A 115,343-nucleotide genomic window follows, 5' to 3' on the forward strand; every position below is an offset into this window, starting at 1 on the left:
CGGAGCCGGTTGCTGACCATCACTTTCTTAGAGGCGGGGATGCGGATCCCCGCGACCTTGTAGATCAAGGCGAGGAACCGCTCGAACTCAGGCCCGGTCAGCTCGCCGTTGATCACGCATCCCCCTCCGTCCGCAGCCTTTCCAGAATCTCCATCAGACCTTGAACTTCGAGGTCAGCTCTTTCAAGGTCGAGGCCTGGGCCCCCAGCTCCTCGGCGCTGGCGGAGAGTTGCTCGGAACTGGCCGCGTTGGTCTCGGTGATGGTGGAGACGTCCTGGATCGCCTTGCTGACCTCGCTCGCCGACTCGGACTGTTCCTGCGTGGCTTTGGCAATCTTGGCGATGCTCGCCGCGGTCTCCTCGACTCCGTGGACGATCGTCGCCAGCGACTGCCCGGCTTTTTCCGAGAGCTGGGCCCCATCGGCCACCCGCCGGGTGGACTCTTTGATCAGGGAGGTGATCTCCTTAGCGGCGGCCCTTGACCGCTCGGCCAACTTGCGGACCTCATCGGCCACGACGGCGAAGCCGAGCCCGTGCTCGCCGGCCCTTGCCGCCTCGATGGCGGCGTTGAGGGCCAGCAGGTTGGTCTGGCTGGCGATCTCGCCGATGACCTGGATGATGTCGCTGACCTGCTCGCTCGACTTGCGGATGAGGACCATCGCTTCGATCGCCTGGTCGACCGACTCGCCGCCCTGTTTGGCCAGGTGCGAAGTGCGCTCGGCCAGTTCACGGGCGGAATTGGCGTTCTGGTTGATCTCGACGATCGCCTTGCTGAGATGTTCGACCGAGGCCGACATCTCCTCGACGGTGGCCGCCTGGTTCTGAGACGAGTCGCTCAGGTAGCTGGCACTCTCGGCGACGACCCTGGCCCCCTCGGAGAACTGATTGGCCGATTCGATTACCTGGCCGATGACCTGCTTCAGATCGTCGGTCATCTCGGCGATGGCGCTGCCGAGCCGGCCCATGTCGCCGTCACCCTTGACCTCGACCTCGACGGTCAGGTCTCCCTTGGCGGCGGCCTGGGCTACCTTCATCAGCTGGTTGACGTTACGTTCCATGTCGTGCTTGGCCCGCTCGACTTCGGCCTGGCGGCGGACCCGCTCCAGTCGCGTCGAGATCATCCGTCCAATGCTCTTGAGGGTGTCAAGGCGATGCTCGGAGAGCTGGAGCTTCTTCTCACTGGTGAAGTCGAGCGCCCCCGTGACGACGCCGTCGACCAAAATCGGCAGGCCGACCGCCGAGTTCAGGCCCGCCGCGTTGGCCGCCGCGGCCCTGGGGTCAGCCGACCTGTTGGGCATCTCCGTCAGGACGACCATCTCGCGGGTCTGCCAGACGAGCCCTAGCGCGCCCTCCCCCTCGCGATAGCGTGCCTCCCGCGTCGCCCGGCGGAACTCCTCGGCCACATATCCGGAATCGGCCGTGAATTTCAGGACCCGCTCGGCCGGGTCCAACACCCAGGTCGCCCCGTAGGTCCACCCGAACGTCTCGCGTATCGTTTCCAGCGCGGTCATGGCCACCTCATGTTCGGTGGTGGCCCGGCCCATCGCCTGGAGGAGTTGGTTGATCGCGGACGTGTCCGAGGCCATCTCGACCTCGCGAGCCTCGGCCTGGATCTTCTCGGTCACGATGTCCCAGGTCAGCATCGGCCCGAGATATTTGCCCGACTTATCGAGGATCGCGCTGACGAGCAGATCGGCCTGCTCGGGGCCGATCTGGATCAGGGCGCGGTGAGGGAGATTCTTGGGATCGGCCAGCAGGCGCCTCTGATGTGAGGGGTCGCGGTGGAACATGTCGATCGACCGGCCCATCATCTCCTCGGGCTTGCAGGGCAGGTAGGCCTCGATCCGCTTCATGAGCTTGAGCGTTGCCGGGTTCATGTAGCGGATCTTCAGGTCGCGATCGGCGAACATCATGCTCGTCGGGGCATTCTCGAGCATCTGCGCCTGGCGGACCATCTCCTGCTGCTCGCCCAGGACGGTGATCTTGTCGGAGGCGAGCCGGGCGATCGCCCGCAGGGCGTCGAGCCGCTCGCGGGTGATATCCAGGGACTCCGAGGCGAAGAAGTCCATCGTGCCGATGACCTCGCCTCCCCTGAGGATGGGCAGGCAGACGGCCGCGCGCACCCCGGATCGTCGCGCAATCGGAGCCCGGCAGCAATCGGCGAGCTCGCCGATATCCTCGACGTGGACCAGCTCGCGACGGTGCCAGGCCCGGCCGTTGAGGCCCTCGCCGTCGGCGAACTTGGCCGCGCGGCTCACGCGGGCGAACTCGGCGTCGACCTCGCCCGAATCCATGGCGAAGACGAGGGCTTTCTGCTCCAGGTCGAGCGACCAGTACGACCCATACGCCCAACCGAATTCTCGGCGGATCGTGTCGAGGGTCGTCTTCACGATCTCGTCAATCGTCTCGGCGCGAACGATCGCCTCGACCGAGTCGATCACCGCCCGAGCGGTGCCCGAGGATGCGTCGTCCGCCTTCGGCCCGACGCCGTTGCCCTTGCCAATCTCATCAGCCAACGACTCAACGACGGGTGGCCCGTCCGTCCAGTTTGGCAACCTTCTCGGCCCGAGCCCGAAGCGGGACCGCTTGATCCGGCTGGGGCGTTCAGGCCCCTTGGGGCGATCGCTCGGCATGGTCGGTTCCACGGCTCACGCACCTTTTTCTGTGGACATCACGGGCAGAGCAGCGGCAACGGAGAGGCCCGAGGAGGGGTCGAGCTCGATCTCGCCGCGTGCGAAGAGCTTGTCGATATCGAGGATGATGATCAGGCGATCTTCGAGCCGAGCGAGACCGGCGATGTACTGCGTCGCGATGGCGGTCATCGCAATCGGTAATGGCTGAACCTGGTCGGCGGCGATCCGGACCACCTGCGTGACCTCGTCGACGATGAAGCCGATCGTCTTGTCATGGACGGAGACGACAATCGTCCGGGTTTCATCGTCGAACGGCAGGCCGTCCAGGCCGAATCTCTTGCGGAGATTCACGAGCGGGATGACCGTGCCTCGAAGGTTAATCAAGCCCTCGATCCACGCTGGGACCTGGGGAAGCCTGGTGATCGGCTTCATCAGGATAATCTCGCGTATCGTGGTGATCGCGAGGGCATAGTCGGCGCCGTCAAGCCGGAACCCGACGAGCTGACGGATTGACTGGTCCGCGCGACGAGGGTTGCGATCAGGCGAGGTCGAACTCGCGGCCGTTGTGGCGGACATAGAGCCCTCTCGCCCGGAGACACGACGGAGATGCGCAAGGATGAATCGGCGGCATCGCCGGTGGGAAGATCGGAGCGAGGCCGTTCGATTACGCGTCAATACCATATCATCCAAATGAGGACGAGGAGCGGGCCCACCGGAAAAATCCGAAAAGCCGACGCAGACTTCCGACCTTATGGGGCGTGTGTTCAGCTATTGGTAATCAGGACGCCAGGTTCTTGCCATGGAAGGGGAGTTCGATCCCCTCCACAGCGACCGGATCATCGCCGGCTGGCCACCTAGTCGCTCCAGATGGCCATTGACGACCCGATCCAGGTCGTGCACGTCGCGGGGCACGAAGTTGGCCTTCAGGCCGTGCTTCAGGTGCCCCCAGATGAACTCCACCGGGTTGAGGTCCGGGGCGTAGGCCGGCAGCCGCTCCAGATGCAGGCGAGGATAGCGTGACAGGGGCGTCCGAATCAGCGGCCCCTTGTGGTTGCTGCCGCCGCCCCAGATCACCACGACCGCGCCGCGCAGGTGCCGCAGCAGATCGCGCAGGAATGCCACGACCGCCGCCCCGTCGATGTAATGCGCCGGGTCGGTCCGCCAGTAGAGGCCGACACGGCGTCGCCGCGGGGCGACGGAGATCGCCGCAATCGTCGAGACCTTGTCGCGGTGCCGGCCGAACCCCGTCAGCACCGGTGTCCGGCCCCTCGGCGCCCAGGTCCGACGTAGCGTCGGGTTGAGGAAGAACCCGCTCTCGTCGATCAGGACGACGTGGGCCCGCTCGTCCCGGGCTTTTTTTTGATCCGCGGCCAGTCCTCGGCGGCCCAGCGGGCGATGGCCGGGTTGTCGCGTTCCACCGCCGTGGTCACGGGCTTCTGCGGCGAGTGGCCGCGGCGGCTGAGCCACTCGGCCAGGCAGTTGGAGTTGAAGCGGACGCCGTACCGCTGGGCGATCACCTCGGCCAGCCTGCGGGTGGTCCAGAGCTGGGTCTTGTCGCCGAAGGCCTCGGGGCTGACGGCCAGCCAGGACAAGACCGACCGCTCCTGCCTGCGCGACAGCTTCGGAGCGGGCCCCGGGTGCGGCTTGCCCTTGAGACCGTCCTCGCCGGCGGCGCGATAGGCGGCCATCCACTTGCCGACGGCCTTGAGCGAGACGCCCAGGAACGCGGCGACATCCTTCTGCTTCCAGCCCTCATTGACCCGCGTCACCGCCAGGCGGCGACGGGCTTCCAGTTCGGCGGCAGATCCCCGAGGTATCATCCCTGGATGCTACAGTCGATCCGACCGGGGTGACAAGGATCGGGCTATTTGAATGCCAATAGGTCTACCGCTTCACGAGCCAGTCAGAGGTGCGGATGTATGTGCCCGAAGGTAAGCTGATGCCCTAACAGTGAAATTTTCGGGAAACTACTGACTAAAGCTGGCCATGGTTTACTCTCGACCGAATTGTGGAGCCTTGTCAGGGCACAATCCATCAGGCCAGGAGCCCCTCGATGACCGTGCCTTCGACGTCGGTCAACCGGAAATTCCGCCCTTGGGAACGGTAAGTGAGCCTGGTGTGATCGAGCCCCAGCAGGTTGAGAATCGTCGCCTGGAGGTCGTGCACGTGCACACGCCCCTCGACAGGGCGGAAGCCGAACTCATCAGTCTCGCCATAGACGACACCTGCCTTCGTGCCACCTCCGGCCATCCACATTGTGAAGGCGTCGACGTGGTGGTTACGTCCGACTTGCTCGCGCACCTCACCCATCGGGGTCCGGCCGAACTCACCTCCCCAGATCACGAGTGTTTCGTCCAGCAGGCCTCGCGCCTTCAGGTCCTGGACCAAGGCCGCGCACGGGTTGTCGATCTCGCGGCAGACGAGGTCCAGGTCGCCGGCCAGGTCCTGGCCGGGTGTCCCGTGATGGTCCCAGTTACTGTGGTAAAGCTGGACGAACCGCACCCCACGCTCGACCAGTCGCCTCGCCAGCAGGCAGTTCGCTGCGAATGATGGCTGGCCAGGCTCAGCGCCATAAAGATCCAGCGTCGCCTTCGATTCGCCCCGCAAGTCAATCAATTCGGGGGCGCTCGCCTGCATCCGGAAGGCCATCTCGTAGGAGGAGATCCGGGTGGCAATTTCCGGGTCGCCGGTCGCGTCCAGCCGCTCGCGGTTCAGGTCGCCGATCGCGTCGATCACCGCTCTCTGACGCGCAGGGTTCGTGCCCTTGGGGTTCGCCAGGTTCAAGATCGGCTCGGCACCGTTGCGGAAGGGAACCCCCTGGTGGACCGACGGCAGGAACCCGGTCCCCCAGTTCACCGCGCCGCCGCGAGGCCCACGCGGTCCCGATTGGAGGACCACGAAGCCTGGAAGTTCGTTCGACTCGCTTCCGATCCCGTAGGTCAGCCACGCACCCAGGCTAGGCCGGCCGAACTGGGTACTCCCCGTGTTCATGAACAGCTTCGCCGGGGCGTGGTTAATTGGCTCGGTAACCACCGATTTGATCACCGTCAGGTCGTCCACGATGGTGGCGATCCGCGGAAGGCACTCCGAGACCCATGCCCCGCTTGCGCCATGTTGAGCGAAGGCGCGGCCCGTCGCCAGGAGCTTGGGCGGCTCCTTGGAGAACGTGTCCATGAAGGCGAACCGCTTGCCCCGAATGAAGGAATCGGGGATCGGCTTGCCGTGCCACTTGCCTAGCTCGGGCTTGTGTTCGAACAACTCAAACTGGCTGGGTCCGCCGGCCATGAAAAGGAAGATGACGCTCTTCGCCTTCGCCGGTCCATGCCCCGGCCTGGGAGCGAGCGGGTCGGCGTGACTGGCGGCGATATCTCCGCCGCGGCTCTCATTCAGGAGCGAGCCGAGAGCGATGGACCCAAGTCCGACGCCGCAATCGGCGAAGAATTGGCGGCGTGTCTGCTCGAGAAGTCTATGGTCGGGAGAATTCATATCATTCCCGCGTGATGAACTCGTCGAGGTTCAGGACCACTCGGGCTACGGTCGTCCAAGCGGACGTGTCATTCTGCTCATCGGCACGTTGACATTCCAATAATGCGTGCAGTCGCTCGCGCTCACGGCGGTTCGGCGTCCTTGCCAGGCATCGTCGGAATGCTTCGTCGATTCGCTCGTCGTCGGTCCGATTCCCTTCCGTCAGCCTCGCCGCCAGTGCGGCAGCGCACTCCACGAAAGCTTCGTCGTTCAGCAAGGTAAGGGCCTGTAAGGGCGTGTTTGACCGCAGTCTTCGCGTGCAGGACCGCGCACCATCAGGGGCATCGAACAATGTGAAGAGCGGATGCGGGGTCGCCCGCCAGAGGAACGTATACATCCCGCGTCGATATCGATCGGGACCGGAGCTGGTCGCCCATTCCCGCCGCATCTGCCCAAAATTCATCACGCCATCCGGCTGCGGCGGGAAGACGCTCGGACCGCCGACCTGCGGCGTGAGCAGCCCGCATGCCGACAGTGCCGCGTCTCGGATTAGCTCGGCGTCGAGTCGGAGTCGCGCCTGTCGCGAGAGCCGTCTGTTCTCGGGGTCAGTCGCCGTCACGTCGGCCCGGTATCGCGACGATTGCCGATACGTTGCCGACGTGACGATCAGGCGATGCATTGCCTTGAGGCTCCACCCGCTGCGTATGAACTCCGTGGCGAGCCAGTCGAGCAGCTCGGGATGAGACGGCTTCGCCCCCTGGGTCCCGAAGTCGTCATCCGTCTCGACGAGACCACGGCCGAAATAGACCTGCCAGAGCCGATTGACCGCAACCCGAGCCACGAGCGGGTTCTCGGGGGCGACGAGCCATCGGGCGAGATCCATGCGATCGGGGACCTCGTGGGACGTAGCCAGCCCGGGCAGGACTGTCGGCACGCCCGGCTCGACCTTCGCGGCAGGGCGAGTGAAGTCGCCTTGCGTAAGGAGGTGCGTCTCGCGAGGCTTCTCCCGATCTCGCACGACCATCGACGTCGAGAACTTCGGGGCGCTGCCCCGCAATGCCGCGATCGCCTCGCGGTGATGTTTCGAATCCGCAGCCTGGTCGATGAACGCGGCGAAGACGATCCGCTTCTGGAGGGCGTTGCGATTTTCGGAGACGATGTCAAACACGGCCCGCACCGCTTGCGACTGCTTCTGTCGGCCCGCCAAGTCGAGCGAGGCTTCCCACGCCGCCTGCTTGTCCTTCAGCGCCGGTTCATCGGCCTCGACCTTGGCGAGATAGGCGTGTGCTGCCATCTCAGCCGCCTCGGCCCGGGCGACGGCTTCGGGCGAGGCGAGGGGCATCTCGACCTCGTCAACATTGTTGAAGAACGCGAAGAATCGATAGTATTCTGATTGGGACAACGGGTCGTACTTGTGGTCGTGGCATTGACAGCAACCCATCGTCAGCCCGAGCCAGACCGAGGCGGTCGTGTTGGCGCGATCGATGATCGAATCGATCCGGAATTGCTCGATGTCAATTCCACCTTCCTGATTGATCGGCGTGTTACGGTGAAACCCCGTGGCAACCTTCTGGGCCAGAGTCGCCCCCGGCCGAAGGTCCCCGGCGATCTGGTCGATCGTGAACTCGTCGAAGGGCATGTCGCGGTTCAACGCGTCGATCACCCAGTCTCGGTACGGCCAGATCGTCCTGGGGGCATCGATGCTATAACCGTTCGAATCGGCGTATCGGGCCCCATCCAGCCAGAGCCGCCCCCACCGCTCCCCGTAGTGCGGCGACGCCAGGAGCCGATCGACCATGCGTTCGTGCGCGTCTGGCCGGTCATCGCGGAGGAACGCCTCGACGTCGGACGGGTCGGGGGGAAGACCCAGCAGGTCGAGGCTGATTCTGCGGATGCGGGTCGCCCGGTCGGCTTCCGGCGATGGGACAATCCCCTCGGCTTCCAATCCCTCAAGGATGAAGCGGTCGATCGGGTTGTGTGCCAACGCCCGATCCCGGATTGGGGGCGGCACGTGATGGACCGGCGGGACGAAAGCCCAGTGGGCCGGAGCCACCGAAGGGACCTCCTCGGCCGGGGCCTTGGCACCCTCGTCAATCCAACGTCGGATCGCTTCGATCTCGGCCTCGGAGAGGGGTGGACGATCCAGCGGCATCTGCTCGCCATCCCCATCACCTCGGAGTGCCAGCACCACCGGACTCTCGCCGCCACGCCCCGGCAAGATGACCGGCCCGTTCTCTCCTCCCTCAGCCAGTTCCCTGGCGGTGTCCAACCTCAGGCCGGCACGCGGCTTGGTCGCCCCGTGACAGCGGACGCAATGGGCTGCAAGGATGGGCTTCACACGACGAGCATAATCAACCTGAGTCTCGCCTCCCCTCGTAGGCGAGACGAGGCTGAGTAGGATCCCCAGAGTGACGGCGATGCGTCTCATCGTCAGCCTCATGGGTGAGCGGCTTGAGTGGATTCCGAAGATTCAACATCACCAGACTACAGGATTGTCCGGGTAATTCCAGAGTTCTCGGCCACGGTACATTCCGGCAATCAGTCAAGCGCAACAACCTTCACCCGGATGATGTGCTCACCTTCCGTCAGCGTCGCTAGTTCACGGGATGACGGCGGGCCGTCAGTGGCGATGGGGCGACGTCGGGTTTACACGCGGGATCGGGCCCTGAAGAATGTGGATCGCCAATGGAACGGCCTCGACACCGTGTCGGCCTTTTCATTTCGCGAGTCGTTCGGCAGAAGGCGAATCGATGTACGCTCGAATTGGCGGGATTCTCGGAGTGATGGCAATGATAGGGGCGGGTGCCGCGGAGGACACGCCCTACGTTGCCCGCCCATTGACCCGTACGGGCGAGTTCACCAAGGGGATCGAGGGGCCGAGTTGCGACCGCGAGGGGAACATTTACGTCGTCAACTTTGGCGTGGAACAGACCATTGCCAAGGTCAGGCCCGACGGACGAGGCGAGGTTTTCGTCTCCCTCCCCGGCAAGAGCGTCGGCAATGGGATCGTCTTCGACTCGCGCGAGCGGATGTTCGTAGCCGATTACGTGGGGCACAATGTCCTGCGGATCGACCCGAAGACTAGGTCCATTGAGGTCTTCGCGCATGCGGAGATGCACCAGCCCAACGACCTGGCCATCGCGCCCGACGACACGTTGTATGCCAGCGACCCAGACTGGCCCGGTGGCGGAGGGCAGGTATGGAAGATCTCGACGTCGGGAAAGGTCGAGCGGGTTGCAGCCGACATGGGCACGACCAATGGCATCGAGATCAGCCCCGATGGCAAGTGGCTTTACGTCAACGAGTCAGTCCAGCGGAATATCTGGAAGTTCCCCATAAGGGTCGACGGGACGCTGGGTCAGAAGCAACTCATCAAGCAATTCCCCGATTACGGCTTCGACGGGATGCGCTGCGACGAGGACGGCAACCTCTACATCACCCGCCATGGCAAGGGGACCGTCGTCATCATGACACCCGGTGGTCAGGTCTTACACGAGGTCGATGTCTTGGGCAAGAGCCCCACCAACCTCTGCTTCGGCGGTCCCGATGGCAAGACGATCTACGTCACCGAGGTCGAGCACACCCGACTCGTCACATTCCGCGTCGAGACGCCCGGGCTGGCCTGGCGACGGCGCCAGGCGAAGTGAATCGAAGCGACCCCACACACTCACGCGACAGCCGATGCTATCGCGACACCATCCGATCGGGAATATGAACATGACGCCGCAGACAAAGGCCAAATCATTGGGGATCACCTTCGCAAAGCAAGAGCCGGGCTATCTGGCTCTTGTCGTTCGCACGGGCGATCTGCTCATCACCTCAGGGCACGTCAGCGACATCAAGGGGAAACTCGGCGCGGGGCTGACGGTCGAGGAGGGGAAAGTGGCAGCCCGCGATTGTGCCGTCAAGATCCTCAATTCAGTCTGGAATGCCCACGGTACGATCGACGGTCTAAAGTTGTTGAAACTCTTGGGCTGCGTGAATTCGACTCAGGAATTCGTCGAGCAGCACTTGGTGATCAACGGGTGCAGCGACCTAATGCACGAAATCTTCGGAAAGGACGGCGACGGGTACCACGCCCGAAGCGCACTCGGCTTTGCGCAGCTCCCGACCGGCGCGGCAGTCGAGGTCGAGGCGATCTTCGAGATCAAGTCTTGAACCGGTCTGTGCGATAGGCGGCCCCCGACGGGACGCCCCGTCGGGTCATGGGGCTGTCGCCCGAGCGTCAGCCCCATGACCCGAGTCTCACCGAGAATCGTGACCAGGGTGTCCATCGAGCAGGGTCGGGTGTCCACAAGCCGTAGACAATTTGCCAGATATGATGCGGATCGAGAGTTTCTTTGCCTCTTCGAAATCGGAGGTGACGGACAACGAGACCTTCGCCAGTAGAGGGTGATATGAGCTGAAGTCGAATCCTGAACGTAGTTTAGGCTATGATCACGCACCTATCTCACCCCAGCGAAGTCTCCGACCACTTAGTGGTTCATCCGGCAAGTGTCCCGACACCCGGCACGGCCGCGATCCCCGGATTTCGGCGCGGTTGATGGCGACGACGATGGCCCCAGCCGAATGGGTGCCGGTGCGCGTTCCAGTACAGCGTCGCTCGATCGACTGGCAGATCTCCTCCCAGGTCTCGAACCGGCATCCTTTCAACGCCAGGCTTCGCAGCGCCTTCCAACATGGCTCGATCAGGTTCAGGTCCGCTGCGTACACGGGCTGGAAGACGAACTCCCAGCGGGGATGGGCCAGGTTGAACAGCAGCACGTTGGTGGCGCGGTGAGCACTCAGGTTGTCGAGGATGGCGTAGACCCGTTCGACGTCCGGTGGGACCCACGCCTCGACCTGGCCGAGAAACTCGACTAGCCCGGTTTTCCTTTGAGCGTGTCGGTTGACGCCTCTACCCCGCTCCGGTATCCGCAGTGGCCGAACCAGCCGCGGAGGTCGCCCGGCTCGACGGCCCTCAGGCCGTCGCCCATCGCACCGATCCGCGCCTCGACCGTCCGCGCCTTGGCCGACCTCAGGTGCGGCTTCAGCTTGGAGAACATCGACTCGATCGGGTTGAGGTCCGGACTGTACGGCGGCAGGTACCGCACCTCGGCCCCGGCCGCCGCGATCAACCGGCCGACCTCGGCCGTCTTGTGGCACGGCAAGTTGTCGATGATCACGACGTCGCCCGGACGGAGCGTCGGGGCCAGGCACCGGCCGATGTCGGCCTCGAAGCAGGCGGCGTTGGTCGCCCCGTCGAAGGCCAGGCAGGCCGCCGCCGGCACGCCGTCGAGGCGAACCGCGGCGGTCAGCGTCGTGACCTTCCAGTGGCCGTGCGGCACCGGGCCGTCGACGCGGACCCCGCTGGGGGCCCGGCCGTGGGTACGGTCCATCGCCGTGCTGGCGCCGCTCTCGTCGAGGAAGACCAGCCGCCCCGGGTCGACCGCGGCGAACTCCTCGCGCCAGGCCTGCCGGTGCGCCTTCAACTCGGGGCGATCCCGCTCGGCCGCCCGCCGCGACTTTTTTGGCGCGTGATGCCCAGTCGCCTCGGCGCCCGGTGCACGGCCGACGGGCAGCAGCCCACGCCGGCGGCCTCGGCCAACGGCGCGAGCGTGGCGTCGTCGTCGGCCCGGACCGCCTCGCGGAGTCGCCCCGCGGCCTCGCCGTCGAAGGCCGGGGCCCGCCCGCCGCCGTGCGGCCGGGGGGCGATCGAGCCGGTGTCGCGCCGCTGCCGCACCAGCTTGCCGATCCAGGTGACGCTGACGGAGAACCGCGCGGCGACCTGCTCGCGGGTGCCGTCGCGCCCATCGCAGGCGGCGAGGACCCGCGCGCGCAGGTCGGTCGAATACGCCTTCATCCCCGTGCCCTCCATCCAGGAAGGGATAGCAAGGGACAACCGGCTCAGTCAAAGAGAAACCGCTCTAGTTGCGGGTCGAGCGGCTGTCGTAGGGGCGGGTGAAGGCTTCGCCGGTGGCGGGGCGGAAAGCGCCGAAGATGTAACCCTTGCCGCGGCGGCCGTAGTCGGCCTCCTGCCGGGCGCGTCCGGCGGGCTGGCGGCTGCCCTCGGGTGTCGTCGCGGGCTTGGTTCGCAGGAGGTTCCGACCCGGGAAGCTTTTGGCGCTCTCGGGCCCATCTCGTCGAGGCTGGCGACCGCCGAATCCGCCGGAGGCTCGCTGTAGAGTCGGTCGATGGCCCCCTTGTATGTTTCCCCTGCCGCTTCCCGAGCGGCCATAGCATGGAGATGGGGGTGGTAGGCCGTCGCCCCTTTGGCCCGCCCGGTGAGGCCGTAAAAAAGCGCGGGGCGCCGGCCCCATCGCCTCCCCGACCTCATCCCGAACAGTCGCCTGGCCCGCGAGGCCGCATCGGCAAGGACGGGACACGCCGGGACAACCCCATCGAGTCGCATCCCATGGATACCAACGCCCCGGTCTACGCCCTACGCCGGCATCGACGTCTCCAAGTCCTATCTCGACACCGCCACCCGGCCCGGATCGAAGCCCGACCGCGACCCCAACGACCCGGCCGGCATCGCCGCGGTGGTCGCCCGCCTCTTGCCCCCGGCCCCGGCCCTGGTCGTCGTCGAGGCCACCGGCGGCCTGGAGCTGCCTCTGGTCGCCGCCCTGCAGGTCGCCGGCATCCCGGTCGCCGCGATCAACCCGCGGCAGGCCCGCGACTTCGCCAAGGCCTCCGGCCGCCTGGCCAAGACCGACCGGATCGACGCCCAGGCCCTGGCCCACTTCGCCGAGGCGATCCGCCCCGAGGCCAGGCCGCTCCCCTCGGCCGAGGTCCGGGCCCTGGACGCCCTGCTGTCGCGCCGCCAGCAGCTGCTGGGCATGAGGCTGATGGAGTCCAACCGCCTGGGCTCCTGCCCCGACCCGACGGTGAGGGCCGGCCTGGAGCGGCACATCGCCTGGCTGGGAGCCGAGGCCGCCGACGCCGACCGCCTGCTGGCCGAGGCGGTCAAGGCGAGCCCGGCGTGGAAGGAACGCGACGAGCTGCTGCGGAGCATCCCCGGGCTGGGCCCGGTCACCAGCCTGACGCTACTGGCCGCCCTGCCGGAGCGGGGGACACTTGACGGCGGCAAGCTGTCGGCCCTGGTCGGGCTGGCGCCGTTCGCCGACGACAGCGGCACGCGCCACGGCAGCCGGCACGTCCGCGGCGGCCGGGCGGTGGTCCGCCGGGTGCTCTACCTGGCGGCCCTGTCGGCGGTGCGATACAACCCCGCGATGAAGGCCTTCAAGGAACGCCTGGGGGCGCGGGGGAAGAAGGCGAAGGTGATCCTGACGGCGGTTGCCCGCAAGCTGCTGGTGATCGCCAATGCGGTGGTCCGGACCGGTCGCCCCTGGGAGCCGGAGATGGCCCTGGCCCGATGAAGGTCAGTTCACGATCTCGCGATCAAAACGGGCCTTCGGGACTTGACGCGGAACACAGTCGCTTTTTTCGGCGAATTCGGGGTCCACCCGCTCGCCGAACCAGGTCTCCTGCTTGCGCCATCGCAGCCCCTCGGCCGCGAGGAGTTCATCGATCCGACTCCGGTTGATCGGGATGCCCTTCCGCTCGTCGAGGTAGACTTCCAAGCGGTCGAGCGTCCAGCAGCCGAAGTGCAGGTCCAGCCCCTGCGGGTCGGAGAGTGCCGCCGCCACGACCTCGGCAATCTGATCGGAGGTGTGGGTCGGTGGCCGCCCCGTGCGGGGCAGATCGCCGAGGCCCTCGAGCCCTCGGTCGTTGAAGCGATGCAGCCAGAGGTAGTTCTGATTGCGACTGAGGCCAACCTGCTCCGCGATTCGGCCGGGGTGTTCTCCGGCGGCCAGACCCTCGATGACCTGAGCCCGCTGGGCCAGGCGGGCCTCGTCGGTGCGGGATCGCGCGAGCCGGTGGATTTCCCCGAGTTCCTCGTCGGTCAAATCACGCAACTGAGCCTTGGCAGTCATGAGGAATCTCCTGCGGAGTTCACCCCATTCTCTGTCGGGACACTTGCCGGATGAACCACTTAGGTCGTGGGCGATTGTGCCATGCGGGGATTGCATCCCCTAATGGGAATATTTCAAGCCCGCTCTCGGGAAGCGAGGAGCGCCGACAGAACAGGCGAATTGAGGTCGGCCGCCTTACTGTCAGCCCGTTCAAATCCTGACCAGCTCAGCCGCGAGATCGGCCGTGTTCGGGTCGATGCGGTGATCCGCAAGGACGAGGCTCTGCGTTACTCGTCAAGATGCGGTTGGTCGGGACGACCGGTCTTTCACCAATTGGCGCGACGCGGCGACGATGCATTCCATAATTGCCAGGCTTTGATGAACACCTGATCGACGCGGATCGAATGGTTTGAACTCGGAGTCGCACCCACCGGAAGGTAGAGTGTTCTTTCTTCTCTTCGGGCCAGCACTTGCTCGACTAGGACTGCTCGGAGCAGCCACACGGCTTCCTCCTCATCCGCCGTCTCGACCCCGACCCAGCCAATATAGCGGCGTGGCGACACCTGCAACCTTGCCGCGCGTAATCCGTGCTCCACCTCACGCACCGCCTCTTCGTACTCGGACGGGGTCGCGGACGCCTCAGTCGGGGTCGCCGGCTCTCGGCCCCCCTCTCCGGCCAGGGATTGCTGGGCGTCGGTCAGGTGGCCATCCCAATAGTGGTAGGCCTTGGCCAGCGCCACAACCACGTTCTTAATCTCCTTCTCGACCCGGAACGCTGGGCCTGCCGGGAGTTGAAGGACGGAATGTCGGCGTCGAGCAGACACGTTCTCGGCGGTGACGGCGAATTGGAGCCAGGCGGCCTCTTCCAGGGACTGGCAGAGCACACCGACCCAGCCCGGGGCATAACCGGTGACCACCGGCATCCCGGTCGTCAACCCAATGGCGCGATCGATCTCCGAGACTACATCCTTGTGGCGCCCCGGCTCGGCCAGTACTTCAACCTCGGACACCGGCTCCAGGAGCTTGCCCCGGTGAGGCGGCCCACCGGCCAGGGCCAGGTCGCAAAACGTTGACCAAATCTGGTCCCAGGCGACCCTCCCGTCCGGGCTGTAGATGAGCCCGGCCGAGCCCATCGAGGTCGGGGACACCGAGCCGTAGCAGTGCAGATACCGCGGTGGCAGCAGGGCATTGACCTTCGAATCGAGCGACGCCAGTTCCGTCGCCACGTTCCGAGATGGCATCGAACTCATAAATCAAATTCCACTCATTGTTTCGATCGAAGGTGATCGCGAGGATCAGCCCCTCGACAGAAATATGCTCACGGAGAAGCATCAGAGGACCTTACGCCGATTGGCCGGGGTCCAAGTCGGCGGTGAGGCCCTTCAGCGACCTTATACCATAGCAAAGAATCCGACTCCTCCGCCTCAGATCAATTCGACAGCCCGCCTTCGGCTTGCGATTGCCAGCCAAACACACCGCCCAGCCGATGGCTGATCCTCATCCTTCCGGTCGGCCGGCGCGCCGGTTAAGATCCCCACTTTCTCGCGACGTAAGAGCGCAGTTCGGCAGTTCGCCCGGCGGCCTGGATCTTGACGGCAACCTACGGGGTGATGACTGCCTCGCCGGCGCCGAGTCCTGGCATGGGCTTCGGTTCTGACAATTCCATGTGTCGGTCGCCACCGCCCGCTGCTCATCGAAGGAATGGCCATGAACGCGCGTACCATGATTGACAATCCGGTCACCCGGCGATCGTTCCTAGGTGGGGCGGCGGCCCTCGCCACATGTTCAATGAGGTTGCAGGGGGCGCGGGGAGCCGACGCGGCCAAGCCCGACTCCGTCTTTAGCGGCGTGCGGATCGGGTGCATCACCTACAGCTATCGCGGCGAGATCAATTCGGCCGAGGATACTCTCAAGGCACTCATCGAGAACGGGCTCAGCGAGGTCGAGATGATGGATGGGCCGATCCGGTCCTATGCCGGGATCCCCGGCGGTGGACGCGGGCAGCAGCCTCCTCCGCCGACCGACGATCAACGCCAGTCCCAGCTGGGCAAGTGCGCCGATATGCGCAAGATGTTCAACGACGCGGGTGTCAACATCCACATCCACAAGACCCCCTTTGGCCAGTCGGACGAGGCGATCGACTTCAACTTCCAGGTGGCCAAGGCCCTGGGCTGCATCGGCATCACCCTGGAACGGTCCGAGGCGATGGCCAGGCGGCTCGCCCCTTTCGCCGACAAGCATAAGGTCTGGGTCGCCTTCCACAACCATACCGACAACTTCCCGGCGATGGACAAGGCCGACCCGATCCTGAAGTTCAGCCCATACATCGGCTTCAACCTCGACATTGGGCACTACTACGCAGGCACCAAGGGTAAGTCACCGTTAACCGTGCTAGAAAAGTATCACGATCGGATCGTCAGCTTACACCTGAAGGACAGGACCGCCGATGGCGGAAACGTCCCCTGGGGCACGGGTGGGACGCCGATTTCGGAAGTCTTGCAGCTTATGAAGAAGGAGAAGTGGACCTTCCCGGCAGATATCGAGGTCGAATACAAGATCCCAGATGGTTCGAGCGCCATCGCCGAGGTGGCGAAATGCGTCCAATACTGCAAGGAGGCGCTGGCCTGAGCAACGCGAAGGCCACCCCAGGCGGGTAGCTGCCTCTCTGCGATCAATGCGCTTGACCTGGCCCGGAAGGCGACCTCGTCCGCCGCTCCGAGCCCCCTTCTTCACGGTAAGGAGTGAAGGTGCAGAGTCGCCAGGAGCCCGGCGGCCGCCTGCCGCTGCCGATCGGGCACGTCCGGTGATATGCCGCCGTGGCGAAGTGAAAGCAGCACGCTGTTCCTCGGGCTACCCTCGCGGATCGGGACGGAGTGTCGGGGACAAAGGCCATGAGGTCACGCTCGCCGCCACTCAGGTCAATCCGGGAATCGGTAATCCTTGATAGATCTGATGTGGGCGGTCGACCTCATCTTGCCAGGCAGCGGTGTCCGGGATCCCCAGCGCCTTGTAGACGGTGGCCGCCAGGTTTTCGGGTGTCTGCGGATTCGCGGCGGGACAGGCGCCGACCTTGTCGGACGAGCCGACGACGGTGCCTCCGCGGACGCCCCCGCCCGCGAACCAGACGCTCTGGACCGCTCCCCAATGGTCGCGACCGGGTCCCGGGTACGAGTCGGGGAGCGTCGAGAGCTTGGGCGTTCGGCCAAACTCGCTCGCCATGAGGATCAGGGTGGAGTCGAGCAGGCCGCGGGACTCCAAGTCGTCGAGGAGTGCGCTTACGGCCCGGTCAGTGGGGGGAAGGAGCTTGTCCTTCATCCGAGGGAAGATGTCGCCGTGTGTGTCCCAGGTCTCGTTGTTCCCGAGGTTGACCTGAACGAGGGAGACCCCGGCCTCAACAAGTCGCAAGGCCATGAGCAGCGACCAGCCGAAGCTGTTGCGCCCGTAGCGCTCCTGGGTCCTGTCGTCGGCCCTTGTCACGTCGAAGGCCTGCCGGACTTCGGGCGAGGAAAGGAGCGAGATGGCCGACTCGCGGTGGCGGTCGAAGCGTGCGGCGGTCGCCGTGGCCTCCAGGGCGCCGCGCTGACGGTCGAGTTCGCGCAACATCTCGGTACGGTGGTTGAGCCGGCGCATGGTCATCCCGGATGAGAGCGTCAAGTTCGGGGCCTGATAGACACGATCGTCCGAGCTCACCGGGGGCTTCTTCGACTGATTAGGGAAAGTGTATTCGGGATAGGCCCCTCGCCAGAATGGATTCCCATAGGGGGACGCTTCGATGAAGAACGGATCACGGCGAGGGCCCATCTGTCCGCCGTACGCGCCTGGAATCGCGCCCCCGGACCAGTGGACCAGTCGTTCGGGCAGCACGATCGCCGGGGGCAGGTTGTGGTTTCGAGGGGCGACGGCGTCGCCGACGATCGAGGCAATCGAGGGCCAGTCGGTCGGGCGGGGCTGGCGGTCGCCGCGAAAGCCGGGATCGGCCTTGCTCTGCCCCGTGAGCATGGGGTAATGCCCGAGGGTGTGGTCATTCGTGGGATGCGTCAGCGATCGGACCACGGCCCAGTGGCGACTGCGTCGGGCCAGGCCGGGGAGGTGCTCACAGATCTCGAGCCCAGGATTCTGGGTGGCGATCGGGCGAAACTCGCCGCGAATCCCTTCGGGGGCGTCGGGCTTGAGGTCGAAGCTCTCGTGCTGGGATAGGCCGCCGGAAAGGAAAATGTAGATGCACGATCGCGCCGTCCCACCTGTCGGGTTCGCCGGGGATGTCGCAGCTCGCAGCGCCTCCAGGTGATTCATCCCTAGACCGAGCAGACCCAATGCGCCCGCCTGGACGGCCGTTCGCCGGGTCACGATCGGGTACGAGCCGTGATGCAATCTGTTCATCTAAACCCCTCCAAGAGTTCGGCACGCACCCGAATCAGGAGACGTCGGGAAGCTCATAGGGCCCACGGTAGGACTTGTCAAGAAGGAGGTTCGCTTCCTCGCAGTCGGCGAAGCGGCCGGTCTCGGGGTCGAAATCGAGCCGGCCGCGCGTGCGATAGGCGATTTCCCCCAGGTGAACCAGGGCGCAGCTCAGGTGCGCGACCTCGGGCGAGGCGCGGGTGGGGGTACGGTTCCGGACGGCGTCGAGGAAATTCGCCATGTGTTCGGCATATCCGGTCTGGCCGTGGATCGCCTCCCCCTCGGTCGGGCCGGGTTTGGACTCGGGGCCGAGGAACACGCGGAAGGCACCGCGGCGAGAGAACTCCATATACCCCTTGGTGCCGTAGAATACGTTGCCGTCGTCGAACCCGTGGAGGCCGTAAGGGGCAAAAGGGTAGTTCTCGTAGATCAGCAGCCGGCCATCGGGATACTCGTAGGTAACGTTCAGATTGTCCGGGTAGTCGCCGTCGTGCCCGTGGAGGACCATCCGCCCGCCCCGCGCGGTTATCTGCTTCGGGAGAGTCTCGACCCCCAGTCCCCATACAGCCATGTCGATGTCGTGAATCCCGTCGTCACCGATCTCCCCGTTGCCGTAGTCGCGGAAGATCCGCCAGGTGCCATGGAAGCGGTGGGGGTTGAACGCCTGTTTCGGCGCAGGGCCAAGCCAACGATCGTAGTCGACACCGACCGGAGGGATCCCGTCGGACACCGGCTTCAGGACCGACCGTGGCTCGGCCGTCCAGGCTCGTGCAATCTTGACCTCACCGATGATCCCGTCCTTCAACAGCCGCCCGGCTTTCTCCGTGACGGGGCTGCTCCTCATCTGGCTCCCCTGCTGCACGACGCGGCCGTACTTTGTCGCGGCCGCGATGATCTTCGGCCCCTCGTCGTAGACGTGAGAGATCGGTTTCTCGATGTAGAGGTCCTTGCCTTGCTTCATCGCCAGGAGCGCGATTGGCGCGTGCCAGTGGTGCGGCGTGGCGATGACGCAGGCGTCGACGTCCTTGTCGTCGAGGACGTCCTCGAACCGGGACGTCCGCTTGGGCGGGGCCGACTGGAATCCGTCGATGAGCCTCGCCGCCTTGTCGATCTGGGCGGGGTCAACGTCGCAGAGCCAGGCGATGGCGACCGCCTCGCGACGGCCCACTAGCCCCTTGATGTGATGTCCCATGATCCCGCCGCATCCGATGAGACCCAGGCGGATCGTTGCCGGCTTGTCGGCGGCGAGCCCGTGGACTGCCCCCATCGTCGAAGCGGCCGAGAGCATGGCCGCGGTCTTCGCAGTCCGCTGGATGAACACGCGACGCGTGGGATCGGGATTCATCCGTCTCTCCGTGGTGGCAAGGCGTCCTTTGGCAAAGTCCGCACCCACGTGAGGACTATCCACGCGTATCACCTTGCGATTCAAGACGCCTGCGCAACGATTGCTAAACAAGCGAGGTGTTCACGACGATAGCGGCCGTTGGGGTGTCTGGCAACGGTCTCGCTCAGAGGTCGGTGGGCATACGGCTGGCCTGGAGCACCGATGTTTGCACGGCGAGGTCGTGCTGCGGGGTGAAGTCGGTGGCCTTCTCGCCTCGGATCACGCGGGCCATGTCGGCGGCGTCGTCGACGTAGCGGGTGTACTTCGGGAACGACACGTCTTGGTAGCCCTTCCTGTAGGCGCCGTGAGCGGCCGAGAAGGCGACTCGGGCCGAGGGGTTGTCGAGCGGCTGGATGTGGAAGGTCCCCTCGGTGCCGCAGACCACCAGGTGCCGTCGCTCGGACCCATCGACTTCCAGGGCGCTGGATTTCACCGTGGCAGTCGCGCCGGGGTACTCGAACACGGCGAGCATATTGTCCGCGAGCGAATCCTCGAGATTCGAGGAATGCCGGGAGTATGGTGTGACCTTCGTCGGAGCCCCCAGCACACCTACGACCAGATCGATCACATGACATCCAAGTTCGAACATGATCCCGCCACGATATTTCGCCAGGGCTCGTCGCTCCGGTGGAGCGACCACTTTGCTCATGACCGAGTGCACCTCGAACACGTCGCCCAGCCACCCTTGTTTGAGGAGATCGCGGAGGAGAACCACGGCAGGGTTGTAGCGGTACATGTACCCCATCTGGACCCAGAGTTTCTTCCTCGAGGCGGCCTCCAGGATGCGACTGTACTGGGGAAGCGACTCGCCTGCCGGCTTGTCGAGGTGGACGTGAAACCCCGCCGCTACGCCGGCCTCGGCCGCGTCGAGCAGGTCACGCACCCAGGTCTCGACGAGCACGGCCTGGAGGCCCTGGACGTTGAAGAGTTGCTCGCGGGTCATCCAGGGGAGCCCCCGGTAGGGCTCCTTCGACGTCGCCTCCCGACGCAGTCGGTCGTCCGGCTCGACCAGTCCGACGACCTCGTAATCGACGGACCGACGGTAGACGGACAGCTTACTCGCGTGCGCATGGCCCACGCCGATCTGGTCGATCTTGATTCGTGGCGGCCTCGGGCGTTCGTCGTCTTGATCGCCCCGCGCAAGGCGTCCGAGCGGGTACGCGGCGAGGAGCCCCCCGGCACGTTGGATTAAGGCGCGTCGGCTCTCTCTGGGCATCGTTTCCCCCGCCGGACGCGCCGGGTTCGTTAGTCGGAATTCAAGAGGCGATCACTGCATGCACGGGCGTGCCGCCGTGGGCGATCGTCACCGGCCGGCCGGTACGGTCCAGGACCGTCATGGCCGGGTCGATCCCCATGAGTTGATAAAACGTCGCCACCAGGTCGGGGGGCGAGACCGGATGGCTGGACGGATAGGCCCCGATCCGATCGCTGGACCCGTGGACCAAACCCTGGTTGACGCCGCCCCCGAAGAGGAGTGAGAAACCGCACTGCGGCCAGTGGTCTCGGCCGGCCTTGCCGTTCACCCGGGGGGACCGACCCATCTCGCCCATCACGACGACGAGGGTCGACTCCAGCAGCCCTCGGACGTCGAGATCCTCGAGGAGCGCGGGGACGACCTCGTCGAGCAACGGAAGGTTGGAATCCTTCAACATGGCGAAATTGTTCTCGTGCATGTCGTAGGAGTGTCCGTAGTGATCGAAGATCTCCTGATGGACGCTGACGAACGGCACCCCGGCCTCCACGAGGCGGCGGGCCGTGAGGAGGCATGAGCCCGTCAGGCTCTTCCCATACGCCTCGCGGACCTTGGTCGGCTCGCCGGTGAGGTCGAATGCCGCGCGCGTCCGGCCCGAAGTCATCATGGCGAACGCGCGGCTCATGGTGTCGCCCATCGTCGCCACGTCGCGCGAGCGGTCTGCCCGAGTCGCGAGCGCATCGAGCTGGTCGAGCAGCGAGCGGCGCTGGCTGAGGCGGAGGCCCGGCAATTCGTCGAGCGACTCCGCCCCGGGGAGAAAGGGCTCACCGACAGGAAGGACGGGGTCGTAATAGTTGACCTTCGGCTCACGCGCGAAACTCGGTTTGCACTTCGTGAAGAGAGGGTCGTATCGTCTCCCAAGAAACCCGCCGTAAGGCCCCCTGCGACGCCAACCTTTCTCCCCAGATCCCGGGAAGCACGGCATGCAGACCGCGCCCGGGAGGTCGTCCGGTCCAAGCCCGAGATACTGGCAGATGGCGCCGATGTCGGGCGGATCGGTGGGCGACGCCTGCTCCAGCGGCCGGTTGTCGGTATAACCCGTCATGAACGGCAGCGGGTCGTGCGAGTTAAACGTATGGCTAAATGAACGAATCAAGGTGGCCCGGTGCATCCACCGTGCCATTCTCGGAAGGTGCTCGCAGATCTGGAGACCGGGCAAGGACGTAGCAATCGGTTGGAACTCGCCCCGGATGCCGTCGGGGGCATCAGGCTTGAGGTCGAACATGTCGATGTGAGATGGCCCACCGAGCAAGTTAAACATGATCACGGATCGGGTCGGCCCACGCACACCGCCGGCGGTCCTTCCTGAGGCCTCCACCCAGCGGGGGAGCGTCAACCCCCCGAGCAGCGAGAGTGCTCCAACCCTCATTAACTCCCGACGCGGAACCCCGTCGCACAGCACCCCCGGCCGCCCCGTCACTCGAAGCATCGGACGACTCCTGCAAATTTTGTGACGCGGCTCGGGCCAGGGAGACTGGAGCGGGCTGCGGACGTGCCTATTCACCTGGCGAGGAAGTCGACGGGCCCCGACGCCCTACACTCCGGTTGTCAAACTATCTTCCAACAACTTCCCAGCACTTAGCCTATCGGCCGTGGGGAGCGGCGGCAACATGAAGCCGCCGCTTTCTACCCCGGGGGTTATTCCGTCTGAGCGGTGGTTTCGAATCTCTTCCGCGGCCGTGCCTGTGATCGGGTGCCGACACCAGGTTGAAACTCCTCGGAAATCCCAGGCGGCTGTGTCACGGGCTGACGCGCCGCGCCCTTTTCCACATCGGCGGTCTTGGGGCGTTCGGGTTCGGGCAGACCGCTGACCTGAACTTATTGCCGGTCTATTCCGGCGGCTTGGAGCGGGGAAACGTCGTCGGGGCGACGGACGTGCTATGCGGCGATGTCATTGAGACGGCCGTCTCCCCGAAAGACGTCCTCGCAACCGCGTTCCACCTGCCGGCATCGACCCGGACACCACGGCCGCCGACCGTGAAGGGCGTCCCCGAAGGATCGCGGGAACCGGGGTGCTTCCCCCCGAATTGCTAGGGTCGCTCGGGAGTCTGCCCGGAGACGCCTCGCATTGATCGGTTTACTCGACGAGTGGGGGCGGCCAAGGTCGCGTTAACCGTGCTCGGGTCGCCAGCTCCCGGTGCGACGCGGGTCATCGAGGGGCCCCGGGAGTGACGGACTCCGGCCGCAGCCATCGTGCGAACCACGCGAGCATCTCGGACCGCATCTCAGGCGTGTAGGCGTGGCCAACCTCCGGGTAGAGGACACTCCGAAAGCGGTCGTTTGCTCCCAGTGCCTGGTACGTGCCCCCCACGGCACGCTCGAGGGCACGGACCCCGTCGGCGGGCGAGCCAGCGTCCAACTCCCCGGTCAGCGCCAGGAACGGCCTGGGCGCGATTAGCGCGAGCACGCCCTCTGTGTCGAAGTGTTTCAGTAGACCATTGACGAAGTAGTAGACGCCGTGAGCGCGGAGCTCGCCGTGCGCGATCAGGTTCTGATAGCGAGTCAGGCAAGCCACGGCCGCGACGGTCTTGACCCGGTCGTCGACCGCCGCGAGCCACCAGGCCCGGGTGCTGCCCATGCTCATGCCGGTGGCGCCGATGCGGTTCGCGTCCACCTCAGGGCGGCTGCAGAGGTAGTCGAGCGCCACTTGATCGTCTCGCACGAACATGCCCCACAGGGTGCGGCCGAGCCATAGGTTGACCTTGAACAGATCCTCCTGCTCGGTTCGCCCCGACTCCGCAGTGCCCGATGGCCCGGAGCCGGCCCGGTCGCCGTGCCAGTACGAGTCGGGTGAGAGCACGGCGTAACCCGCGCGTACGAGGACCTCCCCGAGCGGCTCCGCGCCGCCGTTGGTCCCGGGGATGATCACCTGCGTCTTGTCGGGCGTCGAGGAGTGGAGCCATAAGACGGCCGGCACCGGCCCCTTCCGAACGGACGGGACCAGCATCAACGCGGACACTTCGCCGTCCACGCCGTTGGAGATCGCGACCTTATCGAGCGTGTAACCCGGCCGCAGCTCCCGTGAGATGGTCCTCACCACGGGCGGCGAGGGCCGCGGAGGCAACTCGCCGAGCGAATCGAGCACGGCTCGGAGGACCGCCGGCCTCTGCTCGTCCCAGGTGACGGAGTTCCCGGGAATTCGGAACTCACCGAACTTGAGACGCCGGTAGGCTTCGGGGACAATCGCGTCGCGCCGGGCGGTGGCTTTGCCGTACTCCTCGGCGGCCTGGGGGCCAGAAGCCGGCCGAGGCAAGGGCCGGTAGCGGCGGACCGTCAACTGACGGAGCACGCAGTCTGCGACTGCCTCGGCCAGCCGGTCCGAACCGGCGGCCGTGTAGTGGGTCCCATCGGGCCCAAGGAGCGTCTCCGTTCCTCCTTGCTCGATCACCCAATGCAGGTCGTGTACGGGCACGCCGAACTCGCCCATGACCGCGATGGCAGAGGCGTTGTACTGCCGCACATCAGCCTCGGTCCGGTCGAAGTCCGCACCTCGGTTCGCGTGCCGGACATCCAGGATCGGGGTCGTGTCGGCGAATACCAATGCGGCGTCGGTCTCCTCGCGGACGCGGGCGACAATTCGGCGGAGGTTCTCCGCGTACCGATCCAACTCGACCTGATGACGTCCGTCCTTCTTGGCCCGTTTGAGGTCATGCAGGCCGCAGTTCAGGTGCACGACATCGGGCTTTTGTTTGAGAACCCAATCGTCGAGATGCTCGAGCACGTTCGCGCTGTCGCCGCCGTTCTCCGGCGGGCTTACGACGACCGCCTTGCCCGAAAGCCGCTCAGCAACCTTGGGCGCGTAGCCCAACCGGATCGAGTCGCCGATGAGCACCACTTTCGGGAGCTCGGGCCCTGGGGGTACGACAGCCTGGCCCTGGCAATCGGGAGTCGCCGCCAATAGGCCGACGACCGAGAAAAGAAACGCCTTGCTGGATCGCATCGCACGCCCTCCGGGGTTGTTTCGGCTTCAGTACCCGGCCTTCTTGTCCACCACGTTCAGCAGCATCTCTCCCGCGGCGAACCTCCGCAGGTTCTCGCGGAAGAGCTCGTGCGAGCGCCGCTGCCCGCCGGGCGACTGGCCGGCCGTATGCGGGGTGATGATCACGTTTCGCGTCCAGAGCGGGTGCCCTGCCGGAAGCGGCTCCGGCTCGGTCACGTCCAGACCCGCCGCGGCGACCTGGCCCCGGTCCAGCGCACCGACCAGGGCTGCGGTGTCGACCACCGCGCCACGTGACACGTTGATCAAGATCGTCCCGCGCTTCATCATCCCGAACTCCTTCGCGCCGATCATCCCCCTCGATAGCGGCGTGAGCGGTACGGCGCTGGCGACGACGTCGGCCCTCGGGAGGAGGCGGTGGAAGGCGTCAGGCCGGTGCAGCTCTTCGACGAAGAGCGGCTTCTCGATCACCTTCGGATCGGTGGCCAGCACCCGCATGCCGAAGCCGAAGGCCCTGCGAGCGATCTCGCTGCCGATACCGCCCAGCGCGATGACCAACAGCGTCTTCCCCTGGAGTTCCTCGAAGACGATCTCCGGAGGGAGTTTCCAGGCATCTTCGGGAGGCTTCCGGATGAAGTGCGTCAGGCCGCGTGTGAACGCGAGCAGGTAGGCGATGGCCTGGTCGGCGATCTCCGGCGCGAAGGTGCGCTGCATGTTCGTGAGGACGATGTCGCGCTCGACCAGTTCGGGGATGGTGACCACCCCTTCGACCCCCGCACTGCCCTGCTGGACCCACCGAAGTTTCGTCCCCGCGCGGATGTGTGCCGCGTCGATGAAGCCGAACGCGGCGTCGACGTCGCGGATCTGATCCAGCGAGTCCTTCGCGACGACTAGCTCGACCTCCGGCACGACCGCCTTCAGGTCATCGATCCGCTCCGGTGCCCATTGCGGGATCAGCACTTTCTTGCGGTCTCGGAGCGGGACACCCGCCGCAACGGAAGTCGCCAGGGTCGCCGCCGCTGACGTCCCAGCGAGAAAGACGCGACGATTCATCTTTTGTCTCCGTATAGACCAATTGTGACCGATATCATTTCGTCTTGTCATCTCAAACGTTGCGTTCGAGCGACACGCGGTGTGACCCGACTACCTCGCGGACCTGCCCAGCCGACTTGTACGGAAAGTACAGCGCCCGCACAACCAGCGTGTCTCGGCGGTCGACCTCGTAGTTCGGAATGAACTCTGGAAATCCCAGGCTGGGTTTCCTCGGCCGATGCCCGAAAGCGACTGAGCCAGACGGACCCGGTTGCCGCACCGGAAGACTTGAGCGTAGGCCATGCCGTGGCTGACCCCGCAATCCCAGAGCTCGTCCTGGCGGAGGCCCGAGCCGTTGAAGACCAGAACAAGAGGGAAGCCCTCGTCGAGCGGGAAATCGCGCCGGCCGTTTGGCGCGAGGTGCGTCGCCCGAACCCAGTGCGAGGGGAAGACCTCCTTGATCCATCGCGACGACATGTCGATTCCTTCGAGATGGCCCCGGAATTGGATGGCGCCCCACTCGGGTCAGTCGATGTAGCCAGCCCAGAACAGGCCGAAATCGCCGTTCCGGAAGCTCCGCCGATGCGGGACGCACTCCAAGGACATCTCGATGGCCCCGTTGGGGAGCGACTTGTAACGGTAGCAACTTTCGAGGCCGCAATGCGGCGTGGGCCGTTGATACAAGTCGGCCGTGTGGGCGCCACCCCGGCGCAACTCCATGGCGCGTTCCGGTGGTCGAAGAGGGTTTCCCGAGGCTGTCGCGTTCCTTCGTCGATGTGCTCGAAGTTCAGCCCGGCAAAGGCCGGGACGAAGAGGTTCTCAAGACGTTGGTCGTGCCAGAGGGTGGCCAGACCACTTTAGCCGGCTCGATGCCATGGAAGACCGCCGTCTTCAATGACCCGGTGGTCGACCACAACCGCCTCAATCTCGCCTTGGCGGAGCACCAAGTACGGCGATTCGGGGATCGCGTCGCGGGTCGCGGGGTTGGAGAGCGTGGTCCGTCCAGGCTCGCCTGGAGAGGCCTTGGCTGCCAGGGCGTGGACCGGGATCATCGCGACGACCGTCCGCATCGGTCCCATCACCTACGAGGGCGATCAATGAGCTAGGCTCTGTTGACGCTGCTACATATGATGTATAAATAGTTTATGTATCGCCTTCTCGCATCCACCTCCTCCCATACCACGGGCACCAAGCGTTACCTCATCAGCGACGAGTTGTGGCACGCCATGGAACCGCTGGTCGCCCGGGCCAAGCGGCATCGCGGGGGCCAGTCTCCGGTGATCCCCGATCGCCTCTTCTTCAAGGCCTTGCTCTACTGGGGACGCACCGGCATCCCCTGGCGTGACCTGCCCGCGGAGTTCGGCGCCTGGGACGCCGTCTCAATCGCTTCCGGCGATGGGTCGCCTCGGGCGCCATGCGGCGGCTCTTCGAGTCGATGACCGACGCCCCCCACTTCGAGGGCGTTCGCCGCGTGTTCATCGACGCGACGATCGTCCGCACCCATCGCCATGGCGCCGGGGCCCCTCGGAAAAAAACGCCTGGGCTCCGAGGAGTCGGCGCATCGCCAGGGCCTCGGCCGCAGCCGGGGAGCCTGAGCAGCCAGATCGTCGCGATCGCCGGCGACGAGAGCACGGCCCTGGCCGTCGTGGTCGTCCCGGGTCAGTCGCACGACGCCCCGCACCTGAAACCCTTACTGAATCAGGCCGTGGCCCGGCTGAAACCCGCCGAGGAGTCCGAGGCGCAGGCCAGGCCCATCGACCAACAGGTGGGGGACAAGGCCTTCGGAGGGAAGCCGCAGCGGGAGGCCTGCGCTGCGTTGGGTGTGGAGGTCGTGGTGCCGCCCAAATCCAACGCGGTCAATCCCTCGCCGCTGGACAGGGCGGCCTACCGCGAGCGGAATCGGATCGAGCGGCTGTTCGCCAAGCTGAAAGAGTTCCGCCGGGTGGCGACCCGGTATGAGAAGCTCAAAGAGACCTTCCTCGGGCTGATCCATCTGGTGCTCGGATTCATCCGCTTAAGATCCATCAACAACGTCAACAGGGCCTAATACTACAGTTGTAACTAACCCGGGGGCCCGGCCTCGCGTTTCTTGTAGTGGCAACGCCGCGCGAACGCCTGGTGGGCGCGCCGCCATACCGACCAATCCAGGACCTCGACGGCCTCCGGCAGGCGTCCCCACAGGAGTCGGACCAGGAGCCGACGGGCCTCGGGCACCGTCAGGGCGATCAACTCCGGCTCGTCGGCCGACTTTTTTTGGGCGGTGCGCCGGCAAGTCTCCGGATCGCGGCCAGGACGGCATGGGCCAGCAGGGCCAGGGTGATGTGCCGATGCCAGCCGGTCCAACTCCGCACCTCGTAGTCGGCCAGTCCAGCCTCCTGCTTGGCCGCCTCGAAACCGCCCTCCACCGCCCAGCGAGCCCCGGCGGTCTGGGCCAGCCGGGTTAACGTCGTGCGGCTCGGGCCGGCCGCGATGGAGTACGCCAACTCCTCGCGGCCATCCAGACTCTTGCGCACCAGCAGCCACCGCCTCCATGCCGGGCCCAGGTCGCTGTTGATCTCCAGCCACGCCCAGGCGTACCGCCTCGGCCCCTTGCTGCCCGCCGCGATGGTGATCTTGTGCCAGGCCTGCTTCGGCAACGCTCTGGTCAGGGTGGCGACCGCGGCCTGCCCGGACCCCGCCCAGACATACTGGTTGGCCCGGACCGCCAGCACGTACGGCCGCTTCTGCTCTTCCAGCCACCGCCGCAACTCCCACGCGCCGTAGACCTCGTCGCCGGTCACCCACGCCGCAGGCACCCCGGCCTTGAACGCCCGCTCGAGCATCGCCCTGGCCAGCCGGATCTTGGTCGCGAAGGCGGTCTTCTCCGGGACACCCGCCGCCTTGCACCGCCCGGGGTCGCCGGCCCACTCCTCGGGCAGGTACAGCGTGCGGTCGAGGAACGCGACGCCATGCCGGCTGGCGTACGCGAGGAAGACCCCGACCTGGGCGTTCTCGATCCGGCCCGCGGTGCCGGTGTATTGCCTCGCCACGCCCACCGACTTGGTCCCCTTCTTGAGGAACCCGGTCTCGTCGAGGATCAGCACGGCGTCGGGGTCGCCGAGCGTCTCGACGACGTAGGCCCGCAGGTCGTCGCGGACGGAGTCGGGGTCCCAGTCGGCCCGGCCCATGAGGTACTGGACGCCGTAGGGCGTCTCGTCACCGATCTGCTCGGCGACCTGCCAGGCGTTCTTCCGCTGGACCGGCCCGAGCAGGCCGATGAGATAGGCCCGGACGCGATCGCGGGTCTCGCTTCGAGGAAACCTCGCCCCGATCCGGCGGGCCACCTCGTCGATCTGCCGCCCCCAATCGTGGACGTCCTCGGGGCTGAAGGCGGCATCGGTGCTGGCCATGGTGATCCTCCTCGGGGATTCCATGGCCAAACTACCGGGCTGATCGGTTAGTTGCAACTGTAGTACTAAGCAGCTGGACGTAGTTCTTCTTGACTTCTTTTGCGTAGCCTCTGGGCGTAGTTATTGAAGCTCGCCTCGACGGCCTCCCTCAAGCCGCTCCGCGTCGTATGACTGCGCTGTGGAATTTCCTGATATTTGATCTGCCTGAAGACCGGCTCGATCCGGTTCAGCTCCGGCGAGTACGGCGGCAGGAAGTAGAGGAAAATCTTCCGGTCGGCCAGCCCCTCGCGGGCTGCGCGGATCACCTTGCTCGTGTGGAAACCGGCGTTGTCCAGCACCACCATGCGAGGCGCCTTCGACCACGGCAGGGCCTTGAGGAAGCCGATCAGGTCGTGGGAGTTCCACGTCCGCTCGGCCGTGAAGACCTCCAGCCGGGGCGATCTCCCGAAGGGCCGGTAGGCCGCCAGGGCGTTGACCCTCCGGCCCTGCGGGGCCTCGTAGCGGATGACCTTCCTCCGCCCCGGCAAGCTCCAGCTGTAGCCCACCGGCAGCGTGGGCGAGAAGCCGCACTCGTCGAGGTAGTACAGCACCACGGTGCCGGCCCAGGCCTTGGCCATCAGGTTGGCCAGGACCTTGCTGGCACGCTCGGTCTCGGCCGGGTCCTGCTTGTGCTCGAGCGTCGAGGCCGTGCGGCGGTAGCCGGCCCGCATCCGCTTCAGGGATCGACGGACCTGCCGCGGCCCGAGCCCGATGCCGCGATCGGCCAGCGCCTCGGCGAGCTGGCGGCTGATCCATGTGCGGTCCTCGGCGAGCAGTCGCTTCAACTCGTCGGTGACCTGGGCGAGGCGGGCGGCATCGGCAGGCGGCCCGGAGCGGAAGGGCCGAAGGGCATCGGTACCACGTGCGAGGAAGGCGCGGAGCAGATCGCGGACGGTCTGGCCGCAGTAGCCCAGGTGTGAGCCGATCCTGGGGGCCGACCAGCCGGCATCGGAGAGGAGCACCATCTCGATGCGGTCGCGGACCTTGGGCGGGAGCGGATCCCGCCGCAAGGAGTGGAGTTCATCACGGGTTGCGTCGTCGAGTGGGGTGCGGATCATATCGAATTATAGAGAGACCGAGTCCAGCTGCTTAGTGGGTCACTTGCTTCGCACGTTGCCATAAGACTTCGGCCCGGTTAGTGTTGGCGAACTTCGATCCCAGGAGTTCGCCATGTCTCGCCGCAAGATCGACCCGCTGCGTCCGCTCACCGACGACGAGGCCGCCGCCCTGACCAAGCTGAGCCGGTCAAAGAGTGAGCCGGCTGCCCGGGTTGCTCGGGCTTCCCTGATCCTCGCCGTGGCCCGCGGCGACTACTCTCAGCGGGCCGCCGAGGCGATCGGTCGACGCTCCGGCGACGCCGTCTCGCACCTCGTCGCCCGCTTCAACGCCGACGGGCTCGCCGCCCTCGATCCGCGCCATGGCGGCGGACGGGGCCCGGTCTACGACGGGCCGACCCGGGAGCGGATCCTCCGCAAGACCCGTCGCCGGCCCACGCCCGAGGCCGATGGCACCGCCGCTTGGAGCTTGGTCACCTTGCAGAAGGCCCTCCGCTCGGCCGGCGACGGCCTGCCCAGGGTCTCGACCTACACCATCTGGCGGGTCTTGCATGAGGCGGGGGCCTCGCCCCAGAAGGCCCGCTCTTGGTGCCCCACAGGCACCGTGCTCCGCCAGCGGAAGGACGGCCCGGCCGTGGTGACCGACCCGGACACCTCGCCGAAAACAACTAGGGCGGCAAAGCCTGATTGATGAACGAGTCCTCAAGCGACTTGAGGTAGGCCTCCGGGTCGATGCGGAAGCGGCAGCCGAAGGTCCGGACGGTCTGGCGTCGCCCCAGGCGGTCGCGTAAGGCCTCGCCAGGCCGGCAGGTCCGACGGAATCAGGTCCGAATCGCTGACCGGCCGCAGCCGGGTCGCGGCCGTCGCCACTAGCCGGACCGAGCCTCGGACCACCGTCCCCGGGCTGGCCACCTTCCGGCCGCTGGCCCGACGCTCGTGGTACCGGTACGAGCCAAAGAACTGCTCCAGGTCGTTGTTTGTCCGCGGCACATTCGCCACGTCGTAGCAGTGGAACAGCCCCGGCCGGTAGCTCCGCGTCACCTTGCGGAAATGGTCGAACGCCCCGGCCAGCGAGCCCAGGGCCTCGCGATGCCGGGCCAGAGAGGCGATCGTCGCGTCGAACCGAGTCCGGACCGTCGCGGCGTCGTGCCCCCGCCCGTTGGCCAGGACCGCGGCCAGCCGCCAGACCCAGACGAAGGCCGCGCGGATCTCGGGCCACGCCGATTCGGTGGCCTCCAGGCCCTTGCCCAGCACCGCCCGCAGCCGCGTCAGCTCCCTCGGGAGCCCCTTTTCACGGCGACCTGATCGAGGCTGGCGGAGACCTTCCCTAGCCGATCCCGCAGCTTCAACCCCGACACCTCTAGCGGCGGCCGGCCGTCGTCGGTCAACGCCGAGCGCACCGCGGCGCAGTAGCCGCGGACCGCCTCGGCCTCGGCGTCGTCGCGGCCCTCGACCGTCCGCTCGATCGGGCGGATGCCGCGGACTTTCTTCTTCAATTGGACCTTGGCGTGGCGGTCTGCCTCGTAGGCCGGCCGGGCCGCCTCGCGTAGATCATGGAACTGGTAGAGCTGGTGCGGCACCCCCGGCAGCGTTGCGGCGACCGCATCGCGGATCGAGGCCTGGCCGTCGGAGATGACCCCGGCGACCGGCACCCGGAGGGCGGCCTTGACCTCGCCCAGCAGCTTCGCCAGGTCATCGCGGCAGGAGGACAGCAGGCTGCGTGCCAGCAGCACCTCGCCGCTGAGCACGTCGCGGACGACCCAGAGGACCTCATGCCCGACATCGGGCTGGAGGCCGTCGATGGCCAGGATCACCCGGCCGGCCTCCGCGGTGATCGACTCCAGGCGACCCACGTCCGAGCACGCCAATGCCAGCAGCTCGTCGTAGCGGTCGAGCAGGTTGCCGACGCTGCGCACGCAGATGACGACGCCGCGGCGGGCCAGCTCGGCGTGAATCTCCGGGACGCTGCGATGCTCGGCGTGGCGGAGCCGGCCGATCGCGGCGATGACGTCGAGGCCGAATTCGTGCTGCGGCAGGGCGAATCGCCCCTCCCGCTCGGGGCGGAGGCAGGCCCCGCGCCGCGGGCAGTCGCGGTTGCGGCAGTTGCGGACCTGGAGTCGCAGGCGGACCAGGCCTTTCAGGGTCGTGACGGTGCGCCGAGCGATGTTGGCGGCCCAGAGCGGCCCGCCGCAGGAGGGACAGGCCCTCGTCTGGCAGGTCAATTCCACGGTCCGGTCGGTCTGAGAGCGGGTGCCGTGTCGCGGCATGGAGGTACTCCCTGAGGTCCTGGGACTACAAGGAATTACAACCTCAACGCCCTGGATCAATCAGGCTTTGCCGCCCTAGTTTTTTTACGCGTGATGCCCAGCCGCCTCAAGGCCCGGTGGACGGCCGATGGGCAGGAGCCCACGCCGGCGGCGCGGGCCAATTCCTCCAGCGTGGCGTCGTCGTCGGCCCGGACCGCCTCGCGAAGTCGTCCCGCGGCCTCGCCGTCGAAGGCCGGGGCCCGCCCGCCGCCGTGCGGCCGGGGGGCGATCGAGCCGGTGTCGCGCCGCTGCCGCACCAGCTTGCCGATCCAGGTGACGCTGACGGAGAACCGCGCGGCGACCTGCTCGCGGGTGCCGTCGCGCCCATCGCAGGCGGCGAGGACCCGCGCGCGCAGGTCGGTCGAATACGCCTTCATCCCCGTGCCCTCCATCCAGGAAGGGATAACAAGGGTCAACCGACTCAGGCAAAGAGAAACTGCTCTAACCTTGAACGAGCGAGGGTACTACCACAGACCTGCAAAGAATCCTGGGCTCTGATCTCTCACGGCAGAGAGTTACGGCGAGATACTCCCGCTTCCTTGGCCTTTTGCATCCGCCCTCCCACCTTTCTGTTCCGTATGGGGTCAGTAGCAGGGATATGCCTCGACAGGCTAATCGGTGGTCATGGCAGGAGATACGCCGATTCACGGCGGCCTGCCTCCAGACTGGGCGGCCTCAAACCGCCGGCTGTTCCTACTCAAGGAACCGTTACATTCGCCGCCGGATCGTCTCCAAATCAGCCAGCTAACTTGCTCAACGAAACCTGCGACGTTCGTGTTTCTCGCTTCGGTCTGATCGAGCACTCCAGCGGACGACTCGGTAGGCGGACGCTCCCGGTCGATTCGAAATTGGAGCGGGGCTGGCCCTTAGGCCGCCGACCGGGTCCCGGACGGGTGGCTTCGGGTGGTGGGTCGACGAACCGCGACCCACTGGCTAGGCTCTGATCTACGGGCTATGGCCATCCAGTACCCGTTGGTACTCAGCCCCGGAAGCGTCCGTTGACACCGAATCACCCCACATCCATGGTGAGCAGGGATATGAAACCGATCCCACGCCGGAGTTTTCTGAGCGGCTCTATGACGGCCGGTCTTTCGCTGGGAATGCCGCGTCTGATGCTCGGAGCCGGCCCCCGGTCGGGTAGTCCAAACGACGCGGTGAATCTCGGGGTCATCGGGTTGGGCTCGACTACGGCCGTCGGCGGGGTTGGTGGGCGCGGCCACCAACTCATCGGCCGGCTCCGCGAGATCCCCGGCGTCAAGATCGTCGCGCTCTGCGACGCTGACCAGGCGCACCTCGACCGCGAACTCGAGGCGGCTCGTGAGCACGGGGGGAAGGTCGCCGCGTATCACGACCCCCGCCATGTTTTTGATGACAAGAACGTCGACGCAGTCATCGTCGCCTTGCCAAACCACTGGCATGCCTTGGCGACGGTCTGGGCTTGCCAGGCAGGCAAGGACGTCTATGTCGAGAAGCCGTTCTCTTACGACCTGTGGGAAGGTCAGCAGATGGTCGCGGCGGCCCGCAAGTATGGTCGCATGGTCCAGGTCGGCACTCAGAATCGGTCCAGCGCCTTCCTACGCCGTGTGTTCGACCGTCTGAGCGGCGGCGAGCTCGGGCCCATCCGCTTCGCTCACGCGCTGGTGTACCGGGCTCGCGACGGCATCGGATCGGTACATGAACCCACTCCGCCGCCGCGCACCGTGGATTATGACCTCTGGTGCGGCCCGGCCTCCAAGGGGCCGCTGATGCGCAAGCAGTTGCACTACGAGTGGCATTGGTTCTGGGACACTGGCAACGGTGAGATGGGAAACAACGGCATCCACGTCATTGACGTATGCCGCTTGGCCCTCGGACAGAACCGGACGCCGCCGCGTGCCATGAGTATCGGCGGCCGGTTTGGTCCCCACGATTGCGGCGAGACGGCCAACACACATATCGCACTGCTGGATTTCCAGCCTGCCCCGCTCATCTGCGAGGTGCGCAACGTGAGCGTCGGCAAGGGTGGAGCCACGATCGGGAAATTCCGGGGTCAGGACAAGGGTGTCCTGATCGATTGCGAAGGGGGCTACTTCGCCGGCGATGCCTCCGGCGGGGCGTTCTTCGATCGCCAGGGGAAGAAGGTCCAGGACCTCGGGGAGGGCGACAGCCCCAAGGCCTTGGAACTGGCCCACCTCTCCTCCTTCATCGCTGCCGTCCGCAGCCGGAAGGTCGGTGATTTGCCCGCCGAGGCGCTCGATGGGCACCGCTCGGCAGCCTGCTGTCATATGACAAACGTGTCTCACCGGCTAGGGAAGCAATCATCTCCCGAGGCCATCCGATCAGCGATCACAGGCCACCCCGAGATGGCCGACGCCTTTGAACGCTGCCGCGGGTATCTGCGAGAGAACGGAGTGAGCCTTGACGCCACCCCGGCCTCCCTCGGGCCTTGGGTGAGCTACGACGAGCAGCGGGGCCGCTTCATTGGCGACTTCGAAGATGTTGCCAATAAGCTGTTGCGGCGTGAATACCGCAAGCCGTTCGTAGTGCCCGATCTCACAGCGGGCTGAACCGACCGATCACGGAGCCCAAACGCCTGCTGCCCCCCCCTGTCCGTCACGCCTCCCCTTTACGCCCACAAAGGGGAGGCGTCGTGACCTGCCCCCAACTTCTGACGTGTGACCTGACCCGGGAAGTTGGACCAGGAAATTGGGGGCACGTCTCTCGGCGGGGCGTCTGCTGGGTATTGTCGCGGACGGTGAGCTATTCGTTGAGGTAGCGGGGATGAGAGACGACCTCGAAGGTCTCCTCGATGAGATTGGCGACGCGCGGGGCGGTCTACAGTTCGGTAGCGAATCCGAACTCGGTGGCCGGCTTTCCCAGCTACTCCAGGACAACCAGGCCCTGCTCGGGGGTGAACTTGGGCGTCTGGTCCGGCGGCGTCGATGTGGACAGGCCGGCCTTGCCCTGCTGGCGATGGATGGCCACCCACCTGCGGATGGATCGGACGTTGTCGCCGAGGAAACGGGCGACCTCGATCTGGGCATGGCCGTCGTTGACGCGGGCGACGGCGAGGCGTCGCCGATTCTCAAGCTCTTGTGCCGATCGTATGGTGACCATTGATTCAGGAGCCTATCCGGAACCGACGCCTCCGAAAAGGGCCCAACCAACCTGAGGATCGATAGCTACTTTGTTCGGGGCATTCCTCCCGGGCACATCCGTGTCCCGGGAGGAATGCCGTTGAAAACCCAAGATAGGGTGCGATTACCAATCCCCGACGCTGCCGTCTTTGTAGAACGTGCGCAGAAGGACTTCCTGTTCGAAGGGGTGTTTTTTGACCTCGTCCTCGTTAATCTCGACCCCGAGCCCCGGGAGTGTGTTCGGGTAGACGATGCGTCCCTTGGGCTCGATAGTGTAGCCCTCGCTGACAACTTCGGAGCGCCAAGGGACGTCGTCCAGAACGGCTTCGCAGATCATATAGGACGGTGTGGCGAATCCGAATTCGAGCGAGGCGGCGGTGCTCACCGGCCCCTGGGGGTTGTGCGGCGCGAGAGCGACTCGGTAGGCCTCGGCCATCGCGGCGATGCGCCGAGCCTCGGTCAGGCCACCGCAATGGGTGATGTCGGGCTGGAGGACGCTGCAGGCGCGGCGTTCGAGCAACTCGCGGAAGGCATGCTGCGAGACGAGCCGTTCACCGGTCGCAATGGGGGTCGAGACGGAGCGTTGGATGAGGGCGATGTCCTCGATGGACTCGGGCCAGCAGGGCTCTTCGAAGAAGTAGAGGCCGTAGGGCTCGAGGACCTTTGCGAAGCGCATGCCCATCCGTGGTGACGGGCGGGCGTGGCAATCGACCATGATATCGATGTCATCGCCGACCGCATCTCGCATCGCCTTGACGCACGCTTCGGCGTACTTCAAGGGGCGCAGACCCTCCAGCGGCATGGTCTCGGGGACCGCCATCGACTTGAACGCGGTAAAGCCTTGGGAGACCGCGTGCTCGGCCAACTCGCCAAATCGGCGGGCGTCGGAGGGGTCGGTCTGGTAGAAGTCCTCCATCCGGCCACCTCCCAGGTGGCAGTAGAGCCGGATGTAGTCACGGACGGCCCCGCCCCAGAGCTTGTGGCAGGGAACGCCGTGGACCTTGCCGATGATATCCCAGAGGGCAATATCGATCCCGCTGATGGCCGTCCCGCGCACGATGCCGTTACCGTGCCAGAAGTGTTGGCGGTACATCATCTGCCAGAGGTGCTCGACCCGCGTGGGATCTTCGCCGATCAGGAGCTGGGAGATGTCCTCGACAGCGCCGACCACGGCCCGCGTGTGCCATTCGAGAGTGGCCTCGCCCCAACCATAGAGGCCAGGCTGGTCGGTGAGGACCTTAACGAAGATCCAATTTCTCATCCGTGCGTGGCAGACGAAGGTCTCTATCTTCGTGATCTTCATCGAACACTTCTCCGATACGCATCAACAGGCGAGCTTGATTCAGATCCCGTCGCGGAGCACGGCATCGGTCGCTTCCAGGGTGGAATCGATGTCCGCCTCTGTATGCGCCGTGGAGATGCTCCCTTGCTTGGTGGGCAAGGGGAAGTGATAGATGCCGCGTGCGATCAAGGCTTTCCGATAACGAACATCACGGGCCATGTCGTGATTCGACGCCAGGTCGAACCAATTCTGGGGGGCGTGATCCATGAAGTAGACGCAGAAGGCAGATCCCTGCCGGCTGACTGTGATCGGGATGCCATGGCGGGCGAACAGGCCTTCCAGACCTTGCTGCATCCGGGCGCCAAGAGCTTCCAGCCTGGGATACAGGGTGGCCTGGTCGCGATGAAGGATCTCCATCGTGGCGATCGCGGCGGCGACCGGGGTCGGGTGGCCGTTGAACGTCCCGGCGATGAGGACGCGACGGTCGGCCTCGGGATGGTTGAACAGGTCCATGATCTCGGCCTTGCCGCCGATGGCTCCCATCGGGTAGCCGTTGGCTATGGCTTTCCCGAACGTGGAGAGGTCGGGGCGGACGCCGGCCAGCGACTGATATCCCCCCAGCGCGTGCCTGAATCCGGTCTTCACCTCGTCCAGGACCAGGACGACCCCGTAACGATCGCAGAGGGCGCGGAGCCCCTGCAGGTAGCCGGGCTGGGGCTTGACGATGCCGATGTTCTGGAGGATCGGCTCGGTGACGAGGCAGGCGACCTCGAAATTCCTGAAGCACCGCTCGACGGCTTCCAGGTCGTTGAACTCGATCACGTGCACCCGCGACGGGACATGCGAGGGCATGCCCGCCGAGAGCGGGATGAAGGGGTATTCTTCCCCGGCCGAATGCGGGCCGAGCTTCTCAAGCGGCGTCATGACGTTGCACGCCACCTCGTCGTGCCAGCCGTTATATCCGCCCTGCATCACGACGATGTGGTCGCGACCCGTATAGGCCCTGGAGAGCCTGAGGGCGTGATAGGTGGCCTCGGAACCGGTCGTGGTGATCTGCACGCGGTCGAGCGAAGCCACAGACTCGCAGAGGAGCTCGGCGAGACGCCCTTCCCAGGGTGTCGTGCCCGACCCCATCAGGGTCCATCCCTCCTCAAGCGAGCGGACGACGGCCGCCTGGACCTCGGGATGGCCGTGCCCGAGGAGGTAAGGGGCGAAGCCGGCGTGATAGTCGAGATATTCGTTGCCGTCCGCGTCCCAGACCCGTGGGCCTCGGCCTCGGACGAAGGCGATCTCCGGCTCGACCAGCCGGTTGAGCGAGACCACGCCACCCGGGATCAGGCGTCGGTTTTTGGCGAATAGGGCCTTGGATTCGGCATTTTTCATGGGATCACTCGGAGCGAGATCGTTCGCCGCTGGGGAGATCGAATGGGATAGGTTTCGAACAGACAGAAGCCGAGCCCTACGTGGGGAACCACTCGGCGAGATGGCGGGCAATGCAGTCGGTCAGCGTTTCCAGGGAGCCGGCGGCCAGGACGGCGATCTCGGCCTGATAGATCCCGCGACCATAGGCGGCGGCCGTCGGCAGATAGCCGGGCTGCCATCCGTTGATCAGGGTCAGCACCACGATCGCCGCGCCGGGCGACCGACGCCTCAATTCGACCTGAAGGTACTGATAATGCTCGGCCCCCACAGCGAGCCAGGCGGCGTCGCCGGTCTTCCAGATCAAGACTTCAAACGGGAAGGCAGGGCCCGGTGGGAGGTTGCCGATGCGGACGAGTTGCCGGTCCATCCGCTCGACGAACGCCCGGCACTCCGCGGCGCGGGCCCGGTCGGCCCGGCTGAGGGCCTCTTGCTCGTCGCGTTCCCATCGGGCACGCTCGAGGTGTGTCGATTCCGCCGTGGGCAGATCCGGCCGATAGGGAAGGTCGACGGTCCAGCGCCTCAGACTCCAGGCTTCCAGCCCTCGGAGCCGATCGGCATCGAGCGGGGCGTGACGCCAGGTGCCGATGACCGCACCCGACTCGACCGGCCCGGCGTACTCGAATCGGGTCCGCGGGGGCGCCATCCCTTCGAGGGCCGAAAGCGCGGCATAGCCGAGCTGCCTCCCGTTTCGATCGGCGACGGCCGTGTCGCCGACGAAGCCGTATCGCGGCCCGAGGTCTCCGGAGGCCCCCTGCAAGAAGAGGCAAGGGGCGCCGGTGGCCTGTTCAATGACCTCTCGCATCGCACCCGGGAAGTCGGGGCTAATGAGGGTATTCTGCCAGGCCAGGGTCGTCGGGTGACAGGCGTAGTTGACCATCGTTGCCAGCGTGCGGCCGTCGTCGGCGGTGGCCCTGATGAGGACGAGGGTGTCGTCACCGACCCCCTCCGGATTGAACCCACAGACGAATCGCCCGCCGGCCTCATCGTATGTGTCTCGATGAGCGGCGAGGTTACATCGCCCGGTCCCGTAGCAGAGCGTGGCCGACTGCGCGTTCTTCCTGGCCTCGATCACGAGGCCGGCCAACTTCTCGGCGAGATCGGCGAGGTAGGGGGCGATGAGCTCGCCCCCGGGGCGGTCGGATCGCCCCGTGTCCATCAGCCCGGAAGCATGCGTATGCGAATAGGCGATGAGCAGTTGTTCGGGGGACAGACCGGACTTCGTCGCGACGATGTCGAGGACTTTCCGGCCCTCAAGGTCCCAGAGCAGGCAATGATCGATCGCCATAAGGACGACGCCCGCCGCGGGATTTCCCAGCGGGGCGATCGAGGCAGCGGAGGCACTGAGGCGGCGATGCACCCCGGTCGAGCGCTCGTGGGAGGCGGCGCCCCACATCCGGTGATAAATCCCCACCGGAGGGGTGACATCGCACCGGGCGACGCCGAATGAACAGAGGCTCTGCGGAGTTTCCTGGGCGGTCGGCATGTTCGATCCGTGGGATTGATCAGATAGTGTCGCGGTCGGCGTCAAAGAGGAGCCAGCAGGCCGCGGCTACCAGGTGGATCGCGGCGAAGAACGTGAGGACGGCATTCCAAGACCCTGTGATCACGACGAGCTTAGGGACGATGATGGGGAAGAGGATCGACCCGACGGCCCCCGCCGTATTCATGATGCCGAAGACTTGCGGGGTATTCTGCCCTCCCAGGTCCATCGTCAGAGCGTAGGCGCAGGGGCCTGCCAACGCCGCAAAGAAAGCCCCGAGGCTCAGGACCAGGACGGCCAGTTGGGGATCGGCGATCGGGTAGGCCAGGCCAATCAGGGCCGTCGCCGTCAGCATCGACGCCGCGGAAACCCACTGTCGAGAGAGCCTGAGGCTGCCGGTCCTGGCCAGGACGAGATCCGAAAGCCAGCCCCCGGCCAGGCAGCCGAGCATGGTCGTCCAGTGCGGGAGGCTGGTGAGGACCCCCGCCGCAAAAACTCCCACGCCCCTGGTCTCGTGCAAATAGGTCGGGAACCAGCTCAGATAGAAGATGGCAGCGGCCGCGCGGAAGAATTGCTGGAAGACCAGGCCGAGCACCGCACGATTTCTCAGCAAGATACGCCAGGAGATCGCGCCCTGGACCTGGCGGTCGCCCTTGGAAGCCCCTTCCGAGATCAAGCGGAGTTCTTCCCAATTGACTCCGGAATGCTCACCTGGGGTGTTGCGGAACCAGACTGCAAACCCGATCGCCCAGAGGAATCCCGGCACCGCATAGAGTAGAAACATCCAGCGCCAGGGGAGATAGACGAGGATGATGCCCGTCAGCGCAGCCCCGATTGCCCCGCCGACGCCCTGGAAGCTGGCCAGGATCCCGCTCACCCACGCCCTCCTCGACGTCGGGTACCACCGATTGAGCACGCCGGCCGAGGAGGGAAAGATGCCCGCCTCGGCGGTCCCCATCGAGAATCGGGCCGTTAGAAGCAGGAAGGCCCCATTTGTGGCGCCACACAGGCCGGTGGCCAGCGACCAGATGGCGGCGAACACGGGGAGGGCTCGCCTGGAGCCCCAGGCCTGGTCGAGCCTGGCGGCCGGAAGTTGGAAGAGCGCGTAAGACAGGAAGAACGCGCTCATCACCCAGCCCATCTGCGACTCGGTCAGCCCGAGATCTGTCCGGATCAGCTTCTCGGCAACACTCAGGCAGCCGCGATCGATATAGGCGATGGTCGTGGCCACGCAGAGCCAGAAGAGGACGGCATGGCGGACCTTCGACGGCGCAGCATCGGCGGGTTCGCCTTGGACGAGAGGATCTTCTTTCTCCTCAAGGTCGGCGGCGCTCGTCATTGCATTCAAGTTCGCGTCATCCTTCGGCCCAAGCCCGTCGTTGATGGTCTGTCTCATGCCATGATCTGGCGGATGGGCGATCCGTGATCGATCTCAAGTCGTTTGCGACCGGGGATCTCCAGCTTGCGGCTGTCCAGGCCCAGGAGGTGGAGAATGGTCGCGTGGATATCGGTGACGTAGTGACGGTGTTCTTCGGCATGGAAGCCGATCTCGTCGGTCGCACCGTGAACGACGCCCCCTTTGATCCCGCCGCCGGCCATCCAGACGGAGAACCCGTAGATATGATGGTCGCGGCCGTCGCTCCCCTGGGAGCCCGGGGTCCGACCGAACTCGGTCCCGAAGACGACGATCGTGTCGTCGAGCATCCCTCGGCGCTTCAGGTCGGTCAGCAGGCCGGCAATCGGCTTGTCGATCCGTCGGCAGTTCTCGGTGTGGTTGGCCTTCAGCGCGCCGTGGGCATCCCAGGCCCCGGCACCGCCGCCGCCGTCCTGCACCTGGATGAACCGGACCCCGCGCTCGACCAGCCGGCGGCAGGATAACATCTGCGAACCGAAGTCTTTGGTCTTAGGGTCGTCGAGCCCGTAGAGGGACTTAGTTTCCTCGGTCTCGTCGTTGAAATTGATCACCTCGGGGAGCGAGCCCTGCATCCGATAGGCCAGCTCATAGGCCTTGATCCGCGCATTCAGCGTTGGGTCGTCGGGATACTCGACGGATCGGAGGCGATCCAGGCGGTCGACGAGGCCGAAGCCGAGTCGCTGCTCGGCATCGGAAATATCCAGCTCGGGTCGGCCGAAATCGAGCGGGTTGGCGGGGTCAATCCGCAGCGGGATCGCGTCGTGCGCCGGACCCAGGTAATTGCCGTCGGTCTTGTTCCAGTACTCGCGGACGCCCATCGAAATATACTGGGGGAGATTGTCGTTGAGCGAGCCCAGCCCGTAGTGAGCCCAAGCCCCGAGGTTGGGGAACTCGCCGTCAAGCATGTGGCGGCCGGAGTGGAATTGGGTCTGCGCGCCGTGGTTATTGTCGGTCGTGTACATCGACCGGACGACAGCGATGTCGTCGACGCATCCGCCGATGTGCGGCAACCAGTCGCTGACCTCTGTCCCGCTCTGACCGTACTTCTTGAAGCCGACCTGGAGCGGGAAGAGCTGATTGCGAGATTGACCGTTGGCGTCGTTGACGACCACGACGCGTGCGAGTGCGAGCTTCTTCGGGTCCTGCGTCCCCTGGTAGGGAGTCTCGGCGATTGTCTTGCCCGCGTACTTGTTCAGTTCGGGCTTGGGATCGAACGTCTCCATGTGGCTGACGCCGCCATTCATGAAGAGCCAGATTACCGACTTTGCCTTGGGGGCGAAATTGGGTCGGCCGTCGGGCGGCGTCCAGACCCCTTCGGACGCGAGGGAAACCCCGTCACGCTGGAGCATGGCCCCCAGGGCGAGCCCGGTGAAGCCCATCCCCATGTCGGCGAGGAAGCGACGCCTGTGGCCGCCCACGCAGTGGGATCCGCCTTGATGAAGGGGGTTGTGCATGGGTCGCTCGTCCCTTGTCATCGGATGGTGATGAAGTCGTTGTGATTGAACAGCGACTGCACGAGGATCTCGCGGGCCCGACGGCCCGGCTCGGCCGCCCCGCGCGATTCCAGCCGGGCCTTCAGATCGGCTAGGGTCACCTCGCACGCCGAGAGCTCGTCGGCGGTCGGCGGAGTCGCCAGGATCAGTCTGAAGGCCTCGTCGGCAAATTTCGCGTCCGACACGTCCCCGAGCCGGGCCTTCAATTTTGCGTTGATTTTCGCGGCCATGGTCTGCGCAAGGCGGCTGTTCCAGAGTGCTAGCGCCTGCGCGGGGACGACGCTCTCGCCCCGACGGTAGCAGTCCTGCACGCTGGCGTCGTCGAAGGTGGAGAGGAACTTGTTGTGATCATTATGCGAATGGACGAAATACAGGCTGCGCCTGGATGACGTCTCATCCGTCTGCGGAATTGGAGGGCCGCCTGATTCCTGGGAGAGTTCGCCGGCTAGAGACAGCAGGCTGTCGCGGACGACTTGGGCCTCCATCCGGACCGGGTTCATCCTCCAGTAGAAGACGTTCTCAGGGTCGGCCTTCAACGTAGCGGAGTCGGCGCCGACGCTCGACGAGCTGCGGCGATAGGCGTCGGACAGGACGATCATCCGATGGAGCCGCTTCATGCTCCAGCCGTTCTCCATGAAGTCGACCGCCAGCCAGTCGAGCAACTCGGGGTGGGTCGGCGGCGCACCTTTGCGGCCGAAGTCGAAGACGGTCGACACCAGCGGCTTGCCGAAGTGATGGGCCCAGATCTGGTTGACAGCCACGCGGGCCGTCAGGGGATTTTTCCGGTCGGTCAGCCAGTTCGCCAGCGCGGTGCGCCGGCCTGTGCTTGTCGTGGGGAAGGTGACGAGGCCTGTAAATCCTGTGTCCGTGGGAGACTCGGCCGCCTTGATCGCGCCGCGGAGCGGGGTGAAGTCCTCGCCCTCGGTCTCGGATGCCTTGCGGGCCTCGGCCAAAGCCGTCGTGGCGGCCTCGAGCTGTTTCTTGTAGGCCTCCGCATCCTTGAGCTTGAGGTCCCCCTGCAAGTCAATTTTTGCGAGGTTTTCCTCGGCCTTGGCCAGCAATTCCAGTCGCTCGGCATGTGTCGCCTTGATGGCCAGTGCCTTCGCGTCGTCGGCCGGCGGCAGTCGATGACGCGCCCGATCGGCTGCGGCACGCGCCTGCAAGGAATCCGGCTGGGTCAGAACAACCGCGAGTGCCCGCTCGGCGAGCACGACTCCGGCCTTGGCTTGCTCAATCGGCGTCTTTCCCTGCGGCTGGGACGGATCGCCCTCAACGAGCTTTGTTCCGGGGGGAAGCGACGCTAGCTCCAGCGAGCGGAATTCCGCCTTTGCCGCGAACGTGACGAGTGAAATCGCCCCGGCACCCCGCTCGATGGGCAAGCGATACGCCATCGCGTGCTCGCCGTTGATCGCGACATTCACCAGGGTCCCCTGGACCCGGACAGTCAGCTCATACGGCACGTCGATCTTGATCGGCCTGGCTTGGCCGCCTGCCGGGGGGTAGGTGTCATTGCCGGCTTGTTTGTAAGAGATCTGGAGCTTGGGCCCGCCTTCGTGGGCGCTGACGTAGACGAGGACCTCGCGTCCGTCGGCCGAATCGAAGCTCAGCCCCACCGAGCGCCAGGGGTCGCCCCCCTTGATCGTGAATCTCAAGTTCGCGCAGAAGTCGGCCGGGTGATTCGACTTAGCCCGAAGAGCAGAGCGAATCCCGCCGGGGTCGGACTGGAGGAGCTTGCCGTCCTTGTAGTCCCACGTCCCGGACATCGTCTCCCAGTCTCCGGGGCGTGGCGAGGCGAAGTCGTCCCGGTAGATGACAGGGCTTTCGCCGGACGCCGGTGTGCCCCCAGCCGCGATGACCTCGGCCGCGGCCAGTTGCTCGTTCGCCTTCAATAACGCGGCTCGTGCCGCCCCGATCCGTTCGTTCGCGGCCTTGAGCTGGTCATCCAGCACGAAGGGGCGCAATCCCGGTCGCGACGCTTCCGCCGGGAGTGACACGGACTTGATGTCCAGATCGGCCCAGGACAGCAGCGCAGGAATCGCCGGCTTGAGCGGCTGATCCTTCAGCGGCTGGGCTTCGTTTCCCCGCTCGAAGCGATAGGTTGGCGCGTCGAGGTTGGCGTCGAAGGCACGCGGGATGCCCCCCTTCTCGAAATCGAGCTGACCGGGGACCTGATCCGTCCGCACCTGGTACGGCTCGAAGAAGGCGCGGAAGCGGTAGTAGTCCTTGTGGCTGATCGGGTCATACTTATGATCGTGACACTTGGCGCAGTTGAACGTCAGACCCAGGAAGGCTTTGCCGGTATGCTCGACAACCTCTTCGAGCCAGGTATTGCGGTTGAACTTGAAGTAGTTGCGGGCGAGGAACCCGGTGGCCCGGAGTTGCTCCGAGTTGCCAGGGGCCAGCTCATCGGCGGCCAGCATCTCGCGGATCATCCGGTCGTAGCCCTTGTCGACCTCCAGCGACTCGATGATCCAATCTCGCCAGTGCCAAATATGTTTCTGGCTGTTGCGTAACTCCGCACCCAGGCCCCACCAATCGCTGTATCGCCAGATGTCCATCCAGTGACGCCCCCAGCGCTCGGCGTACCCCTTGCTGGCGAGTAGCCGGTCGACCATCGCGTCATACGCGACGGGAGACTCATCGGCCTGGAAGCTGGCTTGCTCCTCGGCCGTGGGAGGCACGCCGACCAGATCGAGATACAGCCGCCGTTGCACCAGGCCCTTGGACGCGGGGGGTTGCGCACTTATCCCCTTCGCTTTCATGGCGGCGGACAGGAAGGCGTCGATCGGGTTTCCGGGCCGGCCGCTGTCAAGCATTGGCACCGGCGGTCGGATCGGAGCCCGGAAGGCCCAGTGGTCGCGCGGGTCGGGCTCCGGGGATTCGTTGGGCGGCGCGATGGCTCCCTGGTCAATCCACGCCTCAATCAGCGCGATTTGCTCGGCGTTGAAGGTCTCGCCCTCACTGGGAGGGGGCATTCGCCCCTCGCCCTTCTCGCGGATCAGCTCGACCAGCGGGCTCTCGCCGCTCTTTCCGGGCTCGATCGCGGGCCCGCCGTCGCCGCCTTCGAGCAGGGCCTTCACGGTGTCGGTGCGGAGATTGCTCTTCTGCTGAAGGGCGCCGTGGCAGGCGTAGCACCTGGCCGAGAGGATCGGCTTGATCTGCTTAACATAATCGACGGGCTCAGCCGCCGGCGCCGGGTTCGCAGCGAGCGCACAGCAGACGGCCAGCAAGGGGGAAAGGGGGGTGCGCATCCCAGAAAATCTCCATCATGACCCGATCGCCGATGCGAAGGGCAGGGGGCTCGGCGGCGGACAGACCGGACGAGGGCCAGCGGACGGCGTGCAAATGGGCGGCGGAAATCGAGGCTCACACCATGATCATCCCAGCCCAGAGCGAGGATTGCCACCCGGAGTTCCGGCAGCCACATGAGACCGCGGGCCATCGTCCGGGTGGCTTATGTGGCCTCAGTAAGCGTCGCTGCTGATGACCTCGCCCCCCCTGGTCGTGCTGATGCTCATCCAGGTGACATTGTTGATGGTGTTCTTAATGAACTTCACGCTGCCGTCGGCGAACAGCGAGTTCACGCCACCGGGGTGGCGACCGCGCGAGGCGAGCATACGAGGCTGGGCGACGGAATCGCCGACGATGCACGGGGGATTACGCAGATAGCCGCTCTTGCAATAATCGGCCGAATAGATGACGTCCGGGGACGGGCTATTTGGGGGGAGATAGGTTGAGAAGCCGGCGGCGTCGCCCCACCAGGTGAACCCGCGGAGGTCTGTCCCTTGACCCATGATCACCTCCGAGGCCAGGAGCGTGCTGCTCAGGCCGTCGGCAATATCGGCGAAGCTAAACGCGCCAGGCTTGCTGTAGATGCTGCCGAATGGGGCGCCGCCGTGACGGATTCCATTCAACTCGGCCTGCTGTTCCATCGCGGTGTTGCCGTAATTTACCGCATAGCTGTGGGACGTCACATTGTTGAAGGGTGCATTCGGCGAGTCGCTCGGGCAGGTCATCGATCCGATCCGGCGATTGGTGACCGTGGTCTGGATCTCACCGAAATAGTAGCTGGCCGATCCGGCGTTATAGCTCGGGGAGAACGAAAAATTATAGCTATTCTGGAGGTTCTGCTGCTCGAGATACGGCAGCACGAAGGTCATCCAGGTTCCCCAGCAGCAGTCGCTCTTGCCCGGGGGGAGCGAGTTGACCGCGGAGTGATAATTGTGCATGCCCAGACCGAGTTGTTTCAGATTATTGATGCACTGGGCTCGCCTGGCGGCCTCGCGCGCCGACTGAACCGCGGGCAAAAGAAGGGCGATTAGCACCGCGATGATAGAGATGACGACGAGCAACTCGATCAGAGTAAACCCTCGGATCCGCTGTCTGATCATGGGAGACCCCTAAAATGGTCTGAGAGTGATGGAATCGAATAGGGTGCGAGGCTGACTATTTCAGGTCGAAGTCGAAGGCATTCGCCTGGCCCGCGACGACCTCGGCATTGAGGATGCTCGAGGCGTTATATTTCCTGGGGACGAGGTCCTGGGGAGTCGGCGGCACTTTGCCGGGGCCCGCTTCGGCCTGGGTCGCCGTCGATTTCGGGGGGCTGGTGATGATCACCCTGTATCCTCCCGCGACGGGGCCCTCGTGGCGGGGGATGGAATATTTGCCGTCCTTGATTTGCCCGCTAGCGAAGGTCCCCTGGCCGGTCTCCGGCCGTAGCTGGATCATCCCATCCGCGAGTGGCGTCCCTTTCAGGATGACGCTCCCGTTGACTTCCTGACGAGGAAGCTCATCGCCCTCGCCTCCACAGCCGCCGAGCATGGCAGCGAGTACGATTCCCGGACAGAGCCGCAAGACGTTGAATGCGGGCGAGGGGCCCATCGATCGTCGCCTCCGAGTGAGTGTGACCAGATCTCGAAATCGGGCCAATTCTTCAGCTACGTGGAATTGCCAGGGCATGAGAATCCAACACGTCGTGCGACGTGGATGAATCCTGCTGACCGTGGTTGGTCGCCTGTGGGAGTGGCGTCGGGCGGATGGGCCCGATTGTTCGCGATCGCGTGCACAGCGTCGGAGAGGTGGGATGAGTCGACTCGCCCGGACACCGGCGCGAGAACGCCGGCCGATAACCGAGAATTCATCCCAGCTTTATCGTTAAAGGAAAACTAAGAGATGGTCCAAATGCAGTCAAGTTCTTTGTTTGAAGATTTGCGGAATTTCGCGCACAACCTCCGGATTTGACATGTTCGGCGGGCAATCAGGCCTCACTCGCCTTCGCGAGGTTTCAGGCGCTCCCGCGGCAGATCAAGGTTGTGGGAAAGATGACCTCGGGAGTTTCGAAATTCCCCTCCTCGATGTAGGCGAGGAGTAGTTCGGCGGCTCGCGCGCCCATCTCCAGCCCTGGCAAGGCCACAGTCGTCAGCGGCGGGTCAACATATTGCGCGAAGTCGAAGTCGTCAAAACCGATGATGGCCATACCGGTCGGGACCTTGCGGCCTGCCTGCCTCGCGGCCTGGACAGCGCCGAGGGCGAGCACGTCGTTGGCGCAGAGGATGGCGGTGACGGCCGGCTCGTCTCGCAGGATCGACGCGACCCGCTCGCGTGCGCCATCGACAGTCTCTCGCTCGACTTCCCAGACTTTGCTCCACAAGCCCCCGCCGGCGCGGATGGCCGATTCGTAGCCTGCGGAGCGCTTCTCAACGGCGGGCCAGTGGCGGTCGGTCGTCAGAAATCCAATCCGGGTGTGACCTCCAGCCTGGAGGAAAGCGACTGCGGCAGCGGCCCCGCCCCCGTCGTCGGCCAGGACGCAAGCGGCCGTAGGCGAGTTGACGTGGTCCTCAATGAGGACGAAGGGGACACCCGTCCCGATGAGTTCCGCGATGGAGGCCGACCTCCGGTCAGGCGAGCCCGAGAGATGCACGACCGCACCGTCGAACCGCCGCTGACGCATCAGGCGTCGGAAGACCCCGTCGACCTGGTCGGGGTGAAACCCCTGGACCATCAACCCAAAATCCCGCCGCCGCAGCGCGCCGACCATCCCGCTAAGGATGGCGATGTGAAACGGGTCGGAGAGGAAGCGATCGGCCGGATCGATGGTGAGGAAGGCCACGGTATTCGTGCAATTCAGCCTCAGCGCGCGAGCCTGGAGATTGGGCTGATAGTTCAGGTCTCGGATAGATTGCTGGATGCGATCACGGGTCTCCTCCCGCATCTGCGAGGTCCGGCCATTCAGGACGTTCGAGACGCTCTGGAGCGAGACGCCCGCCCGTTTTGCCACGTCACGCATTGTCACGCTCATGGAAGATCGCGCCTTGGCCTGAAGCAGATCATGATTCGGAAATCTGGAAAGCGGCAGTCGATTTCATTTTTTGGGGGGAGGGGCGGCAAATCCCCTCGTTCGGACCGATGGCGTACCTTCGAACGTGAGTCCGGCTAAACAAGTGTTATCCGGGCGTATCACGCTTTGGTAGATCACCAGCCGTGAACGCGGCGACTCGTCTGGGACATGTCGCCCTGAGCAGGCGAACTTCATTGTAGTCGACCCGCCTTTAATCCACCCGACCTCGGGAGTCTTCGAGGCCGTTGAGAGGGGCATGGTTGTGGAACTCCTTGCGAACACGGCCATCGAAGGACTGGCAGGAGGCATTTCAGATTAGCCTGCCCGGCCGCAATTCAGCCTCACGTTGTTGAGGTTCGCCCAATAGTCGAGTATTTGGCCCGTGAACCCTCTGATTGACGTGCCTGACGTGCCCCCGATTTCCTGGGCCATCGCACTTGAGAGTTCGGATACGATGAGGCCTCGAGTCTTAGGAGCTCAGGCCCATGAAGAAGTCGAAGTTCACCGTCGAGCAGATCACCTTCGCCCTGAGGCAGGCCGAGGCCGGCCTGGGGGTCGATGAGACCTGTCGCAAGCTGGGCGTCAGCCAGGCCACCTTCTTCCGCTGGAAGGCCAAGTACGGCGAGCTGGGCACCCCCGAGGTTAGGCGGCTCCGCCTGCTCGAGGAGGAGAACCAGAAGCTCAAGCAGCTGGTCGCCGACCTGAGCCTCGACAAGAAGATGCTCCAGGACGTCCTGGCAAAAAAATCCTGAGCCCGCCGCAGCGACGGGCGGTCGTAGCGGACCTGACCGTCCGCTTCGGCGTCAGCGTGCGGCGGGCCTGCCAGGTCGTCGGTTACCCGCGGTCGACGTATCACTACCGGAGGACCCGCGACGCCCAGGAGCCCCTCCGGCTGCGGCTGCGCGAGCTGGCCACCAGCCGCGTCCGATACGGCTACCGCCGGCTGCACATCCTGCTCGAACGCGAGGGCTGGGCCATCAACGTCAAGCGGGTCGATCGCCTCTACGGCCTGGAGCGATTGACGTTGCGGCGGAAGGCCCCGAGGCGACGGGTGAGCTCTCGCCATCGCGACGACCGGCCGGCCATCGAGGCGGCCAACCAGGCCTGGGCGATGGACTTCATGAGTGACGCACTCTCGGATGGCGGCAAGCTCCGCGTCCTGACGGTGCTCGACCTGTTCACCCGCGAGGCGGTGGCCATGCGAGTGGCCCCGCGGTTCACCTCCGGGCAGGTCGCCGAGGTGATGGCGGAGGTCTCCTCGACCCGAGGGGCGCCGCGTGAGCCTCGTGTGGACAACGGCCCGGAGTTCACCGGCAAGATGCTCGACCTGTGGGCCCATCTGAACGGCGTGACGCTGGATTTCAGCCGCCCCGGCAAGCCGACGGACAACGCGTTCATCGAGTCCTTCAATGGGCGTGTGCGCGAGGAGTGTCTCAATCAGACCGACTTCACCAGCCTGGAGGACGCCCGGGAGCGGGTGGAATCGTGGCGGGTCGACTACAATGAAGTCCGCCCGCACGGCGCCCTGGGGAACCTGGCCCCGAGGGATTTCGCCGCATTGAAGGCCAGTGATCTGAACGCCTCGTCCGACCGAAAAGCTCTCGTTTAGCTGGTCCAACTTTCCGGGGCAGGTCATTTCCCGGGGCGGGTCACTACCCCAGAAAGCCCCTTGACTGCATCAGTTCGACGATCCGACTGACGCTCTCGTCTACGCCAATCAGGTCGGTCGGCAGCACGAGGTCGGGTGAGTTCGGCTCCTCGAAGGCCGCCGTCACGCCCGGCATCTGCGCGATCTTGCCTTCGTCGGCTAGTCGGTACGCGCCGCTCTGGTCGCGGGCCCGCAGCACCTCCATTGGCGCAGTGCAGTACACTTCCAGGATGCGGTCCCTGCCGATCAACTGCTTTGCCTTCTCGCGAACAGTCTCGTGCGGCGCCACGAACGCCGCGATAGTGATCACCCCCGCGTCGTTCATCAGCTTCGCGACCTCGGCCGACCGCCGCAGGTTTTCCGAGCGGTCGTCGGCGGTGAACCCCAGGTCGCGGTTCAGCCCCTGTCGCATGTTCTGGCCGTACAATACCGTCACCAACCTGCCCTCGTCCCACAGGCGGCGTTCCAGCCCGTATGCGATCCGGCTCTTACCACTGCCAGTCAGGCCGACCAGCAACACCGTCACCGGCACCTGGCCGAAACGTTGCTCGCGCTCGGCCGGCTCGACCAGGCTCTCACGCAGCTTGAGGCGCACCGCCGGCTCCGTCGCCCAAACGTCGCCCAGGGCCCGGCCACTGCCCGCTTCCAGGATCATACCGGCGCCGACGGTGTTATTCGTCAGTCGGTCGATCAGAATGAACGCCCCGGTCGCGGCGTTGGTGCGGTAAGGGTCGTACGCCAGCGCCTGCGTCAGGCTAAGTTGCACATGTCCGACCTCGTTTAGCCCCAGCCGTGTAATGGCCCGGTGCTCCAGGGTATTGACGTCGACACCGTAGCGGAACGACGCGACCTCCGCTGTCACCTGCCGCGTGGTGTGCTTCAGCGTGTACGCCCGACCGGGCACGAACGGCTGCTCAGCCATCCACACCACCATCGCCTCGATCTGACTGCTGACGTGCGGCGGACTGTCCGGCTGCACCAGCATGTCTCCGCGGCTGACGTCCACCTCGTCGGCCAGCGTAATTGTCACCGCCTGGGGCGCGAACGCTTCCTCCAACTCGCCGTCGTACGTCACGATCGACTTCACCCGGCTGCGCTTGCCCGACGGCAGCACCATCACTTCGTCGCCCTTGCGCAGGATGCCGGACGCCATCGTTCCGGCGAAGCCACGGAAGTCGAGGTTGGGGCGGATGACGTACTGCACTGGAAACCGCAGGTCGGTCAGGTTGCGGTCGCTGGCGATGTGGACCGTCTCCAAGTGATCCAGCAGCGATGGTCCCGAGTACCACGGCATCGTGTCGCTCTTCGACGCGACGTTATCGCCCCTGAGCGCCGACATCGGAATGAAGGTGATGTCGCTTAGGTTGAGTTTGGCGACGAAGCCTGTGTAGTCGTCTTTGATCCGTTCGAAGGCGTCTCGCGAATAGCCGACGAGGTCCATCTTGTTAACGGCGACGACGACGTGCCCGATGCCCAGGAGCGACACGATGAAGGAGTGCCGGCGAGTCTGCGTCATGACGCCGTGGCGGGCATCGATGAGGATGATGGCCAGCTGGCACGTCGAGGCGCCGGTGGCCATGTTGCGTGTGTACTGCTCGTGGCCAGGCGTATCGGCGATGATGAACTTGCGGCGGTCGGTCGAGAAATAGCGGTACGCGACGTCGATGGTGATGCCCTGCTCGCGCTCGGCCTTCAGGCCGTCGGTCAGCAGGGCGAGGTCGATCTCACCGGCGCCGGTGGTGCCGACCTTCTCGCTATCGCGCTTCACCGCGGCGAGTTGGTCCTCGTAGATCATCTTGGTGTCGTGCAGCAGCCGGCCGATGAGCGTGCTCTTGCCGTCGTCGACGCTACCGCAGGTGAGGAAGCGCAGCAGTTCCTTCTTCTGGTGGCGGGCGAGGTAGGTGTGGATGTCTTCCTGACTCAGGTCAACGGCTTGCATCTCAGAAGTACCCCTCGCGCTTCTTCTGCTCCATCGACCCCGTCTCGTCGTGGTCGATCATCCGGCCCTGCCGCTCGGAGTTCTTCGCGAGCAGCATCTCCTCGATGATCTCCGGCAGGGTCGTCGCGCTGCTCTCAATCGCCCCCGTGAGCGGGTAGCAACCCAGCGTGCGGAACCGTACCCGCTTCATCATCGGCTCTTCGCCGGGCCGCAGCCGCATCCGCTCGTCGTCCACCATGATGAGCGTGCCGTCGCGCTCGACGACCGGGCGAACGTCGGCGAAGTAGAGCGGCACGATCGGAATGCTCTCCAGGTGGATGTACTGCCAGACGTCCAATTCGGTCCAGTTGCTCAGCGGGAAGGCGCGAATACTCTCGCCCTTGTTCACCTTGCTGTTGTACAGGCTCCAGAGCTCCGGCCGCTGGTTCTTCGGGTCCCACTGGTGCAGGCGGTCGCGGAAGCTGTAGACGCGTTCCTTTGCCCGGCTCTTCTCCTCGTCGCGACGGGCACCGCCGAACGCCGCGTCGAACTGGTCGTGGTTCAACGCCTGCTTCAGCGCAGCCGTCTTCATGATGTCGGTGTGCTTCTTCGAACCGTGGTCGAACGGGTTGATGTTCTGTGCCCGCCCCTCCGGGTTGACCCAGACCTTCAGATCGAGGCCCTGTTCGCGGCAAAACCGATCGCGGAACTCGATCATCTCCCGGAACTTCCAGGTCGTATCGACGTGCAGCAGCGGGAACGGCAGCCGGCCGGGGTGGAACGCCTTCTGCGCCAGCCGCAGCATGACGGCGGAGTCCTTGCCGATCGAGTAGAGCATCACCGGCCGCTCAAACTCGGCGGCGACCTCGCGGAGGATGTGAATGCTCTCCGCCTCGAGTGCTTTCAAATGGGTCAAGTTGTAACTGCTGCTGATCATCCGTCCTCCTGTTCGGCTTCTTCCTTTTGATTATAGGGTATCCGCTTCTCTATCGGGTAGGGGGCTCATCACTGGCCAGCCCGTAAGTGATCTGGCTCTCGCCAACGGTGCAGGCACGGCTCCGTCACGGACGGTTTGCGTCATCGAGGGCGTCGTCGCTCTCTTGTTCACCCCCGGTTGTTGCGCCTTCGGTCATGAAAGACCGACGCATGGCACGGCCCAGGGCAGTTCGTAGCCTCGCGGTTAATCGAAATGCACTGAACTCGACCGATGCTGATTTCGGATGCACGCTCGGCCGATCGCATGTGGAGTTGAACCGAGTTCTCACGACCACCGGCCGGCGGTGGCAGTTGGCCATCCTATCCGACGAGGCGGCCTCGCTTCCGGAGGCGCTCACGCCCTCCCTACACCCGGCCTACGGCCCGATGCTTCGCTACGCTCCTGGCCGGCTTCCTTCCCACGCACCTGATCCCCGACCGCCAGCTAATCCTGTTCAGCGATGACGCCATAGACGGCCTTCCCGAAAATCACCTAAAGGCACGACATCACGATCCGGTCCCCTTCTCGCACGCCCTTACCGACTGGAAATACTCGATCAAAAAGTTCATCCTGGCCGACTTCGTCCGCATCACTTTCGCCGCCCGGCCCTGTGCGATTCCCGTCCCGGTCGACCTCTACCGCTCCGAGGAGGAAGACCTCAGACGCAGGCGACCGCACCACACGCCGGCCCAGCTCATGTGCCGTCTGATCCGCTGCATCCGCCGCCGGTTCGCCTTCATAGGAGACGCCGGCTAGAGCGGTTTTCAGGTTGGTGTAGCGCCCTGGCTCCCGATTGGGTATGACTGAGCGACGAGTCGTCCCTCGGGAGTCGCGGCGTGAAGCCGTATTGGCTGGATCTCAGGGAACGCGTCCTGGCCGACTGCGACGTGGGCATGCCGGCCAAGCAGGTCGCCCTGGACTTCCCCACGAATGGCGAGCGCCGGGTTAACGGTTTATGAGGCTTTTTCGTACTCGGCGGGTGACAGGTAGCCCAGCGACGAATGCCGCCGGACTCGATTGAAGAAGACCTCGATGTACTCGAAGATGCTCGCCCTCGCCTCCGCCCTCGTCGCGAAGTTCTCGCCCTGAGTCAGCTCCTTTTTCAGGCTCGCGAAGAAGCTCTCCATCGGCGCATTATCCCAGCAGTTCGCCCGACGGCTCATGCTGCCGGTGATCCCGTGCCTGGCCAGCACCCCCCGGTAGTGCTCGCTGGCGTACTGGCTCCCCCGGTCCGAATGGGTCACCAACCCCGCGACGGGCCGCCGGCCGGCCAAGGCCATCTCCAGGGCGTCGACGACCAGCCGGCTGTCGATCCGCTCGGACATCGACCAGCCCACGATCCGCCGCGAGTGGAGGTCCTCCACCGCCGCCAGGTAGAGCCACCCCTCGGCGGTGGCCACATAGGTGATGTCGGCCGTCCAGGCCCGATCCGGGGCCCCCGGCTCGAACTCGCGGTTCAGGACGTTCTCGGCCACGGGGCGGTCGTGGTTGGAGTCGGTCGTGACGCGGAACTTCCGCCTCGTCCTGGCGGCGATCCCCTCCCGACGCATCAGCTTGGCCACGGTGTTCACGCAGCAGGGCTCGCCCCGTGCGATCAACTCGGCGTGAATTCGAGGGCTTCCGTAGCGGGCCTTCACTTCGCCGTGGATCGCCTTGATCGAGACGACCAGGGCCTCGCGCCTCCGGGCCTGCTCGCTGTCCGGCCTTCCCCGCCAGTCGTAGTAGCCGCCGGCGGAGACGCGCAGGACCCGGCACATCAGCCGGACCGGCCATCGATCTCGGTGGCGCTCGACGAAGCCGTACCTCATGACGACTCCCTGGCGAAGAAGGCCGTCGCTTTTTTCAAGATGTCGCGCTCCATCGTGAGCCGCTTGACCTCGGCCCGCAGCCGACGCAGCTCCTCCTCGTGCGCGGGCGGGTTCCCCTTGCCGGGGAAGGCCTGGTCACCGCCCTCGGCCGGGGCCCGCTTCCAGCCCCGCAGCAGGCTCTCGGAGAGGTCGAGGTCGCGTGCGACCTCGGCGACGCTCTTGCCCTGCTCGTTGACGAGCTTGACGGCCTGGGCCTTGAACTCGGGTGTGAAGGTTCGTCGTGTCGTCGCCATCGGGGGACTCCTGGGTTCGAGCTTATGCTCTTAACCCGGCGCCCGCTATCCGTGGGAAAGTCCACGCAGCAGGACCGCGTCTGCCCGACCTGGGTCCGCCGCCTGAAGCGACGGCGTCGCGAGACCGGATCGATCGAGCCCAAGGCCCAGCGTCATGGGCCGCTGCCGCGCAGGCCCGAGCAGGCCGGGCCGGTCGCCGAGGTGATCGAGGCGACGCCCGACGCCACGCTGCGGGAGATTCGCCTCGGCCGCGGCTTGCCCCTGAGCCTCGCCACGCTGTGGCGCCTGGTGCGCGACCTGGGGCTGACCTTCAAGAGGAAGTCGCTCCGCGCCGCCGAGCAGGACCGGCCCGACGTCAAGGGGCGTCGCGACGGCTGGCCGGCGGAGGTCGCCGGCGTCCCGGCCGAGAGCTGGGTGTTCCTGGACGAGACCTCGGCCAGCACGAACATGACCCGCCGCCACGGGCGGAGCCGTCGGGGCAAGCGGCTGGTGTGGCGGCGCCGCACGGGCATTGGAAGACGACCACGCTGGTCGTCGACGGGGCGATGGACGGGGCGACGTTCCTGGCCTCCGTCGAGCAGCAGCTGGTGCCGACGCTGAGCGTCGGCGACGTGGTGGTGATGGACAACCTCTCATCGCACAGGCGGGCCGGGGTCCGCGAGGCGATCGAGGCGGCCGGGGCCCGCCTGCTCTACCTGCCGCCGTACAGCCCGGATTCGAACCCGATCGAGCTGGCGTTCTCCAAGCTCAAGGCCCTGCTGCGGAAGGCCGGAGAGCGGACGGTCGAGGGACTGTGGCGGCTGATGGCCGACTGATCGACGAAATCAAGCCCGAGGAATGTCGGAACGACTTCACCCATTGCGGCTATCACGCTACACCAACCTGAAAACCGCTCTAGAGCCTATTACGGACTCCATACAGCAAAGACGGGGGCCGCGCTGTGGAGCATCAGCAAGCTGAAGGCCACACAGTGCCAGCCCGCCAGCGTCGTCGCCAACCGCTCGTAGTCGCGTGCCAGCCGGCGGAATCTCGCCATCCAGCCGAACGAACGCTCCACCACCCAGCGACGCGGCAGCAGCACGAACCCTTTCTTCGCCTCGGGCAGCTTGACCACTTCCAGGATGATCTTGTGACCGGCCGCCTCGTCGAAGGTCTCCTCGCCGGTGTAGACCTGGTCGGCGTAGATCAACTCGACCGACTCGCCGTTGGCCTTGTGCATCGCCTCGCACAGGACGCCGACCTGCGCCCGGTCCTGCTCCGAGGCGGGGGTGACGTGCAGGGCCAGCAGGTGCCCCAGCGTGTCGACGGCCATGTGCACCTTCGAGCCCTTGCGACGCTTGTAGCCGTCGTAGCCGGCACGCGCCCCGCTCTCGGGGGTGGACTGGACGGTACGGCTGTCGATGATGGCCGCGCCCGGGTCGGCGTCACGCCCTCCGACCAGGCGGAGCAAGACTCGGAGGTCGAGGACGATGGCCTCGAAGCAGCCGACGTCCAGCCACCTTCGGGCCTGGTCGTAGACGGCGTGCCAGGGGGGCAGGTCGTGAGGAATGAGCCTCCGGGGCGAGCCGGAGCGGATCATCCATCGGAGTGCGTTGAGGACCTCGCGGAGGTCGTGGCGACGCGGGCCGGAGTGCTCGGGCAGGAGGGTCAGGTAGGGTGCGACGAAGACCCACTCGGCGTCACTGATGTCGGTGTCATAGGGCTTGCGGTGCGTGATCATGCCCTAAAATACGTCTCAGAAAGCATTAAGGTTCGTGACACGCTCTAAGGCATCCACGAGGTCACCAGCTTCGCCTACCGTCACCGCGGCCGGCTCTCGCTACTCAGCAAGCTCCACCCCGAGGCCAACCTATTAAAACCGCCGACTCACTGCGGCGGCAACGGAGGCCCCCGCGTCAGGAACGAGCATCGCCCCTGACGCGCGAGGCAGTGGCCTCGGCTCGGGCATGCGACGAGGGGTCCTCGACGTCGCGCACAGTGACGTGTCTTTCTACGCGACCGATCTGTTGCTCGCCCCGGTCGAGATCGTTACCCGATACGCCAGCCGCTGGCACATCGACTGCACCTTCCAGAAATGCGGTGCCCAATTCCAAACGGGGAGGAACCGGGGTTGGTGACTTCAGACGGTGGTACGGGCTACGCCATGCTTGTCCTGAATCGTCTCAGTGGTGGAGTTGCTCTATCACTCCCTGCCCGGATCGAAGCGAACGGTGGGCGTGAAGTAGCAGGACAAGGCCGGCGTCACCTTCTCCGACGCCCTCGGCTCGGCACTGGGCCGAGGAACTATTTCCCCAAGTCCGGAGTCGATTCTGCATGAAGAATTCCCGATCTGATGCGCGAATTCGTTCGATCGTCCCTCGAGCCAGCCGCAGAGGCACGAGAGATCGACATCGGTCAAGCTAAGGCAAATTACAATTGCCGGTTAGACTCCAACATCATGATCGTCAGGTTCGAACCGGGGTTATCTACGGAGCATTTGGTGCTAGTCTTTTTGGCATCCCGTGCATGCCGTATAGGCGGAGGGTGAATTGCAGGTTCCGGAGTTTTCAACGAAAGCCCTTTGTCGATAATGCATTGTGTTCAATTTTGGATTCGGCTCCAGGTCGGTGGCACGGAAGCTGCCCTAGGGAAGAACTTAATCTCTTTACTCCAGCCGAACTGAAGATTTGGGGCCACCCCATCGCGGTAACTCCCGTTGCGCCCCGATTGGTCCATGATTTCCGGTCGCCCCACGGCGTCGCGCATTCCTCCATGTGAATCTATGGACATGAACGACTTTCGGGATGATCAGAAGCAATATCTTCAGGGATTGATCGCCGGGGCAGAACTCGCCCGATCCGCCCGCGGCCTTGCCACTTTCGGAGCGACTCTCGGAGTTGCATCCGAAGGGTCATCGTGCAAGCCCGTCGATATGACGCCTTTGCCAGGCCCTGACGCGCGACACATCGCGGCCCAGGATCGCATCCTCGCCGATGGCGGAACGATCACTCCTCAAGAGCAGGCCAAGCGAGAGAACCACCCGCTCGATCGCTGGAACGACATCGTCCAACATGCAGAGGCGGGTCGATTTCCGAAGGGGGAAGACGTCCTCGCCTTCAAATATCACGGACTTTTCTACGTCTCCCCGGCACAAGATTCTTACATGTGCCGACTCCGCCTCGCGGGCGGCCTGATGACCAGCCATCAGCTCCGTGGTGTCGCCAAGATCGCCGACGATTGGGGGGGTGGATACGTCGACGCGACGACACGGGCAAATCTCCAGATTCGTCAGATCAAGGCGTCTAACGGTCCGAGCGTTGTGACCTCCCTTGAGGATCTCGGGATCATCACCCGCGGGTCCGGGGCCGACAATATTCGGAACGTCACCGGGAGTCCGACAGCCGGCATCGATCGGTTCGAACTCATCGACACTCGTCCCCTCGCCCGCGAGATGCATCACCACATCCTCCATAATCGCGGGCTCTACGGCCTCCCTCGTAAATTCAACATCGCGTTCGACGGCGGTGGGGCCATTGGTGCCCTCGAAGACACGAACGACCTGGGGTTCTCCGCCGTCCGGATCGGCGACGGGAAGGCCGTTCCACCCGGGATCTATTTCCGACTCTTGATCGGTGGGATCAGCGGGCACAAAGATCTTGCCGTCGATGAAGGGATCGTCCTGAGCCCCGAGCAGTGCGTCGCCGTCGCCTCGGCAACATTGCAGGTCTATATCGAGAATGGGGACCGGACCGACCGGAAGAAGGCCAGGCTGAAATATGTCCTCGACCGCTGGGGGCATGAAAAATTCGTCCAGGAAGTCGAGTCGAGACTTCCCTTCAAGTTTTCGCGACTGTCGCTGGACGACTGCGATCCGAGGCCTCCGGTCGATAAACACGGGCACATCGGTTTCCACCCTCAGAGTCAGGAGGGGCGCTATTACGTCGGCGTGCTGCTCCGCGTCGGTCGGATGCTGACCGACCAAGCACGCGGCCTGGCGGCCATCGCCGATCGTTATGGGAGCGGGACCATCCGGCTTACGGTCTGGCAGAATCTTCTGATTTCCGACATCGCGGAAGTCGACATTCCGGCCGTCAAACGGGAGATCGAAGGGTTGGGGCTCGACTGGCAGGCCGGTAGCATCCGCAGCGGCCTGGTCGCGTGCACAGGGAGTGCAGGCTGCCGGTTCGCGGCCTCCGACACGAAGCGTCACGCGATGGAGATCTCCGACGAGCTTGACTCCAGGATCAGTCTCGACCAGCCGATCAACGTCCACCTGACTGGATGCCCGAATTCCTGCGCTCAGCATTACATCGGCGACATCGGGCTGCTGGGCACCGCCGTGGAGCAGGGCGACGATGTGGTTGAAGGGTATCACATCTTCATCGGCGGAGGTTATGGCGCGGAGCAAGGGATTGGCCGCGAGATTCTCCGATCGGTCGCCGCCGATCGCGTGCCCGAGGCCATCGAGCGAATGTTGCGGACATATCAGGATCGCAGGGAATCCGCCGAGGAGACGTTCGACTCGTTCGTACGTCGACACGAGACGGGGCAGTTAAAGGCGTGGTTCGAGGCCCAGGCGGCCGGCGTCGGCAACACCTGAACAAGCGGCGGATTGACACATCATGACATTCCCGATCCTGCCCGAGAGCGCCCCGTTCACGACCTCACAGCGGGCCTGGCTCAACGGATTCTTCGCCGGTGTCTTCAATCTCGACCAATCCTCGGCATCACCCATCGGGGGGGCCAACGTCGCGACGGCCGTCGCAATTGCGCCTGTGCAGACCGAGGACTTCCCCTGGCACGACTCGAGCTTAGCGTTGCAGGATCGGCTCAAGCTCGCCGAGGGCAGGCCCCCCGAGCGGGTTTTGATGGCCGCCATGGCCCAGCTCGACTGCGGCGCGTGCGGCTATGTCTGTCAGACCTACGCAGAGGCGATCACTGCGGGCGAAGAGGCCGACCTGACCAAATGCACGCCAGGCGGGCGCGAAACCTCCAAGACGCTCAGGGCGCTGTCCTCGAAGTTCAAGTCGTCCACCGTTTCCGATCGCAACGGCCACGATTCTGCCGCCAATAAATCGCTGAATGGCCCTGCTTCCACCCCTTCGACCAACGGATCGGGCAGATCTTTCGACCGTAGAAATCCATTCCGCGCGCCGCTCTTGAAGTGCGAGGCTCTGAATCGTGAAGGGTCCGCGAAAGACGTGCGCCTGGTCGCGTTCTCGCTCCAGGGGAGTGGCCTGAGCTATGAGGCTGGAGACGCCCTCGGGGTGTATCCCGAGAACAATCCCGATCTGGTCGATGCCGTACTCGCGGCAGTGAATGCACGAGGCGACGAATGGGTGCCAACGCCCGACGGCGGATTTGCACACGCATTCGAGGCTCTCTCGACGCATTACGTGATTACCAAGGTGGGCGACCGGCTCGCCTCGCTGATGGCGTCGCACGCCAACAATCCGGCCGAGTCGGAGACGTTGAGAACCCTCGTCGAGGATGATCCGGAGGGGGTGCCTTCCAACTGGGATGTCCTCGACTTGCTCGATCAATTCCCGTCGGCTCGCCCTCCACTGGAAGATTTGATCGCCGCGCTCGACCCGCTCCAGCCCCGGCTATATTCGATCTCCTCCTCGCTCAAGGCCACCCCGAACGAGGTCCACCTGACCGTCGGAGTCGTCCGATATGAGCAGGGCGGGAGGGAGCGATGGGGGGTGGCTTCGAATTTCTTGGCGAGGGCCCTTCGCCCCCGGCAGAAGGCACGGATCTTCGTCCATACGTCGCCGAATTTCAGGCTCCCCGCAGACCCCGACACCCCGGTGATCATGATCGGCCCGGGGACCGGAGTCGCACCGTTCCGAGCGTTCCTCCAAGACCGGCTCGCCGGGGGGGCCCGCGGCAAGAATTGGCTCTTCTTCGGCGACCAGCGTCGCGATTGCGACTATCTGTACCGGGACGAACTGGAGTCGTATCAAGCGGGAGGATTGCTCACGCGGCTCGACCTAGCATTCTCGCGTGACCAGGCCGAGAAGATCTACGTCCAACACCGGATCCGGGAAGCTGCGGCCGAACTGTGGGCCTGGATTCGGGACGGCGCCCACATCTACGTCTGCGGCGACGCCCGCCGGATGGCCCTCGACGTCGATTTCGCGCTCGGCGAGGTGATCGAGGAGCAAGGAGAGATGAGCCCCGAGGCCTCGCGCGATTTCATCAAGGCCCTGACGAACGCCGGGCGCTATCAGCGTGACGTATATTAATCTGACGTCGCGTCAATTCGACTCGAGCTTCGGGGGACCACCGCCTATGAGCCTGATCCCCGCCATGCCGGTCGCCGATCTCAGCACCCGGTCGCATTGCCCTTATTGTGCCCTCCAGTGCGGGATGCTCTTCGGGACGGGGACTCCAGATTCCCCTGAATCCGTCATGGGCGATCCCCATTTCCCCGTGAACAACGGCGATCTCTGCATCAAGGGCTGGACATCGACGACGCTCCTTCGCCACCCCAAGAGGCTCACGTCTCCGCTGGTTCGTTCCCGCGGCCAGCTCCTCTCGTCGTCCTGGGAACTCGCCCTCGACGCCGTGGCCGATGCGTTCCGCTCGACTCGCGAAATTTACGGGCCGGACGCCGTCGGCGTCTTCGGTTCCGGGGCGCTGAGCAATGAGAAGGCCTACCTCCTGGGAAAGTTCGCTCGCGTCGCGTTGAAGTCCGCGAACATCGACTACAACGGTCGATATTGCATGTCGAGCGCCGCGGCAGCGGGCAATCGCGCGTTCGGGCTGGACCGGGGATTGCCGTTCCCGGTCTCCGACATCGTCGGCGCCGAGGTCATCCTCATCGTAGGAAGCAACCCGGCCGATACCCTCCCGCCCATCATGCAGTGGTTCGACCGCCAGAAAAAGGCCGGGGGACGGCTCATCGTCTGCGACCCGAGGCGGACGGCGACCGCGCGCCAGTCCGACTTGCACCTGGCGACGACTCCGGGCTCCGACCTGGCGCTCGCGAATGGACTCTTCTACCTGGCGATTGAGGAGGGCTATGTCGATCGCGATTATGTCGAATCGCGTACAAATGGCTTCGAGTCCGCATATCGCGTCGCGCTCGGCTACCATCCGGCAATCGTCGAGCGTCGAACCGGGGTCTCCGAGAGCGACCTCCGCAAGGTGGTCCGCTGGCTCGGCCAGGCGAAGTCGGCCTTGATCCTGAGCGGACGCGGCCCCGAGCAGCAAAGCAAAGGTGTCGATACCTCCAACGCATTCATCAACCTCGCTCTCGCGCTGGGTCTGCCGGGCCGCCCCAGCAGCGGATGGGCGACGCTGACCGGCCAGGGAAACGGCCAGGGAGGTCGCGAGCATGGCCAGAAGGCCGACCAACTCCCCGGCTATCGGTCGATCGAGATCGATGCTCATCGAGAGGCCGTCGCCCGGGTCTGGGGAATTGACCCTGCCGATCTGCCGCGTAAAGGCCTCAGCGCTTTCGAGATGCTCGACTCGATCGGCCAGGGGGCCGGGGGAGTCCGAGCCCTGTTCGTGATGGGCTCGAATGTCGTTGTGGCCTCGCCCGACTCGGTGCGCGTCGAGCGCCGACTGCGTTCTTTGGACCACCTCACCGTCTGCGACTCGTTCCTGAACGAGACCGCGTCGATGGCCAACGTCGTTCTCCCGGTCCTCCAGTGGGCGGAGGAAGAGGGGACGATGACGAACCTAGAAGGACGCGTGATCCACAGGCGTAAGGTTTCTCGCCCTCCTCCAGGTGTGGTCGGCGACATCGAGCTGATTTGCGGCCTTGCCGAGAGGCTAGGCCAGGGTCCGAGGTTCGATTTTCACAGCACCCGCGAGGTCTTCGACGAATTCCGTCGCGCTACGGCCGGTTCCGCCGCCGACTATAGCGGCATCACCTACGAGCGGATCGACCGCGAGAACGGGGTCTTCTGGCCTTGCCCTGACGAGGCCCACCCGGGGACTCCGCGTCTCTTCACCGAGCGATTCGCCCATCCCGATGGCCGCGCCCGCTTTTTCCCCGTCGGCGACCGCCCGGCCGGCGAGGAGCCCGACGATGCCTATCCCTATTACTTTACGACCGGGCGATATAAAGAACACTACAACTCGGGCACTCAGACCAGGTTGGTCGCCGCGCTCGTGAAGGCCCGTCCCCGGCCGATCCTGAACATCCACCCCACTGCCGCCCGTCGTCACCTGATCTCCGACGGCTCGCTCGTCGTCCTGGAGAGTCGCCGGGCCCGCGCCGAGTTCCGGGCGGAGGTTACGCCCGAGATCCGAGTCGACACGCTCTTCTGCCCGTTCCACTGGGGAGGGACGGGTGGGGCAAATCGGCTCATCAACCCCGCCCTCGACCCGATCAGCCGGATGCCCGAATTCAAGCTTGCCGCCGTCCGGATCGCGGCCGTCGACGAGGACCTTGCCCCCACCGCAGGGAGTGCGCCCTGATGCGTCCGAAACTTGTCATCATCGGCAACGGCCTGGCAACCGGCCGGCTCCTCGATGGCCTGATGGCTCGCGGCGGGGTCGAGGCATTCGACATCCATGTCTACGGCGAAGAGCCACACGGGCTCTATAACCGGATCTTGATCGGCCGGCTCCTCGGTGGGGGAACCGTCGACGAGATCACGTTGAAGCCCGTCGACTGGTACGCCGAGAACGGGATCACGTTCCACTGCGGAGTCCTCATCGATCGACTTGACACCGTGGCGAAGGTGGCGATCACGAGCGACGGTACGATTCAGCCCTACGACCGGGCGGTCTTCGCCACGGGCAGTCGCGCATTCATCCCGCCGCTGGTCGGCCTGCTCGGCGAAGATGGTCGTCCGAAGGCCGGTGTCCTCGTCTTCCGCACACTCGACGATGGGCACCGTATCCGCGATCGGGCCAGAGCCGGTCAGCATGCGGTCGTCCTGGGTGGTGGCCTCCTCGGACTCGAGGCCGCCAAGTCGCTGAGCGACCTCGGGATGCAGGTTTCCGTGATTCAACGTTCCGATACGCTGATGGACCAGCAGGTTGACGAGGTCGGCGGACTTTTCCTTAGAAAGTCGATCGAGCAACTCGGAATCGGTGTCATCCCGGGCGTCAAAGAGATCGGCATTGTTGGATCCGAGCAGGTCGAGGGGGTGACGCTCGGCGATGGCCGAACCCTGACGGCCAACCTCCTCGTCCTCGCCTGCGGCATTCGCCCGAGGATCGACTCCGCCGCGGCTTCCGGGCTGACTCTCGGCCGGGGAATCCTCGTCGATGACCACCTGGGCACTTCGGCCCGAGGCGTCTACGCCGTCGGTGAGTGCGCCGAGCACGACGGGCAGGTCTATGGCATCGTCGAGCCAATCTGGCAGCAGTGTGACGTCCTCGCTGACTTGATCACGGGGGCCGACCCGGGCGCTCGCTATCTCGGTTCGAAGCCGTACACCCGACTCAAAGTCGCGGGTGTCGGCGTCGCCAGCATGGGGCTTGTCCGCCCCTCAGAGGAAGACGATGAGGTGATCCAGATCATTGAGGAGCGATCGGGGACCTATCGGAAACTCATCATCCGACACGATCGCCTGGTCGGTGCCGTCCTGATCGGCGAGACCGGCGCCTCACCCGATCTCGCCCGATGGCTCGATCGGGGAGATCCGCTGCCTGCCAATCGGATCGACGTCCTCTGCTCGGGAGGATCCTACTCCTCGGCCCCCGACCCGGAAGTCTGCAATTGCCACCATGTCCGCGAGTCAACCATCGTGGCCTCAATCCGTGGCGGGAAGACGACCGTTGGGCAGGTCTCCGACTCCACCCGCGCCGGGACCGGCTGCGGCTCGTGTCGCGTCCAGATCACGAGGCTACTCGGCACGCATGCCCCGACCGACGCCGCCTTGGCCTAGGCAGCCCCCGCGAATCCGTAACTCTTCGATGAGGTGACCATGGCTGCCGTAGTCCCCCGGACACCCAGCACCGCACTCGGCGCCGAGCCCGCCGGCCCTCGGCTCCGCGTCCTCTGGACGTCGACTTGGGCCTTCACTGCCCTGTTCGCCGCCTGGCTCATGCTTGGCATCCTCGGGCTCGAGATCAAGAAAGACGTCGGGCTGATGCTCGGTGTGACCCCATCCGGGGCCAACCCGGCCGCGATCAAGACGGCGGTCGAGTCGAGATATGAAATTCTCCTCGCGGTCTCCATTCTAGCTGGTGCGCTCCCTCGGCTGACATTCGGCCTGTGGGCCGACAGGTACGGAGGCCGGACCGTCATGACGGCCCTCCTGGTTTTCTGCGCCGTGGCGACCTATATGCTTGGACAGGTGTCGAGTTATCCTCAATTAATCCTCTGCGCCGCCCTGTTCGGCCTCGCGGGAAACTCGTTCACCGTCGGCATCTCGTGGAACAATGCCTGGTTCCCGGATCGACAGAAGGGGTTCGCGCTCGGCATGTTCGGCGCAGGGAATGTTGGTGCCTCGGGGACTAAGCTGATGGTCATCCTAGTCCCCTCGATCCTGACGCTGGTGCCCGCCGCGGGCTATCTTGGCGGCCTGATCCCTGGCGGCTGGCGGTTCATCCCCACGATCTACTCCGCGATCCTGCTGACGACGGCCGCGCTCGTCTGGGCCATCTGCCCCAGCCCCGACCGCATGCCGGCGGCGGGAAAGTCGCTGGTCGAGTTGCTCGCGCCGCTACGGTTCATGCGTGTCTGGCGATTCGGCCTCTATTACGTCGTCGTGTTTGGCGCCTACGTCGCCCTCTCGGCCTGGTTGCCCAACTACTACAAAAATACCTACGGCGTCGATCTCCGGACTGCCGCACTTCTGACCGCCCTCTACATCTTCCCGGCTAGCCTGCTCCGCCCCCTGGGAGGCTACCTCTCCGATCGATACGGCCCGAGGCTCATCACCTATGCCGTCTTCCTGACGATGACCGTCGCGCTGATTCCCATCTGCCTTCCCTCGCGAATCCTGACTCTGGGCGTCGCCGGCTTCACAACGCTCATGATCATCATCGCGGCCGCGATGGGGATCGGGAAAGCGTCGGTCTATAAGTACATCCCGAACTATTACCCCGACTCGGTCGGCGTGGTCGGCGGCCTAGTCGGTGCAATCGGTGCCCTCGGCGGATTCGTACTGCCGCCGGCATTCGGCATGCTAGGACGCCTGTCGGGCAGCCCCCAGTCGGCGTTCTGTGCCCTCCTCGCCATCACCACCTTGAGCCTCGCCTGGCTGCATCTTGCCGTCATTTCATCAAAGAACCCAAGTTCTTTTGTGTTATTGATGTTCAGGTAGCCCGGTACTTGTCACGCCCGTCGGATCGACTGTCGCATTCGGGGATGAAACCCCGGGGATCCGCCGCCGAACTGGAAGCCCGACGCCGACTGGCCGTCACCCGCGTCAACGAGGGCTGGAAGCAGAAGGATGTCGCCGCGTTCCTGGGCGTCTCGCTCAAGGCCGTCGGCAAGTGGATGGCCGCCTATCGCGCCTCCGGCGACGGCGGCCTGGCGGGCAAACCCCACCCGGGGCCCAAGCCGAAGCGATCGGGCCGCCAAGAGGCGGTGGTCCTCTCCTGGCTGGCCGCCAGCCCCGAGGCCCTCGGCTTCAAGACCCGGCTCTGGACGACGCGGAGGCTGGCCGAGGTGATCGCCAAGCGGTACGGCGTCCGCTTCAACTCCAACGACCTGGCCGCGTGGCTGACGGCACGCGGCCAGTCACCGCAGAAGCCCGCGGTGGTGGCGGTGGAACGCGACAACCCGGCCATCGCCCGCTGGGCCGCCGAGGACTGGCCGCGCCTGGAAAAAAAGCCCGGGACGAGCACGCCCACCTCGTCCTGATCGACGAGAGCGGGTTCTTCATCAACCCCACGGTGCGCCGGACCTGGGCCCCGGTGGGGCGGACGCCGGTGCTCACCGGGTTCGGCCGGCACCGCGACAAGGTCTCGACGATCGCCGCCATCAGCGTCGCCCCGGTCCGGCGGCGGGTGGGGCTCTACTGGCGGACCGACCCGGCGCATTCCATCGACGCGGCGGCAGTCGTGGCATTCCTGGGGGGCCTGCTGCGACACCTGCGGGGGCGGGTCATCGTGGTCTGGGATGGTGGGAGCAATCACAAGGGCCCGCTGATCCGGGCGTTCCTGTCCCGCTATCCTCGCCTGCATCAGGGGCGGCTGCCGGCCTACGCCCCGGACCTCAACCCGGTGGAGTTCATCTGGGGGCACCTGAAGCACGGCCTGATGGCCAACTTCGTGCCCACAGACGTGCACGACCTGGATCGAGTCATCAACGGCCATCTGGAGCGACTCGGTGGCCAGCCGGCGATGATCCGGTCGCTGTGGAGGGGATCGAAACTCCCCCTCCTCGGCAAGAACCTGGCCACCTGATTGTCAATAGGGGTCGAGGCGGTGCGGCCAACGTTTGATTTCTGACATGCCCCCGAAAGGGTGGACAGTCTTATTCGAGAACTCGGATGCGGCAAGGCTCCCCTTAAATGTGCCCGATTCGCGAGGAAGTCAAGGTTCACCGAGGAGTAGTTCGTCTTCGCGCAGAGGAAGGCCAAGGCAGACCTAGGCGTCGAGAAGACGTGCCGCAAGCCGGGCGTGAGCTAGGCAGCTTACTTCCGCAGGAAGTTCGAATATCGCGAGCTCGGCACTACCGAGCCAAAACGGATGCGGCTCCTCGATGCGGAGAGCCAGAAGCTCAAGCAGCTGGTCGCCGACCTCTGCCTCGACAAGCAGATGCTGAAGGACGTCCTGGCAAAAATACCTGAACCCGCCGCGACGGAGAACGATCGTTGCTAACCTGACAGTCCGCTAAGGCGTCGGCATGCGGCGGACCTGGCAGCGGCCGGTTTCACCCACGCGAACCACGACGATTAGCCTCCTCGCACGCCGCATGAGGATTTATTTCCGCGAGTTGGCGGCCGACTGCGTCCGATTCGGGGATCGTCGGCTCCACGTCCTACCGCTGCGCGAGGGCTGGGCTGTAAACATCGATCGCCTCTAGTAGATCGTCACTCTTGCTTCGTCGGGTCCGTTCCGCGAGCTTATCGGTCGGTGAACATGCGACATCCGGCGGGGAGTCCGTCATGGCCAAGAAGTATCGCGTGACGCTGGCGGCCGAGGAACGCGGCGAGCTGGAAGCCATGATCTCCCGTCGCAAGGCCGATGCCCGGAAGCTGGCCCACGCCCGGGTCCTGCTCCAGGCCGACGAGGCCGAGGGGGGCCCCGCCCGGACCGACCGGGAGGTCGCCTCGGCCCTCGACCTCAGCATCCGCACCGTCGAGCGGGTCCGCCAGCTATTCGTCGAGGAGGGGATCGACTCGGCCCTGATGCCCATGCCCACCAGGCGCGTCTATGCCCGCGTCCTCGACGGCGAGCAGGAGGCCCACCTGATCGCCCTGGCCTGCTCGGCGGCCCCGGGCGGCAAGAAGCGGTGGACCCTTCGCCTGCTGACCGATCGGGTCGTCGAGCTGGGCTACGCCGGCAAGGTCTCGCACGAGGCGGTGCGGCGGACGCTCCAGAAAACGAGCTGAAGCCCCACCTGCGGGCGATGTGGTGCATCCCGCCGAAGCATTCGGCGGAATTCGTGCATCACATGGAGGACGTGCTGGAGGTCTACCACAGGCCGTATGACCCCCGACGGCCGGTGGTCGGCATGGACGAGTCGTTCAAGTAGTTGATCGGCGAGGTCCGCGAGCCGCTGGCGCCCGGGCCCGGGCAGATCGAGCGGTACGACAGCGTCTACACCCGCAACGGCGTGGCCAGCGTGTTCCTGGCCTTCGAGCCTCTGGGCGGATGGCGCGAGGCGAGGGTCACCGACAGCCGCACGCGGGCCGACTGGGCCCACTTCATCCGCGAGATGATCGACGGCCGGTACAAGGACGCCGAGCGGGTGGTCCTGATGATGGACCAGCTCAACACGCACTCGCCCGCGAGTTTGTATGAGGCGTTCCCGCCCGCGGAGGCGCGGCGGATCGCCGACCGGCTGGAGATCCACCACACGCCGAAGCACGGCAGCTGGCTGAACATGGCCGAGATCGAGCTGTCGGCGCTGTCGCGTGACCTGCCCGATCGGATCGGCGATCGTTCGTCGATGGTGCGGCACGTCGGTGCCTGGAAGGGCCGCAGGAACGGGGCGGGGGTGAAGGCCGATGGCAATTCACGGCCGCCGATGCGAGGACGAAGCTCCGCAAGCTCTACCCGTCAACCGACGCGTGACAGACCACTACGGCTTGGAGCGATTGGCGTTGCTGGGCGAGAACCCGGAACGCCTAGTGCGCTCTTGTCATCGCGACGACCGGCCTGCAGTCGGGGGGTTGAGCCAGGTTTGGGCCCTGGACTTCCTGAGCGACACACTCGCGGACGGGCGCAAACTCCGAGTGTTGACCGTGATCGACCCGTTCCATCCGCAAGTGCCTGGCGATCCGAGACGACCGTCGGTTTAGCTCGGTACAGGTCGCCGAGTTCCTGGCGGAGGTCGGGGACGATCGGGAGACTCCAAGGGGAGGGTCGAGTCCTGGAGCGTCGATGGCAATGAACGACGTCCCACCACAGCCTTTGGCGACCTGCCTTCAGGGAGTTCGGATCGATGAATAGCGTCATGAATTCCGCTTCGTCGGGCCGAGAAGCTCTCGTTCAGCCGAGCCAACTTCCCGAGGCAGGTCAGAGGAAGTCGGTGGCACGTCAAGAACCACCTCCATTCAGTTGCAAAATCCCGCCGGCCACGGGACGATGATCTTCAAGAGGCTGTGAATGCGAACGAGGTAAAGCCCGTCGTCGGCTCTGTGATGGGAGTGGGCACGGTCGGGGACGGAGGGATTGCACTCCCTCCAATCCTCCAGATCTAATGGCCGCACTCCGCGGGCACCCACTCTCCCTGGGTTACATTGCATATCCGCCTCCCCGGAGTGCCCGCAATGAAACGGCGAGACTTCCTGGCCTCGGTCGCCACGGCGGCCGCCCCGCTAATCGCTACCCCCCGGCCGGGCCTGTGCGTGGACTCGGAGCCCGACTCGCGTACGTTCGCCACGCCGGCAGAGGCCGCCAAGTCACCCCCCGAGATGCTGGCCTATGTCGCCGCCATCTATGAGGGGACTGGCATCCGCAAGCCGGACTACCTCGCAACGATCGATGTCGATCCGAAATCGGAGACGTATTCTCGAGTCGTGCACAGGCTGCCGATGCCCAACGTCGGCGACGAGTTGCACCACTTCGGATGGGATGCCTGCGCGAGCTGCCACGGCGTTCGGGGGCGCCGTTACCTGATCCTGCCCGGGCTGCTTTCGGGGCGGATCCACATCGTCGACACGCTCGACCGTCGCCGGCCGAAGCTCTACAAGGTGATCGAGCCGGACGAGATCCGATCGAAAGCGAGGCTCTCCGGTCCCCATACCGTCCACTGCCTGGCCGATGGCCGCGTCATGATCTCCATGCTGGGTGACGAGGCCGGCAACGCCCCGGGCGGCTTCCTACTCCTCGACGACCGGTTCGACGTCGCGGGGCGCTGGGAGGCGGGCCTGGATGGAATGAACTACAACTACGACTTCTGGTATCAACCGCGGCACAACGTGATGGTCAGTAGCGAGTGGGCCGCGCCCAAGACCTTCCGGGAGGGGTTCAAGCCCGCCGATGTCGCGGCCGGCAAATACGGCCGCCGGCTCCATTTTTGGGACTGGCAAGAACGAAAGATTAGCCAGACGATCGACCTGGGCGAGGACGGCCAGATCCCTCTGGAAGTCCGATTCCATCACGACCCGGCCAGCACTCATGGCTTCGTCGGTGCGGCGCTCTCGAGCACCGTCTGGCACTGGCACAAGGTCGGCGGGCGTTGGGACGCACGAAAGGTGATCTCGGTGCCCGCGGAAGTCGTCAAAGGCTCGAAGGACCCAGTGCCGGGCCTGATCACCGACCTGGTGCTCTCGCTCGACGACCGCTGGCTGTACCTGTCTAACTGGCTGCACGGTGACGTTCGCCAGTACGACGTGACCGATCCCGCGAAGCCGCGCCTGGCCGCTCAACTCTGGCTGGGTGGCATGCTCGGCAGGCCCTCCGACGCTAAGGCCTCGCTGACCGGCGGCCCGCAGATGCTCCAACTCAGTCTCGACGGCAAGCGACTGTACGTGACCAACTCGCTGTTCAGCCGTTGGGACAACCAGTTCTACCCACAGATCGCCGAGAAGGGCTCCTACATGCTCCGGGTGGACTGCGACACGAAGTCCGGCGGCATGAGCCTCGACGAGCGATTTCTGGTCGATTTCGGCAAGGAGCCCGAAGGTCCGGCACGCGCCCATGAGGTCCGCTTCCCGTATGGAGACTCGACATCAGACATCTGGGCCTAACGTGGTTCCGGGGCAGCGATCGAGTCTCAGAATGGGGCGGGAGAATTGAATCGATTATTGGGTCAGTCCGCCTTTCGCAAAACCTGCAGGTCCCCTCTTGGGGGAATGTTCGGGCTGCGGCCGAGGCATGATGTTCAACTCCCATTCCAAGAGGTGCCCGATGTCGTTGGCTCGTCAGTCGCTTCGGCCACGGTGCGGCGGTCGCCCGCGCAGCGACTACGCCTCGGCCACAATCGTCCGGATCTCCTCGGCCGTCATGCCCGGCCGCAGCTCCCGCGCCAGGCATGTGCGGGTGTGCTGGTCGATCAGACTCAGCCACTTGAGGCTCCGCCCGTCGCAAGTCCTGTCGAAGTGGAAGTCCCAGGTCCGGACGCCTCCTTGCCACGCGAGGGCTGCGGGTGGGAGGCGTTGGCACCCCGGCCATGCGGGCCGACGGACTCCGGAAGTGGCCCTGGGCCTGCAAGCTTCAGGCCCAGGGACCGCCATTGGCGGCGCAAAGTCTCCGTGCTGACCGGCACCCTTGGCATTCCAGCAGTGCCCAGCTCCGCCGTTATTGACCTTCGGATGGTTAAATTCCGGTTCGGAAAGGGGAGATCCGACCCGTTCCAGAGCGACCGAATCAGCCCCGGATTGCCCCTGATACGGATTCTAATTAATTCCTGCGCGCCCCATTGCGCCATAATCATACCGAAGTCATGATGGGTTTTACCTTAGGGGACACCCATCATGCACGTCGCCGACCACCTGCCCCCGGACGAACTCCGCGCCCTGGCCGACGCTGCGACGGAGAAACGTCGCTTCCTTCGCGTCCGCGCCGTCATCCTGGCCCGCGAGGGCCGCACCGCCCCCGAGATCGCCGCAGCCCTGGGATGCTCCCGCCGCGGCGCCCAGGATTGGGTCGCCCGCTACAATGCCGACGGGCCCGGCGGCCTCGACGATCGACCCCGGCCGGGGAGACCCAGCTTCCTGACGCCCGAGATGGCCGACCGCCTCCGCCGGCGGATCGACGCCGGCCCCGCACCCGAGGACGCCACCTGCGCCCTCCGTGGCCCCGAGGTCCGCGCCCTCCTGGGGCGTGAGTTCGGCGTCCTCTACAGCCTCCCGGCCGTCTACGCCCTGCTGCACCGCCTGGGCTACTCCTGCCTCGACCCCAGGCCAAGCCACCAGAAGGCTGACCCCGAGGCGCGGGAGCTGTTCAAAAAAAAAGTCGCCGGCCGGATCGACGACGTCGGCCGCGCCCACCCCGGCAAGCGGGTCGAGGTCTGGTTCGAGGACGAGGCGAGGTTCGGCCAGAAAGGGACGCTGACGACCGTCTGGGCGAGGCGAGGCTCGCGGCCCGCCGCCGTCCGCCAGACGCAGTATGACGACCTCTGGGTGATCGCCGCGGCGTGCCCGGCCAGCGGAGCGGCGGCCGGGATCATCATGCCGCAGCTGGACACCCCGACGATCAACCTGTTCCTGAAGGAGTTCTCGCGGCAACTCGCCCCGGACGTCCAGGCCGTGCTGATCTGGGACAACGCCGGCTTCCACATCAGCGGCTCGCGGCTCTTGCCGCCGAACGTCTCGGTGATCCAGCTCCCGCCGTACTCGCCGGAGCTGAACCCGATCGAGAACTTCTGGCATTACCTGCGCAGCCACTACTGGTCAAATCGCGTGTACGAGGATTGGGAGGCGCTGAAGGGGGCGGCCGTCGAGGCGATGGCGGCCGTGGGCACGGACGCCGAGCGGATCAAATCCGTCTGTGCCGCCCCCTATCTCGATCGCCGAGAAAGCGCAGGAATTAATTAGAATCCGTATCAGACACTTAAACGCAACGCATACTTCGGGGCTCTCGACTTGCCCGAGCGGGCTTGTCCCTTCGACTCATCATCGTGCTCGGCTACGTCACCGACGTAGTCACCGTATCCACTTGCGGAGGAGCCACGAATTGCTGGCTGGAGAATCGTCTCGCCGAGAGCCAATTGACCTACCCAATGCGCAGGGCTCCATCGGACCCAGCAGAATATCCCCGCTCCTGAATCGTCGCCGTCGATATCGAAGTCGTGGCCGGCAATATTGGAGGGGAGGGGGCACGAGGCGCTACGGCACCCAGTTAGGGCTTCCGATTCAGGTCTGCAAACTCATCCGGATTCAAGCCTGAACGGCAGGGCTTGAGGGTGCAACCGGGCGTTGCCATCTCAGGTACAGAAAGTCGTCAACACCAGCGAGCCTCGCATCGCCCAGGTTTCATGCCCGGAGCGAATTACCTACCATCTTCGACTTCGCCGCGTTCGAAGGCGTCCTGAAGCCTACCTTGGTCGAGACCCCCGTCGACTTCCGGACTTGACTCTCCAAAAATCACACAACGTCAACTTCCGCTGTGTGGGCGTCTAGAAAAGTGTGCTGGCCGACAGGGCTTCACATGGCCCGAATTGGTCAACGAGTCCCATTGCTACAGATGGATGGACGGCATTCGTAATCGCGTCGATGCCGAAAGCGATGCTGAGGCCACGGACGACTACGTGAGCAGGCTGGTATCACTTAACTTCTCGGTGCGGCGACCCCTGGCCAAGGGTACAGATGCCGCTGACGTCGAATCCATCAGGCTTCGGAAAGCCTAGAAAGGGTGTCAGCAGGGAGTTACGCTCCCTGCTGACAATGGAGTCGATCAATAGCGGTACTGATCGGACTTGTAGGGTCCTTCCTTGGGGACGTGAATGTAGGCGGCCTGCTCTGGCGTCAGTTCGGAAAGCTCAACGCTCAACGTTTTCAGCTGCAAGCGGGCCACGTGCTCGTCCAGCTTCTTGGGCAGAACGTAGACGCCGACGGGGTATTTCGCGTTGTCCTGCCACAGTTCGATCTGGGCCAGGACTTGATTGGCGAAGGAAGAACTCATCACGTAAGAGGGGTGTCCGGTGCCGCAGCCGAGGTTCACGAGGCGCCCCTTGGCGAGCAGGATGATGCGTTTGCCGTCGGGGAAGATAATGTGATCGACCTGCGGCTTGATCTCCTCCCAGGTGTACTTCTCGAGCGACGCCACGTCGATTTCGTTATCGAAGTGGCCGATATTGCAGACGATGGCCTGATTCTTCATCTTGGCCATGTGGTCATGCGTGATGACCCTGTAGTTGCCGGTGGTCGTCACGAAGATATCGGCCTTGTCGGCGGCGTAGTCCATGGTGACGACGCGGTAGCCTTCCATGGCTGCCTGCAACGCGCAGATCGGGTCGATCTCGGTGACCCACACCTGAGCGGAAAGAGCACGCAGGGCCTGAGCCGAGCCTTTGCCCACATCGCCGTAGCCCGCGACCACGGCGATCTTCCCGGCAATCATCACATCGGTGGCGCGCTTGATGCCGTCCACCAGCGACTCGCGGCACCCGTACAGGTTGTCGAACTTGGACTTGGTGACGGAGTCATTGACGTTGATGGCGGGGAATTTCAGTTCGCCTCGCTTATGCATCTGATAAAGGCGGTGGACGCCGGTGGTGGTCTCCTCGGTGACGCCCTTGATGGCGGCGAGGTTTTTTGCGTACCAGCCGGGTTGCGAGGCGATGCGGCTCTTGATGGCGGCGTAAAGGACGCGCTCTTCCTCGCTGGTGGGATTGTCGAGGACGTGGATGTCCACTTCGGCGCGGGCGCCGAGGTGAAGTAACAAGGTCGCATCTCCGCCATCGTCGAGGATCATGTTCGAGTGCCCGCCGTCGGCCCACTCGAAGATCTTGTGCGAGTAATCCCAGTACTCCTCCAGGGACTCACCCTTGAAGGCAAAAACGGGGATACCAGCGGCCGCGATTGCGGAAGCTGCATGATCCTGGGTCGAGAAGATATTGCACGAGGCCCAGCGGACCTCGGCACCGAGAGCTTTGAGCGTCTCGATCAGGACGGCCGTCTGGATGGTCATATGGAGCGAACCGGTGATGCGCGCGCCCTTGAGGGGCTGACGCGAGGCATACTCCTCGCGGATGGCCATGAGGCCGGGCATCTCAATTTCGGCGATGGCCATCTCGCGACGGCCCCAGGGGGCAAGCGAAATGTCGCGGACGTGGTAGTCGCTGAAAGTCGCTGCGGGCTTTTGGGCAACGGCGGTCACGTTCATAGTCTCCAAAACGATGAACGGGCGCCGTTACACGGTGAGAATTCACCCCATCGAGCCTGGCAGGAACGCTCATGCGTACCGTCGCAGCGCCCCTCGATGATATGGTGTTGGTTTGCTTACTTGGAGCAAGGCTCCGTGGAAAAACCCTCTGCTCGACCATTTAATTCATAGCAAAACGAGCCGACAAGAGGCAAGGGGAAGGAAGTTGGAGTCCAGCGCCCTGTTTAAATCGTCATTCAATCGACGGTTCGGTGCCGGCTCATAACGACGACGATGACGCGGATTTCCCGGATTCCACCGGTCGATCGGGCATTGTGTCTCGTCCTGATCGACCGACGCATAAACGAGCCCGTGGCGTCCGCGGCCTCGGAACGATATCGATGCTCTGGGCGACGGTCGGCTCCGCCTCGACGGCGAATCGCAGCAGGCATCCCGGAGCCTACAAGGCCTTGATCTTCCGCCAGAAGCAGACTCTCACCCCCGAATGGGCCACCGGGCTCTGAGGCGAAAACGAAACATTGGGGCCGAACCTGCGAACGTCGAGCTCCAACTTCCCCGTTTCTGCGAATTCCGCGATCAAACTGTCCTCAACAGCCGCCCTTTCATCTCCGCTATTTCCCTTCGAAAGCACTTTAAACGTTAGAGTTAGGATCGATTTTCGGGACGGCGTTTGGCCGAATTCTTGTTCCAAGACATAAATCTCACGGCGCGAGTTCGGAGCGACATTCACGTTTCAAGCGTCGCTTCATTGGAGCCGTCCAGCGTCACCCCAGTCGCGACTCCGACCATCGTCTTGCTCCTGAGCACCGCGCCGCCATGCCGGGTGCCCAAGGCAGGACATGGGAGTGGATTGGACCTCAATGACGGAGATGTGGCGGTCGTCCTGGCCTTCAGTCAACCAGATGTTGAGCCTCGGCTCCCACGACTTCCTCGGTCTTCGCCTTGTCGCGGTGACTGAGAAGCTCGACGGCACATCATTCACCGCCGTCATCAGGCAGGAGGAATGCGGTATTTGTAGCCGGAAACAATGGATGGACAAGGCCTACGAGTCAAATGTTTGGTGCGTGTGGCCCGGTAGGCTGCGATTTGAGAAGAATTTGAGACGGCAGGAGAGCAGTCGGGCTTTTCTCTGTCGATCAGGCCGAAGTCAGCGGTCCGGGCTTTAGCAGAACAAGTTAGAGCGGTTTCTCTTTGACTGAGCCGGTTGTCCCTTGTTATCCCTTCCTGGATGGAGGGCACGGGGATGAAGGCTTATTCTGCCGACCTGCGCGAGCGGGTCCTCGCCGCCTGCGACCGGCGCGACGGCACCCGCGAGCAGATCGCCTCGCGGTTCTCCGTCAGCGTCACCTGGATTGGCAAGCTGGTGCGGCCGCGGCGCGACACCGGCTCGATCGCCCCCCGGCCGCACGGCGGCGGGCGGGCCCCGGCCTTCGACGGCGAGGCCGCGGGGCGACTCCGCGAGGCGGTCCGGGCCGACGACGACGCCACGCTCGCGCCGTTGGCCGAGGCCGCCGGCGTGGGCTGCTGCCCGTCGGCCGTGCACCGGGCGCTGAGGCGACTGGGCATCACGCGCCAAAAAAGTCGCGGCGGGCGGCCGAGCGGGATCGCCCCGAGTTGAAGGCGCACCGGCAGGCCTGGCGCGAGGAGTTCGCCGCGGTCGACCCGGGGCGGCTGGTCTTCCTCGACGAGAGCGGCGCCAGCACGGCGATGGACCGTACCCACGGCCGGGCCCCCAGCGGGGTCCGCGTCGACGGCCCGGTGCCGCACGGCCACTGGAAGGTCACGACGCTGACCGCCGCGGTTCGCCTCGACGGCGTGCCGGCGGCGGCCTGCCTGGCCTTCGACGGGGCGACCAACGCCGCCTGCTTCGAGGCCGACATCGGCCGGTGCCTGGCCCCGACGCTCCGTCCGGGCGACGTCGTGATCATCGACAACTTGCCGTGCCACAAGACGGCCGAGGTCGGCCGGCTGATCGCGGCGGCCGGGGCCGAGGTGCGGTACCTGCCGCCGTACAGTCCGGACCTCAGCCCGATCGAGTCGATGTTCTCCAAGCTGAAGCCGCACCTGAGGTCGGCCAAGGCGCGGACGGCCGAGGCGCGGATCGGTGCGATGGGCGACGGCCTGAGGGCCGTCGAGCCGGGCGACCTCCGCGGCTGGTTCGGCCACTGCGGATACCGGAGCGGGGTAGAGGCGTCAACCGACACGCTCAAAGGAAAACCGGGCTAAGACCTCGAAGTCGCCACCTTGCGGATCTTCAACTTCCTGAATGTGGACGACGACCGACTCCATAACTCCGGGGAGAATTGCAGCTGCTAGCGCAACTCCGTTAGATCGTCAGGATTCCCGGTAGAATCGAAGTTCACGCGTCGAAAAGCATCGATTTGCTGCGGTTTTTCAGAGTGGTAAAGGAATGGTATCAGGCTCTGCCTGACGGATGCTCATGCCGTCAACAGACTCCTATATCTCTGCCTGATGACCAACTCAACGGTGGTCAGGTCGTTGACCGCCAGCTTGTCGAGTTGGGTCGCCTCGTCGCGGCACTCCTTCAGTCTGCCGATACGCAGCTCCCCCATCGGCCGCCGTGGGCTTGAGCCGACATGGGGTGGGCAATGAGTGTGATGGAACGTTGTTCAGTTCGTGCCGCTTCGCATCGCATCCTCCCAGGAGGATGCGATGCGAAAAACAACGGGATCATCCCACTGACGGAGGCTAGGCCATCACGTCCTTGATCACGCTGCCATGCACATCCGTCAAGCGGAAGTCTCGGCCGCTGTATCGATAGGTCAGGCGAGTGTGATCCAGTCCCATCAAGTGCAGGATCGTGGCGTGGAAGTCGTGCACATGAACCGGGTTTTCCGCCACGCCATCACCGTAGTGATCCGAGATTCCATAGCTGGTGCCCCCCTTGACTCCGCCGCCCGCAAAGAAGCAGGTGAAGCACCGGGCGTGGTGGCCACGACCCTGGGGGGTCAGGTCTTGCCAGGGGGTGCGGCCGAACTCGGTGCAGCCGACAATCAGGGTTTCCTCGAGCATCCCTCGACGCTTCAGATCGGCCACCAAAGCCGCGATCGGCTGGTCGATCTTCCGGGCCAAGCCTCGGTGATCTTCCATGTCATTGTGGCTATCCCAGTTGGTGTTCGACCCGACGTCGAACAGCTCGACCACGCGTACCCCTCGCTCGACCAGACGCCTGGCGACCAGGCATTGCGCGGCGAATGAGGTCCGGTCCTCGGCCGTGGCTCCGTAGAGGTCCAGCGTGCTCTTCGATTCCCGGCCGATATCGAAGGCTTCTGGCGCCTCGCGCATCAGGCCCTGGGCAGTGTCGAACGTCAGCATCCGGGCATCCAGCGCGTTGTCGCCGGGATGGGCCTGCAGGTGTCCCTGGTTCAGGTCGCGGAGCATCAGGCCTTCCAGTTCCTGACGTCTCACTGAGGCGATCGGGCTGGCCACGTCGGGCAGCGGATTCGGCCCGGGGATGACACGCACTCCCTTGTGGAAGGCGGGCAAGAAGTTGGAATCCCAGGCCTGGAACGCGTTGTATGGCTCCTTGGCCGCCAGCACAACGAAGGATGGCAGGTTCGTATTCTGCGTCCCCAGGCCGTAGCTGATCCATGACCCGAAGCTCGGCATCGGGATCGTGACCGAGCCGGTCAGCATGCCCAAGGTGGCCGCCGAGTGCCCGGCCGAGTCGCCATGAACTGAGTGCAGGAAACAGAACTCGTCGATCACGTTGCCGACGTTCTCGAAGAGCTCGCTGACCATCTTTCCCGACTCGCCGCGCGGACGGAACTTGTAGGTCGACGCCTTAACCTTACGCTTGCCGTCCTCCATGAGCTTGTCATGGTCGCGTTGAAGGTCTGGCTTGAAGTCGAACGTGTCCATGTGCGAGAGCCCGCCCGTCATGAAAAAGACGATCAGGTTCTTCGCCTTGGACGGGAAATGCCCAAGCCGGGGAGCGAGGGGGTGCCCTCCGTTCAGGCCGGCGGCCAACGCGAGCCGATGGTGCATGCCCAGGCCCGCCAGCGCCGCGGAGGAAGCAGCGCTGGCCAGAAATTGGCGTCGGTCGATCTGAGGACGGTTCATCATCAAGAGCTCCCAGTCGGGCCTGGGGATGAGGGGGGCGGGGGGTCGTCAATCGACGTAATGGAACTCATTGGAGGCGAGCAGGCTGCGGGCCAGGCTGGCCCAGGCCTCGACCGGCCTGCGGTCGGCGGCCACGCCCTCGCGATCGAGCGCGGCCTCGTAAGCAGCGAGGAAGGTCGTCGACTTCGCCAACTCGGCGGCCGATGGGCCCCGGGCGTAGACCCTGCGGAACGCCAGGTCGACCCGGACCGACTGATCGCCGCTCGACGCGATCAGCGTCTTCGCGAATCGCTCGGCCTGCTCGTGGACGAACGGGTTGTTCAGCAGGAAGAGTGACTGGAGCGGCACGGCCGAGGCGTCGCGCACCGGGGTCGTCATGCTGGTGTCGGGGCCGTTGAACAGCGAGAGGTAAGGGTGTGCGTGCAGCCGCTGGACCATCAGGTAGACGCTCCGATGGTTCGACGGGTAGACCGCCTTGAACTGATGATGCGCCGTGTAGGTCCATTTGGCGACCGGAGGAAACGCGTGCGGGCCGGGCCGGCTCAAATCCAGGTCGCCGCCGAGGGCCAACAACGAGTCACGGAGCGATTCGGCGTCGAGCTGGCGACGATCACCGCGCCAATACCAGGTGTTGCCCGCATCCGCCTCGAACGCGGCCGAGTCATGCACCGTGGCCAGCTGGTAAGTCCTCGACAGCATGATCCGTCGATGCATCGCCTTGATCGACCAGCCCGACTCGACAAACTGGCGAGCAAGCTCGTCGAGCAGCTCCGGATGCGTGGGAGGCGTTCCACGCAGGCCGAAGTCCGACGGCGTGGCCACGATCGGCTTGCCGAAGTGGTGCTGCCAGATCCGATTGACCATCACGCGTGCGGTCAGGGGCTTCGGCGGCCCGTCGGTCAGCCATTGCGCGAGCTGGAGCCGGCCGCTCTGGCCTTCGGGGATCGGCAGCTTGCCGCCGGCATCCAGGCAGAGCGGGACCCCGCGCGGGACCAGGTCTCCCAGCGTCGTGGGGTCGCCCCCCACCTGAAGCTTGACGTCGGTGGGCGTGCCTTCGCGGACGGCGTAGGCCCAGGGCAGGCCGGTGTGAGGCGATTCCTTCTGCTTCGCGGTGAGCGCCGCCTTCAGGGCGTTGATCTCGCCGTCGGGTCGTTTGAGGGTGACGGCCTGCTCGACCTCGGCCGACATCCGGGCGATCGTCGCGGCGTGCTCAGCCTCGCGGGACTTGACCACTGCGGGAAGCGCAAGCGGGGCGAACTCGCTGGGCTTCTTATCTTCCTCGGCACCGGCGAACGGATACTTGGTCCCCGCGAAGACGCCGTAGAGTGCGTAGTAGTCCTTGGCTGAGATCGGGTCGAACTTGTGGTCGTGGCACCGGGCGCAGCGGAGCGACAGGCCCAGCACGGTCTGCCCGGTGGTGTTGAGCGTGTCCTCGATGATCTGATGTGTATCTTCCAGTTTGACGGTACCGAACCGTTTGGCCTGCGCCACGAACCCGGTGGCGATCACCCGCCGGTTGTAGTCCTCGGGCGGGCCTTGCGGGGCCAGGATGTCGCCGGCCAGTTGCTCATGGAGAAATCGGTCGTACGGAATGTCGGCGTTGAAGGCGTCGATAACGTAGTCGCGATAGAGATAGGCCTGCGGAATCGGGTAGTCGGAATTGTCGCCTGCCGTGTCGGCATAACGCGCCAGGTCGAGCCAGTAGCGGCCCCAGCGTTCACCGTATTGGGGAGACGCGAGCAGCTCGTCGATGAGCCTGGCAAACGCGTCGGGCCGCACATCCCTAGCGAACGCCTCGACCTGCTCGGGCGAAGGCGGAAGACCTGTCAGATCAAACGAGGCACGGCGGATCAAGATCCGACGTTCAGCCTGCTCGACCGGCCGCACACCATGAGAGCGCTGCCCCGCGGCGATCCACTGGTCGATCGCCCCTTGGGCCCAGCCAGACGGATCGTCGGGGGCCTTGTTCTGGCTGAAGGGTTCGAACGCCCAGTGATTCTCCCCCTCAATCGTCGCTTTGGAGGAGGCCTTTGACTCGGGCCAGATGGCGCCTGCTGCGATCCAGGCTTCCAACGCCTCACGCTGATCCTTGGCCAGCGGCTTGTTCGGGGGCATCTTCAAGGCGTCGTCAGCCTGACTGATGGCCTGGATGAGCAGGCTCTCGCCGGGATTGCCGGGCACGATCGCCGGGCCGTTGTCCCCCCCTTTGAGCATCGCCTCACGTGAGTCGAGCCTGAGGCTGCCGCTCTGCTTCGTCGGGCCGTGGCATTTGACGCACGATGAGGCCAGGACGGGCCGGACCGTCAGTTCGAAGGCCGTCTCGTGGTCTTCCGCCGCGAGCGACGGCTGTACCAGGATGGACGCCGCAAAGGCAAGCCTGAATAAGGGTTTCGCACGCAACATGCTGGCGACCATTGGCATCTCCACGCACTATTGTCGAACAACCCTCCAACGATCATAACATGGCCGACCGAGACAGCCTAGTCACGCGCCGACCTGTGCGAGCGTCGCCGCAACAGAACGCGACGGGAGGTAAGATTCTAGGCATCGACCGCCGACTGGGGATGAAACTTGACCTGGCAAATCTTCCCCCTGGTGTCGAGGCGGCGGCTTAACATCATCAGGCTTACCATCAATGCTCAGTCGGACACTCAATTTCGGGTGAGGGAGCTGGGACCGAACGATGTCCCGAGAGTCTTCGATCGAATCCATGGACCGGTCCTGGGTTTCAAATACCTACCTTCTCAGCAACATCGGCACGCCGACCATGAATGCCTCCAGCGGGGCAACGCGGCCTCGATCAGCCTCAGTGCTGAACGTAGGGGACTTGCTCAAACGCTCGTAAGAGTCGTTGGTGTCCCGGTCCGACCCGATATACTCGCCCATCAAGGTTGTCATAATCGTGGTGTTCTCCTCGATTCGTTGCGAGCGAGGCGTTGGCTTGCGACGAAGTTCGGCCTGCAATGCCACATGGGGATGACATTCGGAGACGGAGATTTACGCATGAGCCCGTCTCGTGGGTCATTCGAGCCGTGATCGCTCGAAGTTTGTGCACACGCCGGGTCGCGGGGTACGGGCACCCGCCCGTCGTCATGGAGCCGATCCACGGTTTCATGTCTCCTCCTAACGCAGCCCGCTCCAAGGAGAGGATCGCCCCATGAACGCCGATCCTGCCCCGATTGACGACCTCGTCCGGCTCGCCGCCAGCGGGGATGAGGCGTCCCTGGCCGTGCTCTTCGACCGGCACCGGGCCCGGCTCCGGCAAATGATCCGATTGCGACTCGATCGCCGGCTGCAAGGGCGAGTCGACCCGTCGGACGTGCTCCAGGATGCCTACATCGACCTGTCGCATAAGCTTCCCGAGTACACGAGTCGGCCCGCGCTCCCCTTCTTCCTCTGGCTCCGGCTGGTCGTGGGCGAGCGTCTGCTGAGGGTCCACCGCCAGCATCTGGGGGCGGCGATGCGCGACGCGGGCCGCGAGATTTCGATCGATCAGGGGGGGGCCTTCCCACAGGCGAGCTCGGCCTCGCTCGCGGCCCAGCTCCTGGGGCGAATCACCTCGGCCAGTCGGGCAGTTGCCCGCGTTGAAAAGCAGCACCTGCTCCAGGAGGCGCTCAACGGGATGGAGCCCATCGACCGAGAGGTGATCGCGCTGCGACACTTCGAAGAGTTGAGCAACGACGAGACCGCCGAGGTGCTCGGCCTGTCGAAGGCCGCGGCGAGCAAGCGGTATGTTAGGGCCATGCTGCGATTGAAGGCGGTGGTCGGGGACAATCCCGCCCTTCAGGACCCTTCGGCAGGCGGGCCCTAACCGAAGCGATGGGTGCTTGGTGCTGTCCGAGGGGCGATCCATGATCAGTACGGACGGCGATCGCGATCCACTCGACCAACTGGCCGAGGAGTATCTCGAACGTTACAGGCGGGGCGAACGCCCGGCTGTCAGCGATTTCATGGCCCGCATTCCGGGGCAGGCCGCCGAGGTCCGCGACCTCCTCTCTGCCCTTCTGATGCTCGAGGGGCTCAAGCCCCAGGGCGACCAGACTCGTGACTTCGCCAAGGGGGGAGTCGGCGCGGGGCTCGGCACCGGCCTTGAGCTGGTGGGCGATTTCCGAATCGTGCGTGAGATCGGCCGCGGCGGCATGGGCGTGGTCTACGAGGCCGAGCAGATCTCTCTCGGCCGCCGCGTGGCGCTGAAGGTCCTCTCGCCTTCGACTGTCAGGACCTCGCAGCAGGTTCAGCGGTTCCTCCGCGAGGCCAGAGCGGCGGCCCAACTGCACCACACAAATATCGTCCCTGTCTTCGGAGTCGGCGACCAGGACGGCCTCCACTATTACGCCATGCAGTTCATCGGCGGCCAGGGCCTGGACAAAGTCCTCGACGAGGTCAAGAGGCTCAGGGGGCGAGCGACGGGACTGACCGCGCGGGAGAACCCGGAGACCGGTAACGAGAGGAGCGGGCCGACGGCCACCGAGGCCTCCAGCCGGCTGATGACCGGGGGATACGAGACGACCCTCGCATCATCGGAGGCCCTCGACACCCCTAGGGCTGCGCCCATGGCCCGGACTGTGGAGCCCTCATTCGCGAGGGCGACCGACTCGGATGGCCGCTATGCAATGAGCGTCGCGCGAGTCGGTGTGCAGGTGGCGGAGGCCCTGGAGTATGCCCATCACCAGGGGATCTTGCACCGTGACATCAAGCCATCAAACTTATTGCTGGACCTCAAGGGCAACGTATGGTTGGCCGACTTTGGCCTGGCCAAGTCATCCGAGGATGACGACCTGACGCAGACGGGCGACCTGATCGGTACGCTCCGCTATATGGCACCAGAGCGATTCCGAGGCGTCTGCGACGCCAGGTCCGACGTCCACGCCCTGGGCCTGACCCTCTTCGAGTGCCTGGCATTACGCCCCGCCTTCGAGGCCTCGTCCCGAGAAGGTCTGGTCTTTCAGATGACGGAGAAGGAACCGCTCAGGCTCAGGTCGATCAATCCATCGGTCCCGCGAGACCTGGAGACGATCGTCCACAAGGCGATCGAACGAGAGCCGGCGGATCGCTACCCGACGGCTGGCCGAATGGCCGACGACTTACGCTGTTTCCTCGAGCATCGGCCCATTGAGGCCAGGCGAGTCGGTTCCACCGAGAAGCTCACTCGCTGGGCTCGCCGCAATCCGGGCCTGGCGACTCTGGGAACTGCGGTGGCAGTGCTGCTGGCGCTGATCGTCGTTGTCATCGCCGTTGCCGACCTCCGCCTCAGGGGAGAGCACACCAAGGCGCTGGCCAACCTCCGCCGCGCCGTGACCGCCGAGGGAGAGGCAGTCGCCAGACTTCTGGAGTCGTCGCTGGCCCAGTCACGGGCTGGCCGGATGGGCGGGATGGAAGGAAGGCGCTTCGAAGGGCTCCGGGCCGTTGCCGAGGCCGCGCGTCGCGACACGGGGTCAACCCGACTGCTCGACCTACGGAACGAAGCAATCGCCTGTCTCGCTCTGGCCGACCTGAGGCAACGCTGGCGACGAAACCGCGCACTGGGCGATGCCAGGCTCGGCCTCGACTTCGACCCGGTCCTGAAGCGGGTGGCACGCGGAACAGCAGCCGGCGAGATCCTGATCGAAGACCCGGCGTCCGGGCAGATCCTGAGGCGGATTCCCGGGGACGGACTTCTCGCCGTCTTCCTCCGATTCAGCCCGCAAGGACGATTCCTCGCCGCGAAGCTGACCGACCGAGCCGGGCGCACGGTGCTCGCCGTCCACGACCTTGAGGGAGGGCGGTGCACGCTCCGCGTCCCTGACGGCGTCTTCGCTGACGCGATTGACTACAGACCCGACGGGAAGACCATCGTCGCGGGTCGGCGCGACGGGTCGATCTTCGTCTACGACACAGAGACCGGAAACCAGGAGGGTCGTCTCGCACCGGGCACGGTGCCGGGGTCGATCCGGTTCGACCCGTCAGGCCGGCGCCTCGCCGTCGTCAGCCCCAATTCGGACCAGGCCACGCAGATCAGGAACATGGACGGGGGCGCGGTCGTCGCGGAGTGGAAGAGCCCGGTCGGTGCCAGGTCGCTGGCCTGGCATCCCGATGGACGGTGGCTCGCCGTCGGGGGTCTCGATGGGCGTGTCCATCTGCTCGATCCGGCGGCCCCGTCGAACCCCACCCGCCTGCTCGAAAAGCACGACGGTCCGGTCGTCTCGCTGGCGGCCCATCCTGGCGGCGACCTGCTGGCCAGCACCAGTTTGGACGGCACCGCTCGCATCTGGGACACTCGAACGGCCCGCGAGATTGTCAAGGCCTCGCTACCCGATGCGCGGTCGATTCGGTTCAGCCAGGATGGGCAATTCCTGGGGCCGGGGCACGACGGATCTTCGTTCTGGCTCTGGGAACTGGCTGAGGGGCGAGAGCTACGCACTTCGGTCGGCGTCCAAGAATTGGGGGCCGCGGCCTGGTCGATCGATTTCCTTGCTCAGGACAATGTGCTGGCCCTGGCCGGCTTGACGGGCCTCCGCCTGGAATCGCCGGAGCGACGGGCTGTTCCCGGCTTTGCGTCGATGCCGGAGACAAAGGCGGTAGCCGTCTCGCCGAACGGGTCGTTCCTGCTCACGAGCGGCTCGTCTGGCCTGCTCCGTTGGCCGATTTCGCGCCCGTCCGGAGACGTGCTGAAGGTTGGTCCTCCCTCGCCGGTTCTTCCACTGGAAGGGCTGGCGACCGGCCGGCTCCGCCTGTCACGCGACGGGCGCACCGTGGCGGTCATCGCCGACGAGGAGCGAGGACGGGTCATCCTGCTCGACCTCGAAGCCGAGACTCCCCCTGTCGAACTGGCCGGCCACAGAGGACTCGACCGGCTTGACCTCAGCCCGGATGGGCGGTGGGTCGCGACCGGAGGAGAGCAGGGGACCGGGGTCAAGGTTTGGGACGCGCACCGGGGGACCTTGGCCTTCGACCTGTCCGTGGAGGGGAGTGCCGAGGTGATCTTCAGCCCCGACGGCCACCTCCTCCTGACCGGCGGCGGTGACGAATATTGTCTCTGGGAGACGGCGACGTGGACGCCCCGGAAGCGGTTCCCCAGGATCGAGGCCGGGGGACAGCCGGGGAAGGCGTCATTCAGCCCTGACGGGAGCATCCTCGCCGTCGCGCGCAGCCGAAGCCTGCTCCAACTCGTCGACCCAGAGACGGGCCGGGACCTGGCGACGCTCGAGCCACCCGACCCTCAGCAGGTTTCCGAACTCGTCTTCAGCCCGGAAGGACTCCTCACGGTCGCGACGTTCAATTCCGACGCGATCCAGATCTGGGACCTGGACGCGGTCCGAGCAGGGCTCGCCGGGGTCGGCCTCGACTGGGCCGGGCCGCCCATCGACTCCCGATCTCGACCCCGGTCAATGCAGGCCCCCCTGAGGATCGTCGCCGAGACGGCCCGCTGGCTAGGCCCGTTCCAGGAGGGCGAGAGGCTCGCGCAGGTGGGGGCATGGGCCGAGGCGGCGGCACGCTACCGGGAGTCGATCGACGCGGGGGCCCCTGGCGTCGATCCCTGGGCTCGTCTGGCGATGTCCCGCCAGATCCTTGGCGATCAGGCCGGGTATCGCGAGGCATGCCGTCGGCTCGTCGCCGAGTTCGGAGAGAAGGTGGTGGCCCTCAAGACGGCCAATAACATCGCGTGGTCCTGCGCGTTCGGGCCGGGCTCGCTCGACGACTATGGTCGAGTGATCGAGATGGCGAAGTCCGCCGCCGCCAGCCTTCCGGCGACGAACCGGCTGAATACCCTCGGCGCAATCCTCTATCGTGCTGGGAGATATCGCGAGTCGATCGGCCAGCTCGAGCGGTCAATCGTGTCCCACGGGGCAGGCGGAACGCCCTATGATTTCCTCTTCCTCGCCATGGCCCACCAGAAACTCGGCCACGTCGAGGAGGCGCGGGACTGGCTCCGACGCGCGAAAGAACCGGCCCCCACCGCGATGGCCAAGCCCGACGCCAGCGGCCTGTCTACGTGGGTTCCGCGGATGGAAATCGAGACCCTCCGACGCGAAGCCTCGGCATTGCTCGGGCAGCCAGGGCCCTGAGCCCCGGCACTGGGATGATCCCCGATCAAGTTTCGCCCGTATGCGAGGACTCTTGTCCACGCCGGGCGCCAGTGCGCAGGTGTTGACTGGGGCGAGGCATGATCGGGTGACACGCCGATGACCTGGCCGCCGACTCAGGCTGCACCGATCGCAGGAAGAATCATGCCCGCATACTTGATCTCTCTCAGTGGCCACCCGGACATCGCCCTGGCCCCGGGGTTGACCATCCTCGGCCGAATTTCCTGCTGCGACATTCAGATCAACTCGAAGTCAGTGTCAAGGCGCCATTGCTGTCTGGCATTGAGCCGCGGCAGGCTGTGCGTGCGCGACCTGGGCAGCACAAATGGCTCCTGGATCAACGGGCGACGCATCGCCGGAGGCCTGTTAGGGCCCGGCGACGAGTTGGCGATCGGTCATCTCAAATATCGGCTCGTCACCGAAGGCTCCGAAGCTCCTCCCGCGCCGATCCGACCGGGCTTTGCCGAGGATCTCGAGACCACGCACCCCCGACCCGGCCCCCGCGTGCCCGGTCCTATTCCGCTACCGGAAACCTCACTTTTCGGCGATCGACCGGAGGCCGAGGCGGAACCGCCTCTCGTGCCTGTTTGAGAGGAGTTGCTGGGTAGGACGGGTCTTTCGGGCCGACTTCGGAAAAAGTCGCTTCCACCTGTCCCCGACAACGAGTCTCGCGCAGGTTCAAGCCTAGAGCACGACGGATCTAGGCTGTGAACATGAAAGCCATGGATCCGCCCCGAGAGATACCTCGCGGGGTCCGCTGACGATACGCCTTCACCTTTCCCGGGAGCAGCAACGATGAGCCAGTCGAACCGCGAACGCAATCGCAACCGCCTCGACCGCGGGGCCGTGCGGGCGAAGTCGTCATTCAAGACCACGTTGGAGATCCTGGAAGGCCGCGATTTGCCGGCCGTTCTCGCCCTCTTCTCGGCGGCCTCGGGGACACTTTCCGTCTTCGCAGACAACAACGACAACTCGGTCGTCGTGAGCCGGAATGCAGCCGGACAACTCCTGGTCAATAGTGGTGCGGTCGCAATCCAGGGGGGGGCGGCGTCCGTCGCAATTACCTCACTGATCCAGGTGTTCGGCCAGGGCGGGAACGACACGATCTCCCTGAATGAAAGCAACGGAGCGCTCCCGAGGAGCCTCATCTTCGGCGGGACAGGCAACGACGTCATCACAGGTGGCTCCGGGGGCGACCTCCTCTTCGGCCAGGCCGGCAACGACTCGTTGCTGGGCAAGGGAGGCATCGACCTACTCTTTGGCGGAACGGAGAATGACGTCCTGACCGGAGGGGACGCCGACGATCAGGCCTTCGGCGAGGCGGGCAACGACCGCATGATCTGGAATCCCGGCGACGACACCGACCTGAACGAAGGGGGCACGGGCGACGACACCGTCGAGGTCAACGGCGGCAACGGTGCCGAGCAGTTCACCGTGGTCGCGAACGGCACCCGGGTCCGGTTCGACCGCACGAACCCCGCCCCGTTCAGCCTGGACATCGGCACGTCGGAGAACCTCGTCGTGAACGCGAACGGCGGCGCCGATACGTTCTCGGCCGGCAACGGGCTCGCCGCACTGATCCAGATCACAGTCGACGGGGGCGCCGGGGACGACACCATCCTGGGCGGCGACGGCGCCGACGTGCTCCTGGGCGGGGATGGCAACGACCTCATTGACGGCAACCGCGGCAACGACGTGGCGCTGATGGGCGCCGGCAACGACACTTTCGTCTGGGACCCGGGCGACGGCAGCGACGTCATCGAGGGCCAGGCTGGCTCCGATCGAATGACCTTCAACGGCGCTAATGTCGGCGAGAGGATCGATATTTCCGCCAACGGCGGGCGAGTTCGATTCTTCCGCAATGTGGCCAACATCACCATGGACCTCAATGACGTCGAGGGGGTCACCTTCAACGCCCTTGGCGGCTCCGATTTAATCACCGTCGGAGATGTCTCGGGAACCGACCTCGTCGACATCGTGCTCGACCTGGCGGGAACCCTAGGCGGCGGCGTTGGAGACGGTCAGGCTGACTCGATCGCCATCAACGGAACCAACGGCGACGACGTGATCTTCATCTCCGGAAACGCAACCGAGACGAACGTGCTCGGGCTCGCCGCGGTGGTGAAGGTCAAGCACTTCGACCTGGCAATCGACAGCCTGAATGTCTCAGCCCTGGCCGGCGACGACGTCGTGGAAGCCTCGGCCACCGCCGCCACTTCGATCCCCCTGATCCTCTCCGGAGGATCGGGCGACGACATCCTGCTTGGAGGGGCCGGCAACGACAACTTGCAGGGCGACGACGACGACGACGTCCTGCTCGGCGGGCCTGGCATCGATCTCCTCGTCGGCGGTGCCGGCGACGACATCGAGATCCAGGGCTGAGAACGATCCTGAGGGCAGTGCGTGAGGGTTGCATCCCGCAACGAACGAGTTGCGGGGTGCAATCGAAGTGGTCGGCCGCCGGACTGCTATGCGTCGGAATGCACGAGCGGCGGACCCGTGAGACGGGCCTCTCAGCACCTCAACTAAGCTCGACTCACGCCGATTGAGGACCTCCATTCAATCTGGGCGAGTGCGAGCTGGATTCATTCGCGCCATCGCTCTGGGAGTTTCTCCGTCCCGTGGTGGCTCCCGGCCCTTGGCCTCCGCCGGTGACCAGATCCTCAGCCGCGCAACCCAGGGCGACGGAGTAGCTCGCGCAGGCCTTACCCGGACATCGAACGCCAGCGTCCCGCTTACACTACGGCAGCGCCGAGGTACAGCCGTGCCACGCCCGATTAGGGGCCGAGTCGGCACGGGGTCGTTCTCAGCACGATCCGGCGAGACCATCCCCCATCGCCGCCGGGCGGGGGTGGGCACGGCACTCCTGGAAGGTGGACTCGGTAATCCAACGCGGTGTGTCTCGGGTGAGGATTTCGGCCGGGCCGAGGGTCGAGTCGGTGGTGTAGAAGTAATCATCGCGGTGAGTCCCCTCGAAGTCATGGGCGAACACCCAGGCGATGAGGACCAGCTCCCCGCCGGCCTTCTACCAGCGTGCCTTGGTGGTGACGACCTTGACCAGTCGCGCCCCTTCGCTGTACTACGCAGCTGGACGTAGTTCTCTTTGAATTCGAGGACGTAGCTTCCGGGCCTAAGTGGCTCATCCGGCAAGTGTCCTGACACCCGGTACGGCGGCGATTCCCGGCGTTCGGCGTGGTTGATGGCGACGACGACGGCCCCAGACGAAGGGGTGACGATGCGCGTTCCAGTACGCTGTCGCTCGTTCGACCGCCTGGCAGATCTCCTCCCAAGTCTCGAACCGGCGGCCCTTCAACGCCAGGCTTCTCAGCACCTTCCACCACGGCTCGATCAGGTTCAGGTACGCCGCGGAGACTGGCTGGAAGACGAACTCCCAGCGGGGATGGGCCAGGCTGAACAGCAGCACGTCGGTGGCGCGGTGGGCGCTCAGGTTGTCGAGGATGGCGTAGACCCGTTCGGCGTCCGCCGGGACCCACGCCTCGACCTGGCCGAGGAACTCGACCCAGTTGCGGGTCGAGCGGCTGTCGTAGGGGCGGGTGAAGGCTTCGCCAGTGGCGGGTCGGAAGGCGCCGAAGACGTAACCCTTGCCGCGGCGGCCGTAGTCGGCCTCCTGCCGAGCGCGGCCGGCGGGCTGGCGGCTGCCCTCGGCCGTCGTCTCGGGCTTGGTTCGCAGGGGGTTCTGTCCCGGGAAGCTTTTGGCGCTCTCCGGCCCCATTTCGTCGAGGCAGACGACCGCCGAATCCGCCGGAGGCTCGCGGTAGAGTCGCTCGATGGCCCCCTTTTTTCGGCGAATTCGGGGTCCACCCGCTCGCCGAACCACGTCTCCTGCTTGCGCCAGCGGAGGCCCTCCTCCGCGAGGATCTCGTCGATCCGACTCCGCTTGATGGCGATGTCCTTCTGCTCGTTGAGGTAGGCCTCCAGGCGGTCGAGCGTCCAGCAGCCGAAGGGCAGGCCCAGGTCCTGGGGGGCGGTCAGCGCGACGGCCAGGACCTCGGCCCGCTGGTCGACGGTATAGGTCGGCGGTCGGCCGGCGCGGGGCCGCTCCTGGAGGCCGGCCATGCCCAGCTCGCTGAAGCGACGGATCCAAGCATAGACGGTCGGCCGCGAGCAGCCGAGGGCCGCAGCGATGGTGGGGGCCGATCGGCCGTAGGCGGCCTCCTGGACGATGCGGGCTCGCTCGACCAGGCGGACCGGGGCGGTGCGCGAGTGGAGCAACTCGGCGATGGCCTGCTGCTCCTCGGACGTCATCGGGCGGAGAAGGACGCGGGCGGCCATGGCGAGGTCTCCTGGGAGATACCTCCATCCACCTGCAAATCACCTGCCGGATGAACCACTTAGCTTGTAAAGCCAGCTTCAACCGCCTCGCTCAGTCCGATCCGCGTCGTGTGGCTCCGGTGGGGGGATCTCCAGATGCTCGACCTGGCGGAAGACCGGCTCGGTCCGGTTCAGCTCCGGCGAACACGGCGGCAGGTAGTACAGGTAGATCCCCTGATCGGCCAGGCCCTTCCTCGCCGCCCGGATCACCCCGCTGATGTGGAAGCTGGGATGATCCAGCACCACCACCCGGAACCCTTCGACCACGACAGGGCCGTCGGGAACCCGATCAGGTCGTGCGAGTTCCAGGTCCGCTCGGCCGTGAAAACGTCCAGCCTGGGCGAGCCCCGAACGGCCGGTAGGCCGCCAAGGTGCTGACCCGGCGGCCCTGGCGGCCTCGGGATCGGAGATCCTGCGCTAGCCCGGCTGGCTCCGGCTGTAGGCGATCGGCAGCATGGGGGAAAAGCCGCACTCGTCGACGTAGTCGAGCACCATAGAGCCGGTCGGCGCCCTGGTCTTCAGGTTGGCCAGGACCTTGCCTGCCCGCTGCGCCTTGGCCGCGTCCTGCTCCTGCTCCTGCTCCTGCTTATTGACGTTCAGGTAGCCCGGTACTTGTCACGCCCGTCGGATCGACTGTAGCATTCGGGGATGAAACCCCGGGGATCCGCCGCCGAACTGGAAGCTCGACGCCGACTGGCCGTCACCCGCGTCAACGAGGGCTGGAAGCAGAAGGATGTCGCCGCGTTCCTGGGCGTCTCGCTCAAGGCCGTCGGCAAGTCGATGGCCGCCTATCGCGCCTCCGGCGACGGCGGCCTGGCGGGCAAACCCCACCCGGGGCCCAAGCCGAAGCTGTCGGGCCGCCAGGAGGCGGTGGTCCTCTCCTGGCTGGCCGCCAGCCCCGAGGCCTTCGGCTTCAAGACCCGGCTCTGGACGACGCGGAGGCTGGCCGAGGTGATCGCCAAGCGGTACGGCGTCCGCTTCAACTCCAACGACCTGGCCGCGTGGCTGACGGCACGCGGCCAGTCACCGCAGAAGCCCGCGGTGGTGGCGGTCGAACGCGACAACCCGGCCATCGCCCGCTGGGCCGCCGAGGACTGGCCGCGCCTGGAAAAAAAGCCCGGGACGAGCACGCCCACCTCGTCCTGATCGACGAGAGCGGGTTCTTCATCAACCCCACGGTGCGCCGGACCTGGGCCCCGGTGGGGCGGACGCCGGTGCTCACCGGGTTCGGCCGGCACCGCGACAAGGTCTCGACGATCGCCGCCATCAGCGTCGCCCCGGTCCGGCGGCGGGTGGGGCTCTACTGGCGGACCGACCCGGCGCATTCCATCGACGCGGCGGCAGTCGTGGCATTCCTGGGGGGCCTGCTGCGACACCTGCGGGGGCGGGTCATCGTGGTCTGGGATGGTGGGAGCAATCACAAGGGCCCGCTGATCCGGGCGTTCCTGTCCCGCTATCCTCGCCTGCATCAGGGGCGGCTGCCGGCCTACGCCCCGGACCTCAACCCGGTGGAGTTCATCTGGGGGCACCTGAAGCACGGCCTGATGGCCAACTTCGTGCCCACAGACGTGCACGACCTGGATCGAGTCATCAACGGCCATCTGGAGCGACTCGGTGGCCAGCCCGCGATGATCCGGTCGCTGTGGAGGGGATCGAAACTCCCCCTCCTCGGCAAGAACCTGGCCACCTGATTGTCAATAGGGGTCGAGGCGGTGCGGCGATTGCCGGCCTTTATTCTCTTGAGGGGTCGCGGGACCTGCCTGGGTCCCCGCTCGATGCCGCGCGTAGCCAGGGCCTCGGCGAGTTGGCGGCCGGTCCAGGGCCAGTGCGGCGGCGGGGGTAGAGGACCCCCGAGCCCCGCGAGATGAAGTCCTTGAGTAAGTCTCGGACGTTCTGGCCACAGTGGCCGAGATGAGCGGCGAGCCGGGGGGCCAACGACCCGGCATCGGCGAGGGTGAGCATCTCGGTGCGGTCGCAGCCCCTCGGCGGCAAGGCCTTCCGCCTCGGGTCGCGAAGTCGCCCGCGGGTAGCGTCGTCGAGGCGAATGCGGATCTTGCTGAAATCATAGGGAAACCACGTTCGGGTGGTTAGCGGCCTTCTCCTTCCTTCGAAGCCAGTTCAGGTTTGGCGACCGCGAGCAGCGTGCGTCATTCCCGTCAAAGATGATGATGGTGTTTGGATCCGTCCAGGCGCTGTTGGCGGCCCTCGAAGTTAAGTTGCCTGGACCTTGGTGGGAGGTCTGTTCCGGCCACGCCGTTCCCGATAATTCCTTGGGCCTTGCGGTGACCAACTGGAAAACTCGGTTTCAAGGTCGATCATCCCGAGGCGGGCCGACCTTTGTATCGGGCGGGGGGGCCCGCAAACCGTCGCGTAGGAACGAGAATTCTGGTCGCGCCGCGATTACCTTCTCGACTTCGCGCATGCCATCCTGGCGCATCGTTTCGGCCATCTCCACTCGCCCCTCCAAGTGATGAAGCGTTGCGAGTTCGCCTCGCAGGGTGAAGGCCCAGGTCAGGTAGTCGGACCGATACGGATACGCCCGTAGCAGCCGTTCTGCCGTCGCGAACGCCTCTTCGAGTAAGTGCAGAGCTTCGGCATAACGTCCTACCTCACGCAGCAACACCCCCAAGGAGCCCTGAAGGCTCAGATGTTCGATCGGATAGTGCGTCTGGTCGGGCCCGTCCCGAACGAGAATTTCGTGGGCCCGTATCGCCTCGCGCAAGGCGGCCTCCTCGTCTCCTTTTCGTCCGGCGCGTCGTGCGATCGCGGCGAGCTCACTCCACGCGCGATAGACGTTGGCCAGATACATTGGCTTCGCCGGGAAGGCCTCGACGAGGCGTTTGGCAATCGCGAGGCACGAGCGAGCATGGCGCGTGGCGTCCTCGGGCCGGCCCCGGACAAGGAGGATGTTCGAGAGGATGAAATTCTGGAAGGCCACCGCGTCCTCCCAGTCGGGGTTCTCCGGATTATCCTTCGCCAACACCTCGATCACTTGAAGCGACTCCCGGGCGTCGGCCTCGGCATGATGCAGCTTGTCGCTCATCGGCGAAAAGATTCCCGCGCGTCTGCTCAGGGACCTGAAGAGATCGTATCGATACGATGCCTTTGTAGGATGGTCGCGAACGAGGGGCCGGAGTAGCTCGATCGAACGATCGAGGTAGCGCAGGGTTTCCTTCATCGTCCCCGATTCGCGGCCCGAGAAGGACTGGGCGAAATGGAAACTGGCGAGTGCCGCGCGGTACCGAAACTCTGGGTCGCGCCCGGCCTCGGGGATTCGCCCGATCGCCTGCTCGTAGAACCGCTGCATCCGGCCGTAGTAGCCGTGCAGACGATCCGAACCCAAGGGCACGGCTTCGGTCAAGTCCTCGGCTGCGAGGGTCGTGTCGCGGAAAAGGTCCCGTAGCGTCACAAGGCTGACCTCAGCCCGCCGACGCTGGGCAGCCTCACGGCGATTCGCGACCGCCAGGAAACCGATCATCGTCAGCAAGACCAAGGAGATCGTCGAGGCCCATAGGCTTAGTACCTTCCGATTACGCATCGCCCATTTACTTGCGCGATCGCCCACCGATGCCCGTCGGGCATGAATCGACTCTTGACGCAAGTAACGGCCGAGATCCTCGGCCAGTTCGTCCGCCGTGGCGTACCGATCCGAGACCTCCGGCTCCATCGCCTTGAGGACGATCGTCTCCAGGTCGCGGGGCACTGACGGATTCAGGCGACGCGGGGGAGGACTCGATTGCCCGGAGAGTGGGTCAGAGATCTGGAGCGGCCGATGCAAAGTCAGGAGTTCGTAAAGTGTCACTCCCAGCGAATAGAGATCGGTGCGGTGGTCGATGGGGAGCATCAGGGGAGAGGACTGCTCGGGGCTCATGTAGCCTGGTGTACCGCACGCAATGCCGTTCACCCGGGTCGCGTCCTGATCTTTCAGGATGGCCAGCCCGAAGTCGGTGAGCCAGAGGTGGCCACCCGGATCAAGCAGCAGGTTGGCCGGCTTCACGTCTCCGTGGGTCACACCATTGGCATGGGCATGGCTCAGAGCCATCGCGGCTTGCATGCCGAGCCTCGCCACCGCGTCTAGATAGGGACGACCGAGATGGATGGGGTTTCCCGTTTGATCGGGTGCGATCCGGACGGAGGGCCTGGAGCCGGAACCGAATTCGTCGCGGCCGAGACGTGCGACCAGCTCAGCCACCGAAGTCAGCTGGGACGACGCATCGTCTGAGACCTCAGCCCCTTGGCCTTTCGTCCGGTGTCGCAAGTCCCGGATGATTTCAGCCAGGCTGTGGCCTGTGATGAATTTCATCGCGTAATAGGGCGTCGGCCCCGAGATTTCGATGCCAAAGACGGGCACGATGTTGCCGTGATCGAGCATCGAGGCCGCCGTCGCCTCGCGAAGGAATCGGTTCCGGCATCGTTCGTCGAGGGCGGCCTGGGGCGGCAAGAATTTCAGGGCGACCCGGCGGTTGAACGATTTCTGGCGAGCCTCGTAGACGATGCCCATCCCACCCCGGCCAACCGGCCGGAGCTCCTCGAACTCCTCGCGCAGAGGAGGTGGAGACGGCAGTGGAAGCGGGTCGTCCTCGCCCTTCCGCATCGTTGCTGCGAGTTCCGCGAGCAACAACGTCGCGGGGAGAGAGTCCTCCAGGAATCCCGCGTATTCCGGGTAGTCGCGGTGCAACGTCGCTTCGTCGAGGAATTCGCCCCCGCGACATCGCTCGACGAGCTCCTGGAACACGTCGAGGAAACGCGAATCGACCTCGCCCTGGTCGTCGTTAGGATCGCTTGAGGAGCGGGGGGGTGGAGACATGGCACCAATCGGCGTGAGATCTCTTGAGTTCGGAGGCCAGGCGATTCGTGGCGCGGAGCAGCCTTGCACTCACCGCGTTCGAGGCGATGCCGAGGATGTGGGCCACCTCGTCGCGGCGGAAGGCCTCGAAGAAGAAGAGCGTCAGGACTTCGCGGTCGATCTCACCCAGGCGGGATAACGAGTCGCGCACTAGCACGCTCGCTTCGTGATGCATGAGCTTGTGGCTTGGCCGGCTCCCCGGTCGATGATGGCCCCGAGAACGGCCATTGCGACGCCATCACCCCAGGCGTGATCCTTGCCGACGCTTCGCCTCTGGGCGACCAGGTGGTCGCGTCGGGCGCGTGCGATCCGCGAGATGAGCCGCTGCCGGAGCCACTGGGCAAACGAGACCGCGTCGCGGTCGCGGAAGTAGTCGTCGAGTTGCGTGTACGCGTCGGCGAAGGCCTCCTGCACCAGGTCGGCGGGGTCGAAGCGGGCCGCGAGGCGGGGATCGAGGCGGATCTTCGCGACACGCAGCAACATATCCTCGTGATCGCGGACCAGGTGGCCCCACCCGCTCCTGTCCCCTCGGCGGCTCCGCTCCAGGATCTCCAGGGTCACCGGATTGTCGAGGAGATCCATCGCGGGGTCCCCCTTGGGTCGCTCCCGATGATCGGCGTCGGGAGGTGACGGACGTTCGCGGGCTTCGGTAGTCGTCTCATCGGTCGGGCAACATCCTATCGAGGCCCCCCCTCGCTCGCCAGGCTCTCTGTGGCGATGAGGTGGATAGATCGAGTCCAAGCGACCCTCACGCCTGAGCAACATCGAGAAATATTCGACGCTTGAGATTTTTCTCGTCACGTCCCTGATTGTTCTGTTCGGAGACGTGGTAGAGGGGGCCGATCCCGGCCTCGCGAACCGCTGCACCACGACTGCGTGTCGATCGGCTCGCCAACAGCCACGAGACGCTCAACAAAGCACCCTGCAACCGGGACTGAACCGTGTCTTTGGCGACCTTACACCGCCGTCGGTCCCCTCACGGGCCGGACACGAAGAGGTTTCGAAAGGTCCTTCCGCCATGAGTCACTCCCCGCGCGAATTTCAGTCGCGACGCGATCGGTTCACACGCAGGCGAGCGGTGGGCGATCGTCACCGGTTGCGTCATCTCACCCTGGAACCGCTCGAGCTTCGAACGCTCCTGGACGCCGATCCCTACGGCCTGTTTCCTGGCGAACAATACCTCGTGGGCGGCTCGCCCAATTCCGTCGCGGTCGGAGACTTCGACGGCGACGGCCATGCGAACCTGGTGGCGGCAAATACCGGTGGTAAAGGCGTCTCGGCAGAGGCCGTTCCTATCCGGTTTAACGCAACTTCTCTTGTCCTCACCGCTTGCGTACGATGTCAACACCTGAGGAGGCTTCACATGGCCCGCAAACGCATCGTCTTTGTCCAGCGGCGCGGGGTTGACCGCGTTGCTTTTGGGCGGCACAACCACTTCCACACCTATTGACCCTCAGGTTGCCAGGTTCTTGTCGATGAAGGACAGTTTCGATCCGGCCCAGAGCGACCGGATCATCCCCGGGTTCCCGCAAATCCCGTCCAGATGGGACTAAACGACCTGATCGAGGTCGTGAACATCCCTCGGGACGAAGTTCGCCATCAGGCCATGCTTCAAGTCGCTCCAGATCATCTCCATGGGGTTGTAGTCCGGGGCGTAGGCGAGCAGTCGCTCCAGGTGCAGCCTCGGATACCACTCGAGGAACTCCCGCACCTTCGCCCCTCGTGATTGCGGCCCCCATCCCAGGCCACGATCACCTTGCCCCGCAGGTGTCGCAGCAGGCCCCCCAGGAATGCCACGACCGCCGCTGTGTTGATGTCGTGATCCGGGTCGGTCCGCCAGTACAGGCCCAGGCGTCGCCGCATCGGGGCGACGCTGATGGCCGCGATCGTCGAGACCTTGTCGCAATGCCGGCCGAACCCGGTGAGCACCGGCGTCCGGCCCTGTGGCGCCAGGTCCGGCGGACCGTCGGGTTGATGAAGAAGCCGCTCTCGTCGATCAGGACGACGTAGGCGCCTTCCTTCCAGGGTTTTTTGAGCCGCGGCCAGTCCTCGACCGCCCAGCGGGGGATGGCCGGGTTGTCGCGCTCGAAGGCCGCCACCTCGAGCTTCTGAGGCGACTGGCCGCGCGCGGTCAGCCACGCGGCCAGGTCGTTGAAGTTGAAGCGGACGCCGTACCGCTTGGCAATGGCCTCGGCCAGGCGCCGCGTCATCCGGAGGTCTGTCTTGTCGCCGAAGGCACGGGGGCTGCCGGCCAGCCAGGCGAGGACCGCCGCCTACTGACGGCGAGACAGCTTGGACTTGGGCCCCGGGTGGGGCTTGCCCGCCAGGCCACCGTCGCCGGAGGCGCGATAGGCGGCCATCGACTTGCCGACGGCCTTGAGCGAGACGCCCAGGAACTCGGCGACATCCTTCTGATTCCAGCCCTCATTGACGCGGGTGACGGCCAGTCAGCGCCGGGCTTCCAGTTCGGCGTCGGATCCCCCGGCTTTCACCCCGGGATGCGACAAGCGATACGCCTCACGCGGCAAGAACCCGGCAAACTGAAGGTCAATGATCACCATGTAGTTTTGCCGCTCTAAATCAGAGCCGGCAAGCCGGAGGACCACGCCCTGGGCCGGTCTCGCGGCGGCTCCGGCACCAAGTTCCACCTCGTCAGCGACGCCCTGGGCGTGCCGCTGGCTGCGGTGATCACGCCGGGCCAGCGGCACGAGGCGACGCAGTTCGAGCGGGTTATGGGCGAGGTGCGGCTGCGTGACCAACGGGGCCGGATGCGCTCCCGCCACGTCGCCCAGGCCGGCGACAAGGCCCACAGCTACCCGAGGATCCGCCGATGGCGGGCGCGGCATGGCGTCCGCGCGGTGATCCCGCGCCGGTCGGCTCAGCGGCGAGGCGACCGCCGCGAGCGGTTCGACGTCGAGGCGTACCGCCGACGGTCGGTGGTGGAGCAGTTCGTCGGCTGGCTGGTCCGGTCGCTCCTCGTTGCTCCGAGGGACAACGAGGGCTACCTGGGATCGGTTCGGGACGCGGTGCCCGGTTCGCGGATCCAGGGGGAACGGCTCGTCATATGAGCGTGAGAAGGACGTGGCCGGCAGTCCGCGGAGAGCACGGCTACAGACCAGCACTATGAAGCCGCTTCATCTGCTCAGAAACGCGTACTCCCCGGAGACCAACGCTCGGGATTCGCCTCATCGGACCTCCCCGGAACGAGCAACCTCAAGCGGAGCCGGAGGGGGGCAGGAGGACCGGCTGCCATGACGCCGACTTCGGTCCCGCAGTTTTACGACCCCAGGCCGTTTCCCGATCTCAGTATTCTCAGGGGACCATGTGTCCGGGGGGACCAAGGACGTTGAGGACAGAGAGAACCGCGGCTCCAGGCCGTCGGTGGCCGGCCGGGAGGCGCGACGGGCGGGGGCGGGGATTTCGTTCGGATTCTCGCGTCACGAGGTGATCCATCAGTCCCATAAGTTGCCTCCTGTAGTCCGATCCAATCGGCTCTCCGGGGGCGGTCCCGGTGGCCTGTCCACCGGTTTCCAGCCCCGTCAAGTTCCTCTCACCTGGTTGACCTGGTTGATGCGAGATCCTCGCAGGAGACCCGTGCGGTCCGTCGGAGAAGTTTTCGAGCCCGATGCCGGCAAATTCCTCATTGAATTACCAAATATTAATGTGCTATATAATCGAATATAATTTTATTGTTAAATGGTAAATGGACAATGTCCTCGTGACATGCGACGGCTCAATCACCCTATGCCTCGAGGCCCTGAAGCGCGGCGACCGCGATGCCGCGGAGCTGCTCTGGGCCCGCTACTCGCGCCGCCTGGCCGGCCTGGCCCGCACGCGACTTCGCGCCGCTGACCGCCGCGTTTCCGACGAGGAGGACGTGGCCCTGGCCGCGTTCGACAGCGTCTGCCGGCGTGCTGAGCAGGGCCGCTTCCCCCGGCTCGACGACCGCGACGACCTCTGGCGCCTGCTGGTCGTCGTCACCGTCCGCAAGGCCATGGCCCAGGCCGGCCACGAGCGTCGGCCCCGGCGTGGCGGCGGGGAGGTCCGGCTACTCTCGGAGCTCGACGGCGCCGAGGTCGAGCGGGTCCTGGGAACGGAGCCGACGCCCGAGCTGGCGGCCCAGGCTGCCGAGCAGTGCCATCGCCTGCTCGGCAGCCTGGGCGACGAGTCGCTGCGGCGGGTGGCACTGCGGAAGCTGGAGTGCTACACCAATGCCGAGGTCGCCGCCGAACTGGGCTGCGTCGAGGCGACCGTCGAGCGCAAGCTGAACCGCATCCGCGGCCTGTGGGCCTCCGAGATGGAGGGCTGACGGGGCACATTTTTTAACATGCGAATGATCGCCCCGATGGCGCGCGGGGTTGCCGGCCACTTCGAGCATGAACCGAGGGTGGGTGCCATATTCGGAAGGGGGACGGAATGGTCGGGCGGGCTCCGGATGACGATGGAGACAGGCCGCCGGCAGTTGCGGCGCGGATCGACGAGTTGTGCGACCGGTTCGAGTCGGACTGGCAGGCCGGCCGCCGGCCGAGGATTGAGGAGTACCTGGAGGCCGAGTCGAGTCCGTGGCGGCCTGAGTCGCTGCGCCAGTTGCTGGCGGTCGAGCTGGCCTATCGCCGTAGGGGCTGCGATCGGCCGACGCAGGCCGAGTACCGCGGGCGGTTCCCGGGCCATGAGACGGAGATCGAGGCCATCTTCGGCGGGGCGTCGCCGAACCCTGACCGCGGGCACGACTCCCCGCCTCCTTTCCCGGGCCGGACGGGCGAAGCCGACCGCAATCTGCTGTTCGACATCCTGGCATTGCAGATGGACTTCATCGCTCGCGATTCCCTCATCGCCGCGATGCACTCCTGGGCCCTCGCCAAGCACCTGTCCCTGGCCGAGATCCTGGTCGAGCAGGGGGCCCTGTCCTCCGCCCGACGCGCTCTGCTGGATCCCCTGGTCCAGGAGCACCTGGCTCAGCACGGCGGCGACCCGCAGCGCAGCCTCGCGTCGCTCGGCTCGGTGGGCCCGATCCGGAGCGAACTGGATCGGATCGGCGATACGGACGTCCACGCCTCGCTGGCCGGCCTGGGGAGGAGCAGGCCCGGGGACGGAGACCTCGATGCCACTCGCTCCTACGCCGTCGGCGTGCCGACCTCCGCAGGCACGCGCTTCCGCATCCTGCGCCCTTACGCAAAGGGGGGGATCGGCCAGGTCCCGGTGGCGCTGGACGAGGAGTTGCACCGCGAGGTGGCGCTGAAGGAAATCCAGGATCGGCTGGCCCACGACCCCGACAGCCGCGTCCGATTCGAGGTCGAGGCCGAGATCACCGGCGGGCTGGAGCACCCGGGGATCGTCCCGGTCTACGGCCTGGGCCGCTACGACGACGGGCGGCCGTTCTACGCCATGCGGTTCATCCGGGGCGACAGCCTCAGGGACGCCATAAGTCCGAGGGCCCCGACCGCGACGCCGGTGAGCGGGCCGTCTCCTTCCGAACACTGCTGGGCCGGTTCGTGGACGTCTGTAATGAGATCGCTTGCGCGCACAGCCGGGGGGTTCTGCACCGCGACCTGAAACCGGGCAACGTCATGCTGGGCCAGTACGGCGAGACGCTCGTGGTCGACTGGGGTCTGGCCAAGGTCATCGGCCGGGGTAGCGAGGACACCGGATCCGAGCCGACGCTCCGGCCGGAGGCGGCCAGCGGCAGCGGCGAGACGCTCCCGGGCACGGCGTTGGGAACGCCGGCCTACATGAGCCCGGAGCAGGCGGAAGGTCGGTTCGACCGCCTGGGCCCGAGGAGCGACGTCTACAGCCTGGGGGCAACGCTCTACTGCCTCCTGACCGGCCGGGCCCCGTTCCAGGACGAGGACGTGGGGGCCGTGTTGCGGAGGGTGCGACGGGGAGACTTCGCATCACCGCGCCGGGTCAACGCAGCGGTGCCGCGGCCGCTTGAGGCCGTCTGCCTGAAGGCGATGACCCTGGAGCCGGCGGCGCGATATGCGTCGGCGAAGGAATTGGCCGAGGACATCGAACACTGGCTGGCGGACGAACCGGTATCGGCCTACCGCGAGACGGCCTCGGAGGGATTGCTGCGGCAGTGGCGGCGCAACCCGAGGGCGGTGGCGCTGGGGGCGGCCCTGGTGATGGTGATGGCCGTCGGCGGGGTTGCGGGGATCGCGCTGTGGCAGCGGGCCGAGCAGCAACGCCGCTACGGCCAACGGCTGGAGGTGGCCTACCGGGACGAGCAGGCCGCCAAGCACGACGCCGTGACGAATCTCTACTTCAATCGTATCGCCTTGGCCGACCGCGAGTGGCTGGCCGGGAATGTTCGGAATGCCGAGAGGCTCCTCGAGGAATGCCCTCGCTCGCTCCGTGGCTGGGAATGGGACCACCTCAAGCAGCTCTGTCACGCTGAACTGGTGGACTTCCGCGGTCATGACGACGAGGTCTGGGGCGTCTCGTACAGCCGGGACGGGGGACTCATTGCATCGGCCGGGAGAGACGGGACCGTCCGGATCTGGGACTCGATCGGGGTCCGAGATCCCACATCCTTCCGGCACCGCGGCCCGGTCTGGGCGGTGGCATTCAGCCCCGATGCCCGGCGGGTGGTGACCGCGTCCGGGATGCGGAGTGATGCCGGCGCGGTGACGATCTGGGATGTCGCGACGGGCCGGGAGATCCATTCCCTCGGGGGGCGGACGGGCAGTTTGGCCCGCGTCACCTTCAGCCCCGACGGCTCGCGGGTCGCCGCCAGTAGTGGTCTCGCTGGACGGAACGAGGTGGTCATCTGGGACGCGGCCACCGGCAGGGAGGTCCAGGTATTCCGCGAACACGACGCTCCGGTGAGCTGCGTGGCTTATCGCCCCGACGGTCGTCTCATCACTTCAGCCACGGGCAGCAACGATGATTTCGACCCGGGGAAGAAGCCCGGCGAGGTGAAACTTTGGGAGGTGGAGACAGGCCGCGTGGTGTAGTGCCTCCGCGGTCACACCGCCCCGGTCCTCCAAGTTGAGTTCAGCCCCGACGGGCTCCTCCTCGCCTCATCCGGAAGAGACGGCACCGTCCGCCTGTGGGACACGACCACGGGCGGCCAGTTGCGCGTCCTGCACGGCCAGGCGGATTCCATCGAGGACGTCGCCTTCAGCCTCGACGGAAAGCGGATCGCCTCGGCCGGAGCCGACGGGACGGTCAAAGTCTGGGACACGGCCGAGGGCCGCGAGTTGCTCACCTTCCGCGGGCATACAGGAACGGTCTCCGGTGTGGCGTTCAGCCCCGACGGCCGGCGCATCGCCACGTCCAGCTACGACGCCACGGTACGCGTCTGGGATGCGACCTCTCCCCAGGAGGCCCGCATCATCGGCGACCGGAGCGACCATGTCGCCTCGGTCAACTTCAGTCCGGACGGCCGCCGCATCGCCAGCGGCGGGGGCCACATCGTCCGCGTCTGGGAGGCCACCACTGGCCGCGGCCTGTTCACCCCTGCACACGGGGTGCCAATCTGGAGCGTCGCCTTCAGCCCCGACGGACGACACCTCGCCGCCGCCGGTGGCGACTGGGGGCAGGCCGACCAAGCCGGCATGGTGACGATCTGGGATTCGACGGACGGTGGAAAGGTGAAGGAGCTCCGCGCACACGCCGGCATCTCCTGGAGCGTCGTCTTCAGCCCTGATGGCCTTCTCCTCGCCTCCGGCGGCGGAGAGATCCGATCGAAAGACGAGGTGGTGTTCTGGGAGGTCGCGACGTGGCGTGAGGTGCCTCCCCGCCTCGCCCACCCGGGGGGGATCGGCTGCATTGCGTTCAGCCCCGACAGTCGTCTGCTGGCCTCCGGAGGCGGGGATCCGACGGTGCGGCTCTGGGACGTCGCGACCCACCGGGAAGTGCAGGCGCTGCTCGGCCATACCGGTAGCGTCTGGTGCGTGGCATTCAGCCGCCCCGACGGCCGTATGCTGGCCTCTGCGGGCCGGGACCAGACGGTGCGGCTCTGGGATGTTCCTTCCGGCAGGCCCCGCCCACAACCGCTCCAGGGTCACGCGCAGTTGATCCGGGGCGTGGCATTCAGCCCCGACGGCACGCGACTGGCCTCGGCCAGCCTGGATCACACGATCAAGCTTTGGGATCCGACGAGCGGCCTGGAGGCCCTGACCCTTCGAGGCCACTCCGGCGGCGTCTACGCCATGTCGTTCAGCAGCCCCGACGGCCAGCACCTGGCGTCGGCCAGCGACGACAAAACGGTCCGGATTTGGGATGCCCTCCCGAAGTCGGCGCCCTCGAAGGCGGTACCTATCCCCCGCTGACCCTTACGAAGTATGTTCGCCGGCCGACTTGTCCGAGAAAGGGCCTCACATGAGTCGATTGGCATCGCCGCCAAGGACGCTTCGATCTGTCTCGGCCTGGTTTATCGCCGGCGGTGTACTGACACTTCTTGCGGGGTGCTCCGATGGAACGGAGCCGAACCGAGCAGATCGCGCCGCGGTCGCGCCATCCATCGGTGGACCAGTCGGGGTGCCCTCACCCACGAAGAAGGCCTCCGGTAGCAGCAAGAGGGCTGAGGCGAGGGAATTTAAAGACCGCCTCCCGGCAAATAATCGACCCCGGTAGGACCCGGCTCGGGATAGTCCCACGGGCACCGGATGTCGAGAAAACCTCCCCGAGGCTCGCCGTCAAGCTTTCGCACCTCAATCCACCATCCGTCGGACACGGGCACGGTCTTCCCTCGGGAGTCCCCTACGATGGCGATTCGGACGCATCAAACTTCGCGAGTCGGATTCACGCTGATCGAGCTGCTCGTCGTAATCTCGCTCATCGGCGTCCTCGTCGCGCTCTTATTGCCGGCGGTGCAGTCGGCGCGCGAGGCGGCCCGGCGCGGTCATTGCATCAACAACCTGAAGCAAATCGCCCTGGCCACCTTAAATTACGAGAACGCCAACAAGGCATTCCCGATGGGCATCCATCGTCAGCTCGACCCGAACTCCATGATCTATTGGACCTCGGGCAGTTGCCTGGTGCCGCTCATGCAGTTCTTGGAGCAGGTCCCGGTGTTTAACGCCGTGAACTTCGACGTCAACATGTTCAACGCGCCGAACACCACAATTTCGGCGATCGGCATAAAAACCCTGTGGTGCCCCAGCGACCCGACGATCCAGAGCCTCCATACCTTCCCGGCGTCCGACGGTGCGGCGCTCGACCCCGTTGACTTGCCGGTGCGCTTCTCCAGCTACAGCGCGAATGCGGGGACGTGGTTCCAGGGCCCAAGGCCCGAGCATATGTCAACGTTCCAGCCACGAATGGCGAACGCGAACGGAGTCATCTACAACTCCGGTTATCCCGCGAACGTCGGCCCGGGCTATCCCTGCGTCGGTCTCAACGCCATCACGGACGGCACCAGCAACACGCTGATGTTCAGCGAGCGGGCCCACGGCAAGCTCGGCCCGGACGACCATCGAGGCTGGCATTGGTGGACCTCGGGCAACTACGGCGATACGATGTTCTGCACGTTCTTCCCGCCCAATCCTCCGAAGGGCCTGGACAAATACGACGACGGCTGGCGCACCTCCCTCGTTTGTGGTAGCGGCCCCCATGTCGCCTCCGCGTCGAGCTACCACCCCGGCGGGGTCAATGCCGCCTTCTGCGACGGTTCGGTCCGCTTCCTCAAGGACACGATCGACTTATGGAAGAACGCCCCGGGTCCCGGCATGCCGTCGGGCGTGACGCGCACCTCGGATACCCACGTCTATGTCATCGCGCAGGGCACGAGAGTGGGAGTCTACCAGGCCCTCTCCACCCGTAGCGGCGGCGAGGTGATCAACGACGCCGCCATCTAATCTGCCCGGACGCCGCCGAGCCTCCTTCCGACCGTCCTCGACTCTGGATCCGGGCCGGACTTGGGTGGACGGCACCCCCCCGATCAGGGCAGCGGATCCTGCGGAGGCATACGCTTAGTCAAGGGGGGCGAGTCAGGGACCGCCAGGACTCTTGAAGCCATTTATCGAACACTCAATATCGAATACTCACCTTCTCAGAGCGGTCGCGGCCGTTCAGAGAGCTGAACGCTGGACCGGGAAGGCTTGGGCGGCCAAGACTTGGCCGTTCACGAAGGATTTCACCAGGGCGAGCCCGACCAGGAGGGCCGAGTCCGGGAGCGCCGGAAGGGGTACGTCTACGGTTTCCTGATCGCGCAGCTCGTAGGCGAACTGTGGTATGAGACCGCTGACCACCCGGGGCCGACCGGTCCCGCCGGCGGCGTCGCCTAAGAAAATCGTCCGCTGCAATATCTCCCGCCGCATCGCGTCAATCCTGTCGATCAGTACGACCGCCGCGAGCTTCGGTGCGACGGCCGAGTAAGGGATCGGGTTCACCGTCTTGAACGGCGAGGGCTCGAGCATCCGGGCCTCGACGACGAAGGTCTCGCCGTTATGCTCCAGGATCCCGCTCCAGGCGAACCATGCCTTGTTCGCTGCGCCCCAGTTCAAATCGACCCGGGTCGGGTCGGCCCCGGACTCAATGGCGAAGGTCCACACGCGGACACCCTGTCCCCCCGCCTCGTCGTCGGGGTGGAACACCTGAGCGAGCGAAGTACGGTGGAGGCGCGTCGGGAAACCCTTGCTGTCGTGGATGAGCTGCGGGGTGAACGTGACGTCCTGTTCTTGGACCGCGTTGTCGGCGGTGTACTTGAGCCTGACGGTGACCGGGTCGAACGGGCGGTTCAGCTTCGTGGCGAAGAAGATCTCGGGCGGTGCGTACGCCTCGAGGCCAGCGTCGAAGACCTGGAGCGTACCGTCGGGGCTCGGCCGCGACGCAGCAAGGTTGAGTCCCCTGACGAGCCCGACCGGGACGACCCGCCCATACCCTGCGTCGGTCGGAGAGGCGGGCCGGAGTGTCCGCAAGGGTCGCTCCGACTCGACATCCCAGAGGGTCGTCTGGAAGGCATCCGCTGAGCCACGGCCCGAGTTCTGAACGACGACGAGCAGCAGGCCCGCGTCGGTAACGATGGCGGCGAGGTGGACCGGGGGAACCGGCTGATTGAGCCGCTTGCGAGTGAGGCCCGTCGCCAACTCGACGCCGACGAGTTCCGTGGCCTCGGCAACCGCAAAGATCAGCGATTCCTCACGTGTCGGCTCCGCTCGCCAGGCGCCGACGGCGAACGTCTCCGGGTCGGCCCCTGGGAGCGGCAGCCCGAACGTTCGACTGTCGGTGTCCTGCGACGGGTCGAGCTCCCACGCGACGGTGCGGGCGGTCCGACCCGCCCCAATGATCGTCGCGAACACGGCGCGTTGGTGGGAGGCCCCCGCCTCGGTCACTCGCTGGAGGGTGACGGCCCGCGCCAGTCGCATGCCCTCGCCATCGCCGTCGACCTCACGATCTAGGGTGGCGTCGATCCGGGTGCCGTCCTCGGCAGGTTCGGAGCGGAGCCACACGCGGAGTCGTGTCTTCCCGGCCGCGTCGTCAAAGACGAGCGCGGCGATTGCGACGACGTCGAGTTCCACCTCGACGTCGGAGGCGTTCTTGACGATGGCCTTCAGCGAGACCGTGGCGAGGTCGCGCACCTCGCCCGCGGGGAGGACCAGGGGTATGGCGGGGTCTTGGCCCGCGATCGGGATCAGAAAGAGGCCGACATCAGTGCCGTCGGTCGTGCAGAGCAGGTGCGCCCGGCGGTCGCGCAGCGTCAACACGCCGCGGAGAGGGCCGCCGCCCGGGTGGGTCAGTTCGCGGAGCGGGGCCTGGGGAGTGGCCATCGCCCAGACCTTCAGCTTGGTCTCGGAGGCGGCGAGCACGAGCCCCCCCAGGTCGGTCGACAGCGCGTCGAGTGTGGCGACCTCCTCCTCCAAGGCCGGTGCGTCGGGCCGGGGTGGACTGGTGGCCGTCTGGCCAACCTCGAAGAACTGGGCGTCATTGCCGCTGAGGGCCCGCACGGTTGTAGCGGCCTGCCGCCCATCGTAGATGGGGAGCCTCGCCTCGCGGGAGTCCAGCTCGAGAAGGTCTTCATTGATCCGGAGGAAGATCCGGGCGAACGGCAATTCGGTCGTGGTGAACCGGACCTCGACCCGGCCGGGGGGGGGTGGGTTCCCTGCAAGGACCTGCTCGATCAATGCCGCGGGCGGCGCGGCCAGGGGGCAAGGGAGCCGTCCGAGGGTTTCGACCCAGGCGGTCGTGAGACGGTCGGCCTGGAGTCCCCGGATCGCATAACGCGTCGCCGACTCAATCACCAGGTCGGCGCCTGGCGGCGGGGTCGTCTGCATCGGCTCACGTTGGGCAAAGACGGTCAAGGCTCCTGCGGCCGGCGGGTCGATCGACGGCGCGGCGGGGGCCGTGAGTGGCGCGACGCGGTGGTGCATCATCGCCCCAGGCTTGTCGGGGCCGAGCCGGAGCCCGAATCCTCGCGGGTGGAACCAGGCCGAGCCGTCGTCCATCGCGGCGGAAACGCCGTCCGTGCCCTGGAGACCGAACTCCCCTGACGCCGGCACGAGGGCGGGCATCGGGAGGTGGTGGAAGGCGGTCTGCTCGCCGACAAACACCGCTCGACGCGACGGGTCGCGGTGGTCGGGACGGCGCGGGCCGTCGACCTCTCGCGGGTCGACGAACCTGAGCCGGCGCCAGGCGGTCCGATCGAAGTCGAGGGCCGGCTCGCTCACGGGCAGGGAGGGAATGTACTCCTCGTCAATCTGCGTCTGCCGCAGGGCGACGCCCGGGGCCAGTGCGCGGAAGTCGGGGCGGGCCACGTCGTGCGCCACCCGCTCGACGGGCGCCGCGGCCGGCAACTCGTCGCGTGGTTCGCGCACGACGATCCGGTACGTGGCGGGCTGTCCGCCGCGGAGCACACGGTGCACGATGACCCCAGACGCCAGCACACCTTCGAGTTCCGCGAGGATCCGGGACTCGGCCAGGAGCGGCCCCATCATCGACTCGCCGGTCACAGATTCGAGGCAGGTGAGCAGGCCGGAGCCATCGACGTGGTCCGCGAACGGCCGGGCCAACAGGAACAGGTTCTCGGTGCGCGGAAGCGGACCGGCCTCGGACGCGAGGTTACCGGTCGATGACGACGACAATGACGTCGAGGGGGGTGCGAGCACCTGAGTCTGCCGCACAAGCCGGTACACCCGCGACTCTCGCAGCACCGGCGCGATCAACCAGCGTGACGCGCGGGCCGGGCTGGGGGTCGGCTGCCAATTACCCCGGTCGTCGTCCTGGGTCAAAAGCTCGCCGGTCGTGGACCGGTAGCGGAGCCGCCGGGCCAGGGCGCGGCGGTGCACCAGCGTGGCGACCGACTCCGGGTGGGTTTCCAGCGGCCGCACCGCGTCGTCGTCGAGGCAGGTGTCCACGGGGACCTGCTCCGAGCGGACCGCCTTCGCCAGAATGCCCTGCGTGGTGAATGCAAAGCGGACGAAGAAGTCGCTCAGATCGGCGTCACCGCGACGAGTGCTCACGACGTCGAGTTCCGTGAGAAGGCCGTCGGGACGAGGCAAGGCGAGGTTGCCCGGCGGGGGCACAACGGGAAATCGTTCGAATGGTGACACGCGGTACGTCCCTGTGACGATCTCGATCTTGCCGGTCGCCCCGGGCGCCGGCCAGGTGAGATCGACCACGAGCGGCCCCTGGATCTCCAGCGGATAGAGGCTCGGCGTCGCCTGGTGCACCCACTCCACGACGGCGTGAACGAGCAATCGACGCGGGGCTCCCGCCGCCACGCTCGGTCCGGCGATCACGACCTCCCCGAGATGCAATTCCAGGCGCGACCAACGGGGGTGGGTTGCCACGATCCGCCCGCCCACGATCGTCGTGCCTGCCGGGCCGGCGTTCGCTGCCCGAGGTGCCAGGGGCGTGGCCGAGAGCCGGACCACCTCGGCGATCGCATCGGCGCGCCCGGGGGCCCCGGTCGACGCGGCGAGCGTCAGAGCGAACGGGACCCGAACAACCTCCTCGGCGAGCAGCGTGCCGACTAGCCGTGCGCCGTCGAGCCAGAGGGCGACCACCGAAGCCGCCTCGGGCACGCCCGCCGCGACCGGGCCCGCGAGGAACCCGTGAACACCACGGTAGTACGAGCCCGGGACCAACCGACGGCGGGGCTCGCCGGCCGCCTCGCGGATCCAGACGTCCACGCGGGCGGCCTCCAACTGGGCCAGCGTGGCCGTGAGCTCGCGCCCAACATGGCCCGCGCCGGGTGCAAGTAGGGCGACCAGGGCGTGGAGCCGGACCCGCCGGACGCTGTCCAGCGCCCAGACGCCAGTAAGCGTCCAAGGGGTGGGGCCGCGGTCGCCGGCGGTGAAGACCCGAGGCAACGCCGGATCGCGCGAACCGGCGATCGGGCCGGGGACGTCGGTCGCTCCACCCAATTGCCAGCGTAGGCGAGGCAGCCGTCCGCTCGGCGGCAGGTTCCAAACGTCGACCGGCCCCCGATCGGGGGCCAGCGCCAAGTGGAGCCCGTCCGGCGTCCGAACCGCGGCAAACCGGACCAGGCCGGCGGTGGCCCGGATCGCCTGCCGACGCGTGGCCGACTCGGGTCCAAGGTCCCACACTTCGACACGGTCATTCCCGGACGATCCGTCGTGCAGCCCGACCAAGGCCACAACGCCCCGACCGTCATTGGCCAGGGCTGCGCTTGTGACCGACGCGGGACCGGTCGGCAGTGTGACGGCAGACGCGGTAGGGAACGGCTCCAGGACGGTCGGCGTCCAGACGCGCACGTCGGAGGCGGCGACCAGAAGCCGCGGGTTGTCGGCCGGGTCGTTGGAAAACGCAGCGAGCGCTAGGACGTCGGCCGGCTCGTCATGGACGATTGCGGTGACCGGGAGCCCGCTCACGACGTCCCAGGCCTCGATCCGGCGGCCGGCCGCCGTGACCATCCAGGTTGCCCCTTCGACCCTTACCAGGCACGCGGCGGCCCCTGTGGACGCCAGGTCAACGAGAAGCCGCGTCGCCCCGCAGCGGAGGTCGACCACGACCGCGTGCGGCTGGCCGGCGAGTGCCACCGCGGCATGAGGCGCACGGACCGTGAGCCCCGCGAGTCCTCCTGCTGGCAGCGTAGGTTCGGCGTCCGTCACGTCAATCGTCGTGACGGTCTGGCCATCGCGGAGGCGGGCGACGGTGATCTCGCGCCGGCCATCGTCGCCTGCGTGCGGGCCAAGGGCGACGGCCGGCTCTCGGCCGACCTTGAGGTAGGTCGCGGCCGACCGCTCGTCGCCGGCGGGAACGTGATTGAGGTCGATCTGCGTCCAGGTTCTCCAGGTTCCGTCGGTGCGAGTGCGGTGCCAGACGCGGACGGAGGGGGCGGCCCCTGGACTTGCGACGGAGAGCCAGTGATTGCCTGAGTCGGTGGCAAAGAAGGCGACCGCGGCGACCTGGCCGGGGACATCGCCCACGGGCACCGGCGTGCCCGTCGCGGTGACGAGCGAGAGCTTGCCATTGGCACGCACAACGGCGAACGCGGGGAGGTCGCCGTCGCGGGCCACGGCCAGAGCCGTGATCGCGGAGTCGGAGCTGAACGTGGCCGTGGGAAGATCCTCGCGACCCCCGCCAGCCGGGAACCGCCAGCGGGACAGCGTCGGGCCCACCGCGGCCGCGAGGTGAACGTCGGCGCCAACCAGCCCACACGCGACCGTCGCGAACGGCTCGGCCCCGCCCGTCTGGGTCAGCTCCGCGATTGTGGCGAGCCCCGAGGAACCACCCTGAAGAACCACAACACGGGGGCGGAGCGCATCCGCCGCCGCCAGGAACCAGGCCGGGCCGCCAACTCCCGGAGCCGGACAAGCCGCCAGGCGGACGACGGCCGACTCCAGCGGCAGTGCCTCCGCCAGCGAGCGGCCGGTTAGCGCGTCCCAGACCGTCACGCCGCCGCCCGCGTCGCCAGTGACCGCCACGCCGTCGAACCCGGCGACCGCCGTGACCGGTTCGAGGGGGCGGATCGCCGAGGGCTCATCCCGATCGAACGGGCGGACATCGCGTGCCGGTCGGCCTGGCGGGATCTCGGCCCCGTGCCCGGCGTCCCAGACCCGCAGGCCGATGTCGGTCGCCAGGAGGACGGCGGGCACGTCGATGACGCCGCCGTCCACGGAAGCGGCGGGGGCAGACAGTGCCGCTCGCGACCACGGTTGGCCCGAGACCAGGTCGAGCCAGAGCAGCGCCGGCCCCTCGGTGGCCACCACCAGCGCCTCCGGGAAGCCGTCGACGGTGGCGATCGCCGTAGCGTGGCGGGCGTCGGTCCAGGCAGTGTCTGGCGCGATCGCCACAATGTCCGGGCCGAGTCTGGAGGTGTCAGCGTCAGGCTCGTGGATCATCTCGAACCCGAATCCGCGGACACCCGCCTCCAGCGAGCGATTGCCGAACGACGTGAGCAAGGGGGTTAGCCCGCTGAGCGGGAAGTTCCCGCCGAGGACCCCGGCGCGGCTGGCCGCAACGTCCACCGTGAGGGTGATTCGTGCCGACCGGGTGTTCTGGTCGCGCTGGGTCTCGCACCATCCGAGCCTGCCCGCAAGCCGCGTGAACCGCCCGTCCAGGGCCCCCGCGCCGGGGGCCTGCGCCTGGGCCGGTACCCGCCAGAGGACCGCACCCTGGGCGGACGACAGGCCAGCGACGCGAAGCCGACCAAGTCGATTGTCACGCGACAGAGTCAGAATCGCCGTGGCGGCGTCGGTCGCCCCGGGCGGCAGCCGGGTCTCGTCACGCAGGACGGACGGGCCGTCGGGCTCGCCAGCCGCGCCCAGCGGGTTGAGCAGCGACACGCGGAGCCGAACCTCCTGGAACATGCCGAAGTCGTCACCGCTGGCCGTGGACGCGAAGCGGAACGACTCAATCCCCGCAACGTGGACCGGTAGGCCGCCGAGGCGAGGGTAGTTGTCCAGCGACGCAACCTCACCCGCGACCTGAGACGAGGCGCCAAAGGTGCCGACCGGCCCGACGTGGTACGGGAAGCGGAGTGGGGGTCGCTCGTCGCCCAGGTCGTCGGCGGGGGCCAGGGCCAAGGGAGTCCACATCCCAAGCGCGTCGCGCGTAAGGTGGAGTTGCCGGCAGACGAGGCGGATCTCGGTGCGATCGTCTTCGAGGTTCCCCTCGGCGATGAGCAGCCCCGCGTCGGGCTCATCGGGTGTCGGCGCCAGGTCGAACACGATCGCCGAACCGAAGGCCCCCGGCGCCGAATCCGGGTCGGTGCGAGGCCGGTGCGGCTGTGCCGGGAAGGCAAGCGGCTGGACGAGCACGCCAGGCGCGGGCCTCCAGCCCGCGGTTGTCGCACGGACGACCCCGAGGCCGTCCAGCCATTCCTGGTCCGACCAGAGTTCTGCACGGACCAGGCCCGCGTCGGCGTCGATCACGCGGAGTGAGCCGTCGCGGCCGCCAGCCAAGAGGTGGGCGCGGGCCGGCCCCTCGGGACTAGCCGCCAGGGGAGTGTGCTCGAGCCAGGCGAGCGCGGTCGGCCATATCGTGTGGACACGGAGCGGCGTCCGGCCGGTCGGCGGCATCGACCCGACGCCGATGCGGGGGCGAAGGTACCACGTCGCCACCCGACCAGCCGCGTCGGCCAGCGTGAGCAGGCCGGCCACCTCCCGCCCGTCAGCCCGGAGCGGTGAGGGATGGCCTCCAGCCGCAGCCGCCTGCGGCCCGAGCGCGACCCGCCGCAAATCGCCGAGCACGCCGGACGCAGGAACAAGGCTGTCGGTGACCTTGAGGACACCTCCCTCAACGCGATGGACGTCACACCGCGTGCCGTCGGCGACGATCACGGCGAGGTAGAGCCGCGGCACG

Annotated in this window: 88 protein-coding genes, 5 pseudogenes and 1 riboswitch (2 of these 94 only partly in view); of the genes and pseudogenes, 41 read left to right on the forward strand and 52 right to left on the reverse strand. The window is 65.8% G+C overall.

Translation table 11 applies throughout. From position 1 onward, the window contains the following. The 7 genes from EP7_RS09270 to EP7_RS09300 all read right to left on the reverse strand — a co-directional run. Nucleotides 1-116, reverse strand: the 5' portion of a protein-coding gene (locus tag EP7_RS09270; RefSeq protein WP_463527577.1) for a CheR family methyltransferase. Its footprint begins 709 nt before the window's first position; 116 of the gene's 825 nt are visible here — the first part of the coding sequence; its start codon is at nucleotides 114-116; its stop codon lies off the left edge, out of view. A gap of 37 nt (nucleotides 117-153) precedes the next feature. Further along, a complete protein-coding gene (locus EP7_RS09275; RefSeq protein ID WP_463527578.1) occupies nucleotides 154-2,514 on the reverse strand; it encodes a methyl-accepting chemotaxis protein in 2,361 nt (786 codons plus the stop codon). Between the two features lie 132 nt (nucleotides 2,515-2,646). Beyond that, on the reverse strand, nucleotides 2,647-3,207 hold the full coding sequence (locus tag EP7_RS09280) for a chemotaxis protein CheW (protein WP_463527579.1): 561 nt from the start codon (nucleotides 3,205-3,207) through the stop codon (nucleotides 2,647-2,649). A gap of 192 nt (nucleotides 3,208-3,399) precedes the next feature. Continuing rightward, entirely contained in the window at nucleotides 3,400-4,020 is a 621-nt protein-coding gene (locus EP7_RS09285; RefSeq protein ID WP_463528389.1) for a transposase, read from the reverse strand. Then, nucleotides 3,954-4,451 carry a helix-turn-helix domain-containing protein gene (locus EP7_RS09290; protein WP_463527580.1) on the reverse strand — a complete coding sequence of 166 codons (498 nt, stop codon included), beginning with the start codon at nucleotides 4,449-4,451 and terminating at the stop codon, nucleotides 3,954-3,956. The genes EP7_RS09285 and EP7_RS09290 overlap by 67 nt, the downstream gene beginning before the upstream one ends. A 214-nt stretch (nucleotides 4,452-4,665) precedes the next feature. Then, entirely contained in the window at nucleotides 4,666-6,117 is a 1,452-nt protein-coding gene (locus EP7_RS09295) for a DUF1501 domain-containing protein (protein WP_463527581.1), read from the reverse strand. A gap of 1 nt (nucleotide 6,118) precedes the next feature. Continuing rightward, entirely contained in the window at nucleotides 6,119-8,524 is a 2,406-nt protein-coding gene (locus EP7_RS09300; RefSeq protein ID WP_463527582.1) for a PSD1 and planctomycete cytochrome C domain-containing protein, read from the reverse strand. A gap of 355 nt (nucleotides 8,525-8,879) precedes the next feature. Here EP7_RS09300 and EP7_RS09305 point away from each other — a divergent pair, with 355 nt between their 5' ends. Further along, the gene (locus tag EP7_RS09305; RefSeq protein ID WP_463527583.1) at nucleotides 8,880-9,743 is read left to right on the forward strand and encodes an SMP-30/gluconolactonase/LRE family protein; all 864 of its coding nucleotides are present in this window, start codon (nucleotides 8,880-8,882) and stop codon (nucleotides 9,741-9,743) included. A gap of 70 nt (nucleotides 9,744-9,813) precedes the next feature. Then, complete coding sequence (locus tag EP7_RS09310; protein WP_463527584.1) at nucleotides 9,814-10,254, forward strand: RidA family protein; 441 nt, start codon at nucleotides 9,814-9,816, stop codon at nucleotides 10,252-10,254. A gap of 279 nt (nucleotides 10,255-10,533) precedes the next feature. Here the strand turns inward: EP7_RS09310 and EP7_RS09315 are convergent, their stop codons facing one another. The 3 genes from EP7_RS09315 to EP7_RS09325 are packed head-to-tail and all read right to left on the reverse strand — an operon-like array spanning nucleotide 10,534 to nucleotide 11,938. Continuing rightward, nucleotides 10,534-11,028, reverse strand: a complete 495-nt coding sequence (locus tag EP7_RS09315; protein WP_463528390.1) for a transposase — start codon at nucleotides 11,026-11,028, stop codon at nucleotides 10,534-10,536. Beyond that, entirely contained in the window at nucleotides 10,956-11,567 is a 612-nt protein-coding gene (locus EP7_RS09320) for an IS630 family transposase (protein WP_463527585.1), read from the reverse strand. The genes EP7_RS09315 and EP7_RS09320 overlap by 73 nt, the downstream gene beginning before the upstream one ends. Then, on the reverse strand, nucleotides 11,564-11,938 hold the full coding sequence (locus EP7_RS09325) for a transposase (RefSeq protein WP_463527586.1): 375 nt from the start codon (nucleotides 11,936-11,938) through the stop codon (nucleotides 11,564-11,566). Before EP7_RS09325 ends, EP7_RS09320 begins: the two co-directional genes overlap by 4 nt. A 556-nt stretch (nucleotides 11,939-12,494) precedes the next feature. On the opposite strand from EP7_RS09325, the gene EP7_RS09330 reads away from it, so the two are divergent. Beyond that, the gene (locus EP7_RS09330; RefSeq protein ID WP_463528391.1) at nucleotides 12,495-13,454 is read left to right on the forward strand and encodes an IS110 family RNA-guided transposase; all 960 of its coding nucleotides are present in this window, start codon (nucleotides 12,495-12,497) and stop codon (nucleotides 13,452-13,454) included. A 3-nt stretch (nucleotides 13,455-13,457) separates the two neighbouring features. Here EP7_RS09330 and EP7_RS09335 read toward each other — a convergent pair whose 3' ends face one another. Together EP7_RS09335 and EP7_RS09340 are read right to left on the reverse strand one after the other, a co-directional pair. Further along, complete coding sequence (locus EP7_RS09335) at nucleotides 13,458-14,012, reverse strand: helix-turn-helix domain-containing protein (RefSeq protein ID WP_463527587.1); 555 nt, start codon at nucleotides 14,010-14,012, stop codon at nucleotides 13,458-13,460. A 305-nt stretch (nucleotides 14,013-14,317) separates the two neighbouring features. Beyond that, nucleotides 14,318-15,217: a hypothetical protein gene (locus tag EP7_RS09340; RefSeq protein WP_463527588.1), complete on the reverse strand. Its 900-nt coding sequence runs from the start codon at nucleotides 15,215-15,217 to the stop codon at nucleotides 14,318-14,320. Nucleotides 15,218-15,698: 481 nt separating this feature from the next. On the opposite strand from EP7_RS09340, the gene EP7_RS09345 reads away from it, so the two are divergent. Further along, the gene (locus EP7_RS09345; RefSeq protein ID WP_463527589.1) at nucleotides 15,699-16,619 is read left to right on the forward strand and encodes a sugar phosphate isomerase/epimerase family protein; all 921 of its coding nucleotides are present in this window, start codon (nucleotides 15,699-15,701) and stop codon (nucleotides 16,617-16,619) included. 285 nt (nucleotides 16,620-16,904) lie between these two features. On the opposite strand, the gene EP7_RS09350 is transcribed toward EP7_RS09345, so the two are convergent. The 9 genes from EP7_RS09350 to EP7_RS09390 all read right to left on the reverse strand — a co-directional run bounded on the left by EP7_RS09350 (nucleotide 16,905) and on the right by EP7_RS09390 (nucleotide 27,064). After that, nucleotides 16,905-18,371 carry a DUF1501 domain-containing protein gene (locus EP7_RS09350; protein ID WP_463527590.1) on the reverse strand — a complete coding sequence of 489 codons (1,467 nt, stop codon included), beginning with the start codon at nucleotides 18,369-18,371 and terminating at the stop codon, nucleotides 16,905-16,907. Nucleotides 18,372-18,405: 34 nt separating this feature from the next. After that, nucleotides 18,406-19,734, reverse strand: a complete 1,329-nt coding sequence (locus EP7_RS09355; protein WP_463527591.1) for a Gfo/Idh/MocA family protein — start codon at nucleotides 19,732-19,734, stop codon at nucleotides 18,406-18,408. A 163-nt stretch (nucleotides 19,735-19,897) separates the two neighbouring features. Continuing rightward, nucleotides 19,898-20,851: a Gfo/Idh/MocA family protein gene (locus tag EP7_RS09360; protein WP_463527592.1), complete on the reverse strand. Its 954-nt coding sequence runs from the start codon at nucleotides 20,849-20,851 to the stop codon at nucleotides 19,898-19,900. A 178-nt stretch (nucleotides 20,852-21,029) separates the two neighbouring features. Continuing rightward, a complete protein-coding gene (locus EP7_RS09365; RefSeq protein ID WP_463527593.1) occupies nucleotides 21,030-22,286 on the reverse strand; it encodes a DUF1501 domain-containing protein in 1,257 nt (418 codons plus the stop codon). An 888-nt stretch (nucleotides 22,287-23,174) separates the two neighbouring features. After that, nucleotides 23,175-24,965, reverse strand: a complete 1,791-nt coding sequence (locus tag EP7_RS09370) for a GDSL-type esterase/lipase family protein (RefSeq protein ID WP_463527594.1) — start codon at nucleotides 24,963-24,965, stop codon at nucleotides 23,175-23,177. A gap of 27 nt (nucleotides 24,966-24,992) precedes the next feature. Beyond that, nucleotides 24,993-26,015, reverse strand: coding sequence for a D-2-hydroxyacid dehydrogenase (locus EP7_RS09375; RefSeq protein WP_463527595.1), 1,023 nt, complete (start codon nucleotides 26,013-26,015; stop codon nucleotides 24,993-24,995). A 90-nt stretch (nucleotides 26,016-26,105) separates the two neighbouring features. Continuing rightward, nucleotides 26,106-26,471, reverse strand: coding sequence for a hypothetical protein (locus tag EP7_RS09380; RefSeq protein WP_463527596.1), 366 nt, complete (start codon nucleotides 26,469-26,471; stop codon nucleotides 26,106-26,108). A gap of 48 nt (nucleotides 26,472-26,519) precedes the next feature. After that, nucleotides 26,520-26,714 (reverse strand): hypothetical protein, encoded by a 195-nt coding sequence (locus EP7_RS09385; protein WP_463527597.1) that lies wholly within the window; start codon nucleotides 26,712-26,714, stop codon nucleotides 26,520-26,522. Between the two features lie 137 nt (nucleotides 26,715-26,851). Further along, entirely contained in the window at nucleotides 26,852-27,064 is a 213-nt protein-coding gene (locus tag EP7_RS09390; RefSeq protein ID WP_463527598.1) for a hypothetical protein, read from the reverse strand. A 75-nt stretch (nucleotides 27,065-27,139) separates the two neighbouring features. Between EP7_RS09390 and EP7_RS09395 the strand changes: the two genes are divergently transcribed. Continuing rightward, on the forward strand, nucleotides 27,140-27,433 hold the full coding sequence (locus EP7_RS09395) for a transposase (RefSeq protein WP_463527600.1): 294 nt from the start codon (nucleotides 27,140-27,142) through the stop codon (nucleotides 27,431-27,433). Next, nucleotides 27,430-28,041, forward strand: coding sequence for an IS5 family transposase (locus EP7_RS09400; protein ID WP_463527601.1), 612 nt, complete (start codon nucleotides 27,430-27,432; stop codon nucleotides 28,039-28,041). Before EP7_RS09395 ends, EP7_RS09400 begins: the two co-directional genes overlap by 4 nt. A 14-nt stretch (nucleotides 28,042-28,055) precedes the next feature. On the opposite strand, the gene EP7_RS09405 is transcribed toward EP7_RS09400, so the two are convergent. The 3 genes from EP7_RS09405 to EP7_RS09415 all read right to left on the reverse strand — a co-directional run bounded on the left by EP7_RS09405 (nucleotide 28,056) and on the right by EP7_RS09415 (nucleotide 30,480). Further along, the gene (locus EP7_RS09405) at nucleotides 28,056-28,223 is read right to left on the reverse strand and encodes a hypothetical protein (protein WP_463524443.1); all 168 of its coding nucleotides are present in this window, start codon (nucleotides 28,221-28,223) and stop codon (nucleotides 28,056-28,058) included. Further along, the gene (locus EP7_RS09410) at nucleotides 28,220-29,383 is read right to left on the reverse strand and encodes an IS701 family transposase (protein ID WP_463524442.1); all 1,164 of its coding nucleotides are present in this window, start codon (nucleotides 29,381-29,383) and stop codon (nucleotides 28,220-28,222) included. Before EP7_RS09410 ends, EP7_RS09405 begins: the two co-directional genes overlap by 4 nt. A 65-nt stretch (nucleotides 29,384-29,448) precedes the next feature. Continuing rightward, nucleotides 29,449-30,480, reverse strand: a complete 1,032-nt coding sequence (locus EP7_RS09415; protein WP_463527602.1) for an IS630 family transposase — start codon at nucleotides 30,478-30,480, stop codon at nucleotides 29,449-29,451. A gap of 112 nt (nucleotides 30,481-30,592) precedes the next feature. On the opposite strand from EP7_RS09415, the gene EP7_RS09420 reads away from it, so the two are divergent. Then, nucleotides 30,593-31,168 (forward strand): helix-turn-helix domain-containing protein, encoded by a 576-nt coding sequence (locus EP7_RS09420; RefSeq protein WP_463527604.1) that lies wholly within the window; start codon nucleotides 30,593-30,595, stop codon nucleotides 31,166-31,168. Here the strand turns inward: EP7_RS09420 and EP7_RS09425 are convergent. Next, nucleotides 31,146-32,744, reverse strand: a pseudogene (locus EP7_RS09425) (ISNCY family transposase). The gene EP7_RS09420 and the pseudogene EP7_RS09425 sit on opposite strands and share 23 nt — an antisense overlap. A 56-nt stretch (nucleotides 32,745-32,800) precedes the next feature. Further along, entirely contained in the window at nucleotides 32,801-33,160 is a 360-nt protein-coding gene (locus EP7_RS09430; RefSeq protein WP_463527606.1) for an IS630 transposase-related protein, read from the reverse strand. Nucleotides 33,161-33,958: 798 nt separating this feature from the next. Between EP7_RS09430 and EP7_RS09435 the strand changes: the two genes are divergently transcribed. Continuing rightward, nucleotides 33,959-35,329: a Gfo/Idh/MocA family protein gene (locus tag EP7_RS09435; RefSeq protein WP_463527607.1), complete on the forward strand. Its 1,371-nt coding sequence runs from the start codon at nucleotides 33,959-33,961 to the stop codon at nucleotides 35,327-35,329. Between the two features lie 313 nt (nucleotides 35,330-35,642). On the opposite strand, the gene EP7_RS09440 is transcribed toward EP7_RS09435, so the two are convergent. From EP7_RS09440 to EP7_RS09485, 10 genes are all read right to left on the reverse strand, one after another. Next, nucleotides 35,643-35,879, reverse strand: a complete 237-nt coding sequence (locus EP7_RS09440) for a hypothetical protein (RefSeq protein ID WP_463527609.1) — start codon at nucleotides 35,877-35,879, stop codon at nucleotides 35,643-35,645. Nucleotides 35,880-36,023: 144 nt separating this feature from the next. After that, nucleotides 36,024-37,202: a galactonate dehydratase gene (dgoD, locus tag EP7_RS09445; RefSeq protein WP_463527610.1), complete on the reverse strand. Its 1,179-nt coding sequence runs from the start codon at nucleotides 37,200-37,202 to the stop codon at nucleotides 36,024-36,026. A gap of 39 nt (nucleotides 37,203-37,241) precedes the next feature. Next, a complete protein-coding gene (locus EP7_RS09450; RefSeq protein WP_463527611.1) occupies nucleotides 37,242-38,564 on the reverse strand; it encodes an aspartate aminotransferase family protein in 1,323 nt (440 codons plus the stop codon). Nucleotides 38,565-38,640: 76 nt separating this feature from the next. Beyond that, a complete protein-coding gene (locus EP7_RS09455; RefSeq protein ID WP_463527612.1) occupies nucleotides 38,641-40,086 on the reverse strand; it encodes a neutral/alkaline non-lysosomal ceramidase N-terminal domain-containing protein in 1,446 nt (481 codons plus the stop codon). Between the two features lie 19 nt (nucleotides 40,087-40,105). Beyond that, a complete protein-coding gene (locus tag EP7_RS09460) occupies nucleotides 40,106-41,422 on the reverse strand; it encodes an MFS transporter (protein ID WP_463528392.1) in 1,317 nt (438 codons plus the stop codon). 53 nt (nucleotides 41,423-41,475) lie between these two features. Further along, on the reverse strand, nucleotides 41,476-42,951 hold the full coding sequence (locus tag EP7_RS09465; RefSeq protein WP_463527613.1) for a DUF1501 domain-containing protein: 1,476 nt from the start codon (nucleotides 42,949-42,951) through the stop codon (nucleotides 41,476-41,478). A gap of 17 nt (nucleotides 42,952-42,968) precedes the next feature. Beyond that, on the reverse strand, nucleotides 42,969-46,241 hold the full coding sequence (locus EP7_RS09470) for a PSD1 and planctomycete cytochrome C domain-containing protein (RefSeq protein ID WP_463527615.1): 3,273 nt from the start codon (nucleotides 46,239-46,241) through the stop codon (nucleotides 42,969-42,971). 213 nt (nucleotides 46,242-46,454) lie between these two features. Continuing rightward, nucleotides 46,455-47,381, reverse strand: a complete 927-nt coding sequence (locus EP7_RS09475) for a DUF1559 family PulG-like putative transporter (protein ID WP_463527617.1) — start codon at nucleotides 47,379-47,381, stop codon at nucleotides 46,455-46,457. A gap of 55 nt (nucleotides 47,382-47,436) precedes the next feature. Beyond that, complete coding sequence (locus EP7_RS09480) at nucleotides 47,437-47,871, reverse strand: hypothetical protein (protein WP_463527618.1); 435 nt, start codon at nucleotides 47,869-47,871, stop codon at nucleotides 47,437-47,439. A gap of 403 nt (nucleotides 47,872-48,274) precedes the next feature. Further along, nucleotides 48,275-49,288: a LacI family DNA-binding transcriptional regulator gene (locus tag EP7_RS09485; protein WP_463527619.1), complete on the reverse strand. Its 1,014-nt coding sequence runs from the start codon at nucleotides 49,286-49,288 to the stop codon at nucleotides 48,275-48,277. A gap of 524 nt (nucleotides 49,289-49,812) precedes the next feature. Between EP7_RS09485 and EP7_RS09490 the strand changes: the two genes are divergently transcribed. Next, a protein-coding gene (locus EP7_RS09490) for an IS3 family transposase (RefSeq protein ID WP_463527620.1) occupies nucleotides 49,813-50,936 on the forward strand; the annotation gives its coding sequence in 2 pieces (ribosomal slippage) (nucleotides 49,813-50,065 and nucleotides 50,065-50,936; 1,125 coding nt in all). Nucleotides 50,937-50,979: 43 nt separating this feature from the next. On the opposite strand, the gene cysN is transcribed toward EP7_RS09490, so the two are convergent. Together cysN and cysD are read right to left on the reverse strand one after the other, a co-directional pair. Next, nucleotides 50,980-52,914: a sulfate adenylyltransferase subunit CysN gene (cysN, locus tag EP7_RS09495; protein WP_463527621.1), complete on the reverse strand. Its 1,935-nt coding sequence runs from the start codon at nucleotides 52,912-52,914 to the stop codon at nucleotides 50,980-50,982. A 1-nt stretch (nucleotide 52,915) separates the two neighbouring features. Then, on the reverse strand, nucleotides 52,916-53,830 hold the full coding sequence (cysD, locus tag EP7_RS09500; RefSeq protein ID WP_463527622.1) for a sulfate adenylyltransferase subunit CysD: 915 nt from the start codon (nucleotides 53,828-53,830) through the stop codon (nucleotides 52,916-52,918). Nucleotides 53,831-54,705: 875 nt separating this feature from the next. Between cysD and EP7_RS09505 the strand changes: the two genes are divergently transcribed. Then, nucleotides 54,706-54,828, forward strand: coding sequence for a hypothetical protein (locus EP7_RS09505; RefSeq protein ID WP_463527623.1), 123 nt, complete (start codon nucleotides 54,706-54,708; stop codon nucleotides 54,826-54,828). Here EP7_RS09505 and EP7_RS09510 read toward each other — a convergent pair. Then, nucleotides 54,823-55,970 (reverse strand): IS3 family transposase gene (locus EP7_RS09510; RefSeq protein ID WP_463527624.1). Its coding sequence is split into 2 segments (ribosomal slippage): nucleotides 54,823-55,700 and nucleotides 55,700-55,970, totalling 1,149 coding nucleotides; the frame shifts between segments, so codons are not numbered across the junction. The two genes, EP7_RS09505 and EP7_RS09510, sit on opposite strands and share 6 nt — an antisense overlap. A 51-nt stretch (nucleotides 55,971-56,021) precedes the next feature. Here EP7_RS09510 and EP7_RS09515 point away from each other — a divergent pair. Then, nucleotides 56,022-56,570, forward strand: a complete 549-nt coding sequence (locus EP7_RS09515; RefSeq protein ID WP_463527625.1) for a transposase — start codon at nucleotides 56,022-56,024, stop codon at nucleotides 56,568-56,570. After that, a complete protein-coding gene (locus EP7_RS09520; RefSeq protein WP_463527626.1) occupies nucleotides 56,516-56,785 on the forward strand; it encodes a transposase in 270 nt (89 codons plus the stop codon). Before EP7_RS09515 ends, EP7_RS09520 begins: the two co-directional genes overlap by 55 nt. An 89-nt stretch (nucleotides 56,786-56,874) precedes the next feature. Here the strand turns inward: EP7_RS09520 and EP7_RS09525 are convergent, their stop codons facing one another. Then, nucleotides 56,875-57,690 carry an IS5 family transposase gene (locus tag EP7_RS09525; RefSeq protein ID WP_463527628.1) on the reverse strand — a complete coding sequence of 272 codons (816 nt, stop codon included), beginning with the start codon at nucleotides 57,688-57,690 and terminating at the stop codon, nucleotides 56,875-56,877. A 1,047-nt stretch (nucleotides 57,691-58,737) separates the two neighbouring features. Between EP7_RS09525 and EP7_RS09530 the strand changes: the two genes are divergently transcribed. The 11 genes and pseudogenes from EP7_RS09530 to EP7_RS09580 all read left to right on the forward strand — a co-directional run bounded on the left by EP7_RS09530 (nucleotide 58,738) and on the right by EP7_RS09580 (nucleotide 74,020). Next, on the forward strand, nucleotides 58,738-60,549 hold the full coding sequence (locus EP7_RS09530; protein WP_463527630.1) for a NirA family protein: 1,812 nt from the start codon (nucleotides 58,738-58,740) through the stop codon (nucleotides 60,547-60,549). A 22-nt stretch (nucleotides 60,550-60,571) separates the two neighbouring features. Continuing rightward, nucleotides 60,572-62,197 (forward strand): sulfite reductase subunit alpha, encoded by a 1,626-nt coding sequence (locus tag EP7_RS09535; protein WP_463527631.1) that lies wholly within the window; start codon nucleotides 60,572-60,574, stop codon nucleotides 62,195-62,197. 46 nt (nucleotides 62,198-62,243) lie between these two features. Further along, nucleotides 62,244-64,385, forward strand: coding sequence for a molybdopterin oxidoreductase family protein (locus EP7_RS09540; protein WP_463527632.1), 2,142 nt, complete (start codon nucleotides 62,244-62,246; stop codon nucleotides 64,383-64,385). Continuing rightward, nucleotides 64,385-65,806, forward strand: a complete 1,422-nt coding sequence (locus EP7_RS09545; RefSeq protein ID WP_463527633.1) for an FAD-dependent oxidoreductase — start codon at nucleotides 64,385-64,387, stop codon at nucleotides 65,804-65,806. The genes EP7_RS09540 and EP7_RS09545 overlap by 1 nt, the downstream gene beginning before the upstream one ends. A 39-nt stretch (nucleotides 65,807-65,845) precedes the next feature. After that, on the forward strand, nucleotides 65,846-67,189 hold the full coding sequence (locus tag EP7_RS09550) for an MFS transporter (RefSeq protein WP_463527634.1): 1,344 nt from the start codon (nucleotides 65,846-65,848) through the stop codon (nucleotides 67,187-67,189). Nucleotides 67,190-67,233: 44 nt separating this feature from the next. Beyond that, entirely contained in the window at nucleotides 67,234-67,731 is a 498-nt protein-coding gene (locus EP7_RS09555) for a helix-turn-helix domain-containing protein (protein ID WP_463526469.1), read from the forward strand. 32 nt (nucleotides 67,732-67,763) lie between these two features. Continuing rightward, the gene (locus EP7_RS09560; protein ID WP_463527636.1) at nucleotides 67,764-68,276 is read left to right on the forward strand and encodes a transposase; all 513 of its coding nucleotides are present in this window, start codon (nucleotides 67,764-67,766) and stop codon (nucleotides 68,274-68,276) included. A 285-nt stretch (nucleotides 68,277-68,561) separates the two neighbouring features. Continuing rightward, nucleotides 68,562-68,693 (forward strand): hypothetical protein, encoded by a 132-nt coding sequence (locus tag EP7_RS09565; RefSeq protein ID WP_463527638.1) that lies wholly within the window; start codon nucleotides 68,562-68,564, stop codon nucleotides 68,691-68,693. A gap of 287 nt (nucleotides 68,694-68,980) precedes the next feature. Then, nucleotides 68,981-70,112: pseudogene (locus EP7_RS09570) on the forward strand (IS630 family transposase). Between the two features lie 698 nt (nucleotides 70,113-70,810). After that, nucleotides 70,811-72,232 (forward strand): selenium-binding family protein, encoded by a 1,422-nt coding sequence (locus EP7_RS09575; RefSeq protein WP_463527639.1) that lies wholly within the window; start codon nucleotides 70,811-70,813, stop codon nucleotides 72,230-72,232. 726 nt (nucleotides 72,233-72,958) lie between these two features. After that, complete coding sequence (locus EP7_RS09580) at nucleotides 72,959-74,020, forward strand: IS630 family transposase (protein WP_463527640.1); 1,062 nt, start codon at nucleotides 72,959-72,961, stop codon at nucleotides 74,018-74,020. Between the two features lie 859 nt (nucleotides 74,021-74,879). Here the strand turns inward: EP7_RS09580 and ahcY are convergent. Next, nucleotides 74,880-76,304, reverse strand: coding sequence for an adenosylhomocysteinase (ahcY, locus tag EP7_RS09585; protein ID WP_463527641.1), 1,425 nt, complete (start codon nucleotides 76,302-76,304; stop codon nucleotides 74,880-74,882). A gap of 18 nt (nucleotides 76,305-76,322) precedes the next feature. Continuing rightward, nucleotides 76,323-76,411, reverse strand: a riboswitch (S-adenosyl-L-homocysteine riboswitch). 279 nt (nucleotides 76,412-76,690) lie between these two features. On the opposite strand from ahcY, the gene EP7_RS09590 reads away from it, so the two are divergent. From EP7_RS09590 to EP7_RS09600, 3 genes are all read left to right on the forward strand, one after another. Beyond that, on the forward strand, nucleotides 76,691-76,813 hold the full coding sequence (locus EP7_RS09590) for a hypothetical protein (RefSeq protein ID WP_463527642.1): 123 nt from the start codon (nucleotides 76,691-76,693) through the stop codon (nucleotides 76,811-76,813). A 740-nt stretch (nucleotides 76,814-77,553) separates the two neighbouring features. Beyond that, the gene (locus EP7_RS09595; protein WP_463527643.1) at nucleotides 77,554-77,928 is read left to right on the forward strand and encodes a transposase; all 375 of its coding nucleotides are present in this window, start codon (nucleotides 77,554-77,556) and stop codon (nucleotides 77,926-77,928) included. After that, nucleotides 77,925-78,536 carry an IS630 family transposase gene (locus EP7_RS09600; RefSeq protein WP_463527644.1) on the forward strand — a complete coding sequence of 204 codons (612 nt, stop codon included), beginning with the start codon at nucleotides 77,925-77,927 and terminating at the stop codon, nucleotides 78,534-78,536. Before EP7_RS09595 ends, EP7_RS09600 begins: the two co-directional genes overlap by 4 nt. 483 nt (nucleotides 78,537-79,019) lie before the next feature. Here EP7_RS09600 and EP7_RS09605 read toward each other — a convergent pair whose 3' ends face one another. Both EP7_RS09605 and EP7_RS09610 read right to left on the reverse strand, forming a co-directional pair. Continuing rightward, complete coding sequence (locus tag EP7_RS09605; RefSeq protein WP_463527645.1) at nucleotides 79,020-80,393, reverse strand: DUF1501 domain-containing protein; 1,374 nt, start codon at nucleotides 80,391-80,393, stop codon at nucleotides 79,020-79,022. Between the two features lie 48 nt (nucleotides 80,394-80,441). After that, nucleotides 80,442-82,808, reverse strand: a complete 2,367-nt coding sequence (locus tag EP7_RS09610) for a PSD1 and planctomycete cytochrome C domain-containing protein (protein WP_463527646.1) — start codon at nucleotides 82,806-82,808, stop codon at nucleotides 80,442-80,444. A gap of 742 nt (nucleotides 82,809-83,550) precedes the next feature. On the opposite strand from EP7_RS09610, the gene EP7_RS09615 reads away from it, so the two are divergent. From EP7_RS09615 to EP7_RS09630, 4 genes are all read left to right on the forward strand, one after another. Continuing rightward, nucleotides 83,551-84,204, forward strand: coding sequence for a sigma-70 family RNA polymerase sigma factor (locus EP7_RS09615; protein ID WP_463527647.1), 654 nt, complete (start codon nucleotides 83,551-83,553; stop codon nucleotides 84,202-84,204). Between the two features lie 40 nt (nucleotides 84,205-84,244). Beyond that, entirely contained in the window at nucleotides 84,245-88,438 is a 4,194-nt protein-coding gene (locus tag EP7_RS09620; RefSeq protein WP_463527648.1) for a protein kinase domain-containing protein, read from the forward strand. A 162-nt stretch (nucleotides 88,439-88,600) separates the two neighbouring features. Next, the gene (locus EP7_RS09625) at nucleotides 88,601-89,047 is read left to right on the forward strand and encodes an FHA domain-containing protein (RefSeq protein WP_463528393.1); all 447 of its coding nucleotides are present in this window, start codon (nucleotides 88,601-88,603) and stop codon (nucleotides 89,045-89,047) included. A gap of 204 nt (nucleotides 89,048-89,251) precedes the next feature. Continuing rightward, nucleotides 89,252-90,838, forward strand: a complete 1,587-nt coding sequence (locus EP7_RS09630; RefSeq protein WP_463527649.1) for a calcium-binding protein — start codon at nucleotides 89,252-89,254, stop codon at nucleotides 90,836-90,838. Between the two features lie 757 nt (nucleotides 90,839-91,595). Here the strand turns inward: EP7_RS09630 and EP7_RS09635 are convergent. From EP7_RS09635 to EP7_RS09645, 3 genes and pseudogenes are all read right to left on the reverse strand, one after another. Next, nucleotides 91,596-92,267: an IS630 family transposase gene (locus EP7_RS09635; protein ID WP_463528381.1), complete on the reverse strand. Its 672-nt coding sequence runs from the start codon at nucleotides 92,265-92,267 to the stop codon at nucleotides 91,596-91,598. Between the two features lie 74 nt (nucleotides 92,268-92,341). Further along, nucleotides 92,342-92,749, reverse strand: a pseudogene (locus EP7_RS09640) (helix-turn-helix domain-containing protein); the annotation flags it as partial. Nucleotides 92,750-92,827: 78 nt separating this feature from the next. Beyond that, complete coding sequence (locus EP7_RS09645; protein WP_463527651.1) at nucleotides 92,828-93,055, reverse strand: transposase; 228 nt, start codon at nucleotides 93,053-93,055, stop codon at nucleotides 92,828-92,830. A gap of 381 nt (nucleotides 93,056-93,436) precedes the next feature. On the opposite strand from EP7_RS09645, the gene EP7_RS09650 reads away from it, so the two are divergent. Further along, nucleotides 93,437-93,934, forward strand: a complete 498-nt coding sequence (locus EP7_RS09650) for a helix-turn-helix domain-containing protein (protein WP_463524467.1) — start codon at nucleotides 93,437-93,439, stop codon at nucleotides 93,932-93,934. 32 nt (nucleotides 93,935-93,966) lie between these two features. Next, on the forward strand, nucleotides 93,967-94,479 hold the full coding sequence (locus tag EP7_RS09655) for a transposase (protein ID WP_463527636.1): 513 nt from the start codon (nucleotides 93,967-93,969) through the stop codon (nucleotides 94,477-94,479). A 614-nt stretch (nucleotides 94,480-95,093) separates the two neighbouring features. Here EP7_RS09655 and EP7_RS09660 read toward each other — a convergent pair. The 3 genes from EP7_RS09660 to EP7_RS09670 form a co-directional block, all read right to left on the reverse strand. After that, on the reverse strand, nucleotides 95,094-97,382 hold the full coding sequence (locus EP7_RS09660) for a serine/threonine-protein kinase (protein WP_463528394.1): 2,289 nt from the start codon (nucleotides 97,380-97,382) through the stop codon (nucleotides 95,094-95,096). Between the two features lie 178 nt (nucleotides 97,383-97,560). Then, nucleotides 97,561-97,809, reverse strand: coding sequence for an RNA polymerase sigma factor (locus EP7_RS09665; RefSeq protein ID WP_463527653.1), 249 nt, complete (start codon nucleotides 97,807-97,809; stop codon nucleotides 97,561-97,563). Further along, nucleotides 97,785-98,216 (reverse strand): RNA polymerase sigma factor, encoded by a 432-nt coding sequence (locus EP7_RS09670; RefSeq protein ID WP_463527654.1) that lies wholly within the window; start codon nucleotides 98,214-98,216, stop codon nucleotides 97,785-97,787. The genes EP7_RS09665 and EP7_RS09670 overlap by 25 nt, the downstream gene beginning before the upstream one ends. 514 nt (nucleotides 98,217-98,730) lie before the next feature. On the opposite strand from EP7_RS09670, the gene EP7_RS09675 reads away from it, so the two are divergent. Further along, complete coding sequence (locus tag EP7_RS09675; protein ID WP_463527656.1) at nucleotides 98,731-99,084, forward strand: FG-GAP repeat protein; 354 nt, start codon at nucleotides 98,731-98,733, stop codon at nucleotides 99,082-99,084. 99 nt (nucleotides 99,085-99,183) lie between these two features. On the opposite strand, the gene EP7_RS09680 is transcribed toward EP7_RS09675, so the two are convergent. Together EP7_RS09680 and EP7_RS09685 are read right to left on the reverse strand one after the other, a co-directional pair. Next, nucleotides 99,184-99,345, reverse strand: coding sequence for a hypothetical protein (locus tag EP7_RS09680; protein ID WP_463527658.1), 162 nt, complete (start codon nucleotides 99,343-99,345; stop codon nucleotides 99,184-99,186). 40 nt (nucleotides 99,346-99,385) lie between these two features. Continuing rightward, entirely contained in the window at nucleotides 99,386-99,844 is a 459-nt protein-coding gene (locus EP7_RS09685; protein ID WP_463527659.1) for a hypothetical protein, read from the reverse strand. A gap of 375 nt (nucleotides 99,845-100,219) precedes the next feature. Between EP7_RS09685 and EP7_RS09690 the strand changes: the two are divergent. The 8 genes and pseudogenes from EP7_RS09690 to EP7_RS09725 form a co-directional block, all read left to right on the forward strand. Continuing rightward, nucleotides 100,220-100,313 (forward strand): annotated as a pseudogene (locus EP7_RS09690) (IS5/IS1182 family transposase); the annotation flags it as partial. 5 nt (nucleotides 100,314-100,318) lie between these two features. Beyond that, nucleotides 100,319-100,702 carry a hypothetical protein gene (locus EP7_RS09695; RefSeq protein ID WP_463528395.1) on the forward strand — a complete coding sequence of 128 codons (384 nt, stop codon included), beginning with the start codon at nucleotides 100,319-100,321 and terminating at the stop codon, nucleotides 100,700-100,702. Nucleotides 100,703-101,352: 650 nt separating this feature from the next. Then, complete coding sequence (locus EP7_RS09700) at nucleotides 101,353-101,943, forward strand: ECF-type sigma factor (RefSeq protein WP_463527660.1); 591 nt, start codon at nucleotides 101,353-101,355, stop codon at nucleotides 101,941-101,943. A 107-nt stretch (nucleotides 101,944-102,050) separates the two neighbouring features. Further along, nucleotides 102,051-103,187, forward strand: coding sequence for a protein kinase family protein (locus EP7_RS09705; RefSeq protein ID WP_463527662.1), 1,137 nt, complete (start codon nucleotides 102,051-102,053; stop codon nucleotides 103,185-103,187). Further along, entirely contained in the window at nucleotides 103,127-104,587 is a 1,461-nt protein-coding gene (locus tag EP7_RS09710) for a protein kinase domain-containing protein (RefSeq protein ID WP_463527663.1), read from the forward strand. Before EP7_RS09705 ends, EP7_RS09710 begins: the two co-directional genes overlap by 61 nt. A 15-nt stretch (nucleotides 104,588-104,602) precedes the next feature. Then, nucleotides 104,603-104,677, forward strand: a pseudogene (locus tag EP7_RS09715) (WD40 repeat domain-containing protein); the annotation flags it as partial. A 30-nt stretch (nucleotides 104,678-104,707) separates the two neighbouring features. Then, nucleotides 104,708-105,907, forward strand: coding sequence for a WD40 repeat domain-containing protein (locus EP7_RS09720; RefSeq protein ID WP_463527664.1), 1,200 nt, complete (start codon nucleotides 104,708-104,710; stop codon nucleotides 105,905-105,907). A 435-nt stretch (nucleotides 105,908-106,342) separates the two neighbouring features. Next, entirely contained in the window at nucleotides 106,343-107,434 is a 1,092-nt protein-coding gene (locus EP7_RS09725) for a DUF1559 domain-containing protein (protein ID WP_463527665.1), read from the forward strand. Nucleotides 107,435-107,647: 213 nt separating this feature from the next. Here the strand turns inward: EP7_RS09725 and EP7_RS09730 are convergent, their stop codons facing one another. After that, nucleotides 107,648-115,343, reverse strand: the 3' portion of a protein-coding gene (locus EP7_RS09730; protein ID WP_463527666.1) for a hypothetical protein. 3,179 nt of this gene lie beyond the right edge of the window; the window shows 7,696 of its 10,875 coding nt (coding positions 3,180-10,875); its start codon lies off the right edge, out of view; its stop codon occupies nucleotides 107,648-107,650.

It is taken from the genome of Isosphaeraceae bacterium EP7 (assembly GCA_038400315.1).
Lineage (GTDB): Bacteria > Planctomycetota > Planctomycetia > Isosphaerales > Isosphaeraceae > EP7.

What these genes read in the sequence shown, in the direction of transcription:
- cysN (WP_463527621.1), bottom strand. Translation starts at nt 52,914, where the DNA reads ATGCAAGCCGTTGACCTGAGTCAGGAAGACATCCACACCTACCTCGCC.
- EP7_RS09310 (WP_463527584.1), top strand. Translation starts at nt 9,814, where the DNA reads ATGACGCCGCAGACAAAGGCCAAATCATTGGGGATCACCTTCGCAAAG.
- EP7_RS09520 (WP_463527626.1), top strand. Translation starts at nt 56,516, where the DNA reads ATGGACGGGGCGACGTTCCTGGCCTCCGTCGAGCAGCAGCTGGTGCCG.
- EP7_RS09540 (WP_463527632.1), top strand. Translation starts at nt 62,244, where the DNA reads ATGAGCCTGATCCCCGCCATGCCGGTCGCCGATCTCAGCACCCGGTCG.
- dgoD (WP_463527610.1), bottom strand. Translation starts at nt 37,202, where the DNA reads ATGAAGATCACGAAGATAGAGACCTTCGTCTGCCACGCACGGATGAGA.
- EP7_RS09665 (WP_463527653.1), bottom strand. Translation starts at nt 97,809, where the DNA reads ATGCATCACGAAGCGAGCGTGCTAGTGCGCGACTCGTTATCCCGCCTG.
- EP7_RS09460 (WP_463528392.1), bottom strand. Translation starts at nt 41,422, where the DNA reads ATGACGAGCGCCGCCGACCTTGAGGAGAAAGAAGATCCTCTCGTCCAA.
- EP7_RS09725 (WP_463527665.1), top strand. Translation starts at nt 106,343, where the DNA reads ATGGCGATTCGGACGCATCAAACTTCGCGAGTCGGATTCACGCTGATC.
- EP7_RS09480 (WP_463527618.1), bottom strand. Translation starts at nt 47,871, where the DNA reads ATGGGCCCCTCGCCCGCATTCAACGTCTTGCGGCTCTGTCCGGGAATC.
- EP7_RS09370 (WP_463527594.1), bottom strand. Translation starts at nt 24,965, where the DNA reads ATGCGATCCAGCAAGGCGTTTCTTTTCTCGGTCGTCGGCCTATTGGCG.
- EP7_RS09475 (WP_463527617.1), bottom strand. Translation starts at nt 47,381, where the DNA reads ATGATCAGACAGCGGATCCGAGGGTTTACTCTGATCGAGTTGCTCGTC.
- EP7_RS09705 (WP_463527662.1), top strand. Translation starts at nt 102,051, where the DNA reads ATGGTCGGGCGGGCTCCGGATGACGATGGAGACAGGCCGCCGGCAGTT.
- EP7_RS09590 (WP_463527642.1), top strand. Translation starts at nt 76,691, where the DNA reads ATGCTCTGGGCGACGGTCGGCTCCGCCTCGACGGCGAATCGCAGCAGG.
- EP7_RS09390 (WP_463527598.1), bottom strand. Translation starts at nt 27,064, where the DNA reads ATGCGGACGGTCGTCGCGATGATCCCGGTCCACGCCCTGGCAGCCAAG.
- EP7_RS09375 (WP_463527595.1), bottom strand. Translation starts at nt 26,015, where the DNA reads ATGAATCGTCGCGTCTTTCTCGCTGGGACGTCAGCGGCGGCGACCCTG.
- EP7_RS09350 (WP_463527590.1), bottom strand. Translation starts at nt 18,371, where the DNA reads ATGAACAGATTGCATCACGGCTCGTACCCGATCGTGACCCGGCGAACG.
- EP7_RS09670 (WP_463527654.1), bottom strand. Translation starts at nt 98,216, where the DNA reads ATGGATCTCCTCGACAATCCGGTGACCCTGGAGATCCTGGAGCGGAGC.
- EP7_RS09280 (WP_463527579.1), bottom strand. Translation starts at nt 3,207, where the DNA reads ATGTCCGCCACAACGGCCGCGAGTTCGACCTCGCCTGATCGCAACCCT.
- EP7_RS09615 (WP_463527647.1), top strand. Translation starts at nt 83,551, where the DNA reads ATGAACGCCGATCCTGCCCCGATTGACGACCTCGTCCGGCTCGCCGCC.
- EP7_RS09630 (WP_463527649.1), top strand. Translation starts at nt 89,252, where the DNA reads ATGAGCCAGTCGAACCGCGAACGCAATCGCAACCGCCTCGACCGCGGG.
- EP7_RS09345 (WP_463527589.1), top strand. Translation starts at nt 15,699, where the DNA reads ATGAACGCGCGTACCATGATTGACAATCCGGTCACCCGGCGATCGTTC.
- EP7_RS09605 (WP_463527645.1), bottom strand. Translation starts at nt 80,393, where the DNA reads ATGAACCGTCCTCAGATCGACCGACGCCAATTTCTGGCCAGCGCTGCT.
- EP7_RS09465 (WP_463527613.1), bottom strand. Translation starts at nt 42,951, where the DNA reads ATGCACAACCCCCTTCATCAAGGCGGATCCCACTGCGTGGGCGGCCAC.
- EP7_RS09565 (WP_463527638.1), top strand. Translation starts at nt 68,562, where the DNA reads ATGCGGCTCCTCGATGCGGAGAGCCAGAAGCTCAAGCAGCTGGTCGCC.
- EP7_RS09530 (WP_463527630.1), top strand. Translation starts at nt 58,738, where the DNA reads ATGAACGACTTTCGGGATGATCAGAAGCAATATCTTCAGGGATTGATC.
- EP7_RS09290 (WP_463527580.1), bottom strand. Translation starts at nt 4,451, where the DNA reads ATGATACCTCGGGGATCTGCCGCCGAACTGGAAGCCCGTCGCCGCCTG.
- EP7_RS09550 (WP_463527634.1), top strand. Translation starts at nt 65,846, where the DNA reads ATGGCTGCCGTAGTCCCCCGGACACCCAGCACCGCACTCGGCGCCGAG.
- EP7_RS09420 (WP_463527604.1), top strand. Translation starts at nt 30,593, where the DNA reads ATGTCTCGCCGCAAGATCGACCCGCTGCGTCCGCTCACCGACGACGAG.
- EP7_RS09625 (WP_463528393.1), top strand. Translation starts at nt 88,601, where the DNA reads ATGCCCGCATACTTGATCTCTCTCAGTGGCCACCCGGACATCGCCCTG.
- EP7_RS09335 (WP_463527587.1), bottom strand. Translation starts at nt 14,012, where the DNA reads ATGACTGCCAAGGCTCAGTTGCGTGATTTGACCGACGAGGAACTCGGG.
- EP7_RS09400 (WP_463527601.1), top strand. Translation starts at nt 27,430, where the DNA reads ATGACCGACGCCCCCCACTTCGAGGGCGTTCGCCGCGTGTTCATCGAC.
- EP7_RS09545 (WP_463527633.1), top strand. Translation starts at nt 64,385, where the DNA reads ATGCGTCCGAAACTTGTCATCATCGGCAACGGCCTGGCAACCGGCCGG.
- EP7_RS09355 (WP_463527591.1), bottom strand. Translation starts at nt 19,734, where the DNA reads ATGAATCCCGATCCCACGCGTCGCGTGTTCATCCAGCGGACTGCGAAG.
- EP7_RS09385 (WP_463527597.1), bottom strand. Translation starts at nt 26,714, where the DNA reads ATGGAGTTGCGCCGGGGTGGCGCCCACACGGCCGACTTGTATCAACGG.
- EP7_RS09580 (WP_463527640.1), top strand. Translation starts at nt 72,959, where the DNA reads ATGCACGTCGCCGACCACCTGCCCCCGGACGAACTCCGCGCCCTGGCC.
- EP7_RS09470 (WP_463527615.1), bottom strand. Translation starts at nt 46,241, where the DNA reads ATGCGCACCCCCCTTTCCCCCTTGCTGGCCGTCTGCTGTGCGCTCGCT.
- EP7_RS09365 (WP_463527593.1), bottom strand. Translation starts at nt 22,286, where the DNA reads ATGTTTAACTTGCTCGGTGGGCCATCTCACATCGACATGTTCGACCTC.
- EP7_RS09325 (WP_463527586.1), bottom strand. Translation starts at nt 11,938, where the DNA reads ATGAAGGCGTATTCGACCGACCTGCGCGCGCGGGTCCTCGCCGCCTGC.
- EP7_RS09485 (WP_463527619.1), bottom strand. Translation starts at nt 49,288, where the DNA reads ATGAGCGTGACAATGCGTGACGTGGCAAAACGGGCGGGCGTCTCGCTC.
- EP7_RS09430 (WP_463527606.1), bottom strand. Translation starts at nt 33,160, where the DNA reads ATGAAGGCGTATTCGACCGACCTGCGCGCGCGGGTCCTCGCCGCCTGC.
- EP7_RS09395 (WP_463527600.1), top strand. Translation starts at nt 27,140, where the DNA reads ATGTATCGCCTTCTCGCATCCACCTCCTCCCATACCACGGGCACCAAG.
- EP7_RS09380 (WP_463527596.1), bottom strand. Translation starts at nt 26,471, where the DNA reads ATGTCGTCGCGATGGATCAAGGAGGTCTTCCCCTCGCACTGGGTTCGG.
- EP7_RS09650 (WP_463524467.1), top strand. Translation starts at nt 93,437, where the DNA reads ATGAAACCCCGGGGATCCGCCGCCGAACTGGAAGCTCGACGCCGACTG.
- EP7_RS09685 (WP_463527659.1), bottom strand. Translation starts at nt 99,844, where the DNA reads ATGACGCGGCGCCTGGCCGAGGCCATTGCCAAGCGGTACGGCGTCCGC.
- EP7_RS09440 (WP_463527609.1), bottom strand. Translation starts at nt 35,879, where the DNA reads ATGGTCACCATACGATCGGCACAAGAGCTTGAGAATCGGCGACGCCTC.
- EP7_RS09300 (WP_463527582.1), bottom strand. Translation starts at nt 8,524, where the DNA reads ATGAGACGCATCGCCGTCACTCTGGGGATCCTACTCAGCCTCGTCTCG.
- EP7_RS09455 (WP_463527612.1), bottom strand. Translation starts at nt 40,086, where the DNA reads ATGCCGACCGCCCAGGAAACTCCGCAGAGCCTCTGTTCATTCGGCGTC.
- EP7_RS09295 (WP_463527581.1), bottom strand. Translation starts at nt 6,117, where the DNA reads ATGAATTCTCCCGACCATAGACTTCTCGAGCAGACACGCCGCCAATTC.
- EP7_RS09610 (WP_463527646.1), bottom strand. Translation starts at nt 82,808, where the DNA reads ATGGTCGCCAGCATGTTGCGTGCGAAACCCTTATTCAGGCTTGCCTTT.
- EP7_RS09595 (WP_463527643.1), top strand. Translation starts at nt 77,554, where the DNA reads ATGAAGGCTTATTCTGCCGACCTGCGCGAGCGGGTCCTCGCCGCCTGC.
- EP7_RS09410 (WP_463524442.1), bottom strand. Translation starts at nt 29,383, where the DNA reads ATGGCCAGCACCGATGCCGCCTTCAGCCCCGAGGACGTCCACGATTGG.
- EP7_RS09415 (WP_463527602.1), bottom strand. Translation starts at nt 30,480, where the DNA reads ATGATCCGCACCCCACTCGACGACGCAACCCGTGATGAACTCCACTCC.
- EP7_RS09660 (WP_463528394.1), bottom strand. Translation starts at nt 97,382, where the DNA reads ATGCGGAAGGGCGAGGACGACCCGCTTCCACTGCCGTCTCCACCTCCT.
- EP7_RS09305 (WP_463527583.1), top strand. Translation starts at nt 8,880, where the DNA reads ATGGCAATGATAGGGGCGGGTGCCGCGGAGGACACGCCCTACGTTGCC.
- cysD (WP_463527622.1), bottom strand. Translation starts at nt 53,830, where the DNA reads ATGATCAGCAGCAGTTACAACTTGACCCATTTGAAAGCACTCGAGGCG.
- EP7_RS09620 (WP_463527648.1), top strand. Translation starts at nt 84,245, where the DNA reads ATGATCAGTACGGACGGCGATCGCGATCCACTCGACCAACTGGCCGAG.
- EP7_RS09555 (WP_463526469.1), top strand. Translation starts at nt 67,234, where the DNA reads ATGAAACCCCGGGGATCCGCCGCCGAACTGGAAGCCCGACGCCGACTG.
- EP7_RS09450 (WP_463527611.1), bottom strand. Translation starts at nt 38,564, where the DNA reads ATGAAAAATGCCGAATCCAAGGCCCTATTCGCCAAAAACCGACGCCTG.
- EP7_RS09525 (WP_463527628.1), bottom strand. Translation starts at nt 57,690, where the DNA reads ATGATCACGCACCGCAAGCCCTATGACACCGACATCAGTGACGCCGAG.
- EP7_RS09575 (WP_463527639.1), top strand. Translation starts at nt 70,811, where the DNA reads ATGAAACGGCGAGACTTCCTGGCCTCGGTCGCCACGGCGGCCGCCCCG.
- EP7_RS09535 (WP_463527631.1), top strand. Translation starts at nt 60,572, where the DNA reads ATGACATTCCCGATCCTGCCCGAGAGCGCCCCGTTCACGACCTCACAG.